At 66.0% G+C, this 111038-nt stretch carries 122 protein-coding genes, 1 tRNA gene and 1 riboswitch (2 of these 124 running past the window's edge); of the genes, 23 read left to right on the forward strand and 100 right to left on the reverse strand.

Annotated features, from left to right (window positions below):
- Together HWX14_RS34420 and HWX14_RS34425 are read left to right on the forward strand one after the other, a co-directional pair.
- Window positions 1-913: the 3' portion of a zinc-binding alcohol dehydrogenase family protein gene (locus HWX14_RS34420; protein WP_175886557.1), read on the forward strand. Its footprint begins 65 nt before the window's first position; 913 of the gene's 978 nt are visible here — the last part of the coding sequence; the start codon falls outside the window, past its left edge; the stop codon is at window positions 911-913.
- A 24-nt stretch (window positions 914-937) separates the two neighbouring features.
- Window positions 938-1090 (forward strand): DUF1427 family protein, encoded by a 153-nt coding sequence (locus HWX14_RS34425; protein WP_011694128.1) that lies wholly within the window; start codon window positions 938-940, stop codon window positions 1088-1090.
- A 27-nt stretch (window positions 1091-1117) separates the two neighbouring features.
- Here the strand turns inward: HWX14_RS34425 and HWX14_RS34430 are convergent, their stop codons facing one another.
- The gene (locus HWX14_RS34430; RefSeq protein ID WP_175886558.1) at window positions 1118-2146 is read right to left on the reverse strand and encodes a transporter; all 1029 of its coding nucleotides are present in this window, start codon (window positions 2144-2146) and stop codon (window positions 1118-1120) included.
- A gap of 212 nt (window positions 2147-2358) precedes the next feature.
- Window positions 2359-3375: a phage tail protein gene (locus HWX14_RS34435; RefSeq protein WP_175886559.1), complete on the reverse strand. Its 1017-nt coding sequence runs from the start codon at window positions 3373-3375 to the stop codon at window positions 2359-2361.
- Between the two features lie 121 nt (window positions 3376-3496).
- Between HWX14_RS34435 and HWX14_RS34440 the strand changes: the two genes are divergently transcribed.
- The 4 genes from HWX14_RS34440 (at window position 3497) to HWX14_RS34455 (ending at window position 10529) form a co-directional block, all read left to right on the forward strand.
- On the forward strand, window positions 3497-4342 hold the full coding sequence (locus HWX14_RS34440; RefSeq protein ID WP_175886560.1) for a M15 family metallopeptidase: 846 nt from the start codon (window positions 3497-3499) through the stop codon (window positions 4340-4342).
- Window positions 4343-4643: 301 nt separating this feature from the next.
- Entirely contained in the window at window positions 4644-8588 is a 3945-nt protein-coding gene (tssM, locus tag HWX14_RS34445; RefSeq protein WP_175886561.1) for a type VI secretion system membrane subunit TssM, read from the forward strand.
- Window positions 8585-9574 (forward strand): type VI secretion system-associated protein TagF, encoded by a 990-nt coding sequence (tagF, locus tag HWX14_RS34450; RefSeq protein WP_175886562.1) that lies wholly within the window; start codon window positions 8585-8587, stop codon window positions 9572-9574. The genes tssM and tagF overlap by 4 nt, the downstream gene beginning before the upstream one ends.
- A gap of 4 nt (window positions 9575-9578) precedes the next feature.
- Complete coding sequence (locus HWX14_RS34455; RefSeq protein ID WP_175886563.1) at window positions 9579-10529, forward strand: OmpA family protein; 951 nt, start codon at window positions 9579-9581, stop codon at window positions 10527-10529.
- Between the two features lie 99 nt (window positions 10530-10628).
- Here HWX14_RS34455 and tssA read toward each other — a convergent pair whose 3' ends face one another.
- The 9 genes from tssA to HWX14_RS34500 all read right to left on the reverse strand — a co-directional run bounded on the left by tssA (window position 10629) and on the right by HWX14_RS34500 (window position 21300).
- On the reverse strand, window positions 10629-11750 hold the full coding sequence (tssA, locus tag HWX14_RS34460) for a type VI secretion system protein TssA (protein WP_175886564.1): 1122 nt from the start codon (window positions 11748-11750) through the stop codon (window positions 10629-10631).
- 39 nt (window positions 11751-11789) lie between these two features.
- Window positions 11790-14459, reverse strand: a complete 2670-nt coding sequence (gene tssH / locus HWX14_RS34465; RefSeq protein ID WP_175886565.1) for a type VI secretion system ATPase TssH — start codon at window positions 14457-14459, stop codon at window positions 11790-11792.
- A 39-nt stretch (window positions 14460-14498) separates the two neighbouring features.
- Complete coding sequence (tssG, locus tag HWX14_RS34470) at window positions 14499-15599, reverse strand: type VI secretion system baseplate subunit TssG (protein ID WP_175886566.1); 1101 nt, start codon at window positions 15597-15599, stop codon at window positions 14499-14501.
- Window positions 15563-17398: a type VI secretion system baseplate subunit TssF gene (gene tssF / locus HWX14_RS34475; protein ID WP_175886567.1), complete on the reverse strand. Its 1836-nt coding sequence runs from the start codon at window positions 17396-17398 to the stop codon at window positions 15563-15565. The genes tssG and tssF overlap by 37 nt, the downstream gene beginning before the upstream one ends.
- A 76-nt stretch (window positions 17399-17474) precedes the next feature.
- Window positions 17475-17960, reverse strand: coding sequence for a type VI secretion system baseplate subunit TssE (gene tssE, locus HWX14_RS34480; protein ID WP_089488119.1), 486 nt, complete (start codon window positions 17958-17960; stop codon window positions 17475-17477).
- A gap of 62 nt (window positions 17961-18022) precedes the next feature.
- Complete coding sequence (locus tag HWX14_RS34485; protein ID WP_006477093.1) at window positions 18023-18526, reverse strand: type VI secretion system tube protein Hcp; 504 nt, start codon at window positions 18524-18526, stop codon at window positions 18023-18025.
- Window positions 18527-18596: 70 nt separating this feature from the next.
- Entirely contained in the window at window positions 18597-20087 is a 1491-nt protein-coding gene (tssC, locus tag HWX14_RS34490) for a type VI secretion system contractile sheath large subunit (protein WP_175886568.1), read from the reverse strand.
- Window positions 20088-20102: 15 nt separating this feature from the next.
- Window positions 20103-20618 (reverse strand): type VI secretion system contractile sheath small subunit, encoded by a 516-nt coding sequence (gene tssB / locus HWX14_RS34495; RefSeq protein WP_027783377.1) that lies wholly within the window; start codon window positions 20616-20618, stop codon window positions 20103-20105.
- Between the two features lie 46 nt (window positions 20619-20664).
- Window positions 20665-21300: a tetratricopeptide repeat protein gene (locus HWX14_RS34500; RefSeq protein ID WP_175886569.1), complete on the reverse strand. Its 636-nt coding sequence runs from the start codon at window positions 21298-21300 to the stop codon at window positions 20665-20667.
- Between the two features lie 374 nt (window positions 21301-21674).
- Here HWX14_RS34500 and tssJ point away from each other — a divergent pair, with 374 nt between their 5' ends.
- From tssJ to icmH, 3 genes are all read left to right on the forward strand, one after another.
- The gene (gene tssJ, locus HWX14_RS34505; protein ID WP_175823991.1) at window positions 21675-22286 is read left to right on the forward strand and encodes a type VI secretion system lipoprotein TssJ; all 612 of its coding nucleotides are present in this window, start codon (window positions 21675-21677) and stop codon (window positions 22284-22286) included.
- Window positions 22287-22388: 102 nt separating this feature from the next.
- Entirely contained in the window at window positions 22389-23735 is a 1347-nt protein-coding gene (gene tssK / locus HWX14_RS34510) for a type VI secretion system baseplate subunit TssK (RefSeq protein WP_175886570.1), read from the forward strand.
- Complete coding sequence (icmH, locus tag HWX14_RS34515) at window positions 23732-24514, forward strand: type IVB secretion system protein IcmH/DotU (protein ID WP_175886571.1); 783 nt, start codon at window positions 23732-23734, stop codon at window positions 24512-24514. The genes tssK and icmH overlap by 4 nt, the downstream gene beginning before the upstream one ends.
- A gap of 113 nt (window positions 24515-24627) precedes the next feature.
- On the opposite strand, the gene HWX14_RS34520 is transcribed toward icmH, so the two are convergent.
- The 3 genes from HWX14_RS34520 to HWX14_RS34530 form a co-directional block, all read right to left on the reverse strand.
- Window positions 24628-24963 (reverse strand): hypothetical protein, encoded by a 336-nt coding sequence (locus HWX14_RS34520; RefSeq protein WP_175886572.1) that lies wholly within the window; start codon window positions 24961-24963, stop codon window positions 24628-24630.
- A gap of 74 nt (window positions 24964-25037) precedes the next feature.
- Window positions 25038-25196 carry a hypothetical protein gene (locus HWX14_RS34525; protein WP_175886573.1) on the reverse strand — a complete coding sequence of 53 codons (159 nt, stop codon included), beginning with the start codon at window positions 25194-25196 and terminating at the stop codon, window positions 25038-25040.
- A gap of 14 nt (window positions 25197-25210) precedes the next feature.
- Window positions 25211-25528, reverse strand: a complete 318-nt coding sequence (locus tag HWX14_RS34530) for a hypothetical protein (RefSeq protein WP_175886574.1) — start codon at window positions 25526-25528, stop codon at window positions 25211-25213.
- Between the two features lie 342 nt (window positions 25529-25870).
- Here HWX14_RS34530 and HWX14_RS34535 point away from each other — a divergent pair, with 342 nt between their 5' ends.
- Entirely contained in the window at window positions 25871-26671 is an 801-nt protein-coding gene (locus HWX14_RS34535; RefSeq protein WP_011546588.1) for a transporter substrate-binding domain-containing protein, read from the forward strand.
- Between the two features lie 102 nt (window positions 26672-26773).
- On the opposite strand, the gene HWX14_RS34540 is transcribed toward HWX14_RS34535, so the two are convergent.
- Window positions 26774-26977, reverse strand: coding sequence for a hypothetical protein (locus tag HWX14_RS34540; protein ID WP_089466519.1), 204 nt, complete (start codon window positions 26975-26977; stop codon window positions 26774-26776).
- Between the two features lie 5 nt (window positions 26978-26982).
- On the opposite strand from HWX14_RS34540, the gene HWX14_RS34545 reads away from it, so the two are divergent.
- Window positions 26983-27219, forward strand: coding sequence for a hypothetical protein (locus HWX14_RS34545; protein ID WP_175886575.1), 237 nt, complete (start codon window positions 26983-26985; stop codon window positions 27217-27219).
- An 82-nt stretch (window positions 27220-27301) separates the two neighbouring features.
- Here HWX14_RS34545 and HWX14_RS34550 read toward each other — a convergent pair.
- The 7 genes from HWX14_RS34550 to HWX14_RS34580 all read right to left on the reverse strand — a co-directional run bounded on the left by HWX14_RS34550 (window position 27302) and on the right by HWX14_RS34580 (window position 32442).
- A tRNA-Thr gene (locus HWX14_RS34550) sits at window positions 27302-27377 on the reverse strand.
- An 18-nt stretch (window positions 27378-27395) separates the two neighbouring features.
- Window positions 27396-27917 (reverse strand): ClpXP protease specificity-enhancing factor, encoded by a 522-nt coding sequence (locus tag HWX14_RS34555; RefSeq protein WP_027809263.1) that lies wholly within the window; start codon window positions 27915-27917, stop codon window positions 27396-27398.
- A gap of 71 nt (window positions 27918-27988) precedes the next feature.
- Window positions 27989-28600 (reverse strand): glutathione S-transferase N-terminal domain-containing protein, encoded by a 612-nt coding sequence (locus HWX14_RS34560; RefSeq protein WP_006400565.1) that lies wholly within the window; start codon window positions 28598-28600, stop codon window positions 27989-27991.
- A 94-nt stretch (window positions 28601-28694) separates the two neighbouring features.
- Window positions 28695-29453, reverse strand: coding sequence for a cytochrome c1 (locus tag HWX14_RS34565; RefSeq protein ID WP_175886576.1), 759 nt, complete (start codon window positions 29451-29453; stop codon window positions 28695-28697).
- Between the two features lie 21 nt (window positions 29454-29474).
- Window positions 29475-30857 carry a cytochrome bc complex cytochrome b subunit gene (locus HWX14_RS34570; protein WP_175886577.1) on the reverse strand — a complete coding sequence of 461 codons (1383 nt, stop codon included), beginning with the start codon at window positions 30855-30857 and terminating at the stop codon, window positions 29475-29477.
- Entirely contained in the window at window positions 30857-31477 is a 621-nt protein-coding gene (petA, locus tag HWX14_RS34575; protein WP_175886578.1) for a ubiquinol-cytochrome c reductase iron-sulfur subunit, read from the reverse strand. The genes HWX14_RS34570 and petA overlap by 1 nt, the downstream gene beginning before the upstream one ends.
- A 218-nt stretch (window positions 31478-31695) precedes the next feature.
- Complete coding sequence (locus HWX14_RS34580) at window positions 31696-32442, reverse strand: Nif3-like dinuclear metal center hexameric protein (RefSeq protein ID WP_175886579.1); 747 nt, start codon at window positions 32440-32442, stop codon at window positions 31696-31698.
- A 21-nt stretch (window positions 32443-32463) separates the two neighbouring features.
- On the opposite strand from HWX14_RS34580, the gene HWX14_RS34585 reads away from it, so the two are divergent.
- A complete protein-coding gene (locus HWX14_RS34585) occupies window positions 32464-33669 on the forward strand; it encodes a Do family serine endopeptidase (RefSeq protein ID WP_175886580.1) in 1206 nt (401 codons plus the stop codon).
- 201 nt (window positions 33670-33870) lie between these two features.
- Here HWX14_RS34585 and tatC read toward each other — a convergent pair whose 3' ends face one another.
- The 29 genes from tatC to HWX14_RS34730 form a co-directional block, all read right to left on the reverse strand.
- Entirely contained in the window at window positions 33871-34659 is a 789-nt protein-coding gene (tatC, locus tag HWX14_RS34590) for a twin-arginine translocase subunit TatC (RefSeq protein ID WP_175886581.1), read from the reverse strand.
- 41 nt (window positions 34660-34700) lie between these two features.
- Window positions 34701-35234, reverse strand: coding sequence for a Sec-independent protein translocase protein TatB (tatB, locus tag HWX14_RS34595; protein WP_175886582.1), 534 nt, complete (start codon window positions 35232-35234; stop codon window positions 34701-34703).
- Window positions 35235-35260: 26 nt separating this feature from the next.
- Complete coding sequence (tatA, locus tag HWX14_RS34600; protein WP_006477115.1) at window positions 35261-35491, reverse strand: Sec-independent protein translocase subunit TatA; 231 nt, start codon at window positions 35489-35491, stop codon at window positions 35261-35263.
- 94 nt (window positions 35492-35585) lie between these two features.
- Complete coding sequence (locus tag HWX14_RS34605) at window positions 35586-35951, reverse strand: histidine triad nucleotide-binding protein (protein ID WP_027783360.1); 366 nt, start codon at window positions 35949-35951, stop codon at window positions 35586-35588.
- A 31-nt stretch (window positions 35952-35982) separates the two neighbouring features.
- Window positions 35983-36375, reverse strand: a complete 393-nt coding sequence (locus HWX14_RS34610) for a hypothetical protein (RefSeq protein ID WP_175886583.1) — start codon at window positions 36373-36375, stop codon at window positions 35983-35985.
- 70 nt (window positions 36376-36445) lie between these two features.
- Complete coding sequence (locus tag HWX14_RS34615; protein WP_011546603.1) at window positions 36446-36811, reverse strand: phosphoribosyl-ATP diphosphatase; 366 nt, start codon at window positions 36809-36811, stop codon at window positions 36446-36448.
- Complete coding sequence (gene hisI, locus HWX14_RS34620) at window positions 36808-37224, reverse strand: phosphoribosyl-AMP cyclohydrolase (protein ID WP_011546604.1); 417 nt, start codon at window positions 37222-37224, stop codon at window positions 36808-36810. The genes HWX14_RS34615 and hisI overlap by 4 nt, the downstream gene beginning before the upstream one ends.
- Entirely contained in the window at window positions 37224-37997 is a 774-nt protein-coding gene (gene hisF / locus HWX14_RS34625) for an imidazole glycerol phosphate synthase subunit HisF (protein ID WP_006751800.1), read from the reverse strand. Before hisF ends, hisI begins: the two co-directional genes overlap by 1 nt.
- Window positions 37998-38103: 106 nt before the next feature.
- Entirely contained in the window at window positions 38104-38859 is a 756-nt protein-coding gene (hisA, locus tag HWX14_RS34630) for a 1-(5-phosphoribosyl)-5-[(5-phosphoribosylamino)methylideneamino]imidazole-4-carboxamide isomerase (RefSeq protein ID WP_006477123.1), read from the reverse strand.
- A 164-nt stretch (window positions 38860-39023) separates the two neighbouring features.
- On the reverse strand, window positions 39024-39665 hold the full coding sequence (hisH, locus tag HWX14_RS34635; RefSeq protein ID WP_175886584.1) for an imidazole glycerol phosphate synthase subunit HisH: 642 nt from the start codon (window positions 39663-39665) through the stop codon (window positions 39024-39026).
- The gene (locus tag HWX14_RS34640) at window positions 39662-40282 is read right to left on the reverse strand and encodes a YchE family NAAT transporter (RefSeq protein WP_175886585.1); all 621 of its coding nucleotides are present in this window, start codon (window positions 40280-40282) and stop codon (window positions 39662-39664) included. Before HWX14_RS34640 ends, hisH begins: the two co-directional genes overlap by 4 nt.
- A gap of 61 nt (window positions 40283-40343) precedes the next feature.
- Window positions 40344-40931, reverse strand: a complete 588-nt coding sequence (gene hisB, locus HWX14_RS34645) for an imidazoleglycerol-phosphate dehydratase HisB (protein ID WP_011546606.1) — start codon at window positions 40929-40931, stop codon at window positions 40344-40346.
- 64 nt (window positions 40932-40995) lie between these two features.
- Window positions 40996-42069: a histidinol-phosphate transaminase gene (gene hisC, locus HWX14_RS34650; RefSeq protein WP_175886586.1), complete on the reverse strand. Its 1074-nt coding sequence runs from the start codon at window positions 42067-42069 to the stop codon at window positions 40996-40998.
- Window positions 42070-42215: 146 nt separating this feature from the next.
- Complete coding sequence (gene hisD, locus HWX14_RS34655) at window positions 42216-43532, reverse strand: histidinol dehydrogenase (RefSeq protein ID WP_175886587.1); 1317 nt, start codon at window positions 43530-43532, stop codon at window positions 42216-42218.
- Between the two features lie 24 nt (window positions 43533-43556).
- Window positions 43557-44210, reverse strand: a complete 654-nt coding sequence (gene hisG / locus HWX14_RS34660) for an ATP phosphoribosyltransferase (RefSeq protein ID WP_012327780.1) — start codon at window positions 44208-44210, stop codon at window positions 43557-43559.
- Window positions 44207-45556 carry a UDP-N-acetylglucosamine 1-carboxyvinyltransferase gene (murA, locus tag HWX14_RS34665; RefSeq protein WP_175886588.1) on the reverse strand — a complete coding sequence of 450 codons (1350 nt, stop codon included), beginning with the start codon at window positions 45554-45556 and terminating at the stop codon, window positions 44207-44209. The genes hisG and murA overlap by 4 nt, the downstream gene beginning before the upstream one ends.
- A 23-nt stretch (window positions 45557-45579) precedes the next feature.
- A complete protein-coding gene (locus HWX14_RS34670) occupies window positions 45580-45819 on the reverse strand; it encodes a BolA family protein (RefSeq protein ID WP_006477131.1) in 240 nt (79 codons plus the stop codon).
- A 56-nt stretch (window positions 45820-45875) separates the two neighbouring features.
- Window positions 45876-46697: an ABC transporter permease gene (locus HWX14_RS34675; protein WP_244130404.1), complete on the reverse strand. Its 822-nt coding sequence runs from the start codon at window positions 46695-46697 to the stop codon at window positions 45876-45878.
- Window positions 46694-47620 (reverse strand): ABC transporter ATP-binding protein, encoded by a 927-nt coding sequence (locus HWX14_RS34680; RefSeq protein ID WP_011694114.1) that lies wholly within the window; start codon window positions 47618-47620, stop codon window positions 46694-46696. Before HWX14_RS34680 ends, HWX14_RS34675 begins: the two co-directional genes overlap by 4 nt.
- A gap of 192 nt (window positions 47621-47812) precedes the next feature.
- Window positions 47813-48088 (reverse strand): STAS domain-containing protein, encoded by a 276-nt coding sequence (locus HWX14_RS34685; RefSeq protein WP_175886589.1) that lies wholly within the window; start codon window positions 48086-48088, stop codon window positions 47813-47815.
- Complete coding sequence (locus HWX14_RS34690) at window positions 48085-48714, reverse strand: ABC transporter substrate-binding protein (protein ID WP_175886590.1); 630 nt, start codon at window positions 48712-48714, stop codon at window positions 48085-48087. Before HWX14_RS34690 ends, HWX14_RS34685 begins: the two co-directional genes overlap by 4 nt.
- A gap of 111 nt (window positions 48715-48825) precedes the next feature.
- Entirely contained in the window at window positions 48826-49797 is a 972-nt protein-coding gene (locus HWX14_RS34695; protein WP_175886620.1) for a VacJ family lipoprotein, read from the reverse strand.
- 30 nt (window positions 49798-49827) lie between these two features.
- The gene (mlaD, locus tag HWX14_RS34700; RefSeq protein WP_175886591.1) at window positions 49828-50388 is read right to left on the reverse strand and encodes an outer membrane lipid asymmetry maintenance protein MlaD; all 561 of its coding nucleotides are present in this window, start codon (window positions 50386-50388) and stop codon (window positions 49828-49830) included.
- 24 nt (window positions 50389-50412) lie between these two features.
- Window positions 50413-51180, reverse strand: a complete 768-nt coding sequence (gene mlaE, locus HWX14_RS34705) for a lipid asymmetry maintenance ABC transporter permease subunit MlaE (RefSeq protein WP_050013133.1) — start codon at window positions 51178-51180, stop codon at window positions 50413-50415.
- Window positions 51177-51998 carry an ABC transporter ATP-binding protein gene (locus HWX14_RS34710; protein ID WP_006477138.1) on the reverse strand — a complete coding sequence of 274 codons (822 nt, stop codon included), beginning with the start codon at window positions 51996-51998 and terminating at the stop codon, window positions 51177-51179. Before HWX14_RS34710 ends, mlaE begins: the two co-directional genes overlap by 4 nt.
- A gap of 84 nt (window positions 51999-52082) precedes the next feature.
- Entirely contained in the window at window positions 52083-53207 is a 1125-nt protein-coding gene (gene thiE, locus HWX14_RS34715) for a thiamine phosphate synthase (protein WP_175886592.1), read from the reverse strand.
- Window positions 53204-54019 carry a thiazole synthase gene (locus HWX14_RS34720; RefSeq protein ID WP_069619428.1) on the reverse strand — a complete coding sequence of 272 codons (816 nt, stop codon included), beginning with the start codon at window positions 54017-54019 and terminating at the stop codon, window positions 53204-53206. Before HWX14_RS34720 ends, thiE begins: the two co-directional genes overlap by 4 nt.
- A 38-nt stretch (window positions 54020-54057) precedes the next feature.
- Window positions 54058-54255: a sulfur carrier protein ThiS gene (gene thiS / locus HWX14_RS34725; protein WP_174387944.1), complete on the reverse strand. Its 198-nt coding sequence runs from the start codon at window positions 54253-54255 to the stop codon at window positions 54058-54060.
- Between the two features lie 32 nt (window positions 54256-54287).
- Window positions 54288-55424 (reverse strand): FAD-dependent oxidoreductase, encoded by a 1137-nt coding sequence (locus tag HWX14_RS34730; protein WP_175886593.1) that lies wholly within the window; start codon window positions 55422-55424, stop codon window positions 54288-54290.
- A 225-nt stretch (window positions 55425-55649) separates the two neighbouring features.
- Window positions 55650-55773: riboswitch (TPP riboswitch) on the reverse strand.
- Between the two features lie 270 nt (window positions 55774-56043).
- On the opposite strand from HWX14_RS34730, the gene HWX14_RS34735 reads away from it, so the two are divergent.
- The 6 genes from HWX14_RS34735 to HWX14_RS34760 all read left to right on the forward strand — a co-directional run bounded on the left by HWX14_RS34735 (window position 56044) and on the right by HWX14_RS34760 (window position 63653).
- Complete coding sequence (locus HWX14_RS34735) at window positions 56044-57813, forward strand: ABC transporter ATP-binding protein/permease (RefSeq protein ID WP_175886594.1); 1770 nt, start codon at window positions 56044-56046, stop codon at window positions 57811-57813.
- The gene (locus HWX14_RS34740) at window positions 57810-58577 is read left to right on the forward strand and encodes an SDR family oxidoreductase (RefSeq protein ID WP_175886595.1); all 768 of its coding nucleotides are present in this window, start codon (window positions 57810-57812) and stop codon (window positions 58575-58577) included. The genes HWX14_RS34735 and HWX14_RS34740 overlap by 4 nt, the downstream gene beginning before the upstream one ends.
- A gap of 134 nt (window positions 58578-58711) precedes the next feature.
- Window positions 58712-59974 carry an MFS transporter gene (locus HWX14_RS34745; protein ID WP_175886596.1) on the forward strand — a complete coding sequence of 421 codons (1263 nt, stop codon included), beginning with the start codon at window positions 58712-58714 and terminating at the stop codon, window positions 59972-59974.
- A gap of 25 nt (window positions 59975-59999) precedes the next feature.
- Window positions 60000-61283 (forward strand): D-amino acid dehydrogenase, encoded by a 1284-nt coding sequence (locus HWX14_RS34750; protein WP_175886597.1) that lies wholly within the window; start codon window positions 60000-60002, stop codon window positions 61281-61283.
- A 643-nt stretch (window positions 61284-61926) separates the two neighbouring features.
- Window positions 61927-63144: a lipid II-degrading bacteriocin gene (locus tag HWX14_RS34755; RefSeq protein WP_244130405.1), complete on the forward strand. Its 1218-nt coding sequence runs from the start codon at window positions 61927-61929 to the stop codon at window positions 63142-63144.
- A gap of 77 nt (window positions 63145-63221) precedes the next feature.
- Complete coding sequence (locus HWX14_RS34760) at window positions 63222-63653, forward strand: hypothetical protein (protein ID WP_175886598.1); 432 nt, start codon at window positions 63222-63224, stop codon at window positions 63651-63653.
- A 27-nt stretch (window positions 63654-63680) separates the two neighbouring features.
- Here the strand turns inward: HWX14_RS34760 and HWX14_RS34765 are convergent, their stop codons facing one another.
- The 3 genes from HWX14_RS34765 to HWX14_RS34775 all read right to left on the reverse strand — a co-directional run bounded on the left by HWX14_RS34765 (window position 63681) and on the right by HWX14_RS34775 (window position 70938).
- Window positions 63681-65147 (reverse strand): glutamate synthase subunit beta, encoded by a 1467-nt coding sequence (locus HWX14_RS34765; RefSeq protein WP_175886599.1) that lies wholly within the window; start codon window positions 65145-65147, stop codon window positions 63681-63683.
- Between the two features lie 85 nt (window positions 65148-65232).
- A complete protein-coding gene (locus HWX14_RS34770) occupies window positions 65233-69936 on the reverse strand; it encodes a glutamate synthase-related protein (protein WP_175886600.1) in 4704 nt (1567 codons plus the stop codon).
- A 288-nt stretch (window positions 69937-70224) separates the two neighbouring features.
- Window positions 70225-70938: a transposase gene (locus HWX14_RS34775; RefSeq protein ID WP_027783329.1), complete on the reverse strand. Its 714-nt coding sequence runs from the start codon at window positions 70936-70938 to the stop codon at window positions 70225-70227.
- Window positions 70939-71131: 193 nt separating this feature from the next.
- Here HWX14_RS34775 and HWX14_RS34780 point away from each other — a divergent pair, with 193 nt between their 5' ends.
- Window positions 71132-71863 (forward strand): OmpW family outer membrane protein, encoded by a 732-nt coding sequence (locus tag HWX14_RS34780; RefSeq protein WP_175886601.1) that lies wholly within the window; start codon window positions 71132-71134, stop codon window positions 71861-71863.
- 177 nt (window positions 71864-72040) lie between these two features.
- Here the strand turns inward: HWX14_RS34780 and ugpQ are convergent, their stop codons facing one another.
- The 12 genes from ugpQ to HWX14_RS34840 form a co-directional block, all read right to left on the reverse strand.
- Entirely contained in the window at window positions 72041-72811 is a 771-nt protein-coding gene (gene ugpQ, locus HWX14_RS34785) for a glycerophosphodiester phosphodiesterase (protein WP_175886602.1), read from the reverse strand.
- A gap of 27 nt (window positions 72812-72838) precedes the next feature.
- On the reverse strand, window positions 72839-73924 hold the full coding sequence (locus HWX14_RS34790; protein ID WP_126359346.1) for a sn-glycerol-3-phosphate import ATP-binding protein UgpC: 1086 nt from the start codon (window positions 73922-73924) through the stop codon (window positions 72839-72841).
- A 32-nt stretch (window positions 73925-73956) separates the two neighbouring features.
- Window positions 73957-74802, reverse strand: a complete 846-nt coding sequence (gene ugpE, locus HWX14_RS34795; protein WP_175886603.1) for a sn-glycerol-3-phosphate ABC transporter permease UgpE — start codon at window positions 74800-74802, stop codon at window positions 73957-73959.
- On the reverse strand, window positions 74799-75683 hold the full coding sequence (gene ugpA / locus HWX14_RS34800; protein ID WP_175886604.1) for a sn-glycerol-3-phosphate ABC transporter permease UgpA: 885 nt from the start codon (window positions 75681-75683) through the stop codon (window positions 74799-74801). The genes ugpE and ugpA overlap by 4 nt, the downstream gene beginning before the upstream one ends.
- A 96-nt stretch (window positions 75684-75779) precedes the next feature.
- Window positions 75780-77114, reverse strand: a complete 1335-nt coding sequence (gene ugpB, locus HWX14_RS34805) for a sn-glycerol-3-phosphate ABC transporter substrate-binding protein UgpB (protein ID WP_175886605.1) — start codon at window positions 77112-77114, stop codon at window positions 75780-75782.
- Window positions 77115-77202: 88 nt separating this feature from the next.
- The gene (locus HWX14_RS34810; protein WP_229278552.1) at window positions 77203-78387 is read right to left on the reverse strand and encodes a deoxyguanosinetriphosphate triphosphohydrolase; all 1185 of its coding nucleotides are present in this window, start codon (window positions 78385-78387) and stop codon (window positions 77203-77205) included.
- 65 nt (window positions 78388-78452) lie between these two features.
- Window positions 78453-79532 carry a 3-dehydroquinate synthase gene (gene aroB / locus HWX14_RS34815; RefSeq protein WP_175886606.1) on the reverse strand — a complete coding sequence of 360 codons (1080 nt, stop codon included), beginning with the start codon at window positions 79530-79532 and terminating at the stop codon, window positions 78453-78455.
- Window positions 79529-80083, reverse strand: coding sequence for a shikimate kinase (locus HWX14_RS34820; RefSeq protein ID WP_011694112.1), 555 nt, complete (start codon window positions 80081-80083; stop codon window positions 79529-79531). Before HWX14_RS34820 ends, aroB begins: the two co-directional genes overlap by 4 nt.
- Window positions 80084-80123: 40 nt before the next feature.
- Complete coding sequence (pilQ, locus tag HWX14_RS34825; protein ID WP_175886607.1) at window positions 80124-81755, reverse strand: type IV pilus secretin PilQ; 1632 nt, start codon at window positions 81753-81755, stop codon at window positions 80124-80126.
- The gene (locus tag HWX14_RS34830) at window positions 81752-82618 is read right to left on the reverse strand and encodes a pilus assembly protein (protein WP_175886608.1); all 867 of its coding nucleotides are present in this window, start codon (window positions 82616-82618) and stop codon (window positions 81752-81754) included. Before HWX14_RS34830 ends, pilQ begins: the two co-directional genes overlap by 4 nt.
- Window positions 82615-83268, reverse strand: coding sequence for a fimbrial protein (locus HWX14_RS34835; protein WP_175886622.1), 654 nt, complete (start codon window positions 83266-83268; stop codon window positions 82615-82617). The genes HWX14_RS34830 and HWX14_RS34835 overlap by 4 nt, the downstream gene beginning before the upstream one ends.
- Window positions 83268-84191: a competence protein ComA gene (locus HWX14_RS34840; RefSeq protein WP_175886609.1), complete on the reverse strand. Its 924-nt coding sequence runs from the start codon at window positions 84189-84191 to the stop codon at window positions 83268-83270. Before HWX14_RS34840 ends, HWX14_RS34835 begins: the two co-directional genes overlap by 1 nt.
- A 220-nt stretch (window positions 84192-84411) precedes the next feature.
- On the opposite strand from HWX14_RS34840, the gene HWX14_RS34845 reads away from it, so the two are divergent.
- Window positions 84412-86805: a penicillin-binding protein 1A gene (locus HWX14_RS34845; protein ID WP_175886610.1), complete on the forward strand. Its 2394-nt coding sequence runs from the start codon at window positions 84412-84414 to the stop codon at window positions 86803-86805.
- A gap of 81 nt (window positions 86806-86886) precedes the next feature.
- On the opposite strand, the gene cyaY is transcribed toward HWX14_RS34845, so the two are convergent.
- Entirely contained in the window at window positions 86887-87213 is a 327-nt protein-coding gene (gene cyaY, locus HWX14_RS34850) for an iron donor protein CyaY (RefSeq protein WP_175886611.1), read from the reverse strand.
- 36 nt (window positions 87214-87249) lie between these two features.
- Here cyaY and HWX14_RS34855 point away from each other — a divergent pair, with 36 nt between their 5' ends.
- A complete protein-coding gene (locus HWX14_RS34855) occupies window positions 87250-87528 on the forward strand; it encodes a lipoprotein (RefSeq protein ID WP_175886612.1) in 279 nt (92 codons plus the stop codon).
- Between the two features lie 78 nt (window positions 87529-87606).
- On the opposite strand, the gene msrQ is transcribed toward HWX14_RS34855, so the two are convergent.
- The 5 genes from msrQ to HWX14_RS34880 all read right to left on the reverse strand — a co-directional run bounded on the left by msrQ (window position 87607) and on the right by HWX14_RS34880 (window position 93749).
- Window positions 87607-88293 (reverse strand): protein-methionine-sulfoxide reductase heme-binding subunit MsrQ, encoded by a 687-nt coding sequence (gene msrQ / locus HWX14_RS34860; protein WP_175886613.1) that lies wholly within the window; start codon window positions 88291-88293, stop codon window positions 87607-87609.
- 20 nt (window positions 88294-88313) lie between these two features.
- Complete coding sequence (gene msrP / locus HWX14_RS34865; RefSeq protein ID WP_175886614.1) at window positions 88314-89309, reverse strand: protein-methionine-sulfoxide reductase catalytic subunit MsrP; 996 nt, start codon at window positions 89307-89309, stop codon at window positions 88314-88316.
- Between the two features lie 159 nt (window positions 89310-89468).
- Entirely contained in the window at window positions 89469-90659 is a 1191-nt protein-coding gene (gene ccsB, locus HWX14_RS34870; protein WP_059640222.1) for a c-type cytochrome biogenesis protein CcsB, read from the reverse strand.
- Between the two features lie 4 nt (window positions 90660-90663).
- Entirely contained in the window at window positions 90664-92877 is a 2214-nt protein-coding gene (locus HWX14_RS34875; RefSeq protein WP_175886615.1) for a cytochrome c biogenesis protein ResB, read from the reverse strand.
- Window positions 92878-93095: 218 nt separating this feature from the next.
- Window positions 93096-93749, reverse strand: coding sequence for a c-type cytochrome (locus HWX14_RS34880; protein ID WP_012492295.1), 654 nt, complete (start codon window positions 93747-93749; stop codon window positions 93096-93098).
- A gap of 214 nt (window positions 93750-93963) precedes the next feature.
- On the opposite strand from HWX14_RS34880, the gene yihA reads away from it, so the two are divergent.
- Window positions 93964-94623 carry a ribosome biogenesis GTP-binding protein YihA/YsxC gene (gene yihA, locus HWX14_RS34885; RefSeq protein ID WP_050013163.1) on the forward strand — a complete coding sequence of 220 codons (660 nt, stop codon included), beginning with the start codon at window positions 93964-93966 and terminating at the stop codon, window positions 94621-94623.
- Between the two features lie 253 nt (window positions 94624-94876).
- Complete coding sequence (gene hemB, locus HWX14_RS34890) at window positions 94877-95875, forward strand: porphobilinogen synthase (protein WP_175886616.1); 999 nt, start codon at window positions 94877-94879, stop codon at window positions 95873-95875.
- A gap of 137 nt (window positions 95876-96012) precedes the next feature.
- Here the strand turns inward: hemB and dsbD are convergent, their stop codons facing one another.
- The 28 genes from dsbD to rplW form a co-directional block, all read right to left on the reverse strand.
- Window positions 96013-97860, reverse strand: a complete 1848-nt coding sequence (dsbD, locus tag HWX14_RS34895) for a protein-disulfide reductase DsbD (RefSeq protein ID WP_175886617.1) — start codon at window positions 97858-97860, stop codon at window positions 96013-96015.
- A complete protein-coding gene (cutA, locus tag HWX14_RS34900) occupies window positions 97853-98179 on the reverse strand; it encodes a divalent-cation tolerance protein CutA (RefSeq protein WP_175886618.1) in 327 nt (108 codons plus the stop codon). Before cutA ends, dsbD begins: the two co-directional genes overlap by 8 nt.
- A gap of 203 nt (window positions 98180-98382) precedes the next feature.
- The gene (rplQ, locus tag HWX14_RS34905; RefSeq protein ID WP_006477175.1) at window positions 98383-98778 is read right to left on the reverse strand and encodes a 50S ribosomal protein L17; all 396 of its coding nucleotides are present in this window, start codon (window positions 98776-98778) and stop codon (window positions 98383-98385) included.
- A gap of 149 nt (window positions 98779-98927) precedes the next feature.
- A complete protein-coding gene (rpoA, locus tag HWX14_RS34910; RefSeq protein WP_006477176.1) occupies window positions 98928-99905 on the reverse strand; it encodes a DNA-directed RNA polymerase subunit alpha in 978 nt (325 codons plus the stop codon).
- A 124-nt stretch (window positions 99906-100029) separates the two neighbouring features.
- Complete coding sequence (gene rpsD, locus HWX14_RS34915) at window positions 100030-100653, reverse strand: 30S ribosomal protein S4 (RefSeq protein WP_006477177.1); 624 nt, start codon at window positions 100651-100653, stop codon at window positions 100030-100032.
- A 154-nt stretch (window positions 100654-100807) separates the two neighbouring features.
- Window positions 100808-101209 (reverse strand): 30S ribosomal protein S11, encoded by a 402-nt coding sequence (gene rpsK / locus HWX14_RS34920; protein WP_004197937.1) that lies wholly within the window; start codon window positions 101207-101209, stop codon window positions 100808-100810.
- A gap of 28 nt (window positions 101210-101237) precedes the next feature.
- Complete coding sequence (rpsM, locus tag HWX14_RS34925; RefSeq protein ID WP_006477178.1) at window positions 101238-101603, reverse strand: 30S ribosomal protein S13; 366 nt, start codon at window positions 101601-101603, stop codon at window positions 101238-101240.
- A 38-nt stretch (window positions 101604-101641) separates the two neighbouring features.
- Entirely contained in the window at window positions 101642-101758 is a 117-nt protein-coding gene (gene rpmJ / locus HWX14_RS34930) for a 50S ribosomal protein L36 (RefSeq protein WP_004199844.1), read from the reverse strand.
- A gap of 20 nt (window positions 101759-101778) precedes the next feature.
- A complete protein-coding gene (gene infA, locus HWX14_RS34935) occupies window positions 101779-101997 on the reverse strand; it encodes a translation initiation factor IF-1 (protein WP_004521905.1) in 219 nt (72 codons plus the stop codon).
- A gap of 7 nt (window positions 101998-102004) precedes the next feature.
- Window positions 102005-103354, reverse strand: coding sequence for a preprotein translocase subunit SecY (secY, locus tag HWX14_RS34940; protein WP_050013167.1), 1350 nt, complete (start codon window positions 103352-103354; stop codon window positions 102005-102007).
- A 42-nt stretch (window positions 103355-103396) separates the two neighbouring features.
- Window positions 103397-103831: a 50S ribosomal protein L15 gene (gene rplO, locus HWX14_RS34945; RefSeq protein ID WP_006482880.1), complete on the reverse strand. Its 435-nt coding sequence runs from the start codon at window positions 103829-103831 to the stop codon at window positions 103397-103399.
- Between the two features lie 26 nt (window positions 103832-103857).
- Window positions 103858-104040 carry a 50S ribosomal protein L30 gene (gene rpmD, locus HWX14_RS34950; protein WP_006400644.1) on the reverse strand — a complete coding sequence of 61 codons (183 nt, stop codon included), beginning with the start codon at window positions 104038-104040 and terminating at the stop codon, window positions 103858-103860.
- A 15-nt stretch (window positions 104041-104055) separates the two neighbouring features.
- Window positions 104056-104574, reverse strand: coding sequence for a 30S ribosomal protein S5 (gene rpsE / locus HWX14_RS34955; protein ID WP_006482895.1), 519 nt, complete (start codon window positions 104572-104574; stop codon window positions 104056-104058).
- A gap of 14 nt (window positions 104575-104588) precedes the next feature.
- Complete coding sequence (gene rplR / locus HWX14_RS34960; protein ID WP_006477183.1) at window positions 104589-104954, reverse strand: 50S ribosomal protein L18; 366 nt, start codon at window positions 104952-104954, stop codon at window positions 104589-104591.
- Window positions 104955-104966: 12 nt separating this feature from the next.
- Window positions 104967-105497: a 50S ribosomal protein L6 gene (gene rplF / locus HWX14_RS34965; protein ID WP_006477184.1), complete on the reverse strand. Its 531-nt coding sequence runs from the start codon at window positions 105495-105497 to the stop codon at window positions 104967-104969.
- Between the two features lie 18 nt (window positions 105498-105515).
- Complete coding sequence (gene rpsH / locus HWX14_RS34970; RefSeq protein ID WP_006477185.1) at window positions 105516-105911, reverse strand: 30S ribosomal protein S8; 396 nt, start codon at window positions 105909-105911, stop codon at window positions 105516-105518.
- 14 nt (window positions 105912-105925) lie between these two features.
- The gene (gene rpsN, locus HWX14_RS34975) at window positions 105926-106231 is read right to left on the reverse strand and encodes a 30S ribosomal protein S14 (protein WP_011350676.1); all 306 of its coding nucleotides are present in this window, start codon (window positions 106229-106231) and stop codon (window positions 105926-105928) included.
- A gap of 7 nt (window positions 106232-106238) precedes the next feature.
- Complete coding sequence (gene rplE, locus HWX14_RS34980; RefSeq protein ID WP_006477186.1) at window positions 106239-106778, reverse strand: 50S ribosomal protein L5; 540 nt, start codon at window positions 106776-106778, stop codon at window positions 106239-106241.
- A gap of 16 nt (window positions 106779-106794) precedes the next feature.
- Window positions 106795-107103 (reverse strand): 50S ribosomal protein L24, encoded by a 309-nt coding sequence (rplX, locus tag HWX14_RS34985; protein WP_006477187.1) that lies wholly within the window; start codon window positions 107101-107103, stop codon window positions 106795-106797.
- Window positions 107104-107112: 9 nt separating this feature from the next.
- Window positions 107113-107481: a 50S ribosomal protein L14 gene (gene rplN, locus HWX14_RS34990; protein WP_006482918.1), complete on the reverse strand. Its 369-nt coding sequence runs from the start codon at window positions 107479-107481 to the stop codon at window positions 107113-107115.
- Window positions 107482-107790: 309 nt separating this feature from the next.
- A complete protein-coding gene (gene rpsQ, locus HWX14_RS34995; RefSeq protein ID WP_006477189.1) occupies window positions 107791-108063 on the reverse strand; it encodes a 30S ribosomal protein S17 in 273 nt (90 codons plus the stop codon).
- Entirely contained in the window at window positions 108060-108254 is a 195-nt protein-coding gene (gene rpmC, locus HWX14_RS35000) for a 50S ribosomal protein L29 (protein WP_006400652.1), read from the reverse strand. The genes rpsQ and rpmC overlap by 4 nt, the downstream gene beginning before the upstream one ends.
- Before the next feature lie 9 nt (window positions 108255-108263).
- Window positions 108264-108680 (reverse strand): 50S ribosomal protein L16, encoded by a 417-nt coding sequence (gene rplP, locus HWX14_RS35005; RefSeq protein ID WP_006482873.1) that lies wholly within the window; start codon window positions 108678-108680, stop codon window positions 108264-108266.
- 2 nt (window positions 108681-108682) lie between these two features.
- Window positions 108683-109483 (reverse strand): 30S ribosomal protein S3, encoded by an 801-nt coding sequence (rpsC, locus tag HWX14_RS35010; protein WP_006482899.1) that lies wholly within the window; start codon window positions 109481-109483, stop codon window positions 108683-108685.
- Window positions 109484-109494: 11 nt separating this feature from the next.
- Window positions 109495-109824 carry a 50S ribosomal protein L22 gene (gene rplV, locus HWX14_RS35015; protein ID WP_004199272.1) on the reverse strand — a complete coding sequence of 110 codons (330 nt, stop codon included), beginning with the start codon at window positions 109822-109824 and terminating at the stop codon, window positions 109495-109497.
- A 12-nt stretch (window positions 109825-109836) separates the two neighbouring features.
- Window positions 109837-110112: a 30S ribosomal protein S19 gene (gene rpsS / locus HWX14_RS35020; RefSeq protein WP_004199273.1), complete on the reverse strand. Its 276-nt coding sequence runs from the start codon at window positions 110110-110112 to the stop codon at window positions 109837-109839.
- A 10-nt stretch (window positions 110113-110122) separates the two neighbouring features.
- Window positions 110123-110950 (reverse strand): 50S ribosomal protein L2, encoded by an 828-nt coding sequence (rplB, locus tag HWX14_RS35025; protein WP_006482900.1) that lies wholly within the window; start codon window positions 110948-110950, stop codon window positions 110123-110125.
- Window positions 110951-110952: 2 nt separating this feature from the next.
- Window positions 110953-111038 carry the 3' portion of a 50S ribosomal protein L23 gene (gene rplW / locus HWX14_RS35030; protein ID WP_004199275.1) on the reverse strand. 229 nt of this gene lie beyond the right edge of the window, so 86 of the gene's 315 nt are visible here — the last part of the coding sequence; the start codon falls outside the window, past its right edge; the stop codon is at window positions 110953-110955.

The raw sequence follows: 111038 nt of genomic DNA on the forward strand, positions 1-111038 counted from the left end.
CATCGCCCCGCCCGTACCGGCCGACGGCCAGATGCTGATCGAGGTGCGCGCGGCCGGCGTGAACCCGAGCGACGTGAAGGCCGCGCTCGGCCGCATGCCGCATGCGGTGTGGCCGCGCACGCCCGGGCGCGACTGGGCCGGCATCGTGCGCAGCGGCCCCGACAACTGGATCGGCGCGCCGGTGTGGGGCTCGGGCGGCGATCTCGGCGTCGGGCGCGACGGTTCGCATGCGGAATGGCTCGTGCTGGACGCCGCGCACGTGCGCCGCAAGCCGGGCGTGCTGACGCTGGACGAGGCGGCCGGCGTGGGCGTGCCGTTCGTCACCGCGTACGAAGGGCTGCGCCGGGCCGGCATGCCGACGGCCGACGACGTCGTGCTCGTGTTCGGCGCGAACGGCAAGGTCGGTCAGGCCGCGATCCAGCTCGCCACCGCGCGCGGCGCGACCGTGATCGGCGTCGAGCGCGGGCCCGGCGACTATCGCGGCCACGCGTCGGGCGACGTCCCCATGATCGACGCGTCGAGCCGGACGGTGGCCGACGCGGTGTGCGAGTTGACCGGCGGCCACGGCGCGGACATCGTCTACAACACGGTCGGCAGCCCGTATTTCGACGCGGCGAACGCGTCGATGGCGATCGGCGCGCGACAGATCTTCATCTCGACGATCGAGCGCAGCGTGCCGTTCGACATCTTCGCGTTCTATCGCGGCCAGCACACGTTCGTGGGCATCGATTCGCTGCAGCTCGGCGCGGCCGCGGTCGCGCAGATCCTCGATACGCTCGCGCCCGGCTTCGGCAACGGCACGCTGCGCCCGTTCCCGATCGGCGACGACTACGTGTACCCGCTCGAACGTGCGCACGACGCGTATCGCGCGGTGCTGGCCGGTGCGCGCGAGCGCGTCATCCTCAAGCCCTGACACCAGACCCAACGGGAGACCGCCATGATGGATTACGTGACCTCGCTCGCGGTGGGCGTCGGTGTCGGCGTGTTGTACGCGCTGCTGCACGTGCGCTCGCCGGCCCCGCCGCTCGTGGCGCTCGTCGGCCTGCTCGGGATGGTGATCGGCGAACGCGCGATCGCGCTGCTGCGTTGATGCGTTGATGCAGCGCTCGATGCCGCGCTAGCGATCGTCGCGGCGCCGGAACGCCCACCACGCGGCCAGCGCGGTGAAGCCCGCGACGAGCAGCACCATCAGCCAGAAGCCGTGCTTGTTCTCCGAGAACGGCACGCCGCCGACGTTCATCCCGAAGAAGCCCGCGACGATGTTGATCGGCAGCGCGATCACGGTGACGAGCGTCAGCGTGAACAGCGTCCGGTTGTTCTGCTCGTCGAGGCGCGAACCGATCTCTTCCTGCAGCAGCTTGATCCGCTCGTTGAGCCCCGCCAGATCGGCGAGCACCAGCGAGAATTCCTCGGTCGACTCGCGCAGCTCCTGCACGTCTTCCGTATGCAGCCACGCGGGCGGCTTCGCGAGCAGCCGGAAGATCGACCCGGGCTCCGGCGCGAGCATGCGCTGCAGGCGCGTCAGCGTGCGGCGCATCGCACCGAGCTCGATGCGGCTCGACGTGAGCCGCTGCGACAGGAAGCGATCCTCGATGCGATCGACGTCGATGCTCGTGCGCCGCATGATCTGGATCAGCAGATCGGCCTGGTCGCGCAGCAGATGCACGAGCAGCTCCGCGGGCGAGCGGAACAGTTCGCCGTCGCGCACGGACGCGCGCAGCGTGTCGACCGAGCGCAGCGGCTTGAGCCGCGCGGTCACCATGATGCGCCGCTCGACGTGCACGAACAGCGTCGCGATCTCCGACGGCGTGAGCTCGAGGTTGAACATCACGTCGTTGACGACCGCGCGCAACGCGCCGTCCTCCTGCTCGATGCGCGTCGAGCGCGAGCCTTCGTGCAGGAATTCGAAGAAGCTGTCGGGCAAGCCGAGATGCGTGCGCATCCAGCGCTCGCTCGCGCCGTGCGCGAGATTGAAATGCAGCCAGACGAAATCGCCCGATGCGGCCGCGCCGTGCTCGCGGCAGGTGCGCAGCCACGCGGCGGCCGCGTCGGCATCGAGCAGCGCGCCGGCGCCGCCCGGAACGAAGCGGAATCCGCACACCATGCCGGACGTATCGGCGCCGTAAGTCTGTACGATCAGGTCCATCGTGTCGAAGGGGGTGCGGCGCGCGGCGCGCCGCGCATCGCGGGTCGCGGGCCCGCGCCGGGAAAAGAAAGGAGACGTATGCCCGACGGGCGTGACGCGCTCGTGACAACGTCACCCGGCATCATACCGGCAGCGTCTGCCTGCCCCGAAAACAACGCGCCGCCCAATGGGCGGCGCTGACAGGAAAGCCATCGTGACGGGCGCGGCACGCGTTACTGCCGCGTCTCCGACTGCGCGGCGCTCGGGCACGCGGGGTCCTTGCCCCAGTGGCCGTCGCACACGCGCCAGCGGCACAGCTGATCCTCGAAGAAACCGCGCTCCGAACACGCCTTCACGCGCGACGCCAGCGAGCCGCCGGTCGTCGCCGACGCCTTGGTCGGCACGGCCTGCGCCTTCTCGGCGGCGAGCTTCTTGTCGGCCGGCTTCGTGCGCGCGACGAGCGCCGCAAGCAGATCGGCGTCCGGATCGTCCTTCGCGCCCGCCTTCGCGGTTCGGGTCGGCGCCGCTTCGCGACGCTTCTTCGCCTGCGCGAGCTCGGCCTGCTGTTCCTTGCGATGCTTGCGGGCTTCTGCCTTCGTGTCGGCCTTCGCCTCGACCTTCGTGTCGGTCTTGCCGCGGGCCGCGACCTTCGCGCTCTTCGACGCGTCGGCCTTCGCGGTCCTGGTCGTCGCCGCCGTGGCGGCGGTTGCGGTTGCGGCTACGCCGGCGGTGGCCGCGCCCGATGCGTCGTCGGCGCCTTTGGCGAGCGCGCGCGACAGGCGACTGTTGTCCGCGGCGGGAGCAGAGGCGGCGGATGCGCCCGACGTGGATGCGGCCGCAACGGTCTGGGACGCCGAATCGTCGTTGACGATCGTGGCCGGTTGCGCGGCCGACGCAGCGGACGCAGCGGACGCGCCGTTCTGCGCGACCTGCACGGCGGCGCCGCTGGCCGGTGCGGCCTTGTCCGGCGCAGCCGCCGCGGGTGCCGTCGCGGCCGCAACGGCCACGCGCGGTTCGCCCGACGACTGCTGCATGCGCCACGCGCCCCAGCCGCCGACGGCCACCACCAACGCCACGACGGCGGCGAGCGGCGCCTTCAGCGAACGGCGCGGCGGCTCGGCGGGCGGCGTGACACGCCCTTCCAGATCCGCGAGAATGCGCGACTGCCGAGGTCCTCCCTCGCCTGCCGGTTTAGTATCGGACAGCAGGCTGGGCGGAGTTTTCGAATTTGAATTTTCCGGCGCACTCATTCAGCGTCTCATTGAATCCTGGTTTAATTCACCGCGATAATATAGCCCGGCCTCTCGAAGCAGCCTGATTCTAAGAGCAAGCATTGCAAAACACAATCAATTCCAATTTCCGGGGATTTCGTTGATTGCCGTCGCACTCGTCGCCTATTTCGCCCTTGCCGTCGCCCTCGCGGCACTGTTGCTTTTACCGGGTATCCGCGCGACCGTTTTCGAATCCGTCGCCCAGTTTCACGGCCGTCTTACACGCCGTGCGAACGCGCGCGCCGCACGCACGCGAAGTCAGATTGTTAAATCGGCAAGCGTGACGCGCGGTGCATTAAGCGACGTGCAAAATTTACTGGTTCGGCGGCGCTTGATGATTATGGTGTCGGCAGGTATTCTTGCGACGCCGCCATTGGTGGCCATTGCGTTACGCGGTCGGCAATTATTTCAGTACGACGACACCGCGCGCGTGCCCGACGAGAAGATCGCCGCGCTGTTGCAGGGCGAACAACTCGTGCCGCCGCCGCCGTTGCCGCCGGAAGTCTTTGCCACGAAGGAAGTCGAACAGGTCCGCCCGGCGCTGAAGGATGCGAGCCGCGACTGGAACCTGCTGGACCCGGATTTCCGGACGCGTCTGCTGCTGATCTACAAGATCATGCACGAACAATATGGTTATGAAATGGCGCTGCTGGAAGGCTACCGGAGCCCGGAACGACAGAACCGGCTCGCGCAGATGGGCACGAACGTGACCAATGCGGCGGCCTTCCAGAGTTATCACCAGTTCGGGCTGGCGGCCGATAACGCGTTCCTGCGCGACGGCAAGCTGGTCATTTCCGAGAAAGATCCATGGGCGATGCGCGGCTATCAGTTGTACGGCCAGGTCGCCGAGCAAGTCGGCCTGACCTGGGGCGGCCGATGGAAAATGATGGATCTCGGGCACGTGGAATACCATAAACCCGGTTTTAAACTGGGACGCGGCAGCTAGTCAGCGCTGCCGGACAAGAAATAATGAGGGCGGCATGGGGCTTTTTAATCACCCGGCAGGAAACGATTTGGGCGGCGTAAACAGTCGGGCATTCCGGTGCGCGATTTTTTCCGGCCGCCGTTTCCGTTTTAAATCTCACAGCGTCCTTTCGTTAATGCGCGCGCCTTCTCCGATGCCGCGGGCGCATTGATGCCAGCCTCCTTCATCCCGTTTGACAGCATGGCGACACATCGCGGCGCCACCCTTGCCGCTCGGCGCGCCTGCGTCGCCTCACCGAATCGCACCGGAACCTGAACGTCCTATGCAACGCATCCTCAACGTGCTGACTCATCCGCGTACGCTCTCGATCGTCGGGATCGTCGCGCTAGCGGCCATTCTGTTCATCGTCGCCGACATGCTGCAGCTGCCGCTCCTGTGGGCGGCGATCGCGTTCGCGGCGGTCCTCGCGCTGTGGCTCGTCGTCGCGCTGTGGCGCCGCTGGCGCGTGAAGCGCGCGAACCAGGCGCTCGGCCAGGTGCTGGAAGAGCAGGCGGAAACCGGCAAGATCGCCGCACCGGCCGCCGCCGCGCTCGCGCCGGACGCGAAGACGGCCGACCTCGACGTGCTGCGCACGCGCCTGTCGGATGCGGTGAAGACGATCAAGACGTCGAAGATCGGCCAGGTGTCAGGCGGCTCCGCGCTGTACGAACTGCCGTGGTACATCGTGATCGGCAACCCGGCCGCGGGCAAGAGCAGCGCCGTGCTCAATTCCGGCCTGCAGTTCCCGTTCGCGGACAAGAACAGCGCGGTGATCCACGGCATCGGCGGCACGCGCAACTGCGACTGGTTCTTCACGACCGAAGGGATCCTGCTCGACACGGCCGGCCGCTATTCGGTGCACGAGGAAGACCGCAGCGAGTGGCTCGGCTTCCTCGGGCTGCTCAAGCGCTACCGCCCGAAGGCGCCGATCAACGGCATCATCGTCACGGCGAGCATCGCCGAACTCACCGGCAACCGCCCCGAATTCGCGATCAACCTCGCGAAGAACCTCCGCCAGCGCGTTCAGGAGCTGACGGAAAAGCTCGAAGTATTCGCGCCGGTCTATGTGATGTTCACGAAGGCCGATCTGATCACCGGCTTCACCGAATTCTTCAGCAGCAGCGACAAGCACGAGTACGACCGCGTGTGGGGCGCCACCCTGCCCTACGAGCCCGACGACAAGCGCGACGTCGTCGCGCAGTTCGACACGCACTTCGAGGAACTCTACGAAGGGCTGAAGGAAATCAGCGTCGCGCAGCTGTCGCTGTCGCGCGGCAACCAGCTATCGCCGGGCCAGCTGAGCTTCCCGCTCGAATTCTCGACGATCAAGCCGTCGCTGCGCGCGTTCCTCGCGACGCTGTTCGAGAACAACCCGTTCCAGTACAAGCCGATCTTCCGCGGCTTCTACTTCACCAGCGCGCTGCAGGAAGGCGAAACCAACAGCGCGGCCGCGCAGCGCATCGCGCACCGCTTCGGCCTCGACGGGAGCGCACTGCCGAAACCGCACAGCGCGTTCTCGAAGAACGGCTTCTTCCTGCGCGACCTGTTCTCGAAGGTGATCTTCGCCGACCGCCAGACGGTACGCCAGTTCGCGAGCCCGACCAAGACGCGGCTGCGCTACGCGACCTTCTTCGGCTTCGTCGCGGCGCTCGCGCTCGCGCTGGGCGGCTGGACCTGGTCGACGATCGGCAACCAGCAGCTCGTCGCGAACGTGCAGGCCGACCTCGACAACGTCACGCGCCTGCAGCAGGGCCGCAACGACCTGCAGTCGCGCCTGCAGGCGATGGACATCATCGAGGACCGGATCGAGCAGCTCGAACAGTTCCGCCGCGACAAGCCGCTGTCGGTGTCGCTCGGCCTGTACCAGGGCGACCGTCTCGAGCAGCACCTGCTGACCGAGTACTACAACGGCGTGCGCCAGATCCTGCTGGCCCCCGTGTCGCAGAACCTCGCGTCGTTCATGAAGGACGTGAACGCGCACCCCGAACAGCTCGTGCCGATGACGCGCCCGCCGGAATCGGGCGCCGTGCAGGGCGGCACGCTGCCGGTCTCGACGAACGCGGCAGGCGCCGCGCCGCAAGCCGGCGCCGTGCTGGCCGCGTCGGGCGCCGCGCCGGCCGCCGCCCCGCAGCAGGCGGCCGCGCCGCAGGGCGGCCTCTACAGCGACGCATCGCCGACCAACGTGCAGGACGCGTACAACGCGCTGAAGACGTACCTGATGCTGTCCGACAAGCGTCACGTCGAACAGGCGCACCTGACCGACCAGCTCGCCCGCTTCTGGCGCGGCTGGCTCGAGACGAATCGCGGCAACATGCCGCGCGACGAGATGATCCGGAGCGCCGAGCGCATGATCTCGTTCTACCTGTCGCGCGTGAACGACAACGACTGGCCGATGATCGACGCGAACCTCGCGCTCGTCGACCAGACCCGCGAGAACCTGCGCCGCGTCGTGCGCGGCATGCCGGCCCGCCAGCGCGTGTACGAGGAAATCAAGGCGCGCGCGTCGACCCGCTTCGCGCCGATGACCATCGCGCGCATCGTCGGCGACGGCAACCAGGGGCTCGTGGCAGGCAGCTACGCGATTCCGGGCACGTTCACGCGCGAAGCGTGGTTCGACTACGTGCAGCCGGCGATCCGCGACGCGGCGACCAAGGAACTGCAGGCGAAGGACTGGGTGCTCAACACGTCGACGCAGGACGACCTGACGCTCGAGGGCAGCCCCGAACAGATCCAGAAGACGCTCGTCGGCATGTACAAGACCGAGTACGCGCAGCACTGGCAGAAGTTCATGCAGGGCATCGCGGTACAGGGCTTCACGAGCTTCGGCCAGGCCGTCGACGGGATGAACCGTTTGGGCGATCCGCAGGATTCGCCGATCCGCAAGATCCTCGAGACCGCGTACGACCAGACGTCGTGGGACAACCCGTCGCTCGCGAACGTGACGATCAAGAAGGCACAGACGGGCGTCGTGAACTGGGTCAAGCAGCTGTTCACGCGCACGCAGGCCGGCCAGGTGGCGGCGGCCAACATCGACATCAACGGCAACCCGGCCGAGGTGCCGATGGGTCCGATCGGCCAGGAGTTCGTCGGCCTCGCGCGGATCGTCGCGACGCATGACGGCACGTCGATGCTGAAGGGCTACATGGAGTCGCTGTCGAAGGTTCGCACGCGCTTCAACGTGATCAAGAACCAGGGCGACCCGGGCCCGGGCGCGCGCCAGCTGATGCAGCAGACGCTCGACGGCAACGGGTCGGAACTCGCCGATTCGCTGAAGCTCGTCGACGAGCAGATGCTGACGGGCCTGACCGATTCGCAACGCAAGTCGCTGCGCCCGCTGCTGGTGCGGCCGCTGATGCAGGCGTTCGCGGTCGTGATCCAGCCGGCCAGCGCCGAAGTCAACAAGGTGTGGAACGCGCAGGTCTACCAGCCGTTCCAGAGCTCGCTCGCGACCAAGTACCCGTTCGCGGCGAACGCGAAGGTCGAGGCCGGCGCCGGCGAGATCGCGCAGGTGTTCGGTCCGGACGGCTCGATCGCGAAGTTCGTCGGCACGACGCTCGGGCCGCTCGCGGTGCGCCGCGGCGACACGCTCGCCGCCCGCACGTGGGGCGACATGGGCATCGGGCTCACGCCGGACTTCACGAACGGCTTCGCACGCTGGGTCGCACCGCTCGCGGGCGGCGCCGCCGGCAGCGCGGCCGCGTCGGCCGAGCCGCAGACCGTGTTCCAGATCCTGCCGCAACCGAGCACGGGCACGACGGAATACACGATCGCGATCGACGGCCAGCAACTGCGCTACCGCAACACGCCGCCGCAGTGGACCAACTTCGTGTGGCCGAATCCGCAAGGTTCGCCGGGCGCGACGCTGTCCGCGACGACCTTCGACGGCCGCACGGTGCAGCTCGTCAACGAGCCGGGCCGCTACGGTCTCGAGAAGCTGATCAACTCGGCGCAGCGCAAGCGGCGTCCGGACGGCACCTTCGACCTGACGTGGGCACAGGGCAGCGTGAACGTGTCGGTGACGATGCGCATCATCAGCACGTCGCAACCGTCGGCCGGCGGCGGCGATCAGCCGCAGCAGCAAAGCCTGCGCGGCCTGCAGCTGCCGTCGTCGGTCGCCGACGCGAGCGCGGGCGCCGCGCAGAACGCGACGCAAGCCGGCACCGGCACGCCGGGCGCAGCGCCGGCCGTCGCGGCCGCCAACGCAACGAATGCACAGAGGGCGCAATGACGCAAACCGTACAGGCGCAAATCGCCTACTTCGGCAAGATTCCGTCGCGCGGCGACTTCGTGAAGAGCGCGCACAATCCGCAACTGCTGCAGACGCTCGATCGCTGGATCGCGCAGGCGCTGGAGCTGCTCGCGGAAGATCCGCGCTGGAAGATCGTCTACGAGGATGCGAAGCCGATGCATTTCGCGTTCCTCGGCTCGCGCAGCAAGCTCGCGATCGCGGGCCACATGGTCGCGAGCCACGACGTGTCGATGCGCCGCTTCCCGTTCCTCGGCGCGACCGCGCTTGAGGTCGACCGGCCGCTGGCGTTCCTCGCGCGCAGCCCGCTCGCGTTCGCGCGGCTGTGGTCGCGCGTCGCCGCGCAGATTCCGCCGCTGCTCGGCAAGGACGAGCCGCCCGGCGCGCTCCAGGCGCTCGGCGACACGCAGGTGCCGATCGACGTCGGCGGCCCGGGCACGTCGCATGACGGCACCTTCAACGATTTCGTCGAACACCAGACGCTGTACGGCCTGCAGGAGATGCTGCTCGAAAGCGGTCATCCGGTGCGGCTGCGCGGCGCGATGCTCGCGCTCGGCTCGCTGCTGCGGCCGGTGATGCAGAGCGGCTCGTCGCACATCGAGCGCGGCCTCACGCTGCCGCTGCCGGTCGATCCGTTCTACCGCAGCCTCGTCGCCGCGTTCTGGCTCGAGCTGATCGCGCCGTTCGTCGCGCAGGCCGACTTCGAGCTCGCGATCTTCATCGGCACGATCGCCGAGCGCGAACGGCTCGTCATCGGCTTCAACGGCGCGTCGGCGAAAACGCTGCTGAGCGTCGTCGACCCGCAGACCTACGCCGCCCACAACATCGACATCGACGATCCCGAGTGGATCGACGCCCATGCGCAAAACGATCACCAGATCAGCAAGCTCGTCAGCTACCTCGACCAACCGCAACTCTCGCTGCGCGTCGCCATCGACGCGTTCCGCGAAGCGTTCATCGGAGGCTGACGGCATGCATCGCACGATCCACGCCCCGCGCGCACGCCTGTCGGCCGCCGTCTCGCCCGCCCTCGCCGCGCTGTTCGCGGCCGGCCTCGTCGCGAGCGGCGCGGCCTTCGCGCAGAACACGGGCGCGACCGTCACGCCGGTCGGCAACGGCACGGTCGCGACGACCGCGCTGCCGCAGGCGAACCCGAACGCCGGCGGCGCGTCCGGCACGGTGGTGCACGGCACCGCCGGCACGATCGCGCCGCCGCCCGCGAACGCCACGCCCGGTCAGGTGGTCGTCGGAGGCAAGGTGCCCGACGAGGCGACCAAGGCGGCCGTGCTGCAGAAGCTGCGCGATACCTACGGCGCGACGAACGTCGTCGACCAGGTCGAGGTGGGCGACGTCGCGACGCCGCCGAACTGGAGCGCGAACGTGCAGAAGCTGCTCGGCGCGCAGCTCAAGCAGATCAGCAAGGGCCAGTTGAAGATCAACGGCACGCAGATCGAGATGAAGGGCGAGGTGCACAACGAGGCGCAGCGCCAGCAGCTCGCGAGCGACATGGCGAACACGCTGAACCCGACGTACACGATCAAGAACGGGCTGCGCGTGTCGGCGTCCGAACAGGGCGTGCTCGACCAGACGCTCGCGAACCGGACGATCGAGTTCGAGACCGGCAGCGCGACGCTGACGCCGCAGGGCAAGCTGATCCTCGACCAGATGGCGGCCGCGCTCGCGAAGATGCAGAACCGCACGGTCGACATCATCGGCCACACCGACAATTCGGGGAACCGGACGTCGAACATCGCGCTGAGCCAGGCGCGGGCGGATGCGGTGAAGGGCTACCTGATCACGAAGAGCATTCCGCCGCAGCAGATGACGACGACGGGGGTGGGCCCGGATCAGCCGATCGCGCCGAACGATACGGCGGATGGGCGGGCGAGGAATCGGCGGATCGAATTCCGCGTCGGGCAGTAACGGGTGTAACGGGGAATCGGCCGGCCGCTCGCTCGATGGCGAAGCGGCGCGGCACGGCACACGACGGGCGGCGGCAGCGATGCACCGCCCGTCTTGCGTTTACGCCTGCTCGTCGGGCCGCACGCCCAGCAGCTCGCGAATATGCGACAGCGAGCCGTCGTCCTTCACGACGCTCTCGAGCCACTTGTGCAGCGGCATGTCGGCCCATTCGGCCGCCTTGTCGGCGAGATACGCGACCGGGCTGTGCGGCTCGGTCTGACGGAAATAGCGCGCCACCGCACGCAACTGGTCGACGGCCTGCGCACGGTTCTGGATGCCGGCGATCATCTGCGTCACCGGAGGACACGAAGCGGTCTGCTGCTGCACGTGAGTCTCCTCGGTCTGGATCGGCTGGCCGAACACCGGCTCGATGCGTTCTGGCTGGGCCTGCGGCGCCGCCTGCGTGTGCGGCGCGCTGCCCGTATAACCCTGTTCGCGCGCAAAGCGCTCGGCGAGCCGGTACACCGTCTCGAACGCGTCGCGCGCCTGCCGGAAGCTCGGCGCCGAATCGCCCGCGCGCTCGACGAGCCGCTCCTCGAACGCATCGAGCGCGAATTCGAACGCCTTCAGGTTCGCCAGCAGCGCCGTGTAGAACGCGATCGACGTCACGCGCCGCGACGCGTCGATCTGCTCGATCGACGGCTTGCCGCGCGCGATGTCGTCCGCGTGTTCGGGGTCGCGCTTGATCGACTGCGCGACGTGCTGCGCGACTTCCCAGTCGAGCGTGCTGAACGCGTTCGATGCGCCGTCCGTCAGCGGCACCGCGCGCAGCAGCTCGGCCGTGCGGCCGGACAGCCACGCGACGTTGCCGAGCCGGTGCTCGATGTCGTCGTCCTCGGGCAGCGGGTGGAAGCTGTCCCAGAAGTCGCGGCACAGGCCCTCGAGCAGCGCATAGCCTTCGGTGAGACCGGTGATGCCGTCCTCGAGCGCGAGCGCCTCGGTCAGCCACACGGCGAGCCGCAGGTCCTTCGTACGCGTGCGCAGCAACTCGCCCGCGTGATCGACGACGAAGCCCCAGTCGGCCTCCTTGATCTCGGTCACCCATTCGCCCTGGTCGAGCGTCGGGTCGTCGTAGCGCCGCGCGTCCTGGATCGCGTCGAATTCGTTCGAAAACAGCAGGTCGTCGCCGCTGGGCGACGCGTCGCTGATCGGCGTCAGCAGCTCGGGGAGATTGATCGGCATGGTTCGGTCAGTTCATCAATGCGGGTTGCGCGGCCGCGCTCATTCGACGGTGTACGCGAATTCGCCGGCCTCGTCCGCGCGCACCGCGATGCGCGCGATGGCCGCGCCGTCGGCGATCCGGCCGAGCACGTGGCCCGCGATCTCCGGCAGCAGCGTGCCGTTCAGGATGTGGTCGACGTTGCGGGCGCCCGAGTCGACCTCGGTGCAGCGCGCGAGCACCGCGTCGACGAGCGACTCGTCCCATTCGAACGCGGCCTTGTGGTTCGCTTCGATCCGGCGGCGGATGCGTTCGAGCTTCAGCTCGATGATCTCGGCCAGCACGTCGTCGGAAATCGGATAGTACGGCACGACCTTCATCCGGCCGAGGAACGCCGGCTTGAAGGTCTTGTACAGCTGCGGGCGCAGCGTCTCGGCGAGCGCGTCCGGATCGGGCAGTTCCTCGGCCGGCTTGTTCAGGCACGCCTGCATCACCGCGGCCGAGCCGACGTTCGACGTCAGGATGATCAGCGTGTTGCGGAAGTCGATCTCGCGCCCTTCCGCATCGTCCATCGTGCCCTTGTCGAACACCTGAAAGAACATCTCGAGCACGTCCGGATGCGCCTTCTCGACCTCGTCGAGCAGCACGACGGAGTACGGGTTGCGGCGCACGGCCTCGGTCAGCACGCCGCCCTCGCCGTAACCGACGTAGCCCGGCGGCGAGCCCTTCAGGCCCGACACGCTGTGCGCTTCCTGGTACTCGCTCATGTTGATCGTGACCATCTTGCGCTCGCCGCCGTACAGGATGTCGGCCAGCGCCAGCGCCGTCTCGGTCTTGCCGACGCCCGACGGCCCGACGAACATGAACACGCCGCGCGGCTTGTTCGGATCCTCGAGGTTCGCGGTCGCCGTGCGCACGCGCTGCGCGATCGCCTCCAGCGCATGGTCCTGCCCGATCACGCGCGCGGTGAGCAACGGCTGCAGGTTCAGCACGGTGTCGATCTCGTCCTTCACCATCCGGCCGAGCGGAATGCCGGTCCACGCGGCGACGATCTCGGCGACGACGTGGCCGTCCACCTGCAGCGGCACCATCGGCTCGCCACCTTGCAGCGCGTGCAGCGCCGCGACGCGTTCGGCGAGCTTCTCGCGGGTGGCCTGCACATCGACGGGTTCGCCGTCTTCCGACGGGCCGCGCGCGCGGTCGAGCGTGTCGCGCAGTTCGGTGATCTCGGCGACGATCACGCGCTCGGCTTCGTAGCGTGCTTCATCCTTCGCCAGTTGTTCGAGCGCCGTGTCGCGCGCGCCGCGCAGCTCGCCGAGCCGCTCGTCGTGCGCCGCGCCGCCCGCCGCCTCGCGCTCGAGCGACGCGATTTCCGCATCGATCCGCTCGATACGCTTCTTCGTATCGTCGATCGCGGCCGGCGTCGCGCTGTGCGCGAGCGCGACCTTCGCGCAGGCGGTGTCGAGCACGCTGATCGCCTTGTCCGGCAACTGGCGGCCGCTGATGTAGCGGTGCGACAGGCGCACGGCCTCGGTGATCGCGTCGTCGAGAATCCGCACGTTGAAGTGCTTCTCCATCAGGCCCGACATCCCGCGCAGCATTGCGGCGGCCAGCGGCTCGCTCGGCTCCTCGACCTTCACGACCTGGAAGCGCCGCGCGAGCGCCGCATCCTTCTCGAAGTACTTCTTGTATTCGCTCCACGTCGTCGCGGCGATCGTGCGCAGCTCGCCGCGCGCGAGCGCCGGCTTCAGCAGGTTCGCCGCGTCGTTCTGGCCGGCCTGGCCGCCCGCGCCGATGATCGTGTGCGCCTCGTCGATGAACAGGATGATCGGATGCGCGCTCTTCTTCACCTCGTCGATCACGCTCTTCAGCCGGTTCTCGAACTCGCCCTTCACGCTCGCGCCGGCCTGCAGCAGCCCCATGTCGAGCACGTGCAGCGCGACGCCGCGCAACGGCGGCGGCACGTCGTCGACCGCGATCCGCAGCGCGAGCCCTTCGACGACCGCCGTTTTGCCGACGCCGGCCTCGCCGGTCATGATCGGGTTGTTCTGACGGCGGCGCATCAGGATGTCGATCGCCTGGCGGATCTCGGCTTCGCGGCCGATCACGGGATCGATCTTGCCGTCGCGCGCGCGCTGCGTGAGGTTGGTCGTGTACGTGTCGAGCGCGGGCGTCTTCGACGGGCCGGCCGCGGGCGCGCCGCCGTCGACGGCCGGCGCGACGTCGCTGCCGTCGTCGTCCGCCTGGCGCGGCTCGGCTTCGCTCGAACCGGCCATGATCTCGTCGAACTTGTGCTTCAGGTCCGTCACGTTCATTTCCGCGAACCGCGACGACATCCGCTGCGCGAACTGCGCGAGATCCGGCGCGGTCAGCAGCGCAAGCAGCAGGTGCCCCGAACGGATGCGGCCGAGCTGCGAATCGAGCGACGCGATCAGCCACGCCTGCTCGAACAGCGCGATCAGATGCACGGAGAACACCGGCGTGCGCGTGTTGCCCGTCTTCAGGCGCGTGAGCTCGCGTTCGAGATCGGCATGCAGCCCATGCGGATCGACGCGGCTCGCGCGCAAGGCGAGCGGCAGGTCGCCCGTCGCTTCGTCGAGCAACGCGAGGAACAGGTGCTCCAGATCGACCTCGTAATGGCCGCGCGCCAGGCACGCGCTCGCCGCCCGCTCGGTCGCGTGGCGGCACAGCGGGTTCAGTTTCGTGATCAGGGTCTTCAGAGGCGTGCTCATGGCGTCGATCTCAGGTTCGATTGCGTGTTGTTGTTAGGGTCAGTGAATCACGTGCAGCTCGTAGCGGGCGTCCGAGCGATCCTCGAGCGCGTCGCGCGTGCACAGGAACGCGTCCCAGCCGAGCCGCGAGCCCGCGCCGAGCACGCTCGCGCCGACTTCCGTGCGCTTGAGCACGAGCTTCACCTCGTACTCGAGCGTGACGCCGGCGAGCAGCGTCAGCATCCGCTCGAGCGCGACGGCGTGCGCGCCGCCGGGCAGGAACGCCTCGTAATCGCGCTTGGACAGCGGGCCGACGACGATCCGCGCGCGCATGTCGCGCTGCCACACGCGTTCGCCGACGAGCGCCGTCGCGCCGAGCACCGCGTTGACTTCGCCGAGCACGCTCAACTGGTCGGGCGGCACGTCGTACCACTTGCCGATGAACTGGTCGATCTTCACCGGCACGCGGAAATAATCGGACAGCGTGCGCTGCAGGTAGGCGGCCGACATCGGCCGGTGCCGCGCGGCGAGCGCATAGCCGGCCACGGCCTCGTCGAGCACGCCGCCCGGGCCGGCCGCGAGACTGTCGCGCACCTCGTCGCTCGGCACGCCCGCGATCGCGAGCAGCAGCGGCAGGTAGCGCTCGTCGCGGTCGAGTTCGTAATGGAACGGCAGCCGGTACTTCTTCCACGCCGCATAGAACAGCGCGGTCGCGCGGTTCGAGAACACGTCGAAGAACGCGCGCGCCGCGTGGTCGCGCCGCAGGTGCTCGCGCGCGACGATCTGCTCGGTGTAGTGCAGCGGCAGCGCGCCCTGCCCGCCGAGCAGCCCGAAGAACGCGGGCGTCAGCTCGACGCGGCCGAGCTCGCCGGCGGCCAGCGCGGCGCCGCGCTGCTCGTCGGAGTTCAGCGGCGCGCCGTCGTCGTCGAACGAGCGCGCGCCTTCGATCTCGCTCGGCGGAAAACCGAGCGACAGCGTGTTGCGGAATGCGATGCGCTGCGCGACCACGTCGCCCTGCCGCCACGCGCCGGGCGCATCCGACGCCTGCCGCGCGAACAGCCCTTCGAGCACGCGCACCGCCTGGAAGAACTCGAAGCGGTGCGGCTCGTCGAGCAGCGCATCGACTACGCCAGGATCGATTCGCCGGTTCGGGGCTTGCATCGGATGATCTCCTCGCCGGTGCGCTTCGACACGACGACCAATTGAACGAAACTGTTGAGGTGGACGTACAGCCCGAAGAAGCTGTCGAGCACGCGCACGAACGACGCGAGGCTCGCGCCGACGAAGTGTTCCTCGTCGATCGTCAGCCGGATCTCGATGCCGCGCACGAAGGTCGCGAACGGCTTGCCGGGCAGCCACTGCACCGCGCCGCGCTGCTCGACGCCGACGAGGCCGTCGATCTGGCGCATCGATACGGCCGTGCGCCGCAGGTCGTACAGCGTCAGCATTTCCTTCAGCGGCGCGAGGCCGTGCGCGACGAGCGACACGTGGTTGAGCGCGAGGTGCGACACGAGTCGCCAGTGCGCGGCGCGGCCGCGCTCGAAGCGCACGCTCTGCGTCGGGCGGCGCAGCAGCGAGATGCCGCTCGTCTGCGCGCCGCCTTCCTGGAACAGGTCGCCGCCTTCGAGGCCGAACGCGAGCATCGAAGGCAGGTCGCGGTTCGTGCAGGTGAGGTCGAGGCTCAGCGTGTCGGTTTGCGGCGACGTCGGCTCGAAGTCGATGTCGACGATCGAGATCTCGGTTTCGTAGCCGGGGCTCTTCTGCGCGACCCAGTCGTTGCGGCGCGCGAACCAGTAATGGCCGATTCGCGCCGCTTCACCGTGATGCAACGAATAGAACGGCCGGAACTCGATCACCGATTCCTCGTGCGCCTGCTGCCGGACGAGCTTCACCGAGTCGATCGAGTACACCTCGTACGCGAACGCGCGCCGCGCCTCGGCGATCACCGGATACGAGACCGCGCGATGCGTGATGCGAATCGGCTCGCCGTGCTGGCGGAACAGGTTGACGATCGGCGTGCAGAACAGGCGGAAATGGCTCGCGGTCAGCAGTTCGAGCAAGCGGGCGACGTGTGAATCGCTGCGCACGTCCTGCAGCACGAGGTGCAGCGTCGCGCGCTGGCAGCGGCCCGACGCGCGTGCGATCGCCGCGAGGTCGAAGTCGACGAAATCGAACTTGTCGGGGAATGCGAAGTATTCGGTGAGCAGCCGGTACGCGGGATGCGACTTCGCCGGATAGTCGATCAGCGCGTCGTCCTCGGCGAAGCCGGCCTGCGCGATCGGCAGCTTGCGCAGCGCGGTCCAGCGGCCGTTGCGCTCGGGCTCGACATACGCGCCGAGCACGTTGACGAACAGGCAGTCGGTCAGCGCGGCGACGAACGACTGCTCGCCGTGCAGGTGCGCGCGCAGCGTCGACAGCTTCAGCGCGCCGAGATCGAGCTGCGCGGCGAGCGATTCGAACGTGATCGAGATCACGCCCGTCGCATTCGACGGCAGCACCGTCGCGCTCGGCGCGAGCGCGACCGGCGTGTAGCGCGCCTCCGAGATGCGGATCGGCGCGAGCGTCACGTCGTAGGCGGTGCGGAACCGGCATTGCACGCCGCGGATCGGGCGGCTCTTCAGCTCGGTGCCACGATCGATCACGACCGGTTCGGTCTGCTGGCCGGGCGAAGCCGGCGTGAACTGCGCGATCGAGCACGACGGGAACGGCCGCAGGTAGTGCGGATACAGCACTTCCAGCAGCGCTTCGGTGAATTCGGGGTAGTCGTCGTCGAGCTTCTTGTTGATGCGCGCGCCGAGCAGCGCGAACGACTCGATCATCCGCTCGACGTGCGGATCCTCGCAATGCTCGCCGGACAGCGCGAGACGCGCGGCGATCTTCGGATAGCGTTCGGCGAAATCGCGCGAATAGCGCCGCAAAAACGATAATTCGCGTTCGTAATACGGCAGCAATTCTTCCATCGACGACCCCGAACCTCAATATTTCCTGCCGGACCTGATTCACCACCGGGCGGTCCGGCCCGCTCGGCGGCTTGGTTTACTGCATGCGTGCCGCGCGTGCGCGCGTGACCGAATACTGCAGCGTCGACGGTTGCAGCATCGCGTCGAAACTCACCGGCTCCTCGGCCGGGTGCACGACGAGCAGCGCCTGGATCGCGAAGTACAGCGCGTTGGTCGCCTGCTCGTTCAGCTCGAACGTCACCTGCACCTGCTGCAGGCGCGGCTCGTGGCGCGCGATGGCCTGCTGGATCGACTTGCAGATGAACGCGCGATCGTAATGGCTCGCGAGGCTCAGCCCCGCGAAATCGTTCAGCCCGTAGGTCAGCACCGATTTCTGGCATTCCGGCAGCGTGGCCAACTCGTTCTCGGTGTGCGCGATACGGGTGTTGAGGATCGCCTCGACGTCGCGGGCGACCGTGTTCTTCAGCTCTTCCAGCGACAATTGCCGCATCGCTGCCGAGGCCGGCAGGTGCGGTTCGTCGTCGAACAGCTTGTCGAGAAAACTCGGTTCGAATCGTTTCATCGGCCGGTGTTGACAGCGAAAACGGCAACGGGACGCCGAGCGCCCCGTTGCCGCAACCGACCTTAGACCGCGTAGGTCTTGTCGTTCTTCGTCAGGCTCCAGGCGCCTTGCGTGTTGCCGCCCTGGTTGCCGCCGATCTTCTGCTGGGTTTGCTTCCACTGCACGGCTGCGTACTTCAGCGAGAACGTCTCGAGGGGCAGACCTTCCTCGCGAACGCTCGGGGCGATGCTCGAGATGATCACGTACTTGAGCTTGACTTCCAGATACTGCACGCGCTTGCCTTCACCGTCCGCGCGCGAGAAATGGACCGTCACTTCGTCGAACGTGGTACCGCCCGAAGCGTGCTGGTACAGCAGCGGGCTCGACGAATCGATTTCCTTCGTGAAGATCATGTCGCCGTGCTCGCAACGCGTCATCGTGTGACCGCCAGCGGTCGATGCGGTTGCCGAACGCGGCTGAACGATCGAGTGATCCCACGATTTCAGCTCGATCCAGCCCTGGTGGTCCTTGTCCGCGGATTCGCCCTTCACCGCGGGACTACCAAACTGCAAGTGCATATGTAACATGGCCCTTCGACTCCCCAAAGAGGTGGTTTTAACGTCCTACCCAGGCGGCCCGCCCGGGCGATTTACTCGCTTATGAATTTGCCGGTTTGGGCAGATCAGCGACAAGTCGCAGAGAAATCGAGAGTTCGTCGAGCTGAAAGTGCGGGCGCAGGAACGCGACCGAACGATACGAGCCCGGCTTGCCCGGAATCTCCGACACTTGTATGGATGCCTCGCGCAGCGGAAATTGCGCTTTCTGTTCCTGCGAGGCGTTGTCGTCGAGCAGGACGTACTGCGAAATCCACCGGTTGAGGAAAGTCTCCACGTTCTGCGCCGACGCGAAGCTGCCGATCTTGTCCCGCATCATCGCCTTCAGGTAGTGCGCGACGCGCGATACCGAGAAGATGTACTGAAGCTGGGCGGACAGGACGGCGTTCGCATTCGCGCTGTCGGTGCTGTATTTTTTGGGTTTCTGCACCGACTGCGCAGCGAAGAACGCGGCGTAATCTGAGTTCTTGCAATGGACGAGCGGGATGAAGCCGAGGTCGCTCAGCTCCTTCTCGCGGCGATCGGTGATCGCGATTTCGGTCGGGCACTTCAGCGCGACTTCGCCGTCGTCGGTCTTGAACGTGTGGGTCGGCAGATCCTCGACGAGGCCGCCGCCTTCGACGCCGCGGATCGCCGCGCACCAGCCGAAGTCGTCGAACGCGGCCGTCAGGCGGGCCGCAAAGGCCCATGCCGCGTTGCACCACAGGTACTTGTCGTGATCGGTGCCGTCGACTTCCTCGACGAAGTTGAAGTTCTCCGCGGTCTGGCCGTCCTTCGGATTGAACGGCAGGCGGCCGAGGAAGCGCGGCAGCGTCAGGCCGACGTAGCGCGAATCCTCGGCGTCGCGGAACGACTTCCACTTCGCGTATTCGACGGTGTCGAACACCTTGCCGAGATCGCGCGGCTTGCCGAGGTCGGAGAACGACTCGAGGCCGAGCAGCTCCGGCGACGCCGACGCGATGAACGGCGCGTGCGCGGCCGCCGCGACGTGCGACATCTGCTCGATGAAGTACATGTCCTCCGGCTGGCGCGAGATCTCGTAATCGCCGATCAGCGCACCGAACGGCGAGCCGCCGAACGTGCCGAATTCCTCTTCGTAGACCTTCTTGAACAGCGCGCTCTGGTCGAACTCGCTCGCGCCCTTGAAGTCGCGCACGAGGTCGCGCTTCGGCGCGTGCAGCGCCTTGATCTTGATCGTCTGGCCGGTGTTGCTTTCCTTGACCAGATAATCCAGCCCGCGCCACGTGCTTTCGAGGCGCTGGAATTCCGGCGCGTGCATCACGGCGGAAAGCTGCGTGGAAATCAGGCGGTCGAGTTCCGCGACGCGCGCGTCGATCGTGGCCGACAGGTTGTCCGACACGATCACCGTGCCGTCGAGCACCTGGTGCACGAGTTCGCCGATCAGGTCCTTCGCGCGCGCATGCTCGGAATCGGATTTCGCGACCTTGCTCTTCTCGACGATGTCGTCGAGCAGCGAAGTCCCGGCGGCGTATTCCGCGCCGCTCGCTTGGGCCGCAGCCGTTTGCTGGTTCATCTCAACACTCCGTCGTCATTCGCCGTCTTTGTCGCTGCCGGTGCCCTTCGCGAGCTCCTGCAGCTGCTGGGTGTTCTTCAGCACCTCGGACAGCAGATCCTCGAGCTTGTCGTTGCCGGCGAGCTTGTTGCGCAGGTCGGCGAGCTTCGAGCGCGCCTCGAGCAGGCGGCGCAGCGGCTCGACCTGTTCGACGACTTCGTCCGGGCTGAAATCCGACAGCGAGCGGAACTTCAGGTCGACCGCGAACTTGCCGCCTTCCGGGCTCAGGCGGTTTTCCACCTGGAACGCGGCACGCGGCTCGATCGCCTTCATCACGTCGTCGAAATTGTCGCGGTCGATATTGACGAACTTGCGGTCGCGCAGCTTCGGCTGCTCGATTTCGGACTGGCCCGCCAGATCGCCGACGACCCCGACGACGAACGGCAGTTCCTTCACCTCGATCGCATCGCCCTTCTCGACCTCGTAGGTCAGCTGGACGCGCGGCGGCCGTATTTTCTGCAAGCTTTTCTGAATGCTTTCTTTCTTGGCCATCTCGACGGCTCCCAGGTTAGTTGTGGTTATCGCGTCAGTTGCGGTTTCAGTTGCGCAGTGCGCCGAACGGGTCCGCGCTGCCCTTTTGCGCCACCGGCGGCGTCGGCGCGCTCGGGGTGGTCGGCGCAGCCGCATCGGCGGCCGGTGCGGCACCGCCCTTCGCGCGATGGACGACCCGGCGCGGCGGGCGCGGCTTCACGGTCTTGGTTTCCGGCGGAAACAGCGCCGATTCGCCGAGCGTGTCGCGCAGCTGCTTCGCGAGCGCCTGCGCGTCGGACTTCGCGTCGCCCGCGAGCGACGCATCCTGGCGCAGCTCGCCGAGCGACTGCGTCGCGATCCGCAGGCCGGCGACGGCCAGCACGCTCTTCGCCTGACGATCGGTCGCGTCGCGCTGCAGCGCTTCCTGGGCGGCGACGATCGCCTGGCCGTAATGGTTTTGCGCGAACTGGATTTGCGCGATGCGCGACCACGGCTCCTCGCGCGTCGGATCCGATTTCGCGAGCTGCTGGTACAGGCCGAGCGCCTTGTCCTGATCCCCCGCCTTCGCGACGGCGTCTGCATCGGCCAGCGACTTGTTGAACACCTCCGCAGTCGGCGGCGCGGGAGGCTGGCTCGCACAGCCGGCGATCACGCCGCAAGCCACCACTACCCCAGACAGTTTTGCGAACAGACGGTCTTTCATCGTTATATCCACCGGCGCGTGAGTTTTAAATCGTTGAGAATCTGGTTCTTTTGCTTTGCAAGAAGCGCGCGGGTATAGTACCGATCAATTTTTCATAATTCAATCGTCGTGTGAAGAGTAATTCCTTTTAAAACCGGGCGCTACCCCCTCGAATGGCCGCTCGCCGTGGGCTCGCGGCGGTTTTTTCCCGGGACTGGAGCGCGCAAGTTTTACTGGTCGCACGACGCGCCGCCCGGATGGCGGAAAAAATTTCCGGACGCTCGCCGCGACGCGGGCGTGCTTAATAGTTGAACGGTGCAATTCCGGGGATCCGCAGCGAACGTGGTAATACCCGGCAGTTTTGACAGGGATAAAGGCGGCACGCCGGAAAAACGATGAGATCGTCCATGATTCGCTACGCGCTGCCGCTGCTTGCGTGCGCCCTTCTGGCCGGATGCGCGGCCGCCCCGCTGCTCGGCTCGGCCGCCAGCGCCGTGATGTCCGCGGCCGGCATCGGCAAGCCCGAGGTGCCCGACGCGCAGAAGCCGCCGCGCAACATCGGGCTCACGCTGGCCGCCGCGCCGAACCTGAATGCCGCGACCGACCACAAGCCGCTCGCGCTCGTCGTCCGGCTTTATGCGCTGAAGGACCCGACTTCGTTCCAGCAAGCGCCATTCGATGCATTTACCGATCCGACCAAGGAAAAAGCCGCACTCGGCGCCGATTTGCTGAATGTGCGCGAAATCACGCTGATTCCTGGCCAGCGCTATACGGCAACCGAGAAAGTGTCGCGCGAAGCGCAGGCCTTCGGCATTGTCGCGCTGTTCCGCGATCCCGCGCTGCAACGATGGAAACTGACGTTCGATCCGGTGAAGTCGGAGAAATCCGGCATAATCATCGGCCTGCATAATTGCGCGATGACGGTCACCGACGGCACGGTCATCGCACCGCAACAGGGTGCGCCTTCGCAACCGCTGAATTTGCTTTCTTCGGTCTCTTGCGGTTAAACATGACGCACGGATGTCAATTAACAAGAGTTAACACTTGGCGATTTAATTCGGGCACGAACAAATCGATTACATCGCAACGCCACATTAACCGGATTTGACATGAGTTATTCGGCCAAGGTGCTGTGGGGGGAAGGGCTGTTCCTCCGGCCTCAACACTTTCAACGGCAGGACGCGTACCACGAGGCGCGCCTGTTCGAGTCCATCCAGGCGATCCAGCCGTACAACTGGGGCGTGCGCTCGGTGCGCATCGATCGCGACGCGCTCGGCAGCAACGTGCTGCGGGTCGCCGAGCTCGCGCTCGTGTTCCCGGACGGCGCGCTGTATGCGGCGCCGCAGGCCGACGACCTGCCGCCGCCGATCGCGCTGGACACGTTGCCCGACGGCATCAACGAATTCGTGTTCTATCTCGCGCTGCACCCGCTGCGCGAAAACGGCACCAACTACAGCGACGATCCGGCCGCCGGCTTCATGACGCGGTTCGTCAGCGAGCAGACGAGCGTCGCCGACAACTTCACCGACGCCGCCGAAGCCGACATCACGTTCCTGAAAACGCAGGTCAAGCTGATCGCGCACAGCGAGCCGCGCGACCAGTTGCTGTCGGTGCCGCTCGTGCGCGTGCGCCGCACCGCGACGTCCGGCTTCGAGATCGACGACAACTTCGTGCCGCCGTGCCTCGCGATCGACGCGTCGCCGATCCTGCACCAGCGGCTGCGCCAGTTGGTCGACGCGCTGCAGGCGAAGGTGAACGCGCTGTACGGCTTCCACCGCGAGCCGTCGAAGAACATCATCGAATTCCGCTCGGGCGACATCGCGTCGTTCTGGCTGCTGCACACCGCGAACGCCGCGTTCGCGACGCTCGCGCACCTGCACCAGCACGCGGCGCTGCATCCGGAGCGGCTGTTCCAGGAACTGCTGCGCCTCGCGGGCCAGTTGATGACGTTCTCGAAGGGCTATACGCTCGCCGACCTGCCCGTGTACCGCCACGACGATCCGGGCCCGAGCTTCGCGCGCCTCGACCTGATGCTGCGCGAACTGCTCGATACCGTGATCTCGACGCGCTACTTCGCGATCACGCTCGACGAGGTGCGCCCGTCGTTCCACCTCGGCCGCCTCGATTCCGGCAAGATCGACGACAAGACCGAGTTCTACCTCGCGGTGTCCGCGGACATGCCGAGCGTCGAGCTCGTCGATGCGGTGCCGGCCCGCTTCAAGGTCGGCGCGCCCGACGACGTCGACAAGCTCGTGTTGTCGGCGATGCCCGGCGTGCGGCTGTCGTACACGCCGCAGGTGCCGCCCGCGATTCCGGTGCGCCCCGGCGCGTGCTACTTCGCGCTCGATTCGCGCAGCCCGCTGTACGAGCGCATGCTGCAGGCCCAGTCCGCGATGATCTACGCGCCGACTGGCATCAATGACCTGAAATTCGAACTGATCGCGGTCACATCATGAGCTACGCGCCTTCCCTGTTCGGCGACAACGTGCCGCCGCCCCTGCACAGCCCGGCGTCGACGGACTCCGCGTTCCAGGCCCGTTCGCTGCTCGATCTGCTGTACGACGGGTTCTTCATGCTGTTCCTGCTCAAGAACGGGCGGGAGCCGGATAGCGCGAGCGAGTTCAGCACGCGGATCCAGGAGTTCCTGTCGGATTTCGAGCGCGGCGCGAAGAAGCTGAATATCGCCGCCGAGGACGTGTACGGCGCGAAGTTCGCGTTCTGCGCGGCCATCGACGAAATGGTGCTGTCGTCGCAGTTCAAGATCCGGACCGACTGGGAACGCCGGCCGCTGCAGCTCGTGCTGTTCGGCGAGCAGCTCGCGGGCGAGAAGTTCTTCCAGTATCTTGAGGAAGGCCGTGCGCAGGGTGCGGCGCGGCTGCAGTCGCTCGAGGTGTTCCATATGTGCCTGCTGCTCGGGTTCCAGGGCAAGTATCTGCTCGAAGGGCCGGAGAAGCTCGCTTATCTCACCGCGCGGCTCGGCGACGAGATCGCACACATGAAAGGCAAGCGGGCTGCGTTTGCGCCGCATTGGCCGCTGCCGGATCAGATCGCGCACCGGTTGAAGCGCGAGGTGCCGGTCTGGGCGATCGGGACCGTGTTCGCGCTCGTCGCGCTGCTCGGGTATCTCGGGCTCAACACGTACCTGAAGGACAAGACACTGCAGGCGTTGGCGCCGTATTCGCAGGTGATCAAGGTGGGCCCGGAGTCGGCTAATTTGACGATTTCGTTGCCGTAAAGGCGCGCGTTTTTCGAACGCCGCTTCATCGAAAAAGGACCGCGTGGCGGTCCTTTTTCGCTTCTGACGACTTTGTCTGGAGAACTGAAGATGATCGACGGCGCGTCGATACGTCACGCCATCCAGACGTCTTCGTAGCCGGCATCGTCGATGATGAAGCGTGCGCCGGCCGGCAATCGCAGATAGGGCAGAACCGAGGGCAAGTAGGTCGACAGGTGCGCGGCGTGCAACGGCTGATAGAAGTCGGCGGCGTCGGAATATTCGCCGCAATGGAAGAACCAGCCGACGTTGTCGCCTTCGGACAGTGCGATGCGCGTGCCGTAGACAGGCATGCGCCCGAGCGTCGACATCGCGACGGCAACCATCTCTTCCGGTTCGACGGCGTGCAGCCCGTAACGGGCGCAAATGGCTTCCTGTTGCGCGCGCAACGTTGCCGGATCGTCAGCCATGTTCATTTCTTCCTGTCGTGCGGCGAGTCAGCCGGGTTGCCAGCATAACCGCGGATCGGCGCCGCCGATCGTCGTCACCGTTGCGTCGCTCGCGTCGAGGCGACGGTCGAGCGATCGCGACCGTTCAGTCGTTCGACGGCCGCGATCGCCTGCGCGGCGTCGTCGCACGACGCTTCCGTCACGTGCGAACGGTTGCCGATGGTTGTTTCCTCGATCACTGTCGTCGTTCGCATTCGACAGCGTGTCGTCACAACAAGATGAATGCGTCGTTCTCGACGTAGAAGACAAACGCATCGAGCAATTGTGCGACGCTCGGTTCGTCGACCTGATCGTGCGCATTGATCACGATGTCTTCGATCGTCGCGCTGTCCAGCGTGACTTTCCAGCCGGGCTGCGCTGCAATGACAGCCGCGACGTCGGCTTCCGCGTCATCGGCATCTTCAAAAAACGCCCCCTCGGTGTCGAGCGTCCACGGCATCGGCGGCAGGTAAAGCCACCCGGAGAAATCGCCGGGACGTTCGAGAATATGGTGCAGCGACACTGCGGTCGTGGAATCGAGCGACATGGGTATTGCGGTGGTATCCGGATTGATTGCGTTGCATCGGCCGCGAGCCATCCGCGGCAGGCCGTGATTATGCCAATTCCTCGCGCGCCCGCCTGCCGGTGCACGTCGGTCCGGGCCCGATGATCTCGGCGTCCTCCGGCGGACGGCTTTCGTCAGCTTATTCGGCAAGCGCGAACGCGTCACCGGTTTCCGCTGAAATCGATTGCAATCAGGGCCAATTCGACTTCCGGCGCGGCGCGGTTGCGAGTAGTGTCTACGTGCCCGTATTCCGGCCCACCGGGGCGGCCAGCGCCCGGTGCCCGGCGCTCACCACAACACCCTACTGAACACTGGAGATCTGCGATGAAACGTTCGAAGTTCCTGCTGTCGGGCCTGCTGCTCGCGTCGGCCCTCGGCTTCACGGCCGTCGCCGCGCACGCGGACGACCTGCTCGATTCCGTGAAGAAAGCCGGCGTGCTGCGCGTCGGCCTCGAAGGCACGTATCCGCCGTTCAACTCGCGCGGCACGTCCGGCCAGCTCGAGGGCTTCGACGTCGACGTCGCGAACGCGGTCGCCGGCAAGCTCGGCGTGAAGACGCAGTTCATCCCGACCGAATGGAGCGGCATCATCGCCGGGCTGCAGGCCGGCAAGTTCGACGTGATCGTCAACCAGGTCACGATCACGCCGCAGCGCAAGGAAGCGCTCGACTTCAGCGAGCCGTACACGTACTCGGCCGCGCAACTGATCCAGCGCAAGGACGACACGCGCAACTTCAAGTCGCTCGACGATTTCAAGGGCAAGAAGCTCGGCGTGACGCTCGGCACCAACTACGACCAGATGGCGCGCACCGTGCCCGGCATCGAGGTGCAGACCTATCCGGGCGCGCCGGAGAAGCTGCGCGACCTCGCCGCGGGCCGCATCGAGGCGACGCTCGACGACCGCCTGATGCTGCCGTACATGATCAAGACGTCGAACCTGCCGCTGCGCGCGGGGGCGGTGCTGAACGGCGGCAAGCAGGAAATGGCGATCCCGTTCCGCAAGGGCAACCCGAAGTTCGAGAAGGCGATCAACGACGCGCTCGAGTCGCTGCGCAAGGACGGCACGCTGAAGAAGATCTCGACGCACTGGTTCGGCAGCGACGTGACGGTGCCGGTCGCGCAGTAAGCAGCCTGGCGCGCGTTCAATGCGTCACGCTTTTCGCTGCGGCGAAGGCGTGACGCGCAGTTTCAGCCGTCTCCTCTCCTTCTTCCCCTTTTCCGTTTTCCGTCAGGCCGCCTCGTCGAAGCGGGCAAGCAGCATCTGGCCGATCGGCGTCAGCGCCGGACGCGCCGCTATTTCGTTCACGCGTACCTGCGTGTCGTCGACCAGCCGCTTTTCGACGAGCACGGCAAAGGCCGGGTTCGCGAGGTCGACACTGTCGGGCGCGCGCGCAATGCGCAGCAGCATAGAGAATTCATGCGGACTCAACATGGTCCATGTCTCCTGATCGTCCGCGATGCAGTTCGATCGGCGTCGATCGCGTTTTCGAATGGAATGGATGGGAGGCGGAAGCCGATGTGTTTGCGGAAGCGAGATTCCGGGTGATCCTGCACGACGCGGGCACGGCGTCGGATGCGGTCACGCACACCCCGATCGCGACAATGCCGCCGCGGCGGGAACGTGCAACATTAGAGATGCGGCGTGACGCGGGCGTGACAAGAAAAAGCGGGTAACGACGGCGCTCGCGGCATCGCGGCGCGCAACCCCATGAACGAAAAAGGGGTTACGGAAAACTCCGTAACCCCTTTTCGGATTTGGTGCCGGCTGCAGGACTCGAACCCGCCACCTGATGATTACAAATCAACTGCTCTACCAGATGAGCTAAGCCGGCGTAGCGCGAGATTCTACCTCATTTCACGATCTTGAGGCGAGGTCTGCTGCCGCCTTTCGAGCCGTCGCCGTCGGTTTTCGGCGGTTCGTCGGCACCTTCGGACGGTTCCTCGTTCGCGCCGCTGTCGGCGACGGGCGCCAACGGCGATACGGACTCGTCACGCTGCGCGTCATCGGCCGGCACGGCGTCATCGTCGAACGCGCCCGAATCCTCGCCTTCGCCCGCGACCGCATCGACCTGGAACGCCATGCCCTGCCCGTTCTCGCGCGCATAGATCGCGAGCACGTTGGCAACCGGAATCTCGATCTTGTGCGCCTTCCCGGAGAACCGGGCCGTGAACTCGATCCACTCGTTGCCCATCTGCAACTGGCTCGTCGCCTCGAAGCTGATGTTGAGCACGATCTCGCCGTCACGCACGAACTGACGCGGCACGCGCGTCGAGTTGTCGACCCTCACCGCGATATGCGGCGTGTAACCGTTATCGGTGCACCACTCGTACAACGCGCGCAGCAGATAAGGCTTCGTTGAAATCTCTTGCATCACAATCCTCGAACCCGGAGCGGGCGCGCGGCACGCCGCGCCACCCGCTCCGTCATGCCTTCATTGCAACATTAACGACGCATGACCTTTTCGGACGGCGTCAGTGCTTCGATGTAGGCCGGACGGCTGAAGATCCGTTCGGCATACTTCATCAGCGGCGCGGCGTTCTTCGACAGCTCGATGCCGTAGTGATCCAGGCGCCACAGCAGCGGTGCGATCGCGACGTCGAGCATCGAGAACTCTTCGCCGAGCATGTACTTGTTCTTCACGAAGATCGGCGCGAGCTGCGTCAGGCGATCGCGGATCGCGAGGCGCGCCTTCTCGTGATTCTTCTCCGCCGCCTTGCCCTTCTCGTTCTCGAGCGTGCTGACGTGGACGAACAGTTCCTTCTCGAAGTTCAGCAGGAACAGGCGCGCACGGGCGCGCTGCACCGGGTCGGCCGGCATCAGTTGCGGATGCGGGAAGCGCTCGTCGATGTACTCGTTGATGATGTTCGATTCGTACAGGATCAGGTCGCGCTCGACCAGGATCGGCACCTGACCGTACGGGTTCATCACCGAAATGTCTTCCGGCTTGTTGAACAGGTCGACGTCGCGGATTTCGAAGTCCATGCCCTTCTCGAACAGCACCAGCCGGCAACGCTGGGAGAACGGGCAAGTTGTGCCGGAATACAGAACCATCATATTTGCGTTTCCTCAAAAAAGCCGAGGGCCGGCACGCGGCGCAACCCCTTTCACGGGTTCCGCCTTGCGCCGGCCCCACGCCGGTCAGGCGTGTTTACTTGATATCTTTCCAGTACGCGGCATTCAGCCGCCAGGCCAGGAAAGTCAGGACACCGAGAAAGATCAGCACCCACACGCCGAGGCGCTTGCGGGTCTGCTGGGCCGGCTCGGACATCCATGTCATATAGGCCACCAGGTCGGCCACCGCAGCATCGTAGTCGGGCGACGACAGCGTGCCCGGCGTGACCTGCTGGAAGCCGACGAGCACGTGGGCCTTCTCGCCCGTCTCCTCGTCCGTCTTGTCTTCGAATTTGGCTGCGCGCTGCCCCTGCAGCTGCCACAACACATGGGGCATGCCGACGTTCTCGAACACCGCGTTGTTCCAGCCGGTCGGCCGCGTATCGTCGCGGTAGAAACTGCGCAGATACGTGTACAGCCAGTCGCGGCCGCGCGCACGCTCCTCGACCGACAGGTCGGGCGGCGTGGTGCCGAGCCAGTTCTTCGCGTCGTCGGGCCGCATCGCAACGGACATCGTGTTCCCGACCTTGTCGGTCGTGAACAGGAGATTCGTTTCGATCTCCTTCTGGGATATGCCCAGATCCGTCAGACGGTTGTAGCGCATCAGGTTCGCGCTGTGGCAGTTCAGGCAATAGTTTACAAACAATTGCGCGCCGTGCTGAAGCGAAACGAGATTTTCCGTGTTATCGGGCGCCCGGTCGAGCGGAAAATTACCTTCCGCCCGCACGGCCGGCGCCGCCAGCAGCGCGCAGGCGGTCGCCCCGATCAGCGCGAGTGTCGAAAGCAGTTTCTTCATGTCGTTCTCTCCTCGCTCACGTTAATGGGGCTTGAAGCGCACCCGTTCCGGCGGCTGCTTGAACGTGCCAAGCGGCGTCCAGACGGGCATGCCGAGGAAGAACGCGAAGTAGATCAACGCGCAGGCCTGCGCGATCAGCGTCGCCGCCGGCGACGGTGGCCGCGTGCCGAGGAACGCGAGGGTCAGGAACGCCGCGACGAAGATCCCGAGGAACACCTTGTGGAACAGCGGCCGGTAGCGGATCGACTTCACCGGGCTGCGGTCGAGCCACGGCAGGAAGAACAGCGAGATCACCGCCGAACCCATCACGACGACGCCCCAGAACTTCGACTCCGTCAGGTACATGAACACGACGATCGCGGCGGCCAGCACCGGCAGCCCGATCTTCCACTTGCCGCGCGCGCGGATCAGCGCGAGCACGCCGAGCAGCGCGATCACGATCATCAGCACGATCTTGAACGGGTCGGTGGTCGCGCGCAGCATCGCGTAGAACGCGGTGAAGTACCAGACTGGCGCGATCTCCGGCGGCGTCTGCAGCGGGTTCGCCGGGACGAAGTTGTTCGCCTCGAGGAAGTAGCCGCCCATTTCCGGCGAGAAGAACACGATCAGCGCGAACACCATCAGGAACACGCACACGCCGAGGAAATCGTGCACCGAGTAGTACGGGTGGAACGGGATGCCGTCGAGCGGAATGCCGTTCTCGTCCTTCTTCGCCTTGATCTCGATGCCGTCCGGGTTATTCGACCCGACTTCGTGCAGCGCAACCAGGTGCGCGACGACGAGGCCGACCAGCACGAGCGGAATCGCGATCACGTGGAACGCGAAGAAGCGGTTCAGCGTGACGTCGGACACGACGTAGTCGCCGCGAATCCACAGCGACAGGTCCGGGCCGACGAACGGGATCGCCGAGAACAGGTTCACGATCACCTGCGCGCCCCAGAACGACATCTGGCCCCACGGCAGCAGGTAGCCGAAGAACGCCTCGGCCATCAGGCACAGGAAGATCGCGCAGCCGAAGATCCAGACGAGCTCGCGCGGCTTGCGGTACGACCCGTACAGCAGCCCGCGGAACATGTGCAGGTACACGACCACGAAGAACATCGATGCACCGGTCGAGTGCATGTAGCGGATCAGCCAGCCCCACGGCACCTCGCGCATGATGTACTCGACCGACGCGAACGCGAGCGTCGAGTCGGGCTTGTAGTTCATCGTCAGGAAGATGCCCGTGACGATCTGGTTGACGAGCACCAGCAGCGCGAGGGAGCCGAAGAAGTACCAGAAGTTGAAGTTCTTCGGCGCGTAGTACTCGGATACGTGCTTCTTCCACGTGGACGTGAGCGGGAAGCGCTGGTCGATCCAGCCGGTGAAACCTGTCGTGGAGACTTCCTTGTTGTCGGCGGCCATCACGCTTCTCCTTTCTCGTCCTTGCCGATCACGAGGGTCGTCGCCGACGTGAACATGTAGGGCGGGATGTCGAGATTCTGAGGCGCCGGCTTGTTCTTGAACACACGGCCGGCGAGGTCGTAGGTCGAACCGTGGCACGGGCACAGGAAACCGCCCGGCCAGTCGTCCGGCAGGTTCGGCTGCGGACCCGGCGTGAAGCGTTGGCTAGGCGTGCAGCCGAGGTGCGTACACACGGCCATCACGACGAGAATGTTCTTGCGATCGGCCCGCGACCGATATTCGTTGGCGCAGTACGCGGGCAACGGCATCGAATACGGGGATTTGGTGGTCGGATCGGCCACTTCCTTGTCGGCCTTGACCACGTCGGCCAGCATCGGATCGGTGCGATTCAGGATCCAGACGGGTTTGCCGCGCCACGGCACGGTGACCATTTCGCCGGGCTTCAGGCCGCTGATGTCGACCTCGACCGGGGCACCGGCCGCTTTCGCTTTCGCGGACGGCGCAAGCGACGCCGCGAAAGGTATGACGGTGGCTACGCCTCCCACGCCACCTGCTACGGATGTCGCAATCAGCCAGGTACGGCGGCCGCTGTCGACGCGTTTGTCTTCCTTGTCTCGCATCACACGCCCCACTTCTGAGTTGGATTTTCCGTCACGACTTTCCATTCCGCCGCTAGTTTGCGCGAATGGAGTCGCCATTTACAAGGCCCGGAGATGAAAATCCCTTCGAAGTGTTTGATAGTTAAGGGTTATCCCCCACTATCGGAGCGATTAAATCATTTCTCTTTTAAGCAGATGCTTCATAGAGAAATTTCGATGCACCGCCGCAAATCCGTCGCTCAGACCGGATTATGAATATCGATAAAAAGGTGTTCGAGATCGAATTCCTCGGACAAGTGGCGCCCCAGCGCCTGGATTCCGTAGCGCTCGGTCGCATGGTGCCCCGCCGCAACGAACGCGACACCGCTCTCCGCCGCCGCGTGCGTGGTCGACTCGGACACCTCGCCGGTCAGGAACACGTCGGCGCCGGCGTCGATCGCCGCGTCGAAATAGCTCTGCGCGGCGCCCGTGCACCACGCGATGCGGCGCAGCTGCGTGTCCGGCTCGCCGAGCACGAGCGGCGTGCGGCCGAGCGTGTGCTCGACCTTCGCGACCAAGTGCTCGAGCGTGACGGGCATCGGCAGCGTCGCCATCCAGCCGAGATCGCCTTCGCCGAACCGCTGGTCGCCGATCAGGCCGAGCTTTTCGCCGAGCTGCGCGTTGTTGCCGAACTCGGGATGCGCGTCGAGCGGCAGGTGAAACGCGAACAGGTTCAGGTCGTTCGCGAGCAGCAGCTTCAGGCGCTGGTACTTGCGGCCGGTGATCTGCGGCGCCTCGTTGCGCCAAAAATAGCCGTGATGGACGAGCACGGCGTCCGCCCCCCATTCGAGCGCGGCTTCGAGGAACGCGACCGATGCCGTCACGCCGGTGGCGATCTTCTCGATCTTCCGGCGCCCTTCGACCTGGAGGCCGTTCGGGCAATAGTCCTTGAAGCGCGCAGTTTCAAGGGTATTGTTCAAGTACAATTCAAGTTCGATCCGATCCATATAAACCTCTAATCCATTCAGATGCTTAGACGCTTCTGGCTGTTCTTCGCGCAGGCGGTGACCGTACTGCTCGCGCTGATGTTCATCGTCGTGACGCTCAAGCCGCAATGGCTGCAACGGCAAGGACAGCTCGGCAAGCAGCTCGCCACGCCGATCGTCGCGCTGCGCGAAGTCGCACCGGGCATCGGCGGCGCACCGGCGACCACGTCGTATGCCGAAGCCGCGCAGAAGGCGATGCCGGCCGTCGTCAACGTGTTCTCCAGCAAGGACGGCTCGCTGCCGCCCGACCCGCGCGCGAAGGATCCGCTGTTCCGTTACTTCTTCGGCGACCGCAACGCCCGCAAGCAACAGGACGAGCCGGCCGCCAACCTCGGCTCCGGCGTCATCGTGAGCCCTGAAGGTTACATTCTAACGAACCAGCACGTGGTGGACGGCGCCGACCAGATCGAAGTCGCGCTCGCCGACGGCCGCACGGGCACCGCGAAGGTGATCGGCAGCGATCCCGAAACCGATCTCGCGGTGCTGAAGATCAACATGACGAACCTGCCGACGATCACGCTCGGCCGCTCCGACCAGTCGCGCGTCGGCGACGTCGTGCTCGCGATCGGCAACCCGTTCGGCGTCGGCCAGACGGTCACGATGGGCATCATCAGCGCGCTCGGCCGCAACCACCTCGGCATCAACACGTTCGAGAACTTCATCCAGACCGACGCGCCGATCAACCCCGGCAACTCCGGCGGCGCGCTGGTCGACGTGAACGGCAACCTGCTCGGCATCAACACGGCGATCTACTCGCGCTCGGGCGGCTCGCTCGGCATCGGTTTCGCGATTCCGGTCTCGACCGCCCGCACGGTGCTCGAAAGCATCATCACGACGGGCTCGGTCACGCGCGGCTGGATCGGCGTCGAGCCGCAGGACGTCACGCCGGAAATCGCCGAGTCGTTCGGGCTCCAGCAGAAATCGGGCGCGATCGTCGCGGGCGTGCTGCAGGGCGGCCCGGCCGACAAGGCGGGCATCAAGCCGGGCGACATCCTGGTGAGCGTGAACGGCGACGAAATCACCGACACGACGAAGCTGCTGAACACCGTCGCGCAGATCAAGCCGGGCACGCCGACCAAGGTGCACGTCGTACGCAAGGGCAAGCAGTTCGACGTGAACGTCGTGATCGGCAAGCGCCCGCCGCCGCCGAAGCAGGCGCTCGACGAGCAGGACAGCGATAGCGAATGAGGGGCGGCGGGCGGCACATCGCCTGCCGGTCATGACGCGACGCAACGCGACGCGGAAATGCAAAAGGGCAGCCGTCGGCTGCCCTTTTGCTTTGCGTCTGACGATCGTCGTTGGCGGGAAGGTGGTTTTCTCACGCGCCGGCCGATGGACCAAACCGGGCCCCTGCAGCCTGGCCGGAAAGCCGCCCGGCACCGCGTGCCGTCAACCCGCGGCTTCGCCGTTCCCCGCCTCGCCCTCTTCCACCGGCTTCTTCGGCACGAAGAACCGCGCGGCCAGGAGCCCGATCTCGAACAGCACGATCAGCGGCAGCGCGAGCATCAGTTGCGAGAACACGTCCGGCGGGGTGACGACCGCCGCGACCACGAATGCGCCGACGATCACGTACGGCCGCATCTCCTTCAGCTTCTTCAGGGACAGCACGCCCATCCGGACGAGCAGCACGACGACGATCGGCACCTCGAACGTGACCCCGAATGCGATGAACATCCCGAGCACGAAGCTCAGGTAGTTGTCGATGTCGGTCGTCATCTCGGCGCCGAGCGGCGCGTTGTAGTGCGCCATCACGCGGAAGATCGTCGGGAACACGAGGAAGTACGCGAACGCCATCCCGCACAGGAACAGCACGTAGCTGCTGCCGACGAGCGGCGTGACGAGCTTCTTCTCGTGCTGGTACAGCCCCGGCGCGACGAACGCCCAGATCTGGTACAGCACCACCGGCAGCGCGATCACGAGCGCGACGAGCATCGTGACCTTCATCGGCACGAAGAACGAGCCGGTGACGTCGGTGACGATCATCTTGCCGTCTTTCGGCAGGTTCTCCATCAACGGCCGCGCGAGCAGCCTGAAGATGTCCGGCGCCCAGTAGACGAGCCCGACGAACACGACGATCACGGCCAGCCCCGCGCGGATGATGCGATCGCGAAGCTCGACGAGATGGGAAATGAAGGTTTCTTCCGGGGCGTCGCCCGGGTTCTGCTGGGGGTCGCTCACACCGGCCCTCGGTAGGATTGACGAGCGAGCATGCGCTCGGCTCAGAAGAAGCGCGTCGGCCGGCGCAGGCTGGCCGGCTGGTGGCGCGCGACACGCGCGGCGCCCGACTGCACGTGCGTGCGGCGGGTCGTCGCGCGCTTGTACCAGACGGGCGTCGCCGCCTGCTTGATGCGCCAGTTGCGACGCTTCGGCGCAAGCGCGGCCGAACTGCCGCTACGCCACGACGGCGCCGCAGGCGTGTCGCTGCCGTACGTGCCGGCATCGACCGAGCCTTCGTTGAGACCGCCGACCGCGGAATGCCACGTGTCGTTCAGTTCCTTCTCGTGCTCGCGCAGGTTGTCGTGAATCGTCGTCTCGACGTTGCGCGCGGCCGATTCGAAATCGGTCTTCATCGTCCGCAGCGCGTCGAGTTCGATTTCGCGCGAGACCTCGGCCTTCACGTCGTTGATGTACCGCTGCGCGCGGCCGAACAGCGCGCCTGCCGTACGCGCGACACGCGGCAGGCGCTCGGGGCCGAGCACCACGAGCGCGACGACGCCGATCAGCGCCATCTTCGAAAGACCGAGATCCAGCATCGCGAATGCCTGTCAGCGTGCCGGCGTTACGCCTTGTTCGAATCGGAACGCGTCGTTTCCTTCGCGTTGACGTCGACCGCGCCCGAACGCGGCAGTTGCTGCGCGTCGGCCGGCGTTTCGCCTTCCTTCATGCCGTCCTTGAAACCCTTCACGGCGCTGCCGAGGTCGTTGCCGATGTTGCGCAGCTTCTTCGTACCGAAAACCAGCGCGACGATCAGCAGCACGATCAGCCAGTGCCAAATGCTCAATCCACCCATGATGAAACCTCTCCTCAACCACGCCGCGGTGCGGCGCAAATCGCCGGCGACGCGCCGGCTTCGACTATCGGATGCGGGGAAACGCCCCGCGTCGTCAACCCATCCGCTGCCACGGGCGCGGGCCGGCCAGGATATGCGCGTGCAGGTGGTAGACCTCCTGCCCGCCGCCCGGACCCGTGTTGATCACCGTGCGGAAACCGGTTTCGCCGCCCGTATACGCGACGCCGAGCTGGTCGGCCAGACGCGCGACGAGCAGCATCAGCCGGCCAAGCATCGGCGCATCGGCCTCGCCCGCCGCCGACAGCGTCGGCAGGTGCCGGCGCGGAATCACGAGCACGTGCGTGTCGGCCGCCGGGCGGATGTCGCGGAACGCGACGAATTCGTCGTCCTCGTGCACCTTCGTGCTCGGGATCTCGCCCGCCGCGATCTTGCAGAACAGGCAATTCGGATCGTGACTCATGTTGCTCCTGCAAACGCCCGCGCGCGGCCGGTCAGAACCAGGCCTGCGGATCGAGCGTCTTGTTGTCGTTCAGGTACAGCCAACCCTTGATGATACGGTACAGCGTCCAGATCCATGTGACAAACATCACGACGAATCCGACCGCGACGAACATCAGCGCGAACCCGATCACGTAAGCGATCAGCGCGCGCCAGAACGTGCGGATCTGCCACTCGAAGTGATCGGCGTACGGCGTGCCGGCCACGTCGCCGCGCTTCACGTAGTTGATGATGATCGCGATGATGCCCGTGACGCCGCCCGTCAGCCAGTGAATTGCATAAAGGCCGTACAGCACGTGGGTCAGCGTGCGCAGCCCGCTCAGGCGTTCGGCATCCGCTGCTCCCGGCACCGCCGGCGTCGGAAACTCGTTCGACGTATCGTTCATGATGCTACCCCCGTTAGATGACAATTCTTACAGCTTACCGCACTGTTGCCACCGCGGCGGGGCTGGTTCGTCACCCGCCGTTTTCCTCGCGCTCGCGGCGCTTGCGCAGCGCTTTTTCCTCGATGCCCGACAGGCCTTCGCGGCGCTCGAGCTCGGCGATCACGTCGGCCGGGCTCAGGTCGAAATGCGACAGCATCACGAGGCAGTGGAACCACAGGTCGGCCACCTCGCCGACGAGCGCGCTCGGCGCGCCGCCCTGGCGCACGTCTTTCGCGGCCAGCACGACTTCCGTCGCCTCTTCGCCGATCTTCTTCAGCACCGCGTCGTCGCCCTTGTGGAACAGGCGCGATACGTACGATTGATCGGGATCGCCGCCCTTGCGGCTGTCGATCACGGCCGCGAGGCGCAACAGCGTGTCTTCGGTCGATTGCGTCATTTGTAGATGTGTTCGGGGTCTTTCAGCACCGGCTCGACCGCGACCCAGTCGCCGCCGTCCACCGTACCTTCGAATTTCTGGAAGAAGCACGAATGCCGGCCGGTGTGGCACGCGATGCCCGACACCTGCTCGACCTTCAGCAGCACGACGTCCTCGTCGCAGTCGAGTCGCACCTCGTGCACGTGCTGCACGTGGCCCGACTCCTCGCCCTTGAACCACAGGCGCTTGCGCGAACGCGAATAATAGACCGCGCGCTGCGTCTCGATCGTCTTCGCGAGCGCTTCGCGGTTCATCCACGCGAACATCAGCACGTCGTTCGTCGACGCTTCCTGCGCGATCACCGGCACGAGGCCGTTGTCGTCCCAGCGGACCTTGTCGAGCCACGCGGGCAGGGATTTCGTTTCGGTATTCATCACAGTCTCACCGGGATGCCCTGGTCGGACATGAAGCGCTTCGCCTCGCCGACCGTGTGCTCGCCGTAATGGAAGATGCTCGCGGCCAGCACCGCGTCGGCGCGGCCGTCCTTGATGCCATCGGCCAGATGCTGCAGCGAACCCACGCCGCCCGACGCGATCACCGGCACCGGCACCGCGTCCGACACGCCGCGCGTGAGCGCGAGGTCGAAGCCCGACTTCGTGCCGTCGCGGTCCATGCTCGTGAGCAGGATTTCGCCCGCGCCGAGCTCGGCCATCTTGCGCGCCCATTCGATCGCGTCGAGGCCCGTGTTCTTGCGGCCGCCGTGCGTGAACACTTCCCAGCGCGGCGTCTCGCCGTCGGCCGACACGCGCTTCGCGTCGATCGCGACGACGATGCATTGCGAGCCGTACTTGTCGGCCGCGTCGCGCACGAGCTGCGGATTCGCGACCGCCGACGAATTCATGCTGACCTTGTCCGCGCCCGCGTTCAGCAGGCGCCGCACGTCCTCGACGGCGCGCACGCCGCCGCCGACGGTCAGCGGAATGAACACCTGCGACGCGACGGCTTCGATGATCGGCAGGATCAGGTCGCGCTGGTCGGAGGTCGCGGTGATGTCGAGGAAGGTCAGTTCGTCGGCACCCTGGTCGTCGTAGCGGCGGGCGATTTCGACGGGGTCGCCGGCGTCGCGCAGTTCGACGAAATTGACGCCCTTGACGACACGCCCGGCGGTCACGTCCAGGCAGGGGATGATGCGTTTAGCTAGAGCCATGATGTTGCGCCAAATGCCGCGCTGGGACGGCCGGTTGCGGAAGCCTCGCGCGAGGCTTCCGGTCGGGGCCGCCTGCGGGCGGCCCCGGCGAACGGGACGACGGCGCTTACGCGTTGTCGAGTTCGCCGTTCAGTTCGTCCGCGCGCTTTTGCGCGGCCGCGAAATCGAGATCGCCGGAGTAGATCGCACGGCCGCAGATCACGCCTTCGACGCCGTGCTCTTCCACTTCGCACAGGCTCTCGATGTCCGTGAGGTTCGACAGGCCGCCCGACGCGATCACCGGAATGCCGACCGCCTGCGCGAGCTTCACGGTCGCGTCGATGTTGATGCCCTGCAGCATCCCGTCGCGGCCGATGTCCGTGTAGACGATCGATTCGACGCCGTAGTCCTCGAACTTCTTCGCGAGATCGATCACTTCGTGGCCGGTCAGCTTGCTCCAGCCGTCGGTCGCGACCTTGCCGTCCTTCGCGTCCAGCCCGACGATGATGCTGCCGGAGAACGCGGTGCATGCGTCCTGCAGGAAGCCCGGGTTCTTCACGGCCGCCGTGCCGATGATCACGTAGGACAGGCCGGCGTCGAGATACTTCTCGATCGTCTCGAGGCTGCGGATGCCGCCGCCGAGCTGGACGGGGATTTCGTCGCCGACTTCGTCGAGGATCGCTTCGATCGCCTCGAGATTCTTCGGCTTGCCGGCGAATGCGCCGTTCAGGTCGACCAGATGGAGCCGCCGGGCGCCGAGATCGACCCACTTGCGGGCCATCGCCGCCGGGTCCTCGGAAAAAATCGTGGCCTGGTCCATATCGCCCTGTTTGAGGCGCACACACTGACCGTCTTTGAGGTCGATGGCCGGAATCAGCAACATAGCAATCGGGTGTCGTCGTGGAAAATGAAAAGAATCAGGCGCGTACCGGCCAAACCGGTGCCGCGCCGTCTCGCTAGTTTAGTACAACTCTTTCGGTGCTTAAGCGCGCGCGCCATGCACGACAGGCCGTTCGGCCAGGTCGACTGTGGCTCGCGCGCCACGTTTTACGGCTTCCAGTGGACGAAGTTGCGATACAGACGCAATCCGACCTCCGCGCTTTTCTCCGGGTGGAATTGGGTCGCGAAGATGTTGTCCCGCGCGACCGCGGACGTAAACGGCGCGCCGTAGGCCGTTTCGCCGACCGTGTGCGCCGGGTTGTCCGGGCTCACGTAATAGCTGTGCACGAAGTAGAAATACGCGTCGTCGGGCACGCCATCCCACAGCGGGTGCGCCTGCGCCTGGCGCACGCGGTTCCAGCCCATCTGCGGCACCTTGAAGCGCGAGCCGTCGTCCTGCACCCGGCCGTCGAGCGCGAAGCGCACGACCTTGCCGGGCAACAGGCCCAGGCCCTTCGTGTCGCCTTCCGCGCTCCAGTCGAACAGCATCTGCTCGCCGACGCACACGCCGAGCAGCGGCTTCGTGCGCGACGCCTCGATCACGGCCTCCTGCAGGCCCGATTCGCCGAGGCAGCGCATGCAGTCGGGCATCGCGCCCTGGCCGGGCAGCACGACGCGGTCGGCCGCGCGAATCGCGGCCGGCGTGTCGACGATCGCCACGTCGGCGGCCGGCTCGGCCTTCTTGAGCGCCTGCGCGACCGAGCGCAGGTTGCCCATCCCATAATCCACAATCGCAATCGAAGTTTTCATCTCAGTGCAGGCAGTAGCGCCCTCAGTCCATCGACGATGAATTCCACCGCCAGCGCCGACAGCATCAGACCCATCAGCCGCGTGGCGATGTTGATGCCGGTGCGGCCGATCCAGTTCGCGATCGGCTCGGCGAGCCGCATCGCGACGAAACACAGCAAGGCCAGGACCGCGCCGATCGCGACCAGCCCGACCCGCTCATACCAGTGATGCGCGTTCGCCGCATAGATGATCACCGTGCTGATCGAGCCGGGGCCCGTGAGCAGCGGAATCGCCAGCGGCACGACCGCGATGTTGTCCTTCAGCTCGGCTTCGTGGCGCTCCTCCGGCGTCGATCGCGTGTTGCCGATCTGCGCGTTCAGCATGTTGATCGCCATCAGCAGCATGATGATCCCGCCGCCCACTTCGAGCGACCCGACCGAAATGCCGAAGAAGTTGATGATCTGCTGCCCGAGCAGCGCGGTCACCGTCATCACGCAGAACACCGACACCGATGCGATCCGGATCGTGCGCCGCCGCTCGTCGTCCGTCTGCTGCGCCGTCAGGCTCAGGAAGAACGGCACCGCGCCGACCGGATTGATCAGCGCGAGCAGCGAAATGAACGATTTGAGCAGATCCATCGCAAGCCGGCGCGCCGCGCCGAAGCCGTGAGGTTTCCTTGGCGTCCGTCCGTTCGGAAGTTCAGAGGCTGCCTTTGGTCGACGGAATCTGCCCCGCCGCCCGCTCGTCGAGCTCCACCGCCGCGCGCAGCGCGCGGCCGAAGGCCTTGAACACCGTCTCGAGCTGATGGTGCGCGTTGATCCCGCGCAGGTTGTCGATGTGCAGCGTGACGCCCGCGTGGTTCACGAACCCGCGGAAGAACTCGATCGACAGGTCGACGTCGAACGTGCCGATCCGCGCGCGCGTGAACGGCACGTGGAATTCGAGGCCCGGCCGGCCCGAGAAGTCGATCACGACGCGCGACAGCGCCTCGTCGAGCGGCACGTACGAATGGCCGTAGCGGCGGATGCCCTTGCGGTCGCCGATCGCCTTCGCGACGGCCTGACCGAGCGTGATGCCGACATCCTCGACCGTGTGGTGATCGTCGATATGCGTGTCGCCGTGCGCTTCGACCTCGAGATCGACCAGACCATGTCGCGCGATCTGGTCGAGCATATGGTCGAGAAACGGCACGCCGGTGGCCAGCTTCTGCCGGCCCGTACCGTCGAGATCGAGCTTCACACGGATCTGCGTTTCGCTGGTATTGCGAACGACTTCCGCCACACGCATGGCAATTCCTTGATTGAGTCTATGTAAATGGGGATTGATCGTCGCGCGCCGCCGCGCCCTGGGCTCAACCGGGCAGCGCGAGTTTCAAGGCGGCCAGCAGGCGGGCGTTTTCGTCGGGAGAACCGACGGTCAGCCGCACGCATTCGGCCAGTAATGGATGCATTTTACTCACGTTTTTGACCAGCACCCGCTCGGTGAGCAGCGCATCGAACACGGCAGCCGCGTCCGGCACGCGCACCAGCAGGAAATTGCCGGCGCTCGGGAACACCGTCGCGCCCGGCAGCGCGGCCACCGCCTGCGCGAGGCGCGTGCGTTCCGCGCGCAATTCGGCCGCCTGCGCGTCGAGCACGTCGAGGTGGTCGAGCAGGAAATCGGCGGTCGCCTGGGTCAGCACGTTGATGTTGTACGGCGGGCGCACCTTGTCGAATTCGTTCAGCCACGCGGGCGAGCCGACGAGGTAGCCGAGGCGGATGCCCGCGAGGCCGAGCTTCGACACCGTGCGCATCACGACGACGTTGTCGAACTCGGCGGCGCGCGGCAGCCACGAACGCTCGGCGAACGGCTGGTACGCCTCGTCGATCACGATCAGGCTGTGCCGCGCGGCCGCGACGATCCGTTCGACGTCGGCGTCGGCGTACAGCGTACCGGTCGGGTTGTTCGGATAGGCCAGATAGACGAGCGCGGGCCGGTGTTCGGCGATCGCCGCGAGCATCGCGTCGACGTCGAGCGTCAGGTCGGCCTTCAGCGGCACGCCGACGAATTCGAGCTGCGCGAGCTTCGCCGACAGCTCGTACATCACGAAGCCCGGCACCGGCGCGAGCACCTTCGCGCCCGGCTGCGCGCACGCGACCGACATCATGCTGATGATTTCGTCGGAACCGTTGCCGAGCAGCACGTCGCAGCCGGCCGGCACGCGCATCGCGTGGCGCAGCTTGTCGAGCAGCGCGGTCGGGCGCGGCGCCGGGTAGCGGTTCAGCGCGACCTGCGCGAGCCGCTCGCCGAGCGCTGCGGCGAGCGGCTCCGGCAGCGGATACGGGTTCTCCATCGCGTCGAGCTTCACGAACCCGCTTGCGTCGGGAACCGGATAGCTCGTCATCGCGAGCACGTCGCGGCGGATGATGTCTTGTGGCGTCGTCATGGTCTCAAGCCGGCGTGCGTCGCGCCGGCGTCAAATGGTCGGCAAGGCGGCGGCTGCCGCCCTGCGCTGGTCTCCTGCCCCGATCGGGGGGGCCCCGCCGGGGCCCGCGCGTCGGCGCCCGCCCCAGCCCCGCGCGAGACGCGCGGTCAGCCCTTCATCCGGAACTCGGCGCTCCTTGCGTGCGCCTGCAGCCCTTCGCCGTAGGCGAGCTCGGATGCGATCTCGCCGAGCGTCTGCGCGCCTTCCGCGCTGACCTCGATCAGGCTCGAGCGCTTGATGAAGTCGTACACGCCGAGCGGCGACGAGAAGCGCGCGGTGCGCGACGTCGGCAGCACGTGGTTCGGCCCCGCGCAGTAGTCGCCCAGGCTCTCGCTCGTGTAGCGGCCGAGGAAGATCGCGCCCGCGTGGCGGATCTGCTGGCCCCATTGCTGCGGCTCCAGCGCCGAGATTTCGAGGTGCTCCGGCGCGATGTCGTTCGCGATCCGGCACGCCTCGGCCATGTCGCGCACCTTGATCAGCGCGCCGCGGCCTTCGAGCGACGCGCGGATCACGTCCTGGCGCGGCATCGTCGGCAGCAGCTCGTCGATCGCCTTTTCGACGCGATCGAGGAACGCGCCGTCCGGGCACAGCAGGATCGACTGCGCGAGTTCGTCGTGCTCGGCCTGCGAGAACAGGTCCATCGCGACCCAGTTCGGATCGGTCGTGCCGTCGCACAGCACGAGGATTTCCGACGGCCCGGCGATCATGTCGATGCCGACCGTGCCGAACACGCGGCGCTTCGCCGACGCGACGTACGCGTTGCCGGGGCCGCAGATCTTGTCGACGGCCGGCACCGTGGCCGTGCCGTACGCGAGCGCGCCGACCGCCTGCGCGCCGCCGATCGTGAACACGCGATCGACGCCGCCCAGCAGCGCCGCGGCGAGCACGAGGTCGTTCTTCACGCCGTCCGGCGTCGGCACGACCATCACGATCTCGCCGACCCCCGCGACGCGCGCGGGAATCGCGTTCATCAGCACCGACGACGGATAGGCGGCCTTGCCGCCCGGCACGTACAGGCCGACGCGGTCGAGCGGCGTGACCTTCTGGCCGAGCACCGTCCCGTCGCTTTCCGTGTACTGCCAGCTATGCGTGCCGCACTCGATCTTCTGCTTCTCGTGGTACGCGCGCACCCGCGCCGCGGCTGCTTCCAGCGCCGCGCGCGCTTTTGGCGCGAGGCCGTCGAGCGCCGTCTGCAGCGCGTCCTGCGGCAGTTCGAGCGCGGCGACGCTGTTCGCGCTCAGCCGGTCGAAGCGGTTCGTGTACTCGAGCACCGCGGCGTCGCCGCGCGACTTCACGTCGGCGAGGATCTGCGCGACCGACTGCTCGATCGCTTCGTCTTCGCTCGCCTCGAACGCGAGCACGGCGCGCAGCGCGGCGCCGAAGCCGTCGTTCGTCGAATCGAGCTTGCGGATGGTGATGGACATGGGAGTTCCGTTACGGTGATGCGCTCAACCGCCATTCTGCGACGCGCGTTCGAACGCGTCGAGGATCGGCTTGAGCGCCGCGCGCTTCAGCTTCAGCGCGGCCTGGTTCACGACGAGGCGCGACGAGATCGCCATGATCTCCTCGACCTCGACCAGATTGTTCGCCTTCAGCGTGCCGCCCGAGCTGACGAGGTCGACGATCGCGTCGGCCAGCCCGACCAGCGGCGCCAGCTCCATCGAGCCGTACAGCTTGATCAGGTCGACGTGCACGCCCTTCGCGGCGAAGTGTTCGCGCGCCGTTTCGACGTATTTCGTCGCGACCCGCAGCCGCGCGCCCTGGCGCACGGCGCTCGCATAATCGAAACCGGCCGATACGGCCACCGACATCCGGCAGCGCGCAATGTTCAGATCGATCGGCTGGTACAGCCCCGAGCCGCCGTGCTCGACCAGCACGTCCTTGCCGGCCACGCCGAAGTCGGCCGCGCCGTATTCGACGTAGGTCGGCACGTCGCTCGCGCGCACGATGATCACGCGCAGGTCGGGGTTCGTCGTCGGCAGGATCAGCTTGCGCGACGTTTCCGGATCCTCCGTGACCTGCACGCCGGCCGCGGCCAGCAGCGGCAGGGTTTCCTCGAAAATCCGGCCCTTCGACAGGGCGAGGGTCAGCGGCGCGGTCATGCTTGGCTCCCGGAAAGGCGGCGCACGTTCGCGCCGACGGCGGTCAGTTTGGCTTCCATGCGGTCGTAGCCGCGGTCCAGGTGGTAGATGCGGTCGACGAGCGTTTCGCCGTCGGCGCGCAGCCCGGCGATCACGAGGCTCGCCGACGCACGCAGGTCGGTCGCCATCACGTTCGCGCCCGACAGCTTGTCGACGCCGGTCACGAGCGCCGTATTGCCGTCGATCGTGATGTTCGCGCCGAGCCGGTTCAGCTCCTGCACGTGCATGAAGCGGTTCTCGAAAATGGTCTCGACGACCTGCGCGGTGCCCGTCGCGACCGTATTGAGGGCCATGAACTGCGCCTGCATGTCGGTCGGGAACGCCGGGTATTCCGACGTGCGGATCGTCACCGCCGACGGGCGGCGGTCCATCTTCACGCGCAGCCAGCTGTCGCCTTCCTCGATCGACACGCCCGCTTCGCGCAGCTTGTCGATCACCGCGTCGAGGATGTGCGGGCGCACGCCCGTCAGCATCACGTCGCCGCCGGCCGCCGCGACCGCGCACAGGAACGTGCCGGCCTCGATACGGTCGGGGATCACCGCATGACGCGCGCCGTGCAGCCGCTCGACGCCCTGGATCACGAGGCGGTCGGTGCCGATGCCGTCGATTTTCGCGCCCATCGCGACCAGCAAGTGTGCGAGATCGCTCACTTCCGGTTCGCGCGCGGCGTTTTCGATCACCGTCTCGCCGTCGGCGAGCGTCGCGGCCATCAGCAGGTTTTCCGTCCCCGTCACCGTGATCATGTCGGTCACGATGCGCGCGCCCTTCAGGCGCTTCGCACGCGCTTCGATGAAGCCGTGCTCGATGCTGATCTCCGCGCCCATCGCCTGCAGGCCCTTGATGTGCTGGTCGACCGGCCGCGCGCCGATCGCGCAGCCGCCCGGCAGCGACACCTTCGCCTCGCCGAAGCGCGCGAGCAGCGGCCCGAGCACGAGGATCGACGCGCGCATCGTCTTCACGAGCTCGTACGGCGCGACGAGGTTGTCGACGCGCGACGCGTCGAGCTGCACGCGGCCGCCGTCGGTCTCGCTCTTCACGCCCATCTGGTTCAGCACCTTCAGCGTCGTGCGCACGTCCTTCAGGTTCGGCACGTTGTCGAGCTCGACCGGCTCGGCGCTGAGCAGCCCCGCGCACAGGATCGGCAGCGCGGCGTTCTTCGCGCCCGACACGACGATCTCGCCGGACAGCCGGCGGCCGCCTTCGATCACGAGCTTGTCCATCCCCTGTCCCTGCGATTCCCCGTTGGCGGCCGGGTGTGCCGTGGCGACGCTCTGGACGGCGTCGCGCTCGTTGACGGTGACTTGCACTCAGTGATTTCCGTTTATGCGGTTTATGCGTTCTGCCATTCGGCGGGCGTCAGCGTCTTCATGCTGAGCGCGTGAATTTCCTGCTTCATGCGATCGCCGAGCGCCGCATAGACGAGCTGGTGCCGCTGGATCGGCCGCTTGCCTTCGAAGGCCGCCGACACGATCGTCGCGAAGAAATGCTGGCCGTCGCCTTCGACTTCCAGATGCGTGCAGGCGAGACCGCCGGCGATGTATTGCTTGACCTGTTCGGGAGTCGGCAACATGGTGTAAGGCTCCTGTCGGCGCGCGCCGCCCAAGGGACAGCCGCGGCCTGTCGATATCAATGACGCAGTTTGTAGCCGGTCGCGAGCAGCCGCATCGCGATCAGCGCGAGCAGCACGAAGAAACCGGTGACGATCGCGAGGCTCGCGAACGGGTTGATGTCGGACGCGCCGAAGAACCCGAAACGGAAGCCGTCGATCATGTAGAAAAACGGGTTGAGACGCGACACTTCACGCCACACGGGCGGCAGCGAGTGCGTCGAATAGAACACGCCGGACAGGAACGTCAACGGCATGATCAGGAAGTTCTGGAACGCGGCGAGCTGGTCGAACTTCTCGGCCCAGATCCCGGCGATCAGGCCGAGCGTGCCGAGGATCGCCGAGCCGAGCAGCGCGAACGCCATGATGAACAACGGCGCCGCGAAGTGCATCGGGATAAACCAGATCGTCACGACGAACACGCCGGTGCCGACCGCGAGCCCGCGCACCACGGACGCGAGCACGTACGCGCCGAAGATGTCGCGGGACGACAGCGGCGGCAGCAGCATGAACACGAGGTTGCCGGTGATCTTCGACTGGATCAGCGACGACGAGCTGTTCGCGAACGCGTTCTGCAGCACGCTCATCATCACGAGGCCCGGCACGAGAAAGCTCACGTACTCGACGCCCGGATACACCTCGACCCGGCCCGACAGTGCATGGCCGAAGATCGTCAGGTACAGCAGCGCCGTGACGATCGGCGCGAGCACCGTCTGGAACGACACCTTCCAGAAACGCAGCAGTTCCTTGTAGAACAGCGTTCGAAACCCGCTTCCCGGCACGCGCCGGGCCGCTCCCTCGAGCGGCAGCGAACGCAGTTCGCGTGGGGAGTGTTGATTCATGCCAGACCCTCGATCACCTCGGCCCCGTTCATCACCTGGACGAACACATCCTCGAGGTCGGCCTTGCGGACCTCGATCTCGTCGAACGTGCAGCCGGCCGCGCGGCATTGCGCGAGGATGCGTTCGACTTCGTCATAGCTCGCGAGGCGCAGCAGGTGCTCGCCCGGCGCGCGCGCGGCCGGGTCGGTCTCCAGCCCGCGCAGCTCGGCCGGCAGCGCGCCGGTCGCGAGCCGCAGGTACAGCTGCAGGCCCGCGAAGCGGCGCAGCAGCGCGTCGGTGCGGTCGAGCGCGACGACTTCGCCCCGGCGCAGCATCGCGATGCGGTCGCACAGCGACTCGGCTTCCTCGAGGTAATGGGTGGTCAGCACGATCGTGTGACCCTCGCGGTTCAGGCGCGAGATGAATTTCCACAGCGTCTGGCGCAATTCGACGTCGACGCCGGCGGTCGGCTCGTCGAGCACGATCACGGGCGGCCGGTGCACGAGCGCCTGCGCGACGAGCACGCGGCGCTTCATCCCGCCCGACAGCGCACGCATGTTCGCGTCGGCTTTTTCGGTCAAGTCGAGATTGGCCATCACTTCGTCGATCCAGTCGTCGTTGCGGCGCAGCCCGAAATAGCCGGACTGGATCCGCAGCGTCTCGCGGACGGTGAAGAACGGGTCGAAAACGAGTTCCTGCGGCACGACGCCGAGTGCGCGGCGCGCGTTGCGGAAGTCCTGGACGACGTCGTGACCGCGCACCGAGATACTGCCTTCGTCGGCCCGGGCGAGCCCGGCGAGGATACTGATGAGCGTGGTCTTGCCTGCGCCGTTGGGGCCGAGCAGACCGAAAAACTCGCCTTCCTCGACCGACAGGCTGACGCCCTTGAGCGCCTGAAGCGACTTGTAGCGCTTCTTGACGTGACGGATTTCTATGGCTGACATGACTGTGCGCGACGCCAGGGCCGCGACGCCTATTCTGTGCTTGCTGCGAAAGAAAATGGGGGCCGGACGCCGATTGGCTGCCCCGCAAAACGCTTGATTATAGGGCAAACCGGCTGGGGGAGCCGGCGCAGAAGGCGCGCGGCATGAAGCGTGCGCGCGCCGGCTGGCGCGGCAGGCTTCGGTCGGACAGGGTCAATGTCGCCCGGTGCCTTCGATGAGCGCGTCGACGCCGTAGGCGCGCGCGAGGCTGGAGAGCTTCGGCGGGAGATTGAGGATGTCGAGGGCTGCGCCGCGCGCGTTGGCGGCACGTTGCCATGCGAGCAGCACGGCGAGCGCGGACGAGTCGAACTGCGTCAGCGCCGCGCAATCGACGGCGGTCGCGCCCGCGCCGATGCGCGCAAGACCGTCCGCGAGCGCGGACTTCGCGCTCGCGACGGTCAGCGAGGAGCTGGCTTCGAAGCCGCTCACGACGCTTGCTTGCCGGCGGCAAGTTGCTGGTTGCGCTGCGTGAGGAACTGGATCAGCCCATCGACGCCGCTTTGCTGGATCTTCTCGTTGAACTGCTGCTGGTACGTCTGGATCAGCCACGCGCCGAGCACGTTCAGGTCATACACCTTCCAGCCGTTCGCCGTCTTGTACAGGCGGTAATCGATCTGGACCGGCTGGCCGTTGTTCAACGCGACCGTCTTGACCACGACGTCGGTATCGGCCGGATCGGCACGGAACGGCGGGTACTGGATCTGCTGGTCCGGCTTCAGCTGCGCGAGCGCGCCCGAATACGTGCGGATCAGCAGCAGCTTGAACTGCTCCTGAACCTGCTGTTGCTGCTCGGGCGTCGCGGTGCGCCAGTTGCGGCCCATCGCGAGCTGCGTGGTGCGGCGGAAATCGGTGTACGGCAGGATGTCCTTGTTGACGATCGTGATGATGCGGTTGGTGTCGCCCTGCTTGATCGTCTGCTGCTTGACTTCGTCGAGCACCTGCTGCGTCGCCGTCTTGATCAGCGCCTGCGGGTTCGACTGGTCGACTTGCGCGTGAGCTGCGCTGCCGAACGAGAACAGCGCCGCGAAAACGGGGATCAGGAACAGTTTTTTCATCATAGTAGCCTGCATGAATGAGTCGATGCGAAGGTTGGAGCAGGTAGCTTACGCGCAAGTTCGCGTACGCTACCGACTGAATCGTTTCCGGCTGTAACGAATGTAAGTCCGTCAGTGCAGCCGGATGCTCGGGAACCGGAACCCACCCGGCGACGGCGGCGCCACCTGCATCGCCGGCACGTTCGTCTCGCTGGCCGGGTTCGGCGATTCGGCCGCGCCCGAGGCCGGCGCAGCCACCGCCGCGCCCGATGCGGGCGCCGGCGCCGCGCCGCCCACCGCTGCCGCGCCCGCCGCGCCTGCCGCACCCGCCGCGCCGGCTGCCGCCGGTGCCGCGCCGTCTTCCGGCAGGTCGTACTTCGGCAGCGCGTCGTTGCTCGACGTCGCGGCGGCCTCGCCGCGCGCGTTGCTGATCAGCATCTGGCGACGCTGCAGGTACGCGTTGCGCACGAACGAATACTTGTCGAGCGCCGCGGCATCCAGCACGTCGCCCGCGCCGAGCAGGTTCGCGCGCGTGTTGACGAGGTTCACGCCGAACAGGCCCCAGCTCAGGCCGTCCGGCTTCACGTAGGTGAGCGGGTTGCCGACGTAGTCGACGCCGAGGCCGGCCGTGTCGCGCAGCGTGCTCGGGCCGAGCAGCGGCAGCACGAGGTACGGGCCCGACGGCATCCCGTAGCGGCCCATCGTGATCCCGAAGTCGGCCGTGTGCTTCGGCAGCTTCGCGATCGTCGCGACGTCGAACAGGCCGCCGACGCCGAACACCGTGTTGATCACGACGCGCATGATGTCGCCGACGCCGTCCGCGATCCGCAGCTGCACGATGTTGTTCGCCGCGATGTAGACGTCGCCGATGTTCGAGAAGAAGTTCGTCACGCTGTCGCGCACCGGCTGCGGCACCACGTACTGGTAGCCCTTCGCGACCGGCTTCAGCGCGTACGTGTCGACCGTGTCGTTGAACTTGTACATCGTCCGGTTGAAGCCTTCGAGCGGATCGCCCTTGGTCGGCGTCTGCACGGTCGCGCAGCCGCTCAACGCGGCGACTGCCGCCATCGCCAGCGCGGCGTGCCTGATGCGGATCGTGTGCATGGTCATTCCCTCTTGTTTTCTCTCGTGTGGTTATTGGCCGGCGGAACCGGACACCGCCGACGCCGGCACCGCCACCGGCGCGGGCGCGGCGGGTGCCGCCGATGCGCCGGATGCCGGCTTCGCACCGCCCGCATCGGCGGCCTTGCTGTACAGGAACTGGCCGATCAGGTTCTCGAGCACGATTGCCGACTGCGTCATCGTGATCGTATCGCCCGCCTTCAGCATTTCGGTGTCGCCGCCCGGCTCGAGGCCGATGTATTGCTCGCCGAGCAGGCCCGACGTGAGGATCTTCGCCGACGAATCCTTCGGGAACGGGTACTGGCCGTCGACGTCGATCGTGACGAGCGCCTGGTACGTGTTCGTGTCGAAGCCGATCGACTTCACGCGGCCGACCACGACGCCCGCGCTCTTCACGGCCGCACGCGGCTTCAGCCCGCCGATGTTGTCGAATTTCATTCTCACCGAGTAGGTCGGCTGAAACGACAGCGAGCTCATGTTGCCGACCTTCAGCGCCAGGAACAGCACCGCAAGGAAGCCCACCACCACGAACAGGCCGACCCAGAAGTCGAGAGCAGTCTTTTTCATCGTCATCCCAAAATTTGGCTTGGCTGAGGCTTAGCTGAACATCAGCGCGGTCAGCAGGAAATCGAGGCCGAGTACGGCGAGCGACGCGAACACGACCGTCTTGGTGGTCGCGCGCGACACGCCTTCGGGCGTGGGCTTCGCTTCATACCCTTGAAACAGTGCAATGAAGGTCACGGCGAACCCGAACACGATGCTCTTGATCACGCCGTTGCCGACGTCGGCCCAGACCTGGACCCCGCCCTGCATCTGCGACCAGAACGCGCCCGGATCGACGCCGATCAGCACGACGCCGACGAAGTAGCCGCCGAGCACGCCGACCGCATTGAAGATCGCGGCCAGCAGCGGCATCGCGATGATGCCCGCCCACATGCGCGGCGCGATCACGTTCTTGATCGGGTCGACCGCCATCATCTCGAGCGCGGTGAGCTGCTCGCCGGCCTTCATCAGGCCGATCTCGGCCGTCAGCGACGTGCCCGCGCGGCCCGCGAACAGCAGCGCGGTGACGACCGGCCCGAGCTCGCGCACGAGCGACAGCGCGACCAGCAGGCCGAGCGCCTGCTCGGAGCCGTAGCGGTTCAGCGTGTAATACCCCTGCAGGCCGAGCACGAAGCCGACGAACAGCCCCGACACGGCGATGATCACGAACGAATAGTTGCCGAGGAAGTGGATCTGCTTCGTGACCAGCCGCGGCCGGCGCAGCAGCGGGAAGAATTCCAGCACGAGGCGCACGAACAGGCGCGTGCCGTAGCCCGCCCGCTCGAGGCCGCCGATGACGTAACGTCCGATCGCGCTGATCATGCGCGCCCTCCGCCGAGCCCGAAATCCGCTGCGAGCGGCGGGCTCGTGTAATGAAATTTGAACGGGCCGTCCGGCGCGCCGTCGATGAATTGCCGCACGCTCGGATCGGTCGACGCGCGCAGCTCGTCGGGCGTGCCCTGCGCGAGCACGCCGCCATTGGCCAGAAAATACACGTAGTCGGCGATCGCGAACGATTCCGGCACGTCGTGCGTGACGAGGATCGACGTCGCGCCGAGCGCCTGGTTCAGCGTGCGGATCAGGTTCGCGGTGATGCCGAGCGAGATTGGATCGAGGCCCGCGAACGGCTCGTCGTACATGATCAGCTGCGGATCGAGCGCGATCGCGCGCGCCAGCGCGATGCGGCGCGCCATCCCGCCCGACACCTCGGACGGCATCAGGTCGCGCGCGCCGCGCAGCCCGACCGCGTTCAGCTTCATCAGCACGAGGTCGCGGATCAGGTCTTCGGGCAGGTCGGTATGCTCGCGCAGCGCGAACGCGACGTTCTCGAACACCGACATGTCGGTGAACAACGCGCCGAACTGGAACAGCATGCCCATCTTGCGGCGCAGCGCATACAGGCCGTCGCGCGTTTGCGCGCCGACATCGGCGCCGTCGAACAGCACCTGGCCGCGGCGTGCACGCACGAGGCCGCCGATCAGGCGCAGCACGGTGGTCTTGCCGCAACCCGAGCCGCCCATGACCGCGACGACCTGCCCGCGCCCGAAGCGCAGGTTCAGGTTGGACAGGACGAGGCGGTCGCCGTAGCCAAAGTCGACGTCGCGAAGTTCCAGCAGGGTCTCGGTAGGAGTGGGGCTCACGGAGCTGACAGTCCTTTTACGCAGAACGCCGAATTATAGGGCCTGCATTGGAATGATGTCGTGACGCCGTTGCGGGCCCTGCGGTCAATGATTGTCAAATTGTCCGGCAAAGCACTGCTGCAGCGCAACAAGTGCCGTCCGATAGTCGTCCGCGCCCGTGACCGCGCTGACCACCGCGACGCTGCCGACGCCCGTCGCCAGCACGGCCGGCAGCGTGTCGAGCCCCACCCCGCCGATCGCGACGAGCGGCGCGCTCGCGCGGGCGAAGCGCGCGTAGCGGGCAATCCGCGCGAGGCCCTGCGGCGGCGCGGCGACGGCCTTGGTGGCGGTCGCGTACACGGGGCCGAGCGCGAGGTAGCTCGGCCGTTCGTGCAGCGCCCGCAACATCTCGTAATAACCGTGGCTCGAAAGTCCGAGCCGCAGGCCCGCACGCGCGATCGCGGCCAGATCGGCCGTTTCGAGATCCTCCTGGCCGAGATGTACGCCGTACGCACCCTCTTCTGCGGCGATCTGCCAGTGATCGTTGATGAACACGCGCGCATCGGGATAGCGGCGCCCGGCCGCGACCGCGCGCGCGATTTCCCGGCGCAGCGCGTCCGGCGCCGCATCCTTCACGCGTAATTGGACGGTTCGCGCGCCGCCGTCGAGCACGCGCTCGACCCAGTCGGCGCTCGGCACGACCGGATAGAGGCCGAGCCGCGCGGGGCACGACGCGAACGCGGGCTCCGGCGCAGGCGGCAGCCCGGCGATATGCGGGAACCGCGCGGCATCGACCGGCCATGCGTCGGCTGCGCGCGTCTCGTCGCCGTCGCGCCACGCCAGCGCGAGCACCAGCGCGTCGACCGGCGCGAAGCCGCAATCGAGGAACGCGGCGAGCGCCGCGATCCAGTCGTCCGCGAGCGGATGCGCGGCGTCGAGCGCGTAGCGCACGCCGGCCGCGTGGAGCACCGCGCCCTGCTCGTCGAATTCGATCGCCGCCGCGTCCGGCGACGCAGGCCGCGACACGGCGGACGCCCGCGCCTGCGCGGCGCGATCGCCGGCCGACACGATCAGCACGTCGCCGTCGGCGGGCGCGTCGGGCGTCGCCACGCAGAGCCGCCACGGCGCCGCGCCGGCCGGCCAGTCGCCGAGCCGCGCGCGAATCCGCTCGGCCGCTTCGGCCAGTTCGTCGGCCGGCGGCCAGAACGCATCGGCGAAGCGCGCGCTCATGCGCCGCCCCCGTCCTGGTGCCAGAACGGCATCCCGACGACCGGCGTACTCGCGTGCGCGGTTTCGCGCGCATCCATCGGGCCGGCGAGATACGCGGCGCGACCGGCCTCGACGCCCTGCGCGAACGCGCGCGCCATGATTTCCGGGTGCGTGGCCTGCGACACGGCCGTATTCAGCAGCACGCCGTCGAAGCCCCATTCCATCACCTGGCACGCGTGCGACGGCACGCCGAGCCCCGCGTCGACGATCAGCGGCACGTCCGGCAGCCGCTCGCGCAGCACGCGCAGCCCGTACGGGTTCACGACGCCCTTGCCGGTACCGATCGGCGCGCCCCACGGCATCAGCGCCTCGCAGCCGACGTCGAGCAGGCGCCGGCCGATCACGAGATCCTCGGTGCAGTACGGCAGTACCTTGAAGCCGTCCTTGACCAGTTGCGCGGCGGCCTCGATCAGCCCGACCGGGTCGGGCTGCAGCGTGTAGTCGTCGCCGATCAGTTCGAGCTTGATCCAGTCGGTGTCGAACACCTCGCGCGCCATGTGCGCGGTCGTCACCGCTTCGGCGACGGTCTGGCAGCCGGCCGTGTTCGGCAGCAGCGGCACCGCATGGCGCTTGAGCAGGTCGAAGAAGCCGGCTTCGGCGGTGCCGCCCGTCATCTGGCGGCGCAGCGCGACCGTCACCATCCCGGGACGCGACGCGGCGATCGAATCGGACAGCGACTGCAGCGACGGATAGCGCGACGTGCCGAGCAGCACGCGGCTTGCGAAAGTTACGCCGTACAGCGTCAGCGCATCGGCGGAGGGGTGGGACGTCATGTCGTTTTCCTGGAAGAGCGGGGACGGACCGGCGGCGCTCAGCCGCCCGCGACGGGGTGCACGACGTCGAGCGTGTCGCCCGCCGCGAGCGCGCGCGCCGCATGCTGCGTGCGCGCGACGAAATTGCCGTTCAGCGCCACCGCGTACGGCGGCCGCGCGCCGTACGCGGCAAGCGCGTCGGCCACCGTCGCGCCATCGGGCAACGTCAGGGTCTGTTGATTGATCTGGATATCCATGAGGCTCGGTCGGATTCGGTCGGCGGCGCGCGTCAGGCCGGCTGGCGCGCGTCGTTGCGGTGATGAAGCAGCGTCGGCCAGCGGGCGGCGTCGCGCCACGCGGCGAACGCGTCGGCATCGCCGAACGCGCCGTCGAGCGCGGCCTGCGCGAACGCGACGGCCGCGTGCGCGACTTCCGGCGCGATCATGAAGCCGTGCCGGTACAGGCCGTTGACGGCGAGCGTCGACGCGCCGTCCCAGATCACCGCCGGGCGATGATCGGGCAGCGTCGGCCGGCACTGCGCGTTGAGTTCGAGGATGCGCGCCTCGCCGAACGCCGGATGCACGGAGAACGCCGCGCTCAGCAGTTCGAGCGCGGAGCGCACGCTGACGGGCGACATGTCCTCGCCCTCCACCTCGGTCGCGCCGATCACATAGCGATCGTCCTGCTTCGGTGCGATGTACAGCGGGTAGCGCGGATGCAGCAGCCGCACGGGCCGGGTGAGCCCGATGCCGGGCGCGTGCACGCGCGCGACTTCGCCGCGGATGCCGCGCAGCGCGGGCAGCGCGCGTTTCGCGCCGAGCCCGCGGCAATCGATCGTGAAATGCGCGGCCGGCAGGTTCGCGTCGTCGACCGACGCGTGCCAGTGCAGCGCGACGCCGCGCTCGGCGAGGCCCGCCGCGAGCGCGCGCAGCGCCTGGCGATTGTCGAGCTGGCCTTCGCGCGGCAGCATCAGCCCGCGCGCGAAGCGGCCCGCGAGCGCCGGTTCGGCCGCATCGACCTGCGCGCCGGCGAGCGTCACGAAGCCGCCGTCGAACAGCTCGGCCGGCGCGTTCGCGCGCACGCGCCGCTCGAACAGCGGCGCTTCCGCGCGGTCGGCGTGATGCCAGACGACGAGCGTGCCGTGCTGCTGGAAAAAGACGGGTTCGGGGAGTTCCGCGAGCCACTGCGGCCAGCGCGCGAGCGACGCGGCGCCGAGCTCGGTGATCAGCAGTTCCGCGCTCGCCGCTTCCGCGAGCGGCGCGAGCATCGCGGCCGCGATCCACGCGGCCGACTGTTCGCCGTCCGGGCCGCCGCGCTCGTACAGCGCGACGCGATGCCCGTCGCCGGCGAGGCGCCACGCGATCAGACGGCCGACGAGGCCGCCGCCGAGCACCGCGAAATCGGGCCGTGCATCCCGGACGTTCATCGCGCGCCCTCCGCGCGGTCACGCGCGACGAACGCCGGCGTGCACGCGCCGCCGCCTGCGAATGCATGCGACATCGGGGCGGGGACCCTGCAAAAGACTGAAGATTGTGCGGCCATCATTCCTTCCGTAACGCGCAATGCGCGTACCCAAAAGGACGAAACCGGCAGCAAAGGCCGGCCGGGCGGGACTCGGGCGCTGACCATGGGGGATGGCGGCCAGCGCGGCCCGGCGGGATCAGAAACTTCCCTCGCCGGTATTACCCGGATCGGGTGCGAAGGGTCTTTCTCAGCCTCGCCGCGCTGCCCGGAACATCTGCCGGCCGCGCCACGAAGCACCCCTGTTTCGTCGTCGGCCATTAGACCATAAAAGCGGAAAGCGCCGCAAACTGTCCCCCTTGCGGCAAATTCGCCGGCGTGTCGCGCCGCTCTGGCACAATGCCCGCAGGCCGGCCGCGCGAGCGGCCGGCTGCCGCGTCACCGCCGGTCTTTAAGTGCCGTTTAAGACGCACGGGCGACCATCCGGACGCCCGCCGTCGGTCGGCACCGCGCCCCGGCATGCCATATCGCGGCGCGCGTCCGGTTTCGCCCGGCCCGCGCGCCGGCTCATCATCAGGAAGCACATGACCCAATCGATCGATTCCGTCCGCTCCGTCTCCGACGCGCCGCAGGACGAGCGCCCGGTATCCGCATGGAGCCTCATCAAGCCCTACTGGGTATCGTCCGAATGGAAAATCGCGTGGGGCCTGCTGGTCACGATCATCGCGATCAACCTCTGCGTGGTCTGGATCAACGTGAAGCTGAACAAGTGGAACGCGCAGTTCTACAACGCGCTGCAGTCGAAGGACGTCCACGACTTCCCGAACCTGCTGATGCAGTTCTCCGCGCTCGCGTTCGCGTTCATCATCCTCGCCGTGTACGGCCGCTACCTGCGGCAGATGCTCGGCTTCCGCTGGCGCCAGTGGCTCACCGACCGCTTCCTCGGCCAGTGGCTCGGTGATCGCGCGTTCTACCGGATCGAGCGTGACCGCCTCGCGGACAACCCCGACCAGCGGATCACCGACGACCTCCAGTCGTTCGCGACCACGACGCTCGCGCTGTCGCTCGACCTGCTGTCGACGGTCGTCACGCTCGTGTCGTTCATCACGATCCTGTGGTCGCTCGCCGGCGCGCTGACGTTCACGCTCGGCGCGACGCCGATCGCGATTCCCGGCTACATGGTGTGGGCGGCCGCGCTGTACGCGGTGGTCGGCTCGCTGATCATCCAGAAGGTCGGCCATCCGCTCGTGTCGATCAACTACCAGCAGCAGCGCGTCGAGGCCGATTTCCGCTTCGGGCTGATCCGCGTGCGCGAGAACGCCGAGCAGATCGCGTTCTACGACGGCGAGAAGACCGAGACCGGCAACGCGCAGACCCTCTTCATGCGCATCCGCGACAACTGGTGGCGCGTGATGAAGTACACGAAGCGGCTCACGTTCGTGCTGAGCTTCTACGGGCAGATCGCGATCATCTTCCCGCTCGTCGTCGCGGCGCCGCGCTACTTCGCCGGCGCGTTCTCGTTCGGCGTGCTGATGCAGATCTCGTCCGCGTTCGGCACCGTCAGCGATTCGTTCTCGTGGTTCATCAACAGCTACTCGACCCTCGTCGAATGGCGCGCCACCGTCAACCGTCTGCGCGAATTCCAGCGCGTGATGGGCACGTCGCACCTGAAGGAAAGCCTGTCGCCCGCGACCGAGCACGGCGGCATCAACCTGCATTACGTCGATGCCGCGAAGCTGTCGACGTCGGCGCTGAAGCTCGCGCTGCCGAACGGCAACGCGCTCGCGAACATCGGCAACGTGACGATCGAACCCGGCTCGCGCTGGCTCGTGATCGGCAAGTCGGGTTCCGGCAAGAGCACGTTCATGCGTGCGCTCGCGGGCCTGTGGCCGTTCGGCGACGGCGCGATCGACGCACCGGTCGGCGCGCGGATGATGTTCGTGCCGCAAACCAGCTATTTGCCGATCGGCACGCTGAAGGCCGCGCTCACCTATCCGGCGACGCCCGACACGTTCAGCGACGAAGCATGCCGCGATGCGCTGCGCGCGTGCCGCCTCGAGGATTACGTCGAGCGCCTCGACGAAACCGCGCACTGGACCCGCGTGCTGTCGCCGGGCGAGCAGCAGCGCCTGGCCGGCGCGCGCGTGCTGCTGCACAAGCCCGACTTCCTGTTCCTCGACGAAGCGACCAGCGCGCTCGATGCCGACAACGAAGCGCGCCTCTATCACCTGTTCGCCGAGCGGCTGCCGAAGGCGGCGATCGTCAGCATCGCGCACCGCGAGTCGCTGGCCGCGTTCCACGTCGGCACGATCAACGTCGAGCGCGTGAACGACGACGACAAGGTCGCCGCGTGAATCCACGCGCCGCGCGGATCGCGCTGATCACCGGCGCAGGGTCGGGGATCGGCGCGGCGCTCGCGCGGCGGCTCGCGGCGCCCGGCGTCGCACTGGCGCTGCATGCGCGCGGCGCCGACGAGGCGGCGCGGGCGCGGCTCGCCGACGTCGCACACGCGTGCGCGGCGGCCGGCGCGGAATGCATCACGCTGACCGGCGATCTCGGCGAGCCGGGTATGGCCGCCGCGCTCGTCGACACAACCGCTGCGCGCTTCGGCGGGCTCGACCAGCTCGTCGCGAACGCCGGCTTCGCCGCGCGGCAATCCTTTTCCGATCTCTGCGCGGATGCGCTCGCATCCGCGTTCGCGGCGATGCCCGGCGCGTTCTCCGCGCTCGCGGGCCGCGCGCGGCCGCTGCTCGAAGCGTCGGCCGCGCCGCGGATCGTCGCGGTCAGTTCGTTCGTCGCGCATCGCTACCGCGCCGATGCGCCGTTCGCGGCGACCGCCGCCGCGAAGGCCGCACTCGAATCGCTGGTGCGTAGCGCGGCCGCCGAATTCGCCGCCCACGGTATCACCGTCAACGCGGTCGCGCCGGGCTTCACGCGCAAGGATCACGGGCCGAGCGCCGGCAACGCCGCCGCGTGGGCGCAGGCCGAACAGGCGACGCCGCTCGGCCGGATCGCCGAACCCGACGACGTCGCCGCGCTGATCGCGTTCCTGCTGTCGGACGCGGCGCGGCAGATCACCGGCCAGGTCATCCACGTCGACGGCGGCCTGACGCTCTGACGCGTCTTTCCGTCTGCCTGCCTTCCTGGAAGACCCTGCGTCCGCCTTTTTGGCGCGCCGGATCGCGCCCGTAAAATAACCGCGGAGCGACGCGGCAGTGCGGAACGAGACAAGACGAGAGGGGGGCGGAAAGCATGCAGGCATTCCAGTGGTTCAACGAATTGTCGACGCGCGAGCGCCGGACGCTGTACGCCGGATTCGGCGGCTATGCGGTCGATGCGTTCGACTTCATGATCTATTCGTTCCTGATTCCGACGCTGATCGCCGCCTGGGGCATGTCGAAGAGCGAGGCCGGGATGATCGCGACCAGTTCGCTGATCTCGTCGGCGATCGGCGGCTGGGTCGCCGGCATCCTCGCCGACCGCTACGGCCGCGTGCGCGTGCTGCAGTGGACGATCGCGACGTTCGCGCTGTTCACGTGCCTGTCCGGCTTCACGCATTCGTTCTGGCAGCTTCTTGCGACGCGCACGCTGCAGGGTTTCGGCTTCGGCGGCGAATGGTCGGTCGTGACGATCATGATGGCCGAGACGATCCGCTCGCCCGAGCATCGCGCGAAGGCCGTCGGCACCGTGCAGAGCAGCTGGTCGTTCGGCTGGGGCGCGGCCGCGATCCTCTACTGGGCGTTCTTCGCGCTGCTGCCCGAGCAGGTCGCGTGGCGCGCGTGCTTCTGGATCGGCATCGTGCCCGCGCTGTGGATCCTGTACATCCGCCGCAACGTCAGCGACCCCGACATCTACACGGCCACGCGCCGCGCCCGCGACGAAGGCCGCGTGTCGGGCCACTTCCTCGAGATCTTCTCGCCGCCGCACCTGCGCGCGACGCTGTTCGGCAGCGCGCTGTGCACCGGCATGCTCGGCGGCTACTACGCGATCACGACGTGGCTGCCCACCTACCTGAAAACCGTGCGCCACCTGTCGGTGTTCAACACGAGCGGCTATCTGGTCGTGCTGATCGTCGGCTCGTTCGTCGGCTACGTGGTCGGCGCGATCCTGTCCGACCGGCTCGGCCGCCGCGCGTCGTTCATCCTGTTCGCGATCGGCTCGTTCTCGCTCGGCATGGCGTACACGATGCTGCCGATCACCGATACCGCGATGCTGCTGCTCGGCTTCCCGCTCGGCATCGTCGTGCAGGGGATCTTCGCGGGCGTCGGCGCGTATCTGTCGGAGCTGTATCCGGGCGCGATCCGCGGCTCGGGCCAGGGCTTCTGCTACAACCTCGGCCGCGGGCTCGGCTCGTTCTTCCCGATCCTCGTCGGTGCGCTGTCGCAATCGATGTCGCTCGTGAAGGCGATCGGCCTCGTCGCGGGCGGCGGCTACCTGCTCGTGATCGTCGCGGCGCTCGTGCTGCCGGAAACGCGCGGCAAGTCGCTCGCCGACGATCCGGCCGTCGCGTCGTGAGCCACCGCTTCGTTCCGGACACCGCATGCACGTGATCGTTCTCGGCGCCGGCGTGATCGGCGTCACCACCGCCTGGCACCTGCGCGAAGCAGGCTGCGACGTCACCGTGATCGAACGCGAGGCCGATGTCGCGCAAGCGACGAGCCTCGGCAACGCCGGCGTGATCGCGCCCGGCTACGTGACGCCGTGGGCCGCGCCCGGCATGCCCGGCAAGATCCTCAAGTACCTGTTCAAGCCCGCGTCGCCGCTGATCTTCCGGCCGACGCTCGATGCCGCGCAGTGGCGCTGGATCGCGCGCTGGCTGCGCGAATGCGAGTTCGAGCGGTTCCGCGTGAACAAGCAGCGGATGCAACGCGTCGCGTATTACAGCCGCGCGTGCCTGCATGCGTTTCGCGAGCGCTATCCCTTCGACTACGGCGCGAGCCGCGGCTACCTGCAACTGCTGCGCGGCGCGTTCGACGTCGAGATGGCGCAGCCCGCGCTGAAGGTGCTGCGCGATGCCGGCATCGCGTTTCGCGAACTGGACGCGGCCGGCTGCACCGCGATCGAGCCGGGCCTGCGCTGGGCACGGCAGGCCCCCGTCGGCGGCATCTACCTGCCCGACGACGAAGCCGGCGACTGTGCGCGCTTCACGCGCGAACTGCGGGCGCTATGCGAAGCGAACGGCGTGACGTTCCGGTTCCGCACCGCGATTCGTGCGCTCGACGTCGCGGGCGGCAAGGCGCGCGGCGTGCGGGTCGACTCGCTCGACGCCGGCGCGGCCGCTCGACGCGATGCGCTGCTCGCCGCCGACGCGATCGTCGTCGCGCTCGGCGTCGACAGCGCGGGCCTGCTGCGGCCGCACGGCATCGACGTGCCGCTGTATCCGGTGAAGGGCTACTCGGCCACGCTCGCGGTCGTCGACGATGAAAAGGCGCCGTGCGCCGCGCTGATGGACGAATCGCTGAAGACCGCGATCACGCGCTTCGGCCCGACGCTGCGCGTCGCCGGCACCGCGGAGCTCGGCAACCGCCGCGCGACGCTGCGGCAGCAGGCGCTCGACACGCTGATGAAGGTGCTCGACGACTGGTTCCCGCACGCGGCCGATCGCGCATCGGCGCGCTTCTGGGTCGGCCGCCGGCCGATGACGCCCGACGGGCCGCCGCTGCTCGGCGCGAGCGGGATCGATGGGCTGTGGCTCAACGTCGGCCACGGCTCGACGGGCTGGGCGATGTCGATGGGGTCGGGAAAGGTCGTCGCGGATCTCGTCACCGGACGCGCGCCGGAGATCGATCTGGCCGGGCTGACGCTCGCGCGCTACGACGGGTAGTGCAGCCGGCGGGGAATACCGACCGTCGACGCGATGCGCGGTCGCGACCGACCGGCCTGGCGGTGCACGGCCGTCGACGCGTGTCGCTACCGCGGCGGCGTCCGGCCTTCGGCCGGGGCGATCGGCGCCCCGCTACCGGCACTCCCGGCTGATCAGGAGTCGATTGAGATCGAACGAGGCCAGCTACATCACGACTGTTACGTCACGGGGTTCGAAAGAACTCGGATGCTTCCGCTCGGTAAAACCAGCCCAATGATGTCGGGCGACCGACTGATTCGGCAGCAATTCTCAAACCGCGCTTACCGCCGCAGGTTTGAATCCCCGTCGGGTATACATCCCCTGAACAAATACCCTCCTTCGCCTTAGACCACCTCGTAACTGTTGGACACATTGCCTGCCAACAGGACATGTCGGGAAACGCGTCCCCGCATTTCGATTTTTCTCGACTCTTGTCGGAGTGCTACGCAGTGGGAACGGGGCAGCCAGCCGCCTCTGCATCTTCAGCTTTCCCTTTCCCAGAGCCGGCATACGGGGGATTTCGAGACAAGGCGCGACCGTCGCATGCCTCCATGAATCTCGTTTCGTACCAGTTCGCAGGATCGATCCAGATGACTTCGTCACGAAGACGTGCAGGGGAAATTCCTTGCCGACCGTAGAAAAAAATATAACCGTCTTACGTTCAGGCCTGCGAATCAATCATCGAAATCACCACTGCATGGGGTATGAAATGACGACACGTAATTCTTGTAAACAGATAAACCAATCTTCAAAAGAAGAACAACAGCCTTTGATGCGACGACGTTTTCTGGTTGCGTCAACAGTGCTCCCATTTGGCACGCTGCTGAAGCACGCAACGGCCATGGCTCAGAACAATGTTCTTCCGCCCATCACGATCACAACACCAAAGCCACCGGACTTCAATTTCGGTGATTTCGGCGTCAAGGTAAACGACATTCCCGGCGCCAATCCTGGCGCCGGGATTCCCGCGCCTACCGTTTGCTTCAATGAATATTGCACATCGAATTTCATGCTGCATTTTGCGAACACGGGAAACATGGTCCGCGCTACCGAGATGTTTCTCAAACATCTCCAGGTATTCGGCAACAACGACACAACATTCTGGCGCAATCAGCTCACGTTGGTGGGTGGCTTCACTCCGTGGCTAGCTATCGGCGGCTACAAATATTTGCCTGGTGCCAACCAATACGGATTCAACTTCGAGCCAGGACAGTATGCCAACATCACCGCGCTGTTCGGCATATACATCGGTCAGACCCACGGCCTGCCACCGACAAGTGCATTCGCATCCTATGGCAATCCGTTGATGTTCATCGATGCACTCGACCATTGGATACGCGGGGATGGCGCCCAACGAACCGTTCATATTGAATCACTGAACTTGAAAATGAGTATCCTCGACTTCCCGAAAATTTCGGAAGCCATCGACAATCCCGGGTATGGTCCCGGTACCTACTCGTTCGACATCCCTTTCAGCACTAACATCTTCAATCATGGAACCAAGGACTTCTGGAGTGCCACAGTCTTTGGGCGAGTATCCGGCAAGGTACGCGGCACGCTTGTGATGCTCGAGGACGACACGTATCGGTTCGAGGGCTACTACTCACTCAATCCCGACAGGTTCGACGCAGATCCTTCTAACCGGCCATTCCTGCAGGAGGCTGCAACAACGTTCCTGTCCAAGCTCGGCGCCACCTTGGGACACAAGGACTATCAAATCAACTTTTTCGGCGAAAAAAGTGTCTCGTTTTCAGGACAACGACCGGTCAAGAATTCAGGCACACGGCCTCCGCAGGCAGTCCATAGACCGTCGTTCGGTGGACTGATGCGACCATCTCGCTAGCATGCCCCCGGGCAGATCCGGCAATTTGACTGCCCGCGTCAATCCCGCATGTTGTTCATACAAACATTGAGCGTCCCATGATTTCTCGAGTCATACGCGGAGTTTCGTGGCTAATTCTCTCGGTAGTGGTCGCAGCCATCTGCGCCTTCGCGCTGCTGGTTGCTGTCGTCGCGATTTCCCGGTACGAAAGAACGGAAGGCAGTTGCCCCGACATATCTGTCGAGACACTGCGAAAAAAACTCCTCGTCCGTCTTTTCGATGAACACGGAATTTCGCCGGACAGTGTCCAGTTCGACGGTGCGCCGCAGTATCACGCGTGGAAGCTGGGCGTATGGGAATTTCCGCTGCGCGTTGGTGAAACCCAATACACCGCAATGATCGATTGCAACGAGCAGCTTGCAAGCTACGGGCAAGTCATCATTCAGCGGGTCGATCAAAACGGACAAGCCGACAATCCGCCTGCGGCTTCAGAAATAAAAAACCGGGTGCCCTCTCGAGCACCCGGCTGACACGACAGTAATCCTCGAACCGCGCGCTCAGCGCGGCAGTTCCGAATGCCCCATCAGGTACGCGTCGACCGAGCGCGCGCACTGACGGCCTTCGCGGATCGCCCACACCACGAGCGACTGGCCGCGACGCATGTCGCCTGCCGCGAACACCTTGTCGACCGACGTGTAGTACGAACGATCGCCTTCGGTCGCCGCGCGCACATTGCCGCGCGCATCCTTCGCGACGCCGAACGCGTCGAGCACCGGCGCGGCCGGCTGCGTGAAGCCCATCGCGAGCAGCACGAGATCGGCCTTCATCTCGAACTCGGAGCCCGGCACTTCCTGCATCTTGCCGTCCTTCCACTCGACGCGCACCGCGATCAGTTTCTCGACCTTGCCGTTCTTGCCTTCGAGACGTTTCGTCGCAACCGCCCAGTCACGCTCGCAGCCTTCCTCGTGCGACGACGACGTGCGCAGCTTGATCGGCCAGTACGGCCACACGAGCGGCTTGTTTTCCTCTTCCGGCGGCTGCGGCAGCAGCTCGAACTGCGTGACCTGCTTCGCGCCGTGACGGTTCGACGTGCCGACGCAGTCCGAACCCGTATCGCCGCCGCCGATCACGATCACGTGCTTGCCCTTCGCGAGCAGCTGGTCGACGAGCTTGTCGCCCGCGTTCACGCGGTTCTGCTGCGGCAGGAAGTCCATCGCGAAATGAACGCCCGCGAGTTCGCGGCCCGGCACCGGCAGGTCGCGCGGCGTTTCCGAACCGCCGGCGATCACGACCGCGTCGAACTCGTCCTTCAGCGTGTCCGGCGAAATGGTTTCCTTCGCGAGGCTGCCGATCGACTCGGGCAGCGGATCCTTGCCGATGAATACGCTGGTGCGGAACGTCACGCCTTCCGCTTCCATCTGGCGCATGCGGCGGTCGATCAGCCACTTCTCGAGCTTGAAGTCGGGAATCCCGTAACGCAGCAGGCCGCCGACGCGATCGTTCTTCTCGAACACCGTCACGTCGTGGCCCGCCCGCGCGAGCTGCTGCGCGGCGGCGAGACCCGCGGGGCCCGAACCGACGACCGCGACCTTCTTGCCGGTCTTGTGCTCGGCCGGCAGCGGCTTGACCCAGCCTTCGCTCCAAGCCTTGTCGATGATCGCGTGCTCGATCGACTTGATGCCGACCGGATCGTCGTTGATCCCGAGCGTGCATGCCGCTTCGCACGGCGCCGGGCAGATGCGGCCCGTGAACTCGGGGAAGTTGTTGGTCGAATGCAGGACTTCGATCGCCTGCTGCCAGTCCTGGCGGTAAACGAGATCGTTGAAGTCCGGGATGATGTTGTTGACCGGGCAGCCGTTGTTGCAGAACGGGATGCCGCAATCCATGCAGCGCGCGCCCTGGACCTTCGCGTCCGCGTCGGTCAGCGCCGCGACGAATTCCTTGTAGTGCTTCACGCGCGTGAGCGGTGCTTCGTACGCCTCGTGGCGGCGTTCGAACTCCAGAAAACCGGTTGCCTTGCCCATAAGGTGCTCTTCTGTTCGGTGTATCGGGTGGGGGAGCCGCGCGCGGCCGTCAGGCGCGCGCGGCATTCGCTATGTCGTTCGTCGCTCAGGCGGCCAGCACTTCCTTCGCCGCCTTCTTCGCACCGATCTCGCCCAGCGCGCGCTTGTATTCGTGCGGGAACACCTTCACGAACTGGCGGCGCGCCGCGTCCCAGTTTTCCAGCAGCGACTTCGCGCGCGGCGAACCCGTGAACTGGAAATGACGCTCGACGAGCCCCTTGAGCAGCGCTTCGTCCGTCGTGCCTGCGTGCCAGAGCGCGCGGTCGACCGTGCGTTCCTGCTCGGCCTGCTGCAGCACCGGCTCAAGCGCGACCATCGACTTGTTGCACTTCGCCGCGAACGTGCCTTCCGGATCGTAGATGTACGCGAGACCGCCCGACATGCCGGCCGCGAAGTTGCGCCCCGTCTCGCCGAGCACGACGACCGTGCCGCCCGTCATGTATTCGCAGCCGTGGTCGCCCGTGCCTTCGACGACCGCCGTCGCGCCCGAGTTGCGCACGCAGAAGCGCTCGCCGGCCACGCCGCGGAAGAAGGCTTCGCCTTCGATCGCGCCGTACATCACCGTGTTGCCGCAGATGATGTTTTCCTCGGACTTGCCGCGGAAGTCGTTGGTCGGACGGATGATGATCCGGCCGCCCGACAGGCCCTTGCCGACGTAGTCGTTGCCGTCGCCGACGAGGTCGAGCGTCACACCCTTCGCGAGGAACGCGCCGAAACTCTGGCCGGCCGTGCCCTTCAGCTGGATGTGCACCGCGTCGTCGGCGAGGCCGTCGTGGCCGTGCTTCTTCGCGATCACGCCCGACAGCATCGCGCCGACCGTCCGGTTCACGTTGCGCACCGGCTGGATGAACGACACATGCTCGCCGTTCTCGATCGCGGCCTTCGCCTTCTCGATCAGCACGTGGTCGAGCGCGCGCTCGAGGCCGTGATCCTGCACGTCGACGTGACGCGGCGCGACGTCCTCGCACTCTTCCGGCTGGTAGAACACGCGCGAGAAGTCGAGGCCCTTCGCCTTCCAGTGCTCGATGCCCTTGCGCGTATCGAGCAGGTCGGCGCGGCCGATCAGGTCGTCGAACTTCGCGATGCCGAGCTGCGCCATGATCTCGCGCACTTCCTCGGCGACGAAGAAGAAGTAGTTCACGACGTGCTCGGGCTGGCCCTTGAACTTCGCGCGCAGCACCGGATCCTGCGTCGCGACGCCGACCGGGCACGTGTTCAGGTGGCACTTGCGCATCATGATGCAGCCTTCGACGACGAGCGGCGCCGTCGCGAAGCCGAATTCGTCCGCGCCGAGCAGCGCGCCGATCACGACGTCGCGGCCCGTCTTCATCTGGCCGTCGGCCTGCACGCGGATACGGCCGCGCAGGCGGTTCAGCACCAGCGTCTGCTGCGTTTCGGCGAGGCCCAGTTCCCACGGCGTGCCCGCGTGCTTGACCGACGACAGCGGCGACGCGCCCGTGCCGCCGTCGTGGCCGGCGATCACGACGTGGTCGGCCTTCGCCTTCGCGACACCGGCCGCGACCGTGCCCACGCCCACTTCAGACACGAGCTTCACGGAGATGCTCGCGCTCGGGTTCACGTTCTTCAGGTCGTGGATCAGCTGCGCCAGATCCTCGATCGAGTAGATGTCGTGGTGCGGCGGCGGCGAGATCAGGCCGACGCCCGGCACCGAGTAACGCAGCTTGCCGATGTATTCCGACACCTTGTGGCCCGGCAGCTGGCCGCCCTCGCCCGGCTTCGCGCCCTGCGCCATCTTGATCTGGATCTGGTCGGCCGATGCGAGGTACTCGGCGGTGACGCCGAAGCGGCCCGACGCGACCTGCTTGATCTTCGAGCGCAGCGAATCGCCGTCCTTCAGCGGAATGTCGCTGACGATCTCGTCGCCGATCACCGACTTCATCGTCTCGCCCGACTTGATCGGAATGCCGCGCAGTTCGTTGCGGTAGCGCTTCTGATCCTCGCCGCCTTCGCCGGTGTTCGACTTGCCGCCGATCCGGTTCATCGCGACCGCGAGCGTCGCGTGCGCTTCGGTGCTGATCGAACCGAGCGACATCGCGCCGGTCGCGAAGCGCTTGACGATATCCTTCGCCGGCTCGACGTCGTCGATCGGGATCGCCTTGGTCGGCTCGACCTTGAACTCGAACAGGCCGCGGAACGTCATGTGACGCTTGGTCTGGTCGTTGATCAGGTGCGCGTATTCCTTGTACGTCTGGTACGAGTTGCTGCGCGTCGCGTGCTGCAGCTTCGCGATCGAATCCGGCGTCCACATGTGATCTTCGCCGCGCACGCGGTATGCGTACTCGCCGCCCGCGTCGAGCATGTCGCGCAGCACCGGGCTGTCGCCGAATGCATCGCGGTGCAGGCGGATCGCTTCTTCCGCGACTTCGAACAGGCCGATGCCGCCGACCTTCGACGCCGTGCCCTTGAAGTACTTCTCGACGAGGTCGCTCGACAGGCCGAGCGCTTCGAAGATCTGCGCGCCCGTGTACGACATGTACGTCGAGATGCCCATCTTCGACATCACCTTCTGCAGGCCCTTGCCGACCGCCTTCGTGAAGTTGTAGACGGCCTTCTCCGGCGACAGGTCGCCCGGCAGCCCTTCGGCCATCTTCGCGAGCGTTTCCATCGCGAGGTACGGGTGCACGGCTTCCGCGCCGTAGCCCGCGAGCAGCGCGAAGTGGTGCGTCTCACGCGCGGAGCCCGTCTCGACGACGAGGCCCGTGCTCGTGCGCAGCCCTTGCTGGACGAGGTGCGTATGGATCGCCGACGTGGCGAGCAGCGCCGGAATCGCGACGTGCTCGGCGTCGGTCTTGCGGTCCGACACGATCAGCATGTTGTAGCCCGACTTCACCGCGTCGACGGCTTCCGCGCACAGCGACGCGAGGCGCGCCTCGATGCCTTCCTTGCCCCAGGCGACCGGATAGCAGATGTTCAGTTCGTATGCGCTGAACTTGCCGCCCGTGTACTGGTCGATCGCGCGGATCTTAGCGATGTCCTTGAAGTCGAGCACCGGCTGCGACACTTCGAGACGCATCGGCGGGTTGATGTTGTTCGTGTCGAGCAGGTTCGGCTTCGGGCCGATGAACGACACGAGCGACATCACCATGTTCTCGCGGATCGGGTCGATCGGCGGGTTCGTGACCTGCGCGAACAGCTGCTTGAAGTAGTGATAGAGCGTCTTGTTCTTGTTCGACATCACCGCGAGCGGCGAGTCGTTGCCCATCGAACCGACGGCTTCCTCGCCCTGCTGCGCCATCGGCGCCATCAGGAACTTCAGGTCTTCCTGCGTATAGCCGAACGCCTGCTGGCGATCGAGCAGCGCGGCGCCCTGCGTGCGGCCGGCCGCGACTTCCTCGGCCTTCGGCTCGATCTCGTCGAGCTTGATGCGCACCGCGTCGATCCAGCTCTTGTACGGCTTCGCGTTCGCGAGGTTGTCCTTCAGTTCCTTGTCGTCGATGATGCGGCCGTGCTCCATGTCGATCAGGAACATCTTGCCCGGCTGCAGGCGCCACTTCTTGACGATCTTCGATTCGGGGATCGGCAGCGTGCCGGCTTCCGACGCCATGATGACGAGGTCGTCGTCGGTCACGATGTAGCGCGCCGGGCGCAGGCCGTTACGGTCGAGCGTCGCGCCGATCTGGCGGCCGTCGGTGAACGCGATCGCGGCCGGGCCGTCCCACGGCTCCATCATCGCGGCGTGGTATTCGTAGAACGCGCGGCGGTTCTCGTCCATCAGCGTGTGCTGCTCCCACGCTTCCGGGATCATCATCATCACCGCGTGCACGAGCGGGTAGCCGGCCATCACCAGCAGTTCGAGACAGTTGTCGAACGATGCGGTGTCCGACTGGCCCGGGTAGATCAGCGGCCACAGCTTCGGCAGATCGTCGGCGAGCACGTGCGACGCGATCGCGCCGGTACGCGCGTTCAGCCAGTTCACGTTGCCCTTCACGGTGTTGATCTCGCCGTTGTGCGCGATCATCCGGTACGGGTGAGCCAGTTCCCACGCCGGGAACGTGTTGGTCGAGAAGCGCTGGTGCACGAGCGCGAGCGCCGACACGACGCGCGGGTCCTGCAGGTCGCGGTAGTACACGCCGACCTGGCCCGCGAGCAGCAGCCCCTTGTAGACGATCGTGCGCGCCGACATCGACGGCACGAAGTATTCCTTGCCGTGCTTGAGCTTCAGCGCCTGGATGCGGTGGCTCGCCGTCTTGCGGATCACGTACAGCTTCCGCTCGAGCGCGTCCGTCACCATGATGTCCTTGCCGCGGCCGATGAAGATCTGGCGGATCAGCGGCTCGCTCGCCTTGACCGTCGGCGAGATCGGCATCGCATGGTCGACCGGCACGTCGCGCCAGCCGAGCACGACCTGGCCTTCGGCCTTCACCGTGCGCTCGAGCTCCTGCTCGCACGCGAGACGCGATGCGTTTTCCTTCGGCAGGAAGATCATCCCCACCCCGTACTCGCCGGCCGGCGGCAGGTCGACGCCCTGCTTCGCCATTTCCTCGCGATAGAACGCGTCCGGAATCTGGATCAGGATGCCCGCGCCGTCGCCCATCAGCGGATCGGCACCGACCGCGCCGCGGTGATCGAGGTTCTCGAGGATCTTCAGACCCTGCTGAATGATCTCGTGGCTCTTCTTGCCCTTGATGTGAGCGACGAAGCCGACGCCGCAGGCGTCGTGTTCGTTTTGCGGGTCGTACAGACCTTGTGCGGCGGGCACCGCGGCGAGCGGCTGCTGGTGGTCGTTCATGGGGACACCGTCGTAAAGGGGGCCTGGAGGCCGTTGAACCGTTTTCTTGTTGCCATCGATCCCGCTCCCTACGGGAGACGGCGCGGCCGACGGTGGTTGGGCAAGCTTCGCCCGGGCCACCGGAATTCGGAATATACGCGACGAATCAACGGAATAGCAACAAAAACCGCTCGATCGAACCCCAATTAAACAGATGCCTTGATGTGGTGCCATTTTATTGGGGACGTATCGTTTTGGTGCAAAAAGAAGCGGCGTCCGCAGCGCCGCTTCTGGCCCGCCTTTCCGGTGTTACTGCTGGATCGGCGGCGTGTTTTCACGCACCTTTCTGGGGCGTCCGCGCGGCAACGGCGACACGCGCCGGTTCGCGGTGCGCGCCGCCCACTCGCGGTAATTCTCGCCGCCGAGCACCCAGCCTTTCAGCGTCGCCTGCTGCAACTGGTCGGCCTGCCGCTCGTCGAGCGGCTGCTCGCAGAGCTCCTTGTACGCGCGCTGGCGGTCGAACGGCGTGTTGCCGAGCGCCCAGTAGAGCGGATGGTCGGTGATCAGGCTGTCGACGGTGAGCCCGACGTGATGCCGGTAGCTCGACCAGCGATAGGCCTCGGGCGTCGCGACGAGCTGCGAGCGGACCGGGCTCATCTCGACCACGCGGCTCGCGAGCAGGAAATAGCGCTCGCCTTCGATCACCGTCGCGCGATAGCGGCCTTCCCACAGGGTGCCGCGCCGCGAATAGCGCCGGTTGAAATGCGCGACGTAGCGACGGCCGACCGCCTGCATCGCCTTCGGCAGGCTGGCCTCGTCGCTCGGCGTCACGAGGAGTTGCACCTGGCGCGGCAGCAGCACGTAGGCATGCACCGACAGGTGATGATCGCGTGCGGCGGCCTTCAGGCAATCGATGAAGAGTTCGTAGTCCTGGTCGTCGACGAACGCGGGTTGCTGATCCAGGCCGCGCAGTATCACGTGCTGCGGCTGGTCGGGAACGTAGAGTCGTGCTAACCGTGCCATGCTGAATGTCCGTTTGAACGCGTTAGGAAATACCCGGAGGTCCGAAAGTGCGCACCTGCGTAGAATGCCTGTCCCTGCGGCGCGCGTAAGCGTACGGTCGTGCGAATCCTAGGGAGAAAACTCTAACTTACGAGCTTGTTTGGTTTTAAACGCAGTCGTCATAATGAGCACGCCTTTGATCGGAGGAGACACAATGAAACGAAAACTGGCCATTACGGGGGCCGCAGCGCTCGCATTCACGTTCGCGGGCGGTACGGCACACGCACAATCCGCAGGTGATTTCTACGTCAGCACCGGCTGGCTGCACCTTTCGCCGCAGGACAGCAGCGACCCGCTGTTCGTCTACCGCGTGGGCGGCACGCCCATCAACCAATCGATTCCCAACACCGGCGCCGGCATCAACGACGCCGATACGCTGGGGCTCGCAGCAGGCTACTTCGTCACCGACCATATCTCCACCGAGCTCGTGATGGGGATACCGCCGAAGTTCGACATTACCGGCAAGGGTCAGTTCGAAAGATTCGGCGTACTCGGCCGTGCGTACCAGTGGAGCCCTGCCGTGTTGCTTCGCTACCACTTCAACGACGCCAATGCGAAGTTCCGTCCGTATGTCGGCGTCGGCGCGACGTACGTCTGGTTCACCGGCGCGAAGATCACGAACAGCAGCTTCGAGAACGGCGTGCTCGGCGGCCCGACCAGTGCGACGACCAGCAACCAGTGGGCGCCCGTCTTCAACGCCGGCTTCACGTACAACTTCACGAAACACTGGTTCGCGGGGCTGTCGCTCTCGTACATCCCGGTCAAGGTGACCGCGACCTTCACGACGGCCCGCCGGACGCCGGTCGGCACCCTGACCGAAACGTCGAAGGCGAGGATCTCGCTGAACCCGATCGTCACGTACCTGAACGTCGGCTACCGCTTCTAAGCGTAGTCGAATATTTGGGGAATGGTTAATCCTGCTGCAATTTGTAGCGGATTTTTCCTGGCGTAACGTCTCCACGATGCAAAACGCCCCGGCGCTCAGCGCGCCGGGGCGTCGTTTTTTCGCGTCAGGCACGGTCCGGGTGACCGTTTTTACCGGACGCCGCCGCGGCCGTCGCCGCTAGACGACGTCGATGTCGTCCAGCGCATCGGGTGCGATCAGGTCGATGCGATCCGTGCAGACGGCATCGACACCCCAGCGCGCGAGTTCGCGCGCCCGCTCGAGGTCGTTCACCGTGTAAACCAGGATGCGCAGCCCGGCGGCCTTGATCGCGCGCACGAGCGATTCGTCGAGCCGAGTGTGGTCTGCATGCAACGATACGCAGTCGAGCGCATCGATCACCTGCGCCTGCCAGTCGTCCGGCACGACTTCGTAGAGCATCCCGCGCGGCAGCGCCGGCACGGTCGCGCGCGCCTGTTGCAATGCTTCGAACGAGAACGACGACAGCAGCGGCGCAACGGCGGCATCGCGCCAGTACGCGGCCGCGTCGGCCGCCACGCGCTGGCCTGTGGCGCGCTCGCGCCCCGGGCACGGCTTGATCTCGACGTTCGCGGCCAGCCCGTGCGCGAGGCAACGCGCCGCCGCTGCCTCGAGCGTCGGCATCCGTTCGCCCGCGAAGCGGGCATCGCGCCACGCGCCCGCGTCAAGCGCGGCCAGCGCCGCATAACGCATGCCCGCCGCCGCGCCCCGGCCGTTCGACGTCCGGTCCACGGTGTCGTCGTGCAGCAGGAACGTCACGTCGTCGGCCGACAGCTTCGCGTCGAACTCGACCATCCGGTGGCCGCGCCGCGCGCCCTCGTCGAGCGCGGCCAGCGTGTTCTCCGGCGCGAGCGTGCCGCCGCCGCGATGGGCAACGACGCGCGGATAGGGCCAGTCGGTACGGATCGTCATCGTCGGTCTCTGGGCAGGTGACACAGTTCAGCCGGCGCGCTTGCCGGTTTCGGGATCGAAGAAATGCAGCCGGTGCGCGGGCAGCGCGGCCGCCAGCGCCGTACCGCGCGCGGGGCGATCCGCGTGCGGCAGGCGCACCGCGACGTCGTGATTGCCCCAGCGGCCGTGCGCGAGATTGTCCGCGCCGAGCAGCTCGCACGAATCGACCGGCAGCGTCGCCTGCGCGACGCCCGGCTGCGGCGTCATGTGTTCGGGGCGCACGCCGAGCACCCAGTCGCGCCCGGCGGCGATTTCGCGGCCGATGCCGGGTGCGCCGGCGACCGGCAGCGCGGGGCCGCCGCCCGCGACCGTGAAGGTCGCGCCGTCTTCCGACAGCCGGCCGTGCATCAGGTTCATCGCCGGCGAGCCGATGAAGCCCGCGACGAACACCGTCGCCGGCTTCTCGTACACGTCGACCGGCGCGCCGATCTGCTCCGCGTAACCGCGATTCATCACGATCACCCGCTGCGCGAGCGTCATCGCCTCGATCTGGTCGTGCGTCACGTACACGCTCGTCGTCGCAAGCCGCGCATGCAGCCGCTGGATCTCGAGCCGCATCTGCACGCGCAGCTTCGCGTCGAGGTTCGACAGCGGTTCGTCGAACAGGAACACCGACGGCTCGCGCACGATCGCGCGCCCCATCGCGACGCGCTGCCGCTGGCCGCCCGACAGTTCGCGCGGCCGCCGCGCGAGCAGCGGCTCGAGTTCGAGGATCTTCGCGGCCGCGGCCACCCTTGAATCGATCGTCGCGCGCTCGATCCCGCGGATCTTCAGCCCGTAGCCCATGTTCTGCGCGACCGTCATGTGCGGGTACAGCGCATAGTTCTGGAACACCATCGCGATGTCGCGGTCCTTCGGCTCCAGCGTGTTGACGACCCGGTCGCCGATCGCGATCTCGCCGTCCGTCACGCTCTCGAGCCCCGCGATCATCCGCAGCAACGTCGACTTGCCGCAGCCCGACGGGCCGACCAGCACGATGAATTCGCCGTCGGCGATCTCCACGTCGATGCCATGCAGCACGTGCTGCTTGCCGTCGTAGGATTTCCTGACGCCCTTCAAGCTCAGCGCAGCCATACTTGGTCCTTCTCCCGGTTACCGTCGGTCATTCATTTCTCGGAATCGACGAGGCCGCGCACGAACCAGCGCTGCATCGCCAGCACGACGACGAGCGGCGGGATCATCGCCAGCAGCAGCGCCGCCATCACGTATTGCCATTCGGTCGCGGCGTCGCCGCTCGCGATCATCGTCTTGATGCCCACCACCGCCGTCGACAGCGACGCTTCCGTCGTGATCAGGATCGGCCACAGATACTGGTTCCAGCCGTAGATGAACGTGATCACGAACAGCGCGGCGATGCTCGTCTTCGACAGCGGCAGCACGACGTCCCAGAAGAAGCGCAGCGGCCCCGCGCCGTCGATGCGCGCCGCGTCCATCAGCTCGTCGGGCAGCGTCATGAAGAACTGGCGGAACAGGAACGTCGCGGTGGCCGACGCGATCAGCGGCAGCGAGAGCCCCGCGTAGGTGTTCGTCAGGTGCAGCGTCGACACGACCTGCACGGTCGGGAAGATCCGCACTTCCACCGGCAGCATCAGCGTGATGAAGATCAGCCAGAACGCCGTATTGCGGAACGGGAAGCGGAAATAGACGATCGCGTACGCGGACAGGATCGACATCGCGATCTTGCCGACCGCGATCCCGAGCGCCATCGCGAAGCTGTTCACGAGCAGGCGGCCGAACGGCGCCGTCGTGCCGCCGCTGCCGTGCCCCCAGATGTACGCGACGTTCTCGAACAGGTGCGTGCTCGGCACGAGCGACAGCGGCACCGTCAACACTTCCTGCGCGTTCATCGTCGCCGCGCAGAACGCGACGTAGACGGGAAACACGATCAGCACGACGCCCGCGATCAGCACCGCGTGGCAGAACAGGTCGAAGCCCTTGCGATTTTCGATCATGCGTATTGCACCCTGCGTTCGACGAAGCGGAACTGGATCACCGTGAGCGCGACGACGATGATCATCAGCACGACCGACTGCGCGCCCGAGCTGCCGATGTCGAGCCCCTGGAAGCCCTCCGCGAAGATCTTGTAGATCAGCGTCCTGGTGCTCTGCGCCGGGCCGCCGCCGGTGGCCGCGTCGATCACCGGGAAGGTGTCGAAGAACGCGTAGACGAGGTTCACGACCAGCAGGAAGAAACTCGTCGGCGACAGCAGCGGCAGCACGATGTTGAAGAAGCGCCGCACCGGCCCCGCGCCGTCGATCGCCGCCGCCTCGATCAGCGAGCGCGGAATCGCCTGCAGCCCCGCGTAGAAGAACAGGAAGTTGTAGCTCACCTGCTTCCACACCGATGCCAGCACGACGAGGAACATCGCCTGCTCGCCGTTCAGCGCGTGGTTCCACACGATGCCGCCCTTCGCGAGCGCATACGTGATCAGGCCGATGCTCGGGTTGAACAGGAACGCCCACAGCACGGCCGCGATCGTCGGCGCGACCGCGTACGGCCAGATCAGCAGCGTGCGGTACACGCGTGCGCCGCGGATCACGCGGTCGGCGCATGCGGCCAGCAGCAGCGACACGACGAGCCCGCTCACGGTGACCAGCGAACTGAACACGAGCGTCGTGCGCAACGAATCGAGATACAGCGGATCGGCGAACAGGTGCGTGAAGTTCGCGAGGCCGACGAATTCGCTCGACGTGCCGAACGCGTCCTGCATCTGCGTCGACTGCCACAGCGCGACGCCGGCCGGCCACAGGAAGAACACGGCGGTGATCGCGAGCTGCGGCGCGATCAGCAGGTACGGCACCGGGCTCGTACCGAAACGGGAACGGGATTGCATCGCGGATATCCGGTCAGGCGAAACGGAAGGGAAGCCGCGCCGCCGGACGGCACGCGCTGGCGCGCGGCACCGCCGGCGGCACGAAGCGATGCGTGCTCAGCCGCCCGACTTCTCGAAGCGGCGCAGCAGCTCGTCGCCGCGCGACGCAGCCGAATCGAGCGCGTCCTTCGGCGACTTCTTCTGCGCCCAGACCTGTTCGAACTCCTCGTCGACGACCGTGCGGATCTGCGGCATGTTGCCCAGGCGCAGCCCCTTCGTGTACGGCAGCGGCGGCTTGTTCAGCATCTGCTTGATCGCGGTTTCGGCGCTCGGGTTCTTCGCGTAGAAGCCCTGCTGGCGCGTCAGGTCGTACGCGGCGGTCGTGACCGGCAGGTAGCCCGTGTCCTGGTGCCACTTCGCGGCGACGGGCGGCGAAGCCAGGTACGCGAGGAATTTCGCGACGCCCTTGTAGGTCGCCGGATCCTTGCCGGCCAGCACCCACAGGCTCGCGCCGCCGATGATCGCGTTCTGCGGCGCGCCCTTCACGTTCGCGTCGTACGGCAGCATGCCCGTGCCGTAGCTGAACTTCGCGAATTTCTGCACGTTCGCGAGCGCGCCCGACGACGTCGTCAGGATCCCGCAGTCGCCGCTGTAGAACTTCGCCGACGCTTCATCCTTGCGGCCCGCGTACGTGAACGTGCCGTCCTTCGCCATCTGCTGGAGGAAGGAGATATGTTCGATCTGCTGCGGCTTGTTGAACTCGAGCACGGCGTCGGTGCCGTCGAAGCCGTTGTTGCGGCTCGCGAACGGCAGCCCGTGCCATGCGCTGTAGTTTTCGAGCTGGATCCAGCCCTGCCAGCCGGTCGTGAAGCCGCACGCCATGCCCGACTTGCGCAGCTTCTCGGCATCGGCCTTCACGTCGGCCCACGTCTTCGGCGGCTGGTTCGGATCGAGGCCGGCCTTCTTGAACGCGTCCTTGTTGTAGTACAGCACCGGCGTCGAGCTGTTGAACGGCATCGACACGAGGTGGCCCGTCTTCGCGTCGCTGTAGTAGCTCGCGATGGTCGGCACGAACGCCTTTTCGTCGAGCGTCACGCCGGCCTGCTTGAACACGTCGTAGACCGGCACGACCGCCTTCTTCGCCTGCATCATCGTCGCCGTGCCGACTTCGTAGACCTGCAGGATCGCCGGCGCGTTGCCGCTGCGATAGGCCGCGATGCCCGCCGCGAGCGCCTGGTCGTAAGTGCCCTTGAAGACCGGCACGATCTTGTAGTCGCTTTGCGACGCGTTGAACTGGTCGGCGATCGCGTTGACCCGCTCGCCGAGCGCGGCCTCCATCGCATGCCAGAACTGGATTTCCGTCGCGGCGAGCGCCGCGTGCTGTACCCCGAACATCAGCGCGCCGCCGAGCGCGATCGAACGAACCAGTGTCCCCGCAGGCTTCTTCTTCATCGACCTCTCCTATGAAAACGTTACCAACAGCGTGTGCAACATTCCCGTCGCCATTGAACCGGCGAAGTCTAGTGATCGTTTGTGACAGTCAGTTGTCGTTGATGACGAACAGGCGCTGATATTCCTTCAGCGCGAAGCGGTCGGTCATGCCGGCGATGTAGTGCGCGACGAGACGCGGCTGCTGCGCCGCGTCGTCGGACTGGTACGGCGGCGGCAGCAGGCGCGGATCGTCGATGAACGCGTCGAACAACCCCGTGACGACGCGTTGCGCCTTGCTCGCCATGCGCATCACCTTGTAGTGGCGATACAGGTTCTTGAAGAGGAAGCGCTTGAGCGCGGCGGCCTGCGCGGCGACCTCGGGACTGTGCGACACGAGCGGCGGCGCGGCGCGCACGTCGTCGAGCGACGCGGGCGCGACGCGGGCGAGATTGCGCGTCGTCTCGTCGATCAGGTCGACGATCAGCGTGTTGATGATGCGGCGCACCGTCTCGTGCACGAGACGGCGGCCTTCGAGGTGCGGGAATTCGGCGAGCGCCGCTTCGTAGTGGCGCTGCCACAGCTCGACTTCCGCGAGCTGCTCGATCGTGATCAGGCCGGAGCGCAGGCCGTCGTCGACGTCGTGGTTGTTGTAGGCGATCTCGTCGGCGATGTTCGCGAGCTGCGCTTCGAGCGACGGCTGGCGGCCCTGCAGGAAGCGCTCGCCGAGCGCGCCGAGCTTGCGCGCATTCTCGCGCGAGCAGTGTTTCAGGATGCCTTCGCGCGTCTCGAAGCACAGGTTCAGCCCGTTGAACGCGCCGTAGTGCTCCTCGAGCTCGTCGACCACCGCAAGGCTCTGCAGGTTGTGCTCGAAGCCGCCGTGCTCGCGCATGCATGCATTCAGCGCGTCCTGCCCGGCATGGCCGAACGGCGTATGGCCGAGATCGTGCGCGAGCGAGATCGCTTCGACGAGATCCTCGTTCAGTCGCAGGTTGCGCGCGACCGAGCGCGCGATCTGCGCGACTTCGAGGCTGTGCGTGAGGCGGGTGCGGAACAGGTCGCCTTCGTGATTGACGAAGACCTGCGTCTTGTATTCGAGCCGGCGGAACGCGGTCGAATGGACGATGCGATCGCGATCGCGCTGGAATTCGGTGCGCGCCGCCGGCGGGGTTTCCGGATGGCGGCGGCCGCGCGACTGCGACGCGTGCGCGGCATACGGAGCGAGATGGGCTTCCAGCGCCGCCAGCGTCGGCGGCTCGGCCACCGGCGCGGCGGACGCGCGGCTGGCTTCGGGCAGTGTACTGCTGGATGTCTCGCTCACGTCTCCTCCATGTCAGGGGCGCCGGCGGATCCGGGCCGCCGTTAGCGCGTCGTCTGCGCCAGTGTAGCGAATACCGCTTCGTCCGGCGCCTGCGTGATCAGCGTATCGCCGAATCGCTTCAGCAGGATGAACTTGATCGCGCCGGCCTCGGCCTTCTTGTCGACGCGCATCAGGTCCATGTAGCGCGCGTCGCCGAGCGCGGGCCCGCGGGTCGGCAGATGCGCGGCCGCGATCACCGCATCGAGGCGCTGCCGCGACGCTTCGTCGAGCAGGCCGAGCCGCACCGACAGGTCGCCCGCCATCACCATCCCGCAGCCGACCGCCTCGCCGTGCAGCCATTCGCCGTAGCCGAGCCCGGCCTCGATCGCATGGCCGAACGTGTGGCCGAAGTTCAGGATCGCGCGCAGGCCGCCTTCGCGCTCGTCGGCCGCGACGACGCTCGCCTTGATCTCGCACGAACGCTTCACCGCATGCGCGAGCGCTGCGGGCTCGCGACGGTTCAGCGCATCGACGTTCGCCTCGATCCAGTCGAAGAACCCGGCATCGGCGATCGCGCCCGTCTTGATGACTTCGGCGACGCCCGCCGCCAGTTCGCGATCGGGCAGCGTCGTCAGCGCGCCGATGTCCGCGATCACGGCCTGCGGCTGGTAGAACGCGCCGATCATGTTCTTGCCGAGCGGGTGGTTGATGCCCGTCTTGCCGCCGACCGACGAATCGACCTGCGACAGCAGCGTGGTCGGCACCTGGATGAACGGCACGCCGCGCATGTAGCACGCCGCGGCAAAGCCGGTCATGTCGCCGACCACGCCGCCGCCGAGCGCGACGAGCGTCGTCTTGCGATCGGCGTGATCCGTCAGCAGGCCGTCGAAGATCAGGTTCAGCGTTTCCCAGTTCTTGTATGCCTCGCCGTCCGGCAGCACGACCGTCGACACGCGCTTGCCGAGCGGCGCGAGCGCGGCGCGCAGCGCGTCGCCGTAGAGCGGATCGACCGTCGTGTTCGTGACGATCGTGACCGACGAACCCTTGATGTGAGGCGCGAACAACTCGGTGCGGCCGATCAGGCCGGCGCCAATATGAATCGGATAGGCGCGGTCGCCCAGATCGACGTTGACAGTAATCATGCTTGTAGCGGCTTGGCAATGACGCCGGCCAGTTCGAGTTGCATCAACACCATGTTGACGAGACCGTTGACCGACGGACGGCCGGTCTCGATGACGAAATCCGCGCATTCGCGGTACAGCGGGTCGCGCACTTCGTACAGCGCTTCGAGACGCCCCTTCGGATCTTCCGTCTGCAACAGCGGGCGGTTCTTGTCCTTGCGCGTGCGCAGCCACAGATCGTGCGGATTGGCGCGCAGGTAGACGACGATGCCGTTGGTTTTCAGGCTGTCGCGGTTTTCCGGGCGCAGCACCGCGCCGCCGCCCGTCGCGAGCACGATGTTCTCGCGCTGCGCGAGCTCGGCGATCACCTGCGTTTCGCGATCGCGAAACCCGGCCTCGCCCTCCAGCTCGAAGATCACCGGAATGCGCGCGCCCGTACGGGCCTCGATTTCGTGGTCGGAGTCGAAGAACGTCCTGTCGAGACGACGCGCGACCGCACGGCCCACGGTGGTCTTACCCGCTCCCATAAGGCCGACGAAAAATACGTTTGCATGTGGGTCCCGCGCTTGCAACGGCTTCCTCTGCTTCAATCTTGCTGGTGTGTGGCGCAGCTTACTGGCAAAGCGGCTGCCTTGTCGAGCCTGCGCCGGCGGCTTCCGGCCCCGTTTTCTCGGCATCCGCGTCGCCCGCGCCGGGTGCGCCGCAGCGCGCATCGACGACGGTCGGCGTGATGAAGACGACCAGTTCGTTGCGCTGGTCGCGCTGCGCGCGGTGCCGGAAAAGCGCGCCCAGAAACGGTATTTTGCCCAAGAGCGGCACCCGCGTCACATCGTTCCGGTTCAGTTGTTCATAGATGCCGCCGATCGCGACCGTCCCGCCGTTCTCGACCTCGACGCGCGTCTGCACATGCTTCGTATGGATCGCAGGGCCCGCCGCGGTCGGCTCGCCGACGCTGTCCTTGGTCACGTCGAGATCGAGCACCACGCGCCCGTCCGGCGTGATCTGCGGCTCGACCTCGAGCTTGAGCGTCGCGCGGCGGAACTGCACGCCGCTCATGCCATTGCCCACCTTCGCCTGGTACGGCAGCTCGGAGCCCTGCTCGACGATGGCCTTCACGCGGTCGGCCGTCACCACCCGCGGACGCGAAACGATCTGGCCCCGGCCTTGGGCCTCCAGCGCGCTCAACTCGATGTCGAGTACGCGGCTGAGCGGCGCGGAGAACAGCGTGAAGCCGGCGGTCGCCGCGTCGAAGCCGCCGAGCGGCCGCGCGGCGAGGTCAAGCGCGTTGCGCGCGTCCGCCGCGAAGGACGCGCCCTCGGCCGACGACGGCCGCCCCTGCGCACGCAGCGCGACACGTGCGCCGAGGTTGCGCGAGAAACCCTGCTCGCCTTCGACGATGCGGGCCTCGATCCGGACCTGCCCCGACGGCCGGTCGATCGCGTCGATCAGGCCCGCGATCTGCACGATACGCGGCGCGAGATCGGTCACGAACAGCAGGTTGGTACGCGGATCGGCCGCCGCCGCGCCGCGCTTCGACAGCAGGCGCTGGCCGGTCGCGCCGGCCAGCAGCCGTTGCACGTCCTGCGCGCGCGGATAGTGCAGCGCGAACGTCCGGCTCGCGAGCGGCTCCAGATCGGCGGCCCGCGCGTGCATGTCGAAGCGCTCGCGTTCGCGCGCAGCCAGCTCGGCCGCCGGTGTGACCCAGATCACGTTGCCGCGCCGGGACATCGCGAGCCCGTGCGTGTCGAGCAGCGTGTCGAACGCGTCGCGCCAGCGGACATTGTTCAGACGTAACGTGACCGTGCCGCGCACCTGTTCGCCGACGACGATATTGAGCCCCGTGAACCGCGCGATCGCGTCGAACGCAGCGGCGAGCCCGACGCCCTGCAGATTCAGCGAGAGCCGCCGCGCGTCATCCGCATCGCCCGGTTGCCGTGCCGCGGCGTCGCTCATCCGGGCCGGCGGCGCCAGCGGGATCGGCGGTCCCTCCAGTGTCGGGGCCGTTGCGGCGGTTTCCGTCTGCGCCGCCGTGCGCGCCGCCTGATCGAATGGCGGCGAGCCGGCGTCGTGCGCTACCGCGCTGTCCACGCCTTCGGCCACGCGCTGCGGCTGCGGCAAACCCGGCACCGACACATCCGTCGACCCGGCCGGCCAGACCGCCGGCAGCGGCGGCAACGACGCGTTTGCGCCGGCCGCCGTCACGCCGGCCCAGACGGCGAGCACCCAATAGCCGTGCTTGGTCATGGCCGGCCTCCGTCGTCCAGGACGAGCCGCAGCGATCCGTCCGCCGTCGCAAGCGTCACGGCCGCGCGGTCGACACGCACCACGCGCGCGGCCCCGAGCACGTCGCCAGGCGCGACGGCCGTGAACGCGCCGTCGCCGTCGTCGAACAACGCGAGACCGGTACGCGCGTCGCGAATCGTGCCGGCAAGGCGGGCTGCGCGCCCCGCCGCTTCGGCCGGGGCCGCGTCGCCGAACGGATCGGCGTCGGGCGCAGCGGCGCGAACCGGCGTGTTGCCCGCTGTAACCGCTGTCGCCGGCAGCGCCGGAAACACGTCGACGGACATGTCCACCCGCGCCGCCGACGTGCCGCGTTCGATACGCAGCGCCGACGGTACCGCCAGCACCGGGAAGCGCGCCAGCCCGTCAACCATATGCAGCAGCGCGCGAAAACCGCCATCCGCGGCGATGTGCACGGTGCGTCGGCCGTCCGGTGCCGCGCCATCGGCGCGCTGCGGTTCGATCGATACGCCGTGGAACCCGCTCGACGCGGCGAGATCGGCCAGCGCCAGCATCAGCGCGGCCCATTCCGGCGTAGGCGGCAAGCGCTCGCCACGCGTTGACGCAGGATGTCCGTCGCGTCGCTGTCCAGCGGCAGCCAGCACGCCCTGCGCATCGGCCGCGCGCGACTGCGCTGCGGCGAGCAACGCGCGACTCTGCGCCAGCCCGCTCCAGTCGGCGGCATTCGCCAGATGAATGCCGCCTGCCAGCACGGCCGCGAACGCCAGCACGCAACCCGCGGCATGCGCGGCCGCCGGCGGCACGCGCGGCACGCGGCCCGGCGCGGCGCCTGCGCGCAGCGCCGGCCGATGCACGAGCGCCGTCATGCTCCACCTCCCGACACCGTCCGCGACGACATCGCGCCGTGCCAGCGCAACTGCACGGAAAACCGGAACGGCGTCCCGGCCGTCGAAGCCGGCGCATCCGAGGCAGGCTTCAACGTCTCTATATCGATCCGCCAGTCGCGCTGCTCGCGCGCCATCGCGGCGAGCCACCGCGCAGCCGCCCGGTAACTCACGGCGCGCGCATCGAGCACGGCGCCGGTCGTCGTCATGCGCAGCGCGTCGAGCCGGATATGATCGGCGCGCACCTGCTTCAGGGTCGCCAGCAACGCTGCCACGCGCCGGTAAGGCGCGGCCAGCGCAGCCGCCTGCGCGTCGCGCTGCGCGATGGCCGCGGCGGCATTGGCGACGCGCGTCGCAACTGCCACCTGCGGCTGCAACTGCCGCAGCCGTGCCTCCACGCCGGCGCGCTCCGCGTCCACCCGCCACCGCGACAACACGGCGGCGCCCGTCCACAGGCCGACGCCGAGCACGCCCAGCAGCATCGCCACACCGCACTGCGCGGCCCGGCGACGCCGCAACGCGTGCGCCAACCGCTCGCGGTACGGCAGCAGATTGAAGTCGCCGAGCACCGCGTGGAGCGCCTGCTCGGCCGCCACCGCCGCGCCCGCGTTTGCCGCCACGTGAGCGGCCATCATTCCCACACCCCGCGCAACGCCAGCCCGAACGCGACGGCAAACGCCGGGCCGCCCGGCATGCCGGCGCGCGCGCACGGCTGGCCGTCCCAGCCCGTGCAGTCGAACGGGACCACCGCCGTGCCGAGCACGTCGCCGATCGCGGCGACGGACGTATCGAAGCGGGCGATGCATCGCTCGTCCCCGGCGACGAATACGCAACGCACGTCCCCGAACACGTGCCGGCGCAACGCATCGGGAAGTGCCTCCGGCAACGTGCCGGACAACGTCAGCACCGGGACGACCGACGAGCCGTCGATTCGCCAGCCGCGCACGCCCGCGTCGCGGAACCAGAGCACGGCGTAGGCGCCCTGCGCGTCGAGCTCGAACCGCGCGGCATAGCGCAGCGCGCGCAGCACGGCGGCCGACTCGCCATCGATCACCGTCAGGTCGATACCGGCCTGCGCGGCCACGTCGATCCGCCGCTCGAGCAGCGCCAGCGGCGCCACCGCCACCGCGATCTCGCCGGACCGCACGCCGCCGTAATGCCGCCAGTCGAACGCGAGACTGTCCGGCGCGAGCCCCGAGATGCGTTCGGCGGCCTGCCGCGCGGCATCCTCGATGTCGCCGCGCCCGGCCAGATCGAGTGTCGCGGTGCGCATCTCGTCGTCGTTCAGCGCCATCACGCCGCATGCGTCGCACCGCACCTCGGCCGCCGACAGCCGCGCCACCGCTGCCGCGAGCGAGCGCGCGACCGCTGCCCAGCGCGCGTCCTCCGGCCCGTCCGCCAACCCGACCGGTTCCCGCTCGAGCCCCTCGACGTGCACGTTCGCTTCCCTGCCGCGCCGGCTCAGCACGGCCACCCGCACCTCGTGCGCACCGACGTCGATTCCCGTCGACCGATGCCTGCCCTGTGCAAACCGCGCCACCCATCGTCCTGCCATCCCAGCCTCCCGAGATCTTCGCGGCCCACGCCGCGTTTCCGAGACCTGATTCTGCAAAGCGACGCGCGCGGCCGACAGTCGGCCAAACGGCCAGTATCTGCTCACGGCAGCCGTGCACGGACTATGCTGACGGCACGCCGACCCGCGGCTTTCCGACGGGCGCCCCCCGCGTCAGGACCGGTCTTACCGGGCAGCTATAATCGCGGGACTGTTTTCCGGTATGCCTATGCAATCCACGACTCCTACGTCCCCGCCTCCCGCCCCGGAGCCGAAGAAGCGGCCCTGGTGGCAAAAAGTCCTGCTCGGCTTCGCCGCGATGTGCGTGGCCCTCGTCGTGGCCGGCGGCCTCGTGCTCGGCTACGCGCTCGTCGTGGCCTGGCCGAACATGCCGTCGCTCGACGCGTTGACCGACTATCGGCCGAAGGTGCCGCTGCGCATCTATACGTCCGATCACGTGCTGATCGGCGAATTCGGCGAGGAGCGTCGCGACGTCGTCCATTTCAAGGACGTGCCCGACTCGCTGAAGAAAGCGATCCTCGCGATCGAGGACGCGCGCTTCTACGACCACGGCGGCGTTGACCTCACCGGTATCATCCGCGCCGGCTTCGTCGCGCTGACGAACGGCCATGCGTCGCAGGGCGCGAGCACGATCACGATGCAGGTCGCGCGCAACTTCTTCCTGTCGAGCGAGAAGACCTACACGCGCAAGATCTACGAGATGCTGCTCGCGTACCGGATCGAGCGCGCGCTGACCAAGGATCAGATTCTCGAGGTCTACATGAATCAGATCTATCTCGGCCAGCGCGCGTACGGCTTCGCGAGCGCCGCGCGGGTCTATTTCGGCAAGGACCTGAAGGACATCACGCTCGCGGAAGCCGCGATGCTCGCGGGGCTGCCGAAGGCGCCGTCCGCGTACAACCCGGTCGTGAACCCGAAGCGCGCGAAGGTGCGCCAGGAATACATCCTCCAGCGGATGCTCGAGCTGAACTTCATCACGCGCGAACAGTACGACGAAGCATCCGCGCAGCCGCTCGTCGTCAAGGGTCCGGGCCGCGACTTCAGCGTGCACGCCGAGTACGTGGCCGAAATGGTCAGACAGATGATGTACGCGCAGTATCGCGAGGAAACCTACACACGCGGCTTCAACGTCGTCACGACGATCGATTCCGCGGACCAGCAGGTCGCGTACACCGCGCTGCGCAAGGGCATCATGGATTACGAGCGCCGCCACGGCTATCGCGGGCCGGAAGGCTTCATCGAGCTGCCGGCCGGTGCCGACGACCGCGAACAGGCGATCGACGACGCGCTGCTCGAGCACCCCGACAACGGCGAGCTGATCGCCGCGGTCGTGACCACCGCGAGCCCGCGCCAGATCACGGTGGCGTTCATCGACGGCAGCACCGCGACGATCGACGGCGACAACCTGCGCTTCGCGTCGGGCGCGCTGTCGGCCAACGCGCAGCCGAACCGCCGCATCCGGCCGGGCGCGATCGTGCGCGTGGTGAAGAACGACGCCGGCAAGTGGTCGATCACGCAGTTGCCGCAGGTCGAAGGCGCGTTCCTGTCGATCGTCCCGCAGGACGGGGCGATCCGCTCGCTCGTCGGCGGCTTCGACTACAACAAGAACAAGTTCAACCACGTCACGCAGGCGTGGCGGCAGCCGGGTTCGTCGTTCAAGCCGTTCATCTACTCGGCGTCGCTCGACAAGGGCCTCGGGCCGGCCACCGTGATCAACGACGGCCCGCTGTATTTCAGCGCCGCGGAAACGGGCGGCCAGCCGTGGGAGCCGAAGAACTACGGCGGCGGCTTCGAGGGCCCGATGTCGATGCGCACCGCGCTGCAGCGCTCGCGCAACCTCGTGTCGATCCGGATTCTCAACAACATCGGCACGAAATACGCGCAGCAATACATCACGCGCTTCGGCTTCGACGCCGATCGCCATCCGGCCTATCTGCCGATGGCGCTCGGCGCCGGCCAGGTCACGCCGCTGCAGATGGCCGGCGCGTACTCGGTCTTCGCGAACGGCGGCTACCGCGTCAATCCGTACCTGATCGCCGAAGTCACCGATCCGAACGGCGCGATCGTCGCGCGCGCGCAGCCGCTCATCGCCGAGCAGAATGCGCCGCGCGCGATCGACGCACGCAACGCCTACGTGATGAACAGCCTGCTGCAGAGCGTCGCGCAGCGCGGCACGGGCGCGCGGACCAACATACTGAAGCGCACCGACCTCGCGGGCAAGACCGGCACGACGAACGACTCGCACGACGCGTGGTTCGCCGGCTACCAGCACACGCTCGCCGCGATCGCGTGGATCGGCTACGACAATCCGCGCAGCCTCGGCGATCGCGAAACCGGCGGCGGCCTGTCGCTGCCGGTCTGGATCGACTACATGGGCGCCGCGCTGAAGGGCGTGCCCGAGTTCAAGCCGACGGTGCCGGACGGCGTCGAATCGCTCGGCGGCGAACTGTACTTCACCGAGTTCACGCCGGGGCACGGCTTCGTGTCGACGGTCGGCGTGCCGCAGGCGCCGGCCGCGCAGAACGTCGACGAGGCCGTGCCGCACGTCGACGAGCAGGAAAAGCAGGACATCATGAACCTGTTCCAGGGCCACTGACCCGCGGCCCGACCATGAAAAAAGCGCCCCGCGGGGCGCTTTTTCTTTGGGGCCGACGTTCGGGGCCTGCTGCCCCGGCCGTCACGCGCTGAACGTGATCGGCAGGCCGGCCTGCTGGGTCGCGTACTCGGTGAGCGCCGAGAAGAATTCGGTGCCGGTGCGCGTATCGCGCCATGCGCCGTCGATGAAACGGTAGTGGAATCCGCCCGCCTTCGCGGCGATCCACACTTCCTTCATCGGCGGCTGCAGGTTGACGATGATCTTCGAACCGTTCTCGAACGTCAGCGTCAGCACGCTGCCGTTGCGCTCCAGATCGATGTCGTGATCGCCGTCGTTCGCGACGTCCACGGTACGCTCGACGGCCGCGAGCACGGCCTCGGCACGGGCCAGGTATTCAGTATCGGACATGCTAAACTCTATCGGTTAAATTGTTCAGGAACGATCATGCGAGTCGTTTTCCGGATGAGCGCGATTGTAGCGGCTTTGGCGATTCTTGCCGGCTGCGGTCAAAGCGGCGCACTCTATCTGCCCACCGTGCCTCCGATGCCCAAGCCGATCCAGCAGCAGGACACGCCGCCGTCGGACGTGAAACCGACCGACGAAAACGCGTCGTCCGACGAGACGCCCGACACGTCCGGCTCGCCGCTCATGCTGTCGCCCGAACTGTCGAGCAGCGCATCGACCATGCCCGCCCCGGCATCGGGCCCGGCCGCCACGAAGTAACGACGCGCTGCCGCCCGCGCGGCGCGCAACGAGGCGATGACTTCCCGGTCATCGCCTTTTGTTTTTCCGGCCGCCCCGTCACGCGCGCACGCGCCGCCATCCCCACGCCACCAGCCGCCAGCCGAGCAGCGCGGCGACGATCGCCGCGTAGAGCTTCGGCTGCCCGAGATTGTGCTTGCCGGCCCGCATCCACCAGAAGTGCAGCACGCCGAACAGCGCGATCGCGTAGATCGCGCGGTGCAGCGTCGCCCAGTGGCGACCGAGCCGGCGCACCATCGCGCGCGGCGACGTCGCGGCGAGCGGAATCAGCAGCACGAACGCCGCGAAGCCGACCGTGATGAACGGGCGCTTGCCGACGTCCTTCAGGATCGCGACGACGTCGAACCACTTGTCGAACCACAGGTAGGTCGTGAAATGCAGCATCGCGTAAAAGAACGCGAACAGCCCGATCATCCGGCGAAAGCGCAGCAGCGGCGCGAAGCCCGTCATGCGCCTGAGCGGCGTGACGGCCAGCGTGACGCACAACAGGACGAGCGTCCACAAGCCCGTCGAGCGCGTGATGAATTCGATCGGATTCGCGCCCAGCCGGTCGGTCAGCCCGAACAGCACGATGCGCGCGAGCGGATAGAGGCCGGCCGCGAACACCAGCACCTTGGCCGGTGCGAGCCAGCGCGGCGCGGCGGGACGGACGGCACCGGCCCGCGCCGCGCGTGCGGCCGGTTCGGCGCCTGTGGCACGCACGGGCGTGAGCGTCGAAGGAGGCATGTCGTTTCTCACCGTCGCGCTCAGAAGTTCTTCTTCAGGTCCATGCCCTGATACATCGATGCGACCAGATCGCCGTAGCCGTTGAACATCAGCGTCTTGCGCTTCGGCGTGAAGAAGCCGTCCTCGCCGATGCGCCGCTCGGTCGCCTGGCTCCAGCGCGGATGATCGACGTTCGGGTTCACGTTCGAATAAAAGCCGTACTCGTTCGCGGCGTACGTGTTCCAGCTCGTCTTCGGCTGCTTGTCGACGAAGCGGATCTTCACAAGCGACTTCGCACTCTTGAAGCCGTACTTCCACGGCACGACGATCCGCACCGGCGCGCCGTTCTGGTTCGGCAGCACCTGCCCGTAGACGCCCATCGTCAGCAGCGTCAGCGGATTCATCGCCTCGTCCATGCGCAGCCCTTCCGAATACGGCCAGTCGAGCACGGGCGTCGACAGGCCCGGCATCTGCGACGGATCGGCCAGCGTGATGAACTGCACGTATTTCGCGTTGCCGGTCGGCTGCACGCGCTTGATCAGCTCGGACAGCGGCACGCCGATCCAAGGGATCACCATCGACCAGCCCTCGACGCAGCGCAGCCGGTACACGCGCTCCTCGAGCGGCGCGAGCTTCAGCAGCTCGTCGAGATCGAACACCTTCGGGTGCTGCACCTCGCCTTCGACGCTCACGCGCCACGGACGCGGCCGCAGCGTGCCCGCGTTCTGCGCCGGGTCGCTCTTGTCGGTGCCGAATTCGTAGAAGTTGTTGTAGGACGTGATGTCCTTGAACGGCGTCACCTTGTCGATGGCGACGAACTTCGGGTTCGTTCTTGCCGCGAGCTTCGCCGCCCGCGGGTCGGGCGACGCATACGCGGCGAGCGCCGCGCCGCTGGTGCCGAACAGGCCGCCCGCGGCCGCGAGGCCGGCCGCCTGCAACACGCGCCGCCGGTTCTCGAACACCGCGCGCGGGGTGATCTCGCTCGGCGCGATATCCGCGCCGGTCAGTACGTTACGCAAAGGGCGTTTGATCCACATCGTGCAGCTCCTCCCGCATGCGCGGCGCGCATGCTTCATCAGCGTTCGACCCGGCTCGTCACGCGCCGTTCGACGCCCGGTTCGCCCACCCGTTACAAAACAAAACCGCCGGGCACGCAGTGCACCGGCGGTTCGATAGTCGGACGAGCAACGGAAATCTTACAGCTTGCCGTAGCTGTGCAGCCCGGACAGGAACATGTTGACGCCGAGGAACGCGAACGTCGTGACCAGCAGGCCGGTGAGCGCCCACCACGCGGCCACCGCGCCGCGCAGGCCCTTCATCAGCCGCATGTGCAGCCACGCCGCGTAGTTCAGCCACACGATCAGCGCCCAGGTTTCCTTCGGGTCCCAGCTCCAGTAGCCGCCCCACGCTTCGGCCGCCCACAGCGCGCCGAGGATCGTCGCGATCGTGAAGAACGCGAAACCGACCGCGATCGACTTGTACATCACGTCGTCGAGCACTTCGAGGGTCGGCAGGCGATCGGCGAGGATCCCGCGCTCCTTCATCAGGTACGCGACCGACACCATCGCCGACAGCGCGAAGCTGCCGTAGCCGATGAAGTTCGCCGGCACGTGGATCTTCATCCACCAGCTTTGCAGGGCCGGCACGAGCGGCTGGATCTGCTGCGCATCGCGCGCGACCGAGTACCACATCAGGAAGCCGACCGCCGCGCTGATGACCAGCAGCACGAACGCGCCGAGCGAACGCGTGCCGTAGTGGCCTTCGTAATACAGATAGAGCAGCGCGGTGATCAGGCTGAACAGCACGAACACTTCATACAGGTTCGACACGGGGATATGCCCGACGTCCGCACCGATCAGGTAGGACTCGTACCAGCGCACCATCAGCCCCGTGAAGCCCATCAGCACGGCGACCCACGTGAGCTTCTGGCCGATCGCGGCGCCCGTTTCCGAGCGCGCGAGCAGGCCGATCCAGTAGAAGATCGTCGCGAGCACGAACAGCGCGCTCATCCACAGGATCGCCGACTGGCTCGACAGGAAATACTTGAGGAAGAACGCCGAATCGGCGCGGGCGAGATCGCCCTGGTAGATCTGGATCGACAGCAGCGACAGCACGGCGATCGACGCCATCATCAGCCGCGCGGGCTTCCAGCGCCAGCCGAGCGCGACGAGCGCCGGCACGGTGCCGATCATCACCGCCTTGTCGTAGTAATCCATGTGCGCGTTGTAGTGCACGAGCGCATAGCCTGCGCCCGCCACCAGCGCCAGGGCGAACAGCCAGTCGAACAGCGACAGGCGCGCGAGGAACGGACGGTCGTCGAACAGCGGCGACGATGCCGGCGCCGGAGCCGACGCCGTACGGGAAGAGGAAACTTGCGTGAGATCCATGATGTTACCGGGTGGAATTCTCGGAATCGGAACCGCCGCCGGCAGGCGGGCGGGCCGTCGAAGCCGCACCGGCGGGCGCGGCGTCGCGAGGGGCGGCGCGCAAGGCGGCGCCGGCCGCGTCGCGCGTCTGCACGAATTCTTTCTCGAAATCGAAGGTCTTGCGGGCCGTGGACATTGCCATCACCACATCGACGCCCGAACCGGCGTCCTTCAGCCAGAACCAGAGCCGCCGCTCGCGCACGTAGAACATCGAGAAGATGCCGGCGACCAGCAGCAGGCTGCCAAGATACACCAGATTCTTGCCGGGTGCGCGCGTCAGCTGAAATACCGAAGCTTGCACCTGCTTGAAGGAGTCAAGCTGCAAATAGACCGGCGATCCATACAAGAAGCTGTCGGATAGCGCATTGATCGCGTTCTGCACGAAGCGGATCGTGTCGGTGCCCTGCTGCGCGGCCGGCTCGCCGGCACGCTCGCGCGCGATCTGCCAGACCTCCCACATCGAGCCCTCGAGCATCCGCAGCAGCAGGCTCGCGGCCTTCTCCTGCTCGCCCTTCGGCACCGAGCGGTCGATGAACGTCGCCACCGCCTGGAAGCCGCCGACCGGCTGGCCGTCCGCCCCGCGGCCGACGCTGTCGTCGCTCGCCGCAAAAAGGGTCAGCACCTTGGAAGCGCTGTCCTGCAGGCGGCCGCGCAGCGACGCGTCGCCCGGCAGCGAGCGCTGCGCGAAGCGCGCGGCGGCTTCGGTGCGCACGGCCGGATCCTCGAGCGCGGCGCGCAGGCGCATCCATTCGCCGATCGAATCCTGGCTGTCGGCCGGGATCCGCATGTAGCGGAACGGATCGTTCGGGCTCGCGCGCACGCCGGCGAGGAACACGCGCTCGCCGTTCATGTCGACCGGCAGCATGTAGTTGTTGAATTCGCGCGCCTGGCCGTCCTTGCCGCGAATCTTGTACTGCACCGACGGGCCGATGTTGTGGAGCTGCGTCGGCTTCGACGTCTTCGCGCCCGAGCCGAGCCGCTCGTCGAACACTTCCTTCAGCGAGCTCGTCGTCGCGACGCCGCGCACGTCCGGCTTGCCTTTCGCGTCGGCCATGTTCTCGACGTTGATCGCGCGGAAATCGGAGAACTCGATCGTGTCGCCGTCGGCGCCCGGGACCTGCAGCGGCGCCGAGCTGCCGATCGTGCCCTTCACGGGGACGGTCGCCGCGTGGCTGCCCGTCATCGGATAGGCCGTCATCTGCATCTGCGAGCCGCCGTCCTGGAAGCTCGACTGGTAGATCGACACGCCCTTGTACGTGAACGGCTTGTTGACCTCGACGCGCGCCGGGATCTTCCGGCCGGTCTCGCGATCGATCACGACGATGTCGCTCGCGAACAGCTTCGGCATGCCCGTCGTGTAGTAATCGACGATGAACTTGTCGAGCTGGATCGAGAACGGCAGATCCTGGATCAGCGAGCCGCTCGGCTGGTTCAGGATCGCGGTCGACACGAACTGGCCCTCCGGCACCCACGCGTAGCCGCGGAACGTCGGGTTCGACGCGGACAGGCGATGGTCGGGCGAGATCTCGCTGATCGTCGCGCTCGTGTTGACCGGGCTCTTGCCGAACATCAGCATCTGGAGTTTGATCGGCAGGTTGCTGTCGAGCAGGCCGCCGATACAGATCACGACGATCGCGAGGTGTGCGGAGATGTAGCCCCACTTGGTCATCGCGCCGCGCTTCGCGGAGATCAGCGTCGCGCCGTCGGTTTCGCGCACGACGTGCTTGTAGCCGGCCTTCGTGACGAACGTGGCGAGCGTCGCCGCGACGCTCGCGCGCGTGCCGGACGCCGTGTATTCGGCCTTGTGGTGGAAGGCACGCAGGCTGCCTTCGCGGACCTTGTCCTTCCAGCTCTTCGCATCGGCGAGCATCTTCGGCGCGTTGCGGATCACGCACAGCGAGATCGACGTGACGAGGAAGATCAGGATCAGCATGAACCACCACGCGCTGTACACGTTGTACAGGCCGAGCGAGCGGAAGATGTCCGCCCAGAACGGCCCGAACTGGTTCACGTAGTTCGGATACGGATCGTCCTGGGTCAGGACCGTGCCGATGATGCTCGCGATCGACAGCACCACCAGCAGCGCGATCGCGAAACGCATCGAGCTCAGCAGCTCGACCGCGCGTTTCGACGCACCCTGACCCGACTTCGACTGCAACCCCGACGTGGTAACGCTCATTCAAACTCCGACTAAGGGGAAACAGCCCCCACGCACACTATGTTCGCCTGGGGAGCGCAACTCCCCATCGCCTGCAAGCCGCGCCATCCCGGCTCGGCCCGGCGAGTGCCGACAAAAAAGAAGGGCGAGGCAACCGCAACGCGCGGCGCCCCACCCTTTTCTTGTTCTGACTCCGGCCGCCCTTCGGGCGCCCGGTCATTCCATTCGCGGCTGACCGCTCAACGCAGGCCCGCGATGTAATCCGCGACGGCCTTGATCTCGGTATCCGACAGCCGCGACGCGATCTGATGCATCGCCTCGTTGTTGTTGCGCGCGCCGGCACCCTGCTGGAACGCGGTCAACTGCGCGACCGTGTAATCGGCCCATTGCCCCGACAGACGCGGGTACTGGACCGGGATCCCCTGCCCCGTCGGCCCGTGGCAGCTCGCGCACGCCGGTACGCCCTTCTCCGCGATGCCGCCGCGATAGATCTTCTGGCCGACCGGCACGGTCGCCGCATTGCGTGCGGTACCGAGCTTCGTCGTCTGCGACCCGTAGTACGCGGCGACGTTGCGCATGTCGTCCGCGCTCAACGCGCTCGCGAATCCGACCATCACCGCGTTGTTACGCACCGGCCCCTTCGCGCCCGGCTGCGTCTTGAAGTCGTTCAACTGCTTGACCAGATATTCGGGATGCTGGCCGGCGAGCTTCGGGAAACTGCCCGACGCGCTATTGCCGTCGGCGCCGTGACACGACGCGCACACTTGCCCGGCAATCGCCTTGCCGCGGTCCAGATCCGGCTTGGCCGCATCTGCCGCGTTTGCCTCCGCTACGAAACCTACGAACCCTGCTGCAACCTGAAGCACCATCAGAGACTTGCACAGTCGATTCATTCGCACACCCTGTTTCGTCTTGTGGGAATTTGAGGTTCTGCAAAAAACGACGGCGTTCAGTCTACCGCAGAAGCCACATAAAAGCGCGAGGCAGGCGCCCGGTGGCCTTCGGCAAAACCGCCGTATTGTACAATATCGTGCTGAAAGCTCCCGCGCCTATCGGGGCTACCCCGCCTCCACCAAGCGGCTCGCGCCGCCCGTCCTTCCGGTTCCCATGGCCTTTTTGCTCCATCAAGCCCGCTTCTACACGACCGTCAACCATCTGCGCGACCTGCCGCCGACGGTCCAGCCGGAAATCGCGTTCGCGGGCCGCTCGAATGCCGGCAAGTCGACGGCGATCAACGTGCTGTGCAACCAGAAGCGGCTGGCCTTCGCGTCGAAGACGCCCGGCCGCACGCAGCATATCAACTACTTCTCCGTCGGCCCGGCTGCCGAGCCCGTCGCGAACCTCGTCGACCTGCCCGGCTACGGCTATGCGGAAGTGCCCGGCGCCGCGAAGGCGCACTGGGAAATGCTGCTGTCGTCCTATCTCGCGACGCGCTCGCAGCTCTGCGGCCTGATCCTGATGATGGATTCGCGCCGTCCGCTGACCGATCTCGACCGGCGCATGATCGAGTGGTTCGCGCCGACCGGCAAGCCGATCCACACGCTGCTGACCAAGTGCGACAAATTGACGCGCCAGGAAAGCATCAACGCGTTGCGCAACACGCAGAAGGGGCTCGACGCGTATCGCGACCAGGGCGTGAAGGGCAAGCTGACGGTCCAGCTGTTCTCGGCGCTGAAGCGCACGGGGCTCGACGAGGCCCACGAACTGATCGAGAGCTGGCTGCGGCCGTCCGTCGCCGACGAAAACAGCGAGCCTGTAGCACAATGAACGGGCAACGCGCGGCTGGGATCGGCCGTGCGCACCTGACGGCACCTGCGGATTCGGCCGGCTCATAAAAAAACCCGCCGTTGAACGGCGGGTCAAACAGCCTAATCGAAAAACGACAGGCACCCGCTCAGGGAGGAGAAGCGGGGAGCTGCACGCAACGCGTGCCGCTCGATCGCTATCATATACCAACGATCTCGAAAATGACCTAAGGGTTCCGTAAGGTCCTTCTTGCCCTGATTTCTGCCAAATCGCCATGAGCTTCCATCCGCTTCATCGTCCGCGCCGGATGCGCCGCGACGACTTCTCCCGCCGCCTGATGCGCGAAAACCGCCTGACCACCGACGACCTGATCTACCCGGTGTTCGTCGTCGAAGGCACCAACGAGCGCCAGCCCATCCCGTCGATGCCCGGCGTCGAGCGTGTGTCGGTCGATCTGCTGATGCACGTCGCCGAGCAGTGCGTCGAACTCGGCGTGCCCGTGCTGTCGCTGTTCCCGGCCATCGAGCCGTCGCTGAAGACGCCCGACGGCCGCGAGGCGGCCAATCCGGAAGGCCTGATCCCGCGCGCGGTGCGCGAGCTGAAGAAGCACTTCCCGGAACTGGGCGTGCTGACCGACGTCGCGCTCGATCCGTACACGAGCCACGGCCAGGACGGCGTGCTCGACGAGAACGCCTACGTGATCAACGACGACACGATCGAGATCCTGATCGACCAGGCGCGTGCGCAGGCGGAAGCCGGCGTCGACATCGTCGCGCCGTCGGACATGATGGACGGCCGCATCGGCGCGATCCGCGAGATGCTGGAAAGCGACGGCCATATCCATACGCGCATCATGGCCTATTCGGCGAAGTTCGCATCGGCGTTCTACGGCCCGTTCCGCGATGCGGTCGGTTCGGCATCCAACCTGGGCAAGGGCAACAAGATGACCTACCAGATGGATCCGGCGAACAGCGACGAGGCGCTGCGCGAAGTGCGCCTCGACATCGACGAAGGCGCCGACATGGTGATGGTCAAGCCCGGCATGCCGTATCTCGACATCGTGCGCCGCGTGAAGGACGAGTTCCGCTTCCCGACCTACGTGTACCAGGTGAGCGGCGAATACGCGATGCTGAAGGCGGCCGCGATGAACGGCTGGCTCGACCACGACAAGGTCGTGCTCGAATCGCTGCTCGCGTTCAAACGGGCGGGCGCCGACGGCGTGCTCACGTATTTCGCGCTCGATGCCGCGCGTCTGCTGAAAGCGCAGCGCTGATCGCGCGCCGGCAGGCACCAGCAAAAAACGAAAACGGCGGGACACCTCGGTGTTCCGCCGTTTTTTGTTTACCGTCGATCGAGACCGTCAGTCAGCCCCGAATCTTCCGTTCGCCGGCTCGCCGCAGCCGGCCGCCGTCAGACCGTCGGAACGGCCGCCCGATCGAGGCTGCGCAGGAACGTGTCGGCCGCCTGATAGCCGACCACGCGGCCGATCTCGCGGCCGTGGCGATCGAAGAAGATGATGCCCGGCGGCCCGAACAGGTTGAAGCGCTTGAGCAGCGCCTGATCGTCCGGATTGTTCGCGGTGACGTCCGCGCGCACGAGGTGAAGCTGCGCGAGCCGTGCCTGCACGCGCGCGTCGGTGAACGTCAGATGCTCCATCTCCTTGCAGCTCACGCACCAGTCGGCGTAGAAGTCGAGCATCACCGGCTGGCCCGACGTCTTCAGCAGCGCGTCGAGTTCGCCGCTGGAGCGCACCGGGGCGAACGCGGGGCCGTCCTGCGCGGCAGCCGCGCCGGCCGTCGCCGCGCCGCCGGACGCCACCGTACGCGCCGCCAGCACGGCCAGCGGCTTGACGGGATCGGTCGAGCCCGCAGCCAGGCCGACGAGCAGCGTCGCGGCCCAGATCGCGAGCGCGGCGCCGACGCCGCGGCCCAGGCGGCGCCAGATCGACGCGGCGCCGGCATTCGGCGTGAACAACCCGAGCGCCGCAGCCGCGATCAGCAGCCACAACGCCGCGAGCACCATCTTCAGCCCGCCCGCGAGCACCGGCCACACGATCCACAACGCGGCCGCGAGCAGCACGATGCCGAAGAACACCTTCACGCCGTCCATCCACGCGCCTGCGCGCGGCAGCACCGTCCCGGCCCCGACGCCGACGACCAGCAGCGGCACGCCGAGCCCCAGCCCCATCGCGAATAGCGCCGCGCCGCCGAGCAACGCGTTGCCGGTGTGCGCGATGAAAGCGAGCACCGCGAACAGCGGCGCCGTCATGCATGCGCCGACGACCAGCGCCGACAACGCGCCCATCGCCGCAACCGCGATGAAGTGGCCGCCCTGGCGCGCGCTCGAGGCCTCGGCCGCGCCGTTCTGCCAGCGCTCCGGCAGCGCGATGTCCCTGCCCGAGATCAGCGACACCGCGAACGCGCTCAGCAGCACGCCGAACGCGCCGAGCACCCACGCGTTCTGCAACCATGCGCCGAGGCTCTGGCCGACCAGCGCGGCCGCGATGCCGAGCACCGTGTAGACCAGCGCCATGCCGACCACGTAGGTCAGCGACAACGCGAAGCCGCGTGCATGCGTCGCGCGCGTGCCCTGGCCGATGATGATCGCGGACACAATCGGAATCATCGGGTACGAACACGGCAGAAGGCTCAGCACGACACCCGCGACGAAGTAGAGCGCGACGATCGTGAAGAAGCCGTGCCCTTCGAGCAGCGACTGCGCGAAATCGGCGCTCGTGACCTTGTCGAACCAGCTGCCCGCGGCAGCCGTGTCGCCGGACGACGAGGCGGCGCCGAGCGCGGCGCCATCGACCTTCATCACGTGCTCGGCCGGCGGATAGCAGATCCCTTCGTCCGCACATCCTTGCGACGTCACCGCGAGCTCGAACGGCCCGGCCGCCTGCTTCACCGGCACGTGCACGACGACTTCATCGCGATAGGTCTCGACGTTCTTCTGGAACGTCTGGTCGAACTTCACGTGGCCGGCCGGGTATTGCGGCTCGCCGAGCGTGGCCTGGCCGCTCTTCACCGCGAACGCGAACCGCTCGCGGTACATGTAATAGCCGTTGGCGATCTTGAAGCGGACGTCCACCTGTCCCGGCGATTCGCTCGCGCTGAACTTGAACGCAACCGACGGATCGAGGAAATCGTCGGCCGCGCGCGCGGCGGACAGGCCGCCCAGCACGAGCACGAACGACAACAGGACCGCAAGAAACCGCAGCGCGCGCACGCGCACCGAAAGCGCCATACCGTTAAACATGAAATAGACGTTGAGTTTCGCTGGTCACCCATTGGCCATACGCGGCCGATGCCGTCGTCTGCCACGAGACGATTTCGGGCGTCTCGTAAGGATGATGCGCGAGAATAAATCGCTCCAGTTCGAGCGCCCGGACCGGGCTCGTCTTGAACAGCAACTGGATCTCGTCGGCCGTTTCGACCTTGCCCTGCCAGTGATAGCGCGACTTGATCGTGCCGAGCTCCGACACGCACGCGGCAAGCCGCGCGCCGAGCGCGCCGTCGACGAGCGCCTCGGCCGTCGCCGCATCGGGTACCGTCGTCAGCATCAGCACCACTATCATCCGCGCCCTCCTCGCTGGTCTGCAGGCTCCTGCCGGCTGCCGGTTACCCGTTCAGGGACCGCACCGGTTGCCCGTATCGTAGCGCAGCCCGCGCGACGCTGCCGGCACCGGCCTGCGACAATCGATCGCAGCCGGCATCTCGAAAAACAAAAAGGGCCAAGCAATTGCTCGGCCCCTTTCGGATACTGCTGCGTACCAGAAGCTTACTCGGCTTCTTGCACGTTTTCCGTTTCGTCGACTTCCGGACGGTCGAGCAGTTCGACCAGTGCCATCGGTGCGTTGTCGCCCACGCGGAAGCCGAACTTCAGCACGCGCAGGTAGCCGCCCGGACGGTTCGCGAAACGCGGACCGAGCACGTCGAACAGCTTCGCGACCGAGTCACGATCGCGCAGGCGGTTGAACGCCAGGCGACGGTTTGCCAGCGACGGCTTCTTGCCGAGCGTGATCAGCGGCTCGACGACTTTACGGAGTTCCTTCGCCTTCGGCAGCGTCGTCTTGATGACTTCGTGCTCGATCAGCGAGTTGGACATGTTACGGAGCATAGCCAGACGGTGGCTGCTCGTGCGGTTCAGTTTCCGCAGACCATGACGATGGCGCATTTCAGTTTCCTTGATTCAAAGTTTTGGTCCAGCTCTTCTATCGCACCTCGAAGGGTGCACGGGCCGGTAACGAAAAAAAGCAAGATGCGGATTTTAAAGGAAAATCCGCATCTTTGCCAACTACAGCGATAGCCAGGCTACAACCGGGCTTACTTGTCGAGACCAGCCGGCGGCCAGTTCTCGAGCTTCATGCCCAGCGTGAGACCGCGCGAAGCGAGCACTTCCTTGATCTCGTTGAGCGACTTGCGACCGAGGTTCGGCGTCTTCAGCAGCTCGTTTTCCGTGCGCTGGATCAGATCGCCGATGTAGTAGATGTTCTCGGCCTTCAGGCAGTTCGCCGAACGAACCGTCAGCTCGAGATCGTCCACCGGACGCAGCAGGATCGGATCGATCTGCGGTGCGCGCGACGGCGCTTCGGCTGCCGTTTCCGTGCCTTCCAGCGCCGCGAACACGGACAGCTGGTCGACCAGGATGCGGGCCGACTGGCGGATCGCTTCTTCCGGCGTGATCACGCCGCTCGTCTCGATGTTCATCACGAGCTTGTCGAGGTCGGTACGCTGCTCGACCCGTGCGCTTTCAACCGCATAGCTCACGCGGCGAACCGGCGAGAACGATGCGTCGAGGACGATGCGGCCGATGATCTTGGCCGTGTCTTCGCCGTAGCGACGGACGTTGCCGGGCACATAGCCGCGACCCTTTTCGATCTTGATCTGAACGTCGAGCTTGCCGCCCTTCGACAGATGCGCAATCACGTGATTCGGGTTGATGACTTCGCAATCGTGAGCCAGCTCGATATCGCCGGCCGTCACGACGCCTTCACCTTCCTTGCGCAGCGTAACCGTCACTTCGTCACGGTTATGCAGCTTGAACACTACGCCCTTCAGGTTCAGCAGCAGGTTAACGACGTCTTCCTGCACGCCATCCAGCGTCGAGTACTCGTGCACCACGCCTGCGATCGTGACTTCGGTCGGCGCGTAGCCCACCATCGACGACAGCAGCACGCGGCGAAGCGCATTGCCCAAGGTGTGGCCGTAACCGCGTTCGAACGGTTCCATGACCACCCTCGCGTGGTTCTCGCCCAGCGATTCCACGGCGATGATCTTGGGTTTCAGCAAACTGGTTTGCATGGGCTTTCCTTTTCAATACCCTCGGCTCGTTACACCGATAAGGCTGACCGGTAACAACCAGAAAATAAACAGCCGAGGCCCCTCCTTGCGCAACGCAATCGGGGTACCTCGGCCGTCAATCGGATTAACGCGAATACAATTCGACGATCAGGCTTTCGTTGATGTCGCCTGCGATTTCAGCGCGTTCCGGCATTTGCTTGAACGTGCCTTCGAACTTCTTCGCATCGACTGCAACCCAGCTCGGCATGCCGCCTTGCTCGGCCAGCGACAGCGCTTCGACGATACGCGCCTGCTTCTTCGCCTTTTCGCGGATCGCGACGACGTCACCCGCCTTCACTTGCTGCGACGGGACGTTTGCGACGACGCCGTTCACGGTGATCGACTTGTGGCTCACCAGCTGACGCGCTTCAGCGCGGGTCGAGCCGAAGCCCATGCGATACACGACGTTGTCGAGGCGCGACTCGAGCAGTTGCAGCAGGTTTTCACCCGTGTTGCCCTTGCGGCGATCGGCTTCAGCGAAGTAGCGACGGAACTGACGTTCCAGCACGCCGTAGATACGCTTGACCTTCTGCTTTTCGCGCAGCTGCGTACCGTAGTCGGACGTACGTGCGCCCGAGGTACGGCCGTGCTGACCCGGCTTGCTGTCGAGCTTGCACTTGTCGGCGAGCGAGCGGCGTGCGCTCTTCAGGAACAGGTCGGTGCCTTCACGGCGGGACAGCTTGGCTTTGGGGCCGATATAACGTGCCACTTTGCATTCCTTTATCAATCAGTCACGCGGATCGAAATCCGCGCTAGTCCGCTCCCTTTGGGGCGAACGGTGGGCTTAGTCAATCAAAAAAGCAACGCCCGTCGACGCTGAGCGGCGACAGGCAATGCGCTAGCACGAACGTGCCAGCACATCCTTAGATACGACGACGCTTCGGCGGGCGGCAGCCGTTGTGCGGAATCGGGGTGACGTCCGAAATCGCGGTGATCTTGATGCCGAGGCCGTGCAGTGCGCGCACTGCCGACTCGCGACCCGGGCCCGGGCCCTTGATCCGCACTTCCAGATTCTTCACGCCGTATTCCATCGCGACGCGGCCAGCCGACTCGGCTGCGACCTGAGCAGCGAACGGCGTCGATTTGCGCGAGCCCTTGAAGCCCTGACCGCCCGACGTCGCCCATGCCAGAGCGTTGCCTTGGCGATCGGTGATCGTGATGATCGTGTTGTTGAACGACGCGTGAACGTGAACCACGCCTTCAGCGACGTTCTTCTTAACCTTCTTGCGAACGCGTTGCGCCGCGGTGTTCGAAGCCTTAGCCATTACGTTTTCCTGTAACTGTCAGTTCCGCTTACTTCTTCAGCGCTTGCGCTGCACGACGCGGACCCTTGCGGGTACGTGCGTTCGTACGCGTACGCTGACCGCGCATCGGCAGGCCCTTGCGATGACGGACGCCACGGTAGCAACCGAGGTCCATCAGGCGCTTGATGTTCATCGTCACTTCACGGCGCAGATCGCCTTCGACGACAAACTTGCCTACTTCTTCACGCAGCTTTTCCAGGTCTGCGTCGGTCAGATCCTTGACCTTCTTCGAAAAATCGACGCCAGCTGCCACGCAGATGCTGCGCGAACGGGTGCGGCCGACACCAAAGATAGCCGTCAGGCCGATCTCGGTGTGCTGGTGATTCGGGATGTTAACCCCTGCGATACGAGCCATTGTTTTTCCTCAAACAAAAAGCGCAAACAAACGCGCGGTCAGCCTTGGCGCTGCTTGTGGCGCGGATCCGAGCTGCAGATCACGCGAACGACGCCTTTGCGCTTGATGATCTTGCAATTGCGGCAAATGCGCTTAACCGATGCCATCACTTTCATGATAATACCCTTTTTTCAAATCACTTCGCCCGGAACACGATCCGCGCACGAGACAGATCGTAAGGCGTCAACTCAACCGTCACCTTGTCGCCGGGCAGAATGCGGATGTAGTGCATCCGCATCTTTCCGGAAATATGCCCCAACACGACATGGCCGTTTTCCAGCTTCACACGGAAGGTCGCATTCGGGAGGTTTTCAATCACCTCACCCTGCATCTGGATTACATCGTCTTTGGCCATAGTCCTTTCAACGCATCGGGATGTTGCCGCCCTTGAAGTTTGCCTTCTTGAGCAGAGACTCATACTGTTGCGACATAACGTACGACTGCACCTGCGCCATAAAGTCCATCGTGACGACGACAATGATCAGCAGCGACGTTCCACCAAAATAAAACGGCACGTTCCAGCGCAGCACCAGGAATTCCGGCAGCAGACACACGAAGACGATGTAGATCGCACCGGCCAGCGTCAGACGCGTGAGGATGCGGTCGATATATCGTGCGGTCTGATCGCCCGGACGAATGCCCGGAACAAACGCGCCGCTCTTCTTCAGGTTGTCCGCGGTCTCCCTGCTGTTGAACACCAGTGCGGTGTAGAAGAAGCAGAAAAACACGATTGCCAGCGTGTACAGCAGCACATAGACCGGCTGGCCCGGCTTCAGCGCTTCCGCAACGTTATGCAACGTATTGGAAATCCAGCTTCCCGTCGGCTGACCGGTACTGAACCAGCCGAGAATCGTTGCCGGGAACAGAATGATCGACGATGCAAAGATCGGCGGAATCACGCCCGACATGTTCAGCTTCAGCGGCAGATGCGACGACTGCCCACCGTAGATCTTGTTGCCGACCTGGCGCTTCGCGTAGTTCACGAGGATCTTGCGCTGACCGCGTTCGATGAACACGACCAGGTAAGTCACCGCGGCGATCAGAACGACGATGATGATCGCCGAAATGATGCTCATCGAACCCGTACGCACCAGCTCGAACAACCCGCCCACGGCATTCGGGAACCCTGCTGCGATCCCGCCGAAGATGATGATCGAGATACCGTTGCCCAGACCACGCTCGGTAATCTGCTCGCCGAGCCACATCAGGAACATCGTGCCCGTCACCAGCGTCACGACCGTCGTCAGACGGAACAGCGTGCCGGGATCGGTGACGAGGCCCGGCTGGTTTTCCAGCGCAGCCGCGATACCGAATGCCTGGAAGGTCGCGAGCACCACGGTGAAATACCGCGTGTACTGCGTGATCTTCCGTTGCCCTGCCTGCCCTTCCTTCTTCAGCGCCTCGAGCTGCGGCGAGACGATCGCCAGCAACTGCATGATGATCGACGCCGAGATGTACGGCATGATCCCCAGCGCAAAGATCGTGAAGCGGGACAGCGCGCCACCCGAGAACATGTTGAACATGCCCAGGATGCCGCCCGCCTGGCTCTGGAACAGCTTGGCCAGTTGATCCGGATCGATGCCCGGCACGGGGATGTGCGCGCCGATGCGATAGACGATCAGCGCCAGGAGCAGGAACATCGCTCGCCGGCGCAGATCGCCGAATTTCGCCGTGCTTCGACCGGGTTTTGCAAGACTCGGGCTGTTAGCCAAGTACCTTCTCCGATGAATGCAAGTGACGACGCGCTACGCGTGTCACTCGGCGAACGAACCGCCAGCCGCTTCGATCGCAGCGCGCGCACCCTTGGTGGCACCGAGACCCTTCACGACGATCTTGCGCTTCAGTTCGCCCGTCGCGATGATCTTTGCGCTCTTCGTCAGCTCGCCGACCAGGCCGGCTTGCTTCAGTGCGAGCAGATCGATCTCGTCGACCGGCAGCTTCTCGAGGTCGCCCAGGCGCACTTCACCGACGAATTCCTTCGTCAGCGACGTGAAGCCGCGCTTCGGCAGGCGACGTTGCAGCGGCATCTGACCGCCTTCGAAACCGACTTTGTGGAAGCCGCCCGAACGCGATTTCTGACCCTTGTGACCGCGGCCAGCCGTCTTGCCGAGGCCCGAACCGATGCCACGACCGACGCGACGCTTGGCGTGCTTGGCGCCAGCTGCCGGCTTCAGGTTATTCAATTCCATATCAACTCCTTGATCCGTAGGGCCGCTTACGCGATGACCTTAACGAGGTACGAGACCTTGTTGATCATGCCGCGGACCGCCGGCGTGTCCTGCAGCTCGCTAACCGAATTGAGTCGGCGCAGGCCCAGGCCACGCACGGTCGCGCGGTGCGATTCGCGGGTCCCGATCAGGCTCTTGACGAGCTGAACCTTGACAGTTTTTTCAGACATGGTGACCACCCGGGCTTAGCCCAAAATTTCTTCGACGGACTTGCCGCGCTTCGCCGCGATGTCTGCCGGGGTGGACTGCTTGCGCAGGCCGTCCAGCGTGGCGCGAACGAGGTTGTACGGGTTCGTCGAACCGTGGCTCTTCGCCACGACGTTCTGAACGCCCATCACGTCGAACACTGCGCGCATCGGGCCGCCAGCGATCACGCCCGTACCAGCCTTCGCCGGAGCGAGGAGGACAGCGGATGCGCCGTGCTTGCCGTGCACTTCGTGCTGCAGCGTGCCGTTCTTGAGCGGCACCTTGAACATGTTGCGGCGAGCTTGTTCCATTGCCTTCTGGACAGCGACCGGCACTTCCTTCGCCTTGCCCTTGCCCATACCGATGCGGCCATCACCATCGCCAACCACGGTCAGTGCGGCGAAGCCGAGAATACGGCCACCCTTCACGACCTTGGTCACGCGATTGACCGAAATCATCTTTTCGCGAAGGCCGTCGTCGCGCTCGTCAGCCTGAACTTTCGCTTGCATCTTTGCCATGACGAATTCCTTCCTTAGAACTTGAGCCCAGCTTCGCGAGCTGCCTCAGCCAGCGCCTTGACGCGGCCGTGGTAGCGGAAGCCCGAGCGGTCGAAGGCGACGGATTCGATGCCGGCAGCCTTTGCCTTTTCGGCAATACGCTTGCCGATCAGCGTCGCGGCATTGACGTTGCCGCCCTTGCCCGACTTGTCGGCCAGTTCTGCGCGCACTTCTGCCTCGAGCGTCGACGCGCTGGCGAGCACCTTGGTGCCGCAGGGCGAGAACACTTGAGCGTAGATGTGCGTGTTCGTGCGATGCACGGCGAGACGCGCGACCTGCAGCTCAGCGATCTTGATACGCGTCTGGCGAGCGCGGCGCAGGCGAGATTGAGTCTTATCCATGATTGCGCACCCTTACTTCTTCTTCGTTTCTTTGAGGATCACAACCTCGTCGGCATAGCGCACGCCCTTGCCCTTGTAGGGCTCCGGCGGACGGTAACCGCGAACTTCCGCAGCCACTTGACCGACTTGTTGCTTGTTGATCCCCTTGATCACGATTTCGGTTTGCGTCGGGGTTTCAGCCTTGACGCCTTCCGGCATCTGGTGCACCACCGGGTGCGAGAAACCCAGCGACAGGTTCAGCTTGTCGCCTTGCGCTTGCGCACGGTAACCGACGCCAACCAGCGTCAGCTTGCGCTCGAAACCCTTGGTCACGCCGTGCACGGCATTCGCGATGATCGCGCGCATCGTGCCCGACAGTGCATTTGCTTCGCGGCTTTCGTCGACCGGCGACAGATTCAGCGTGCCGTCGTTGTTCGCCACGTTCACGAGCGGATTGATCGCTTGCGTGATGGTGCCCAGCGGGCCCTTGACGGTGATTGCACCGTCGGCCAGCTTGACTTCCGCGCCTTGCAGCGCGATCGGGCTCTTACCTACTCGAGACATGTTTCTCTCTCCTCGGCTTTAAGCGACGTAGCAGATGACTTCGCCGCCGACGCCGGTAGCGCGCGCCTTGCGGTCGGTCATCACGCCCTTCGGCGTCGACACGATTGCCACACCGAGGCCGTTCATGACCTGCGGAATGTCGTTACGGCCGCGGTACACGCGCAGACCAGGCTTCGACACGCGCTCGAGGCGTTCGATGACCGGGCGACCTGCGTAGTACTTCAGCGCGATATTCAGTTCGGACTTCGCACCTTCCGCCTTCACGGCGAAATCGTCGATATAACCTTCGTCCTTGAGGACTTGCGCGATTGCAACCTTGACCTTCGACGAGGGCATCGCGACCGATACCTTCTCGACCATCTGCGCGTTGCGGATGCGAGTCAGCATATCGGCGATAGGATCACTCATGCTCATTTACGTTTCTCCTATTACCAGCTCGCCTTGGTCAGGCCAGGAATCTCGCCACGGAATGCGATTTCACGAATCTTGTTACGCGCGAGGCCGAATTTACGGAACGTGCCACGCGGACGGCCCGTGATCGCGCAGCGGTTACGCTGGCGGGTCGGGTTTGCGTTGCGGGGCAGTTGCTGCAGCTCCAGGCGTGCTTCGTAGCGCTCTTCTTCCGACTTGCTTTGGTCTTCGACGATCGCCTTCAGCGCATCGCGCTTTGCTGCGAACTTCGCGACCAGGCGGGCGCGCTTCTTTTCACGTTCGATCAGTGCCAGTTTAGCCACGGTAACCTCAGTTTCTGAACGGGAACTTGAAGCTGGCGAGCAGAGCCTTTGCTTCGTCGTCGGTCTTCGCAGTCGTCGTGATGCTGATGTTCAGCCCACGCAGTGCGTCGATCTTGTCGTAGTCGATTTCGGGGAAAATGATCTGCTCTTTCACACCGATGTTGTAGTTGCCACGGCCATCGAAAGCACGACCCGACACACCGCGGAAGTCACGCACGCGGGGCAGGGCAACCGTCACGAAACGGTCGAGGAATTCGTACATCGCCTGGCCACGCAGCGTCACCATCGCGCCGATGGGGTAACCCTGGCGGATCTTGAAGCCTGCGATTGCCTTGCGAGCCTTCGTGACGACCGGCTTCTGGCCGGCGATCTTCGTGAGGTCGCCAACGGCGTTCTCGATGATCTTCTTGTCAGCGATCGCTTCGCCAAGACCCATGTTCAGCGTGATCTTGGTGATGCGCGGCACTTCCATGACCGACTTGTAACCGAACTTCTCGATCAGGCCGGGCACAACCTTTTCTTTGTAAAACTCTTGAAAACGAGCCATTTTTTACTCCGCTGCGTCAGGCGCTCAGTACGGCACCGGTCGTCTTCAGGAAGCGAACCTTCTTGCCTTCCTCGACCTTGATGCCAACACGCGACGCCTTGCCATTCGCGTCGACCAGTGCGACGTTCGAAATATGCAGGGGCATCGTCTTCGCTTCCACGCCGCCCGTCGTACCCTTCATCGGGTTCGGCTTCACATGCTTCTTGACGAGGTTGATACCTTCAACCGTCACATGTTCAGCACCGACAGCCAGCACGACGCCGCGCTTGCCCTTGTCCTTGCCAGTGACGACGATGACTTCGTCACCTTTGCGAATCTTGTTCATCGCGACTCCTTACAGCACTTCCGGCGCCAGCGAAACGATCTTCATGAATCGTTCGCTACGCAGCTCACGCGTGACCGGCCCGAAGATACGGGTGCCGATCGGCTCGAGCTTGTTATTCAAAAGCACAGCGGCGTTGCCGTCGAACTTGATCAGCGAGCCGTCTTGACGGCGCACGCCCTTGGCGGTGCGGACCACCACGGCGTTGTAGATTTCGCCTTTCTTCACGCGCCCGCGCGGCGTTGCCTCTTTGACGCTCACCTTGATGATGTCGCCAATGCCGGCATAACGACGCTTCGAGCCGCCGAGCACCTTGATGCACAGGACTTCACGTGCACCCGTGTTGTCGGCTACTTCGAGCCGAGATTCGGTCTGGATCATGGTTTGTCTTTCCCAACTTAATCCGGATGCACCACCATGATGCATTCGGTCAGTCTTGGTCCCGTCAGCCAATCGGCTGCTTGGGTTGGAACAGCAGCGACGGCAAACGAAACCCGCCATCGCAATTCGGTGAATCTTTCGGACAGGCTGGCGCCAGTCCGCTTCCCCCACCAATTTCGCCCGCGACGGGGCTCCCATAAAGAGGGAAGACCAGGATTATAACAAATAATCCTGGTCCCGCAAGCAAAAACTTTGCGATTTCAAGCACTTCTTGTCGAAGTGCCTGTTACTGCCTACTGCACCGCCCGCTTAGATGACGCGAGCGGCTTCGACGAGGCGCGACACCGTCCAGGCCTTCGTCTTCGAAACAGGACGCGTTTCCTGGATTTCGACGAGATCGCCTTCGTTGTAGGTGTTCGCTTCATCGTGCGCGTGGTACTTCTTCGAACGCACGACATACTTGCCGTAGATCGGATGCTTGACGCGGTGCTCGATCAGCACGGTGACGGTCTTGTCCATCTTGTTGCTGACGACCCGACCGACCAGCGTCCGCTTCAGCGAGGTTTTCACGCTATCGTTCATTTCTGGTTCGCCTTCTGAGTCATGACGGTCCGCACACGTGCGATGTCGCGACGAACCTTCTTCAGCTGGCTCGTGTTCGTGAGCTGCTGGGTCGCGAGTTGCATGCGCAGGCCGAATTGCGCCTTCAGCAGGTCCGCCAGCTCCTTGTTGAGCGCGGCCTGGTCTTTCTGGAGAAGTTCGGAAGCCTTCATGTTTTCTCCTTAGGCGCCGAGCTGGCGCACGATGAATGCCGTCTTCAGCGGCAGCTTGGCTGCGGCCAGACGGAACGCTTCGCGTGCCAGTTCTTCGGTTACGCCGTCCATTTCATAGAGCATCTTGCCCGGCTGAATCTCGGCGACGTAGTACTCCGGGTTACCCTTACCGTTACCCATACGCACTTCGGCCGGCTTCTGCGAAATCGGCTTGTCCGGGAAGATCCGGATCCAGATGCGGCCGCCACGCTTGATGTGACGCGTCATTGCACGACGCGCCGCTTCAATCTGACGTGCGGTCAAACGACCGCGACCGATCGCCTTCAGGCCGAATTCACCGAACGACACTGCGTTGCCGCGCGTCGCCTTGCCGGTGTTACGACCCTTCTGCTCTTTACGATACTTTCTGCGTTTCGGTTGCAGCATCGTTATTCTCCAGTCTTGCCGTCTTCGGGCTTGCCGGCGCCGCGGCGCGGTGCGCCACGACGAGCACCCGGAGCGCCGCCTTCGCCGTCACGGCGCGGACGACGGTCGCCCGGACGCGCATTGCGACGCGGACGCTTGTCTTCGGCTACTTCTTCCACCACCGGTGCGTCGTTGCGGCCGAGCGTATCGCCCTTGTAGACCCACACCTTGACGCCGATGATCCCGTAAGTCGTCTTCGCTTCCGAAGTCGCGTAGTCGATATCAGCACGCAGCGTGTGAAGCGGCACGCGACCTTCGCGATACCACTCCGTACGAGCGATTTCGATACCGTTCAGACGGCCTGCGCTCATGATCTTGATGCCTTGGGCACCCAGACGCATCGCGTTCTGCATCGCACGCTTCATCGCGCGACGGAACATGATCCGGCGCTCGAGCTGTTGCGTGATCGAGTCGGCGATCAGCTGAGCATCGGTTTCCGGCTTGCGGATTTCTTCGATGTTGACGTGAACCGGCACGCCCATGCGGCGTTGCAGTTCCGTCTTCAGCTGTTCGATATCCTCGCCCTTCTTGCCGATGACCACGCCCGGACGCGAGCTGTAAATCGTGATGCGCGCGTTCTTCGCCGGACGCTCGATGACCACCCGACCGACCGAAGCGTTCTTCAGCTTCTTCTTCAGGTATTCACGAACACCGATGTCTTCCTGCAGCATCGCCGCGAAATTGTTGTTGTTCGCGTACCAACGCGAAGCCCAATTGCGGCTGACAGCCAGGCGGAAGCCAGTCGGATGAATTTTCTGTCCCATCGTATGGCTCCTTAATTCCCGACCGTCACAGTGATGTGACAGGATTGCTTCTCGATGCGGTTACCGCGGCCCTTGGCGCGCGCGGTGAAACGCTTGAGCGATGCAGCCTTGTCGACGTAGATGCTCTTGATCTTGAGCTCGTCGATATCAGCGCCTTCGTTGTGCTCCGCATTCGCGATTGCCGACAGCACAACCTTCTTCACGATGCCAGCCGCCTTCTTCGGCGAGAACGTCAGAACGTTCAGCGCCTTGTCGACCGGCAAACCGCGGATCTGGTCAGCCACAAGGCGCGTTTTCTGCGCCGAGATGCGGGCACCGCGATGAATTGCTTTCACTTCCATCTTGATTGCCCCTTATTTCTTGGCCTTCTTGTCGGCTGCGTGACCCTTGAACGTACGGGTCAGTGCGAACTCGCCAAGCTTGTGGCCGACCATGTTTTCCGAGATGTACACCGGAACGTGTTGACGGCCGTTGTGAACAGCGATCGTCAGGCCGATGAAATCCGGCAGAATCGTCGAGCGACGCGACCAGGTCTTGATCGGCTTTTTGTCGCGCGAAGCTGCAGCCGCCTCAACTTTCTTCAGCAAATGGGCGTCGCAGAACGGACCTTTTTTAACAGAACGTGCCATTGCCTACTCCTTAACGCTTGTGACGGCGCTGGACGATCATCGTCGTCGTGCGCTTGTTGCTGCGGGTGCGGTAACCCTTAGCCGGCGTACCCCACGGGCTCACCGGGTCGCGACCTGCAGCCGTCTTGCCCTCACCACCACCGTGCGGGTGATCGACCGGGTTCATCGCAACGCCACGCACCGTCGGGCGGATACCGCGCCAGCGGTTCGCGCCAGCCTTGCCGATCTGGCGCAGGCTATGCTCTTCGTTGCCGACTTCACCGATCGTTGCACGGCACTCGATGTGCACGCGGCGGATTTCGCCCGAACGCAGACGAACCTGCGCGTAGACGCCTTCACGTGCCAGCAGCATGGCCGACGTGCCAGCCGAACGCGCCATTTGCGCGCCCTTGCCCGGCAGCATCTCGATGCAGTGGATCGTCGTACCGACCGGAATGTTGCGGATCGGCAGCGTGTTGCCTGCACGGATCGGCGCTTCCGAACCCGACATCAGCTGTTGGCCGACGGTCAGACCCTTCGGGGCGATGATGTAGCGACGTTCGCCGTCTGCGTAGAGCACCAGCGCGATGTTCGCGCTACGGTTCGGGTCGTACTCGAGACGTTCGACCTTTGCCGGGATGCCGTCCTTCGTGCGACGGAAATCGACGATACGGTAGTGCTGCTTGTGACCACCACCCTTGTGACGCGTGGTGATACGACCGTTGTTGTTACGGCCGGCGGTCGAGCTCTGCGAGTCGAGCAGTGCCGCGAACGGCTTGCCCTGGTGCAGGTTCTTGTTGACCACCTTGACCATCGCGCGGCGACCCGGCGATGTCGGCTTAACTTTAACGATTGCCATGATTACTTGGCCTCCGCTTCAAAGTTGATTTCCTGGCCGGGCTTCAGGCAAACGTACGCCTTCTTCACGTCCTTGCGGCGGCCCATCG

Origin of the sequence: Burkholderia sp. BCC0044 (genome assembly GCF_902832955.1) — a bacterium.
In the GTDB taxonomy this organism is placed as follows: domain Bacteria; phylum Pseudomonadota; class Gammaproteobacteria; order Burkholderiales; family Burkholderiaceae; genus Burkholderia.

Coding starts and splice junctions, on each gene's coding strand:
- rpsH (WP_006477185.1), bottom strand. CDS start 105,911: ATGAGCATGAGTGATCCTATCGCCGATATGCTGACTCGCATCCGCAAC.
- rplR (WP_006477183.1), bottom strand. CDS start 104,954: ATGGATAAGACTCAATCTCGCCTGCGCCGCGCTCGCCAGACGCGTATC.
- HWX14_RS34880 (WP_012492295.1), bottom strand. CDS start 93,749: ATGAATCGACTGTGCAAGTCTCTGATGGTGCTTCAGGTTGCAGCAGGG.
- tatB (WP_175886582.1), bottom strand. CDS start 35,234: ATGCTGGATCTCGGTCTTTCGAAGATGGCGCTGATCGGCGTCGTCGCG.
- tssF (WP_175886567.1), bottom strand. CDS start 17,398: ATGGAAGAATTGCTGCCGTATTACGAACGCGAATTATCGTTTTTGCGG.
- HWX14_RS34845 (WP_175886610.1), top strand. CDS start 84,412: ATGCCTATGCAATCCACGACTCCTACGTCCCCGCCTCCCGCCCCGGAG.
- rplV (WP_004199272.1), bottom strand. CDS start 109,824: ATGGAAGTGAAAGCAATTCATCGCGGTGCCCGCATCTCGGCGCAGAAA.
- HWX14_RS34770 (WP_175886600.1), bottom strand. CDS start 69,936: ATGAACGACCACCAGCAGCCGCTCGCCGCGGTGCCCGCCGCACAAGGT.
- tssG (WP_175886566.1), bottom strand. CDS start 15,599: ATGCAAGCCCCGAACCGGCGAATCGATCCTGGCGTAGTCGATGCGCTG.
- tssC (WP_175886568.1), bottom strand. CDS start 20,087: ATGAACCAGCAAACGGCTGCGGCCCAAGCGAGCGGCGCGGAATACGCC.
- rplX (WP_006477187.1), bottom strand. CDS start 107,103: ATGAACAAGATTCGCAAAGGTGACGAAGTCATCGTCGTCACTGGCAAG.
- HWX14_RS34535 (WP_011546588.1), top strand. CDS start 25,871: ATGAAACGTTCGAAGTTCCTGCTGTCGGGCCTGCTGCTCGCGTCGGCC.
- pilQ (WP_175886607.1), bottom strand. CDS start 81,755: ATGACCAAGCACGGCTATTGGGTGCTCGCCGTCTGGGCCGGCGTGACG.
- HWX14_RS34540 (WP_089466519.1), bottom strand. CDS start 26,977: ATGTTGAGTCCGCATGAATTCTCTATGCTGCTGCGCATTGCGCGCGCG.
- rplN (WP_006482918.1), bottom strand. CDS start 107,481: ATGATCCAGACCGAATCTCGGCTCGAAGTAGCCGACAACACGGGTGCA.
- yihA (WP_050013163.1), top strand. CDS start 93,964: ATGGCCTTTTTGCTCCATCAAGCCCGCTTCTACACGACCGTCAACCAT.
- HWX14_RS34560 (WP_006400565.1), bottom strand. CDS start 28,600: ATGATGGTTCTGTATTCCGGCACAACTTGCCCGTTCTCCCAGCGTTGC.
- hemB (WP_175886616.1), top strand. CDS start 94,877: ATGAGCTTCCATCCGCTTCATCGTCCGCGCCGGATGCGCCGCGACGAC.
- HWX14_RS34640 (WP_175886585.1), bottom strand. CDS start 40,282: ATGGATCTGCTCAAATCGTTCATTTCGCTGCTCGCGCTGATCAATCCG.
- HWX14_RS34680 (WP_011694114.1), bottom strand. CDS start 47,620: ATGTCAGCCATAGAAATCCGTCACGTCAAGAAGCGCTACAAGTCGCTT.
- HWX14_RS34690 (WP_175886590.1), bottom strand. CDS start 48,714: ATGAAAAAACTGTTCCTGATCCCCGTTTTCGCGGCGCTGTTCTCGTTC.
- rpsM (WP_006477178.1), bottom strand. CDS start 101,603: ATGGCTCGTATCGCAGGGGTTAACATCCCGAATCACCAGCACACCGAG.
- HWX14_RS34580 (WP_175886579.1), bottom strand. CDS start 32,442: ATGGATCGGATCGAACTTGAATTGTACTTGAACAATACCCTTGAAACT.
- rplP (WP_006482873.1), bottom strand. CDS start 108,680: ATGCTGCAACCGAAACGCAGAAAGTATCGTAAAGAGCAGAAGGGTCGT.
- tssK (WP_175886570.1), top strand. CDS start 22,389: ATGAGTTATTCGGCCAAGGTGCTGTGGGGGGAAGGGCTGTTCCTCCGG.
- HWX14_RS34765 (WP_175886599.1), bottom strand. CDS start 65,147: ATGGGCAAGGCAACCGGTTTTCTGGAGTTCGAACGCCGCCACGAGGCG.
- HWX14_RS34750 (WP_175886597.1), top strand. CDS start 60,000: ATGCACGTGATCGTTCTCGGCGCCGGCGTGATCGGCGTCACCACCGCC.
- rplF (WP_006477184.1), bottom strand. CDS start 105,497: ATGTCTCGAGTAGGTAAGAGCCCGATCGCGCTGCAAGGCGCGGAAGTC.
- rpoA (WP_006477176.1), bottom strand. CDS start 99,905: ATGCAAACCAGTTTGCTGAAACCCAAGATCATCGCCGTGGAATCGCTG.
- HWX14_RS34570 (WP_175886577.1), bottom strand. CDS start 30,857: ATGGCCGCCGACAACAAGGAAGTCTCCACGACAGGTTTCACCGGCTGG.
- HWX14_RS34565 (WP_175886576.1), bottom strand. CDS start 29,453: ATGAAGAAACTGCTTTCGACACTCGCGCTGATCGGGGCGACCGCCTGC.
- hisI (WP_011546604.1), bottom strand. CDS start 37,224: ATGAATACCGAAACGAAATCCCTGCCCGCGTGGCTCGACAAGGTCCGC.
- tssM (WP_175886561.1), top strand. CDS start 4,644: ATGCAACGCATCCTCAACGTGCTGACTCATCCGCGTACGCTCTCGATC.
- HWX14_RS34610 (WP_175886583.1), bottom strand. CDS start 36,375: ATGAACGATACGTCGAACGAGTTTCCGACGCCGGCGGTGCCGGGAGCA.
- rpsS (WP_004199273.1), bottom strand. CDS start 110,112: ATGGCACGTTCTGTTAAAAAAGGTCCGTTCTGCGACGCCCATTTGCTG.
- rpmC (WP_006400652.1), bottom strand. CDS start 108,254: ATGAAGGCTTCCGAACTTCTCCAGAAAGACCAGGCCGCGCTCAACAAG.
- HWX14_RS34605 (WP_027783360.1), bottom strand. CDS start 35,951: ATGAGTCACGATCCGAATTGCCTGTTCTGCAAGATCGCGGCGGGCGAG.
- hisC (WP_175886586.1), bottom strand. CDS start 42,069: ATGACGACGCCACAAGACATCATCCGCCGCGACGTGCTCGCGATGACG.
- HWX14_RS34775 (WP_027783329.1), bottom strand. CDS start 70,938: ATGGCACGGTTAGCACGACTCTACGTTCCCGACCAGCCGCAGCACGTG.
- rplE (WP_006477186.1), bottom strand. CDS start 106,778: ATGGCTCGTTTTCAAGAGTTTTACAAAGAAAAGGTTGTGCCCGGCCTG.
- hisB (WP_011546606.1), bottom strand. CDS start 40,931: ATGCGTGTGGCGGAAGTCGTTCGCAATACCAGCGAAACGCAGATCCGT.
- HWX14_RS34830 (WP_175886608.1), bottom strand. CDS start 82,618: ATGACGGCGCTCGTGCATCGGCCGGCGCTGCGCGCAGGCGCCGCGCCG.
- ugpE (WP_175886603.1), bottom strand. CDS start 74,802: ATGATCGAAAATCGCAAGGGCTTCGACCTGTTCTGCCACGCGGTGCTG.
- HWX14_RS34855 (WP_175886612.1), top strand. CDS start 87,250: ATGCGAGTCGTTTTCCGGATGAGCGCGATTGTAGCGGCTTTGGCGATT.
- HWX14_RS34695 (WP_175886620.1), bottom strand. CDS start 49,797: ATGCACACGATCCGCATCAGGCACGCCGCGCTGGCGATGGCGGCAGTC.
- HWX14_RS34430 (WP_175886558.1), bottom strand. CDS start 2,146: ATGGACCTGATCGTACAGACTTACGGCGCCGATACGTCCGGCATGGTG.
- msrQ (WP_175886613.1), bottom strand. CDS start 88,293: ATGCCTCCTTCGACGCTCACGCCCGTGCGTGCCACAGGCGCCGAACCG.
- HWX14_RS34615 (WP_011546603.1), bottom strand. CDS start 36,811: ATGACGCAATCGACCGAAGACACGCTGTTGCGCCTCGCGGCCGTGATC.
- rplB (WP_006482900.1), bottom strand. CDS start 110,950: ATGGCAATCGTTAAAGTTAAGCCGACATCGCCGGGTCGCCGCGCGATG.
- HWX14_RS34730 (WP_175886593.1), bottom strand. CDS start 55,424: ATGAACGTCCGGGATGCACGGCCCGATTTCGCGGTGCTCGGCGGCGGC.
- HWX14_RS34760 (WP_175886598.1), top strand. CDS start 63,222: ATGATTTCTCGAGTCATACGCGGAGTTTCGTGGCTAATTCTCTCGGTA.
- rplO (WP_006482880.1), bottom strand. CDS start 103,831: ATGGAATTGAATAACCTGAAGCCGGCAGCTGGCGCCAAGCACGCCAAG.
- cutA (WP_175886618.1), bottom strand. CDS start 98,179: ATGATAGTGGTGCTGATGCTGACGACGGTACCCGATGCGGCGACGGCC.
- HWX14_RS34435 (WP_175886559.1), bottom strand. CDS start 3,375: ATGAGTGCGCCGGAAAATTCAAATTCGAAAACTCCGCCCAGCCTGCTG.
- rpsK (WP_004197937.1), bottom strand. CDS start 101,209: ATGGCTAAGGCTTCGAACACCGCGGCGCAACGCGTTCGCAAGAAGGTT.
- mlaE (WP_050013133.1), bottom strand. CDS start 51,180: ATGATCAGCGCGATCGGACGTTACGTCATCGGCGGCCTCGAGCGGGCG.
- petA (WP_175886578.1), bottom strand. CDS start 31,477: ATGCGAGACAAGGAAGACAAACGCGTCGACAGCGGCCGCCGTACCTGG.
- thiE (WP_175886592.1), bottom strand. CDS start 53,207: ATGAGCGCGCGCTTCGCCGATGCGTTCTGGCCGCCGGCCGACGAACTG.
- dsbD (WP_175886617.1), bottom strand. CDS start 97,860: ATGTTTAACGGTATGGCGCTTTCGGTGCGCGTGCGCGCGCTGCGGTTT.
- HWX14_RS34555 (WP_027809263.1), bottom strand. CDS start 27,917: ATGCAAGAGATTTCAACGAAGCCTTATCTGCTGCGCGCGTTGTACGAG.
- hisF (WP_006751800.1), bottom strand. CDS start 37,997: ATGGCTCTAGCTAAACGCATCATCCCCTGCCTGGACGTGACCGCCGGG.
- HWX14_RS34485 (WP_006477093.1), bottom strand. CDS start 18,526: ATGTTACATATGCACTTGCAGTTTGGTAGTCCCGCGGTGAAGGGCGAA.
- rpmD (WP_006400644.1), bottom strand. CDS start 104,040: ATGTCTGAAAAAACTGTCAAGGTTCAGCTCGTCAAGAGCCTGATCGGG.
- tssB (WP_027783377.1), bottom strand. CDS start 20,618: ATGGCCAAGAAAGAAAGCATTCAGAAAAGCTTGCAGAAAATACGGCCG.
- rpsC (WP_006482899.1), bottom strand. CDS start 109,483: ATGGGACAGAAAATTCATCCGACTGGCTTCCGCCTGGCTGTCAGCCGC.
- HWX14_RS34835 (WP_175886622.1), bottom strand. CDS start 83,268: ATGGCCGCTCACGTGGCGGCAAACGCGGGCGCGGCGGTGGCGGCCGAG.
- HWX14_RS34525 (WP_175886573.1), bottom strand. CDS start 25,196: ATGCGAACGACGACAGTGATCGAGGAAACAACCATCGGCAACCGTTCG.
- HWX14_RS34720 (WP_069619428.1), bottom strand. CDS start 54,019: ATGACGTCCCACCCCTCCGCCGATGCGCTGACGCTGTACGGCGTAACT.
- HWX14_RS34670 (WP_006477131.1), bottom strand. CDS start 45,819: ATGTTGCCGACTCCCGAACAGGTCAAGCAATACATCGCCGGCGGTCTC.
- tagF (WP_175886562.1), top strand. CDS start 8,585: ATGACGCAAACCGTACAGGCGCAAATCGCCTACTTCGGCAAGATTCCG.
- icmH (WP_175886571.1), top strand. CDS start 23,732: ATGAGCTACGCGCCTTCCCTGTTCGGCGACAACGTGCCGCCGCCCCTG.
- thiS (WP_174387944.1), bottom strand. CDS start 54,255: ATGGATATCCAGATCAATCAACAGACCCTGACGTTGCCCGATGGCGCG.
- infA (WP_004521905.1), bottom strand. CDS start 101,997: ATGGCCAAAGACGATGTAATCCAGATGCAGGGTGAGGTGATTGAAAAC.
- tssE (WP_089488119.1), bottom strand. CDS start 17,960: ATGAAACGATTCGAACCGAGTTTTCTCGACAAGCTGTTCGACGACGAA.
- hisH (WP_175886584.1), bottom strand. CDS start 39,665: ATGAAAACTTCGATTGCGATTGTGGATTATGGGATGGGCAACCTGCGC.
- mlaD (WP_175886591.1), bottom strand. CDS start 50,388: ATGACGATGAAAAAGACTGCTCTCGACTTCTGGGTCGGCCTGTTCGTG.
- HWX14_RS34500 (WP_175886569.1), bottom strand. CDS start 21,300: ATGAAAGACCGTCTGTTCGCAAAACTGTCTGGGGTAGTGGTGGCTTGC.
- HWX14_RS34745 (WP_175886596.1), top strand. CDS start 58,712: ATGCAGGCATTCCAGTGGTTCAACGAATTGTCGACGCGCGAGCGCCGG.
- rpmJ (WP_004199844.1), bottom strand. CDS start 101,758: ATGAAAGTGATGGCATCGGTTAAGCGCATTTGCCGCAATTGCAAGATC.
- HWX14_RS34675 (WP_244130404.1), bottom strand. CDS start 46,697: ATGAATCAACACTCCCCACGCGAACTGCGTTCGCTGCCGCTCGAGGGA.
- hisD (WP_175886587.1), bottom strand. CDS start 43,532: ATGTCCATCACCATCCGCAAGCTCGATTCGACGAACGACGGCTTCGGC.
- ugpB (WP_175886605.1), bottom strand. CDS start 77,114: ATGAAGAAGAAGCCTGCGGGGACACTGGTTCGTTCGATCGCGCTCGGC.
- HWX14_RS34875 (WP_175886615.1), bottom strand. CDS start 92,877: ATGAGCGTTACCACGTCGGGGTTGCAGTCGAAGTCGGGTCAGGGTGCG.
- msrP (WP_175886614.1), bottom strand. CDS start 89,309: ATGTGGATCAAACGCCCTTTGCGTAACGTACTGACCGGCGCGGATATC.
- HWX14_RS34425 (WP_011694128.1), top strand. CDS start 938: ATGATGGATTACGTGACCTCGCTCGCGGTGGGCGTCGGTGTCGGCGTG.
- tssA (WP_175886564.1), bottom strand. CDS start 11,750: ATGCCGATCAATCTCCCCGAGCTGCTGACGCCGATCAGCGACGCGTCG.
- cyaY (WP_175886611.1), bottom strand. CDS start 87,213: ATGTCCGATACTGAATACCTGGCCCGTGCCGAGGCCGTGCTCGCGGCC.
- HWX14_RS34520 (WP_175886572.1), bottom strand. CDS start 24,963: ATGGCTGACGATCCGGCAACGTTGCGCGCGCAACAGGAAGCCATTTGC.
- HWX14_RS34780 (WP_175886601.1), top strand. CDS start 71,132: ATGAAACGAAAACTGGCCATTACGGGGGCCGCAGCGCTCGCATTCACG.
- ugpQ (WP_175886602.1), bottom strand. CDS start 72,811: ATGACGATCCGTACCGACTGGCCCTATCCGCGCGTCGTTGCCCATCGC.
- tssH (WP_175886565.1), bottom strand. CDS start 14,459: ATGAGCACGCCTCTGAAGACCCTGATCACGAAACTGAACCCGCTGTGC.
- rplQ (WP_006477175.1), bottom strand. CDS start 98,778: ATGCGCCATCGTCATGGTCTGCGGAAACTGAACCGCACGAGCAGCCAC.
- aroB (WP_175886606.1), bottom strand. CDS start 79,532: ATGATTACTGTCAACGTCGATCTGGGCGACCGCGCCTATCCGATTCAT.
- HWX14_RS34545 (WP_175886575.1), top strand. CDS start 26,983: ATGTCTCCTGATCGTCCGCGATGCAGTTCGATCGGCGTCGATCGCGTT.
- tatA (WP_006477115.1), bottom strand. CDS start 35,491: ATGGGTGGATTGAGCATTTGGCACTGGCTGATCGTGCTGCTGATCGTC.
- HWX14_RS34840 (WP_175886609.1), bottom strand. CDS start 84,191: ATGGCAGGACGATGGGTGGCGCGGTTTGCACAGGGCAGGCATCGGTCG.
- hisA (WP_006477123.1), bottom strand. CDS start 38,859: ATGTTGCTGATTCCGGCCATCGACCTCAAAGACGGTCAGTGTGTGCGC.
- rpsE (WP_006482895.1), bottom strand. CDS start 104,574: ATGGCAAAGATGCAAGCGAAAGTTCAGGCTGACGAGCGCGACGACGGC.
- ccsB (WP_059640222.1), bottom strand. CDS start 90,659: ATGGATCTCACGCAAGTTTCCTCTTCCCGTACGGCGTCGGCTCCGGCG.
- HWX14_RS34790 (WP_126359346.1), bottom strand. CDS start 73,924: ATGGCTGCGCTGAGCTTGAAGGGCGTCAGGAAATCCTACGACGGCAAG.
- HWX14_RS34455 (WP_175886563.1), top strand. CDS start 9,579: ATGCATCGCACGATCCACGCCCCGCGCGCACGCCTGTCGGCCGCCGTC.
- HWX14_RS34585 (WP_175886580.1), top strand. CDS start 32,464: ATGCTTAGACGCTTCTGGCTGTTCTTCGCGCAGGCGGTGACCGTACTG.
- ugpA (WP_175886604.1), bottom strand. CDS start 75,683: ATGCAATCCCGTTCCCGTTTCGGTACGAGCCCGGTGCCGTACCTGCTG.
- hisG (WP_012327780.1), bottom strand. CDS start 44,210: ATGACCGCGCCGCTGACCCTCGCCCTGTCGAAGGGCCGGATTTTCGAG.
- rpsQ (WP_006477189.1), bottom strand. CDS start 108,063: ATGAACGATAGCGTGAAAACCTCGCTGAAGCGGACGCTGGTCGGTCGG.
- HWX14_RS34530 (WP_175886574.1), bottom strand. CDS start 25,528: ATGTCGCTCGATTCCACGACCGCAGTGTCGCTGCACCATATTCTCGAA.
- HWX14_RS34735 (WP_175886594.1), top strand. CDS start 56,044: ATGACCCAATCGATCGATTCCGTCCGCTCCGTCTCCGACGCGCCGCAG.
- tssJ (WP_175823991.1), top strand. CDS start 21,675: ATGAGATCGTCCATGATTCGCTACGCGCTGCCGCTGCTTGCGTGCGCC.